Source organism: Pantoea hericii (assembly GCF_014155795.1).
Classification (GTDB): Bacteria; Pseudomonadota; Gammaproteobacteria; order Enterobacterales; family Enterobacteriaceae; genus Pantoea; species Pantoea eucalypti.
Genome location: NZ_SCKV01000002.1, coordinates 455,993 through 551,964 on the forward strand (window position 1 = coordinate 455,993; position 95,972 = coordinate 551,964).

Consider the following 95,972-nt stretch of genomic DNA (forward strand, 5'->3'; position numbering starts at 1 on the left):
ACCTGATAAGTTAAGGGCGTGCTGCTGGCAGCACGCCCTTTTTTTATATGTTGCGGTGCGGCGGTGGATCCATTATCGGCGGATATTCCGGATCGGTCGGCTGATCAGGCTGGGGTTGCGGATGAGGAATCGGTTCAGGAATCGGGACTGGATCCGTAGGGATCGGCTCGCTGTTGTAAATCGCGCTCATGCCGTACTCCTTTTCTTGCGAATGGACTTTAAGTTTAGAAAAGGATTGGCGTTCCAGCCAGGCGGGCAAAAAAAAAGCCGGCACACGGGCCGGCATGTTTTGAATTAATTGTGCTATGCAATAATTCTAAATATGGAAGTAAGACAATATGGAGCGCAACGCCCATCGCTTGACGTTGCATTCACCTGCGGGAAAGAGTTTGCGTCAGCAGCGGCATTAGGTTCTTGATGTCGATCAGCTTTTGCTTTCTTATTATGATTTTTATCCCACCCGGCGGGATTTTCGTCCTCAAATCAGACGCCCCCGCCGATGTTACCTTTCCGCGTTACAGCCAGCGCCGTTTACGCAGATAACCCGCGACGCCCACCGCCAGTGCCACGAGCAGCAGACAGAAGATAGAGAAGCCGTACTCCCATCCACCGCCCGGAATGCCACCCAGATTAACCCCAAACAGACCGGTCAGGAACGTAGCGGGCAGGAAGATCATCGCCATCAGTGACATCGTATAGGTGCGGCGGTTCATCGACTCCGCCATCGCAGAGGCCACCTCGTCAGCCAGAATCGCAGTGCGCGCTACGCCCGCATCCAGATCATCCAGTCCGCGTCCCAGCCGATCGGCGATTTCCTGCATCCGGCGTCGTTCACTGTCATCCATCCAGCCCAGTTTTTCACTGGCCAGCCGGGCATAAACATCGCGCTGCGGTGCCATGTAACGCCGCATCACAATCAGCTGTTTGCGCAGCAGGCCCAGCTCGCCGCGCGCGGGCATCTGCTGGTCAAGCAGCGCATCTTCCAGCTCAATGATTTTGTCATGTAACTCTTCGATAAATTCGCTGGTGTGATCGGTCAGGGCATCACAGACATCGACCAGCCAGCTGCCGCAGTCAATCGGGCCGTTACCGTTTTGCAAATCGGTGAGCACTTCATCGACGGCAGAGACTTTACGCCGCCGGGTCGAGACGATGAGCTTATCGTTGATGAACACGCGCATCACCACCAGCTGGTCGCGACGCGCATCGGTGTTGTGGTTAACGCTGCGCAGCACGATCATAAATCCGTCGCCCAGCCGGCTGACGCGGGGACGCATGCTGTCACCCGCTAAGGCGTCACGCACGGCATCGGGAATCTGCGGCGTTGACTGCAGCCATTCTGCGCTTTTGCTGTGGGTATAGTTCAGATGCAGCCAGCAGGGCTGCTCACACTCGATAACTTCATCTTCAGCTATCGGGATCATCCCACCCTTGCCATCCAGCTGGCATGAAATGATGGCATCTGAAACCTGTAATGCTTTTCCTTCAATGACGTCCACAACATTCCCTCACCATTAATATCAATACGATACAGTCTAACGTGACGGCGTTGAGTTGCAATCTCCGGGCTGTGAAGAAAGATGTCAGCAGGTGGCCGGGAAACCGGCCACCACAGGCTTAGTGCTTTTCAATCCACAGTTCACGGCTGTAGGCGACATCTTCAGGGTTGGTGATGGGATAGCCTTTAACCCAGGGTTTAATCAGTCGGCCATTCGTGTACTGATAGATGGGCGCAATCGGGGCCTGTTCAGCGAGGATCTGCTCGGCACGGTTGTAATCGCTGTTACGTGCCTGCTCGCTGGTTTCACGGCTGGCTTTAGCGACAACTGCATCATAATCCGCGTTGTTAAAACGCGCGATATTGCTGCTGTTGCCCGAGGTCAGTAGATTCAGGAAGGTGGAGGGCTCATTGTAGTCTCCCACCCACGAGGCGCGAATCACATCGAAGTTCCCGCTGTTACGACTGTCGATGTAGGTTTTCCACTCCTGATTCTCCAGTGTGACATCCACACCGAGGTTCTTTTTCCACATAGAGGCCACGGCAATCGCAATCTTCTGATGGCTCTCAGAGGTGTTGTAGAGCAGTTTGAGCTTCAGCGGTTTACCCGGAGCGTAACCGGCGGCGGCAAGCAGCGATTTGGCCTGCGCATTCAGGGCGTTCTGATCGTGCTGTTGCATGAACGTGGGCAGTGGCTTAAAGCCTGCTGTCACATCTGGCGTAAAGTGCCACGCCGGTTTCTCACCGGTGCCCAGCACTTTGTCAGCAATGACGTTTCGGTCGATAGACCAGGACAGTGCTTTGCGAACCCGCACATCGGCAGTCGGTCCTTTCTGCGTGTTAAACGCATAGTAATAGGTGCCTAACTGGTCAGGTGTGTAGACCTCTCCCGGCAACGTTTTCTTTAATAACGCATACATGTTCTTAGGGAAAGATTCGGTGATATCAATGTCGTTGGCACGATAACGTTTAGTCGCGCTCGACTCTTCATTGATTGGCACAAAGGTCACTTTCGTCAGCACCGAATGTGCATCATCCCAGTAATGAGGATTACGGGTCAGGACAATCTTCTCGTTCACTACCCGCTCGCTGAGCTGATAGGCACCGTTACCGACCAGTTTGCCGGGTGCCGTCCAGCTGTCACCTTGCTGGGCAATCACTTTTTGCGGCACCGGGAAGAGCGCCACGTTAGCCACCAGCGCCGGGAACCACGGCACAGGACGATCCAGCGTCACTTTCAGCTGGGTTTTGCTCTGGGCAGTCACTCCCAGTTTATCGGGGGTCATTTCGCCTTTGGTAATCGCTGCCGCATTTTCAATACCGCTTAACCCCGCAAACCCGGCTGAGCCTGAGCTGTTTTTGGGATCGACCAGCCGCTGCCAGCTGTAGACAAAATCCTGCGCCGTGACCGGTTCGCCGTTTGACCAGCGCGCGTTATTGCGCAGGGTGAAGACCCAGGTTTTGTTGTCGCTGCTGCTCCAGCTCTGTGCCACGCCCGGCACGATTTTGCCCTGAGCATCCTGATTTGTCAGACCTTCAAACAGATCGCGAATAACCTGAATTTCAGGCAGCCCTACCGCTTTAAGCGGATCAAGTGAAGCGGGTTCATCTTTAATATGGCGGACGATCTGCTGCTGTTCGGCCAGCTGCGCGCCAGCGGGTGGATTCGCCGCAATGGCGGGTGTGAGGATGCTGCTCAGACTGATTGCTGCCAGCGTCATACGAAAGGTCTTAACCATTATCACTCCTTTACCCCAAAGAAGTGCTGCATCAGTCTGTTGCCGATGTAGCTTGTGCAGGGCACTTTATCGCAAATGGCTGACAGATAAATAGCTATTTTCCGCACACGGCTTTTCCGCTACTTTGAGTAAAACCCTTTGAGGAAATCTGTATGTCGCCACTTCATCCGCGTCCCCTTCGCGGCAAACTTGACGTTTCGTATCAGCAGTATGGCCGCTCCGTGCTCGGCGCGCCGCTGCTGTGGTTTCCAGCGCCACTGGGTGACCCGGACAGCGGTCTGATTCTGGCTGGCACACACGGTGATGAAAATGCGGCCATCGCCACGCTTTCTGCTGCGTTACGGACACTGCCCGATGGCATGCGTCGGCACCACGTGGTGCTGGCAGTCAATCCTGATGGCTGTCAGCTTGGCCTGCGCGCTAACGCAAATGGCGTCGATCTCAACCGCAACTTCCCCGCAGCGAACTGGCAGCCCGGAGAGACCGTTTATCGCTGGAACAGTGCTGCCGATGCGCGGGATGTCACGCTCTCAACCGGCACGCATCCGGGTTCTGAACCGGAGACACTGGCGCTCTGTGCCCTGATACATCAACTTAAGCCAGCCTGGATCGTTTCCTGGCATGAGCCGCTGGGCTGTATTGACGACCCGCATCAGGTGGAGATTGGTGGCTGGCTGGCCAGCCATACCGGCCTTCCTCGCGTCAGCAGCGTAGGATATGACACGCCTGGCTCATTCGGCAGCTGGTGTTACGATCTCAGTCTGCCCTGCGTGACCGCTGAGATGCCGGTGATTTCCGTGGATGAAGCCACGGAGACCTATCTTGAGATGATGGTTAGTTTGCTGCTCTGGCAGCAATAATCAGCCGACCGCTGCGCACGGTGATCGCCGGTTCTGCATCCACCGCCAGCCAGGTCGGCCCATCAAGATCGGCGAAACGGGTCTGCGGCACCAGCGGCAGCGCAGCACGTATCGCCCGCGAGGTGCAGAGCATGCAGCCCAGCATCACCGCAAAGCCCTGCTGCTGCGCGGCATCGGCAAGCGCCAGCGCCTCGGTCAGACCGCCCGTTTTATCCAGCTTGATGTTGACCATCTCATAACGGCCTCGCAGCGCGGCCAGGCTTTCACGTGTATGACAGCTCTCATCGGCACAAATGGGCAACGGGTGAATAAAGTTCTCCAGTGCCGCATCTTCACCTGCAGGTAAAGGCTGTTCCAGCATCGCCACATCAATGTCTGCCAGCAGCTGACAGCGTGCCGCCAGGCCTTCAGCGTGCCAGGACTCATTTGCATCCACAATCAGGGTTGCTTCCGGTACGGCGGCGCGGATGGCCATCAGCCGTTCAGTAATAAAATTGTTATCCAGCTTAATTTTCAGCAGTGTTGCACCATGCTGCCACAGTGCGAGTGCGCTGCTGGCCATCGCCTCAGGGGTATCAATGCTGACGGTCTGCGCGGTCACGACATCAGCAGGCGCAGTCACACCGCTAAGCGCCCAGAGGCTGCGCTGCTGCTGATGTGCGGCGAGATCCCACAGTGCACTGTCGATGGCGTTGCGCGCCGCCCCGGCAGGCAGCGCCTGTTGTAATGCCTCGCGCGTCATGCCCTCTTGCAGCGCGGGCAGCAACGTGGCGATCTGCGCCAGCACCGATGCTTCGCTTTCACCATAGCGCGCATAGGGCGTCGCTTCACCGACGCCTTTTACGCCATCTTCCTCAATTTCAACCACCACCACTTTGACTTCGGTCCGGGTTCCACGGGCAATGACAAACGGCGTATGCAACGGCCAGGCTTCGGGATAACTTTTTACCGTTCTCATTTACACTCCACAAAGTGTGACGCAGTGGCAGACCGCCACGTTAAATTCCACAATTGAACTCGTAAACCCTTAACATTTATGTCATAAACAACGGCTATCTTTAGCCGTTTTGTGTCAGATCTTTTTTATCATCAAAAGGAATCACTATGTCTCAGACTGTTCATTTTCAGGGTAATGCCGTTCCGGTTGCAGGTCAGTTTCCACAGGCTGGCGATAAAGCTAAGCCTTTCACGCTGGTAGCAAAGAACCTGGTTAACGTTGCGCTCTCTGAGTATGCAGGAAAACGCAAAATTCTGAACATTTTCCCAAGCGTTGATACCGGTGTCTGTGCCTCATCAGTGCGCAAATTCAACCAGGCGGCAAGCGAGCTGAATAACGCCGTGGTGTTATGCATCTCTGCCGATCTGCCTTTTGCCCAGTCGCGTTTCTGTGGCGCGGAAAACCTGAGCAATGTGGTGACGCTGTCGACGCTGCGCGGCTCAGAATTCAAGTATGAGTATGGTGTAGAAATTGCTGATGGTGCGCTGGAAGGCCTGACCGCACGTGCGGTGATCGTTCTGGATGAGAACGATAAAGTGATTTACAGCCAGCTGGTTGATGAAATCACCACTGAGCCTGATTACGACGCTGCCCTGGCCGCGCTGAAGTAATAAAAAAAGCGGATAACCTGGTTATCCGCTTCCTGCTCTCTGCTTACCGATCATTCGCTTTCGGTGCGCTTCTGTCCCAGACCATATTCACGCAGCTTGTTGGCAATCGCGGTATGGGAAACACCCAGACGTTTTGCCAGTTTTCGGGTGCTGGGATAGGAGAGATAAAGCCGCGTCAGTATTGACCGCTCAAAACGGCTGGTAATCTGATCCAGCGTTCCTTCCAGTGCTTCATCGCCCAGCGATACATCCAGTGTCTGTTCAGGCAACACAATATCCTGCGGTCGCAGTTCATATCCTTCCAACTGGGTTAACGCGCGATACAACGCATTTTTTAACTGGCGCACATTGCCAGGCCAGGCGTAGCGCGTCAGAAATGCAATGAGCTGTGGCGAGAGTCGCGGCCGGGCCATCCCCTGCTCATCCGCAAAGCGGGCCACAAACATCTCGGTCAGTGGCAGGATATCCTGCGGTCGATCGCGCAGCGGGGGCAGTTGCAGCGTCAGCACATTGAGCCGGTAAAAAAGATCTTCGCGAAACTCACCGCGTTGCACCAGTTCAATCAGGTTCTTCTGCGTAGCGCAGATTACGCGCACATTAACATGGACTTCATGCTCTTCACCGACGCGGCGGAAGGTGCCATCATTGAGAAAACGCAGCAGCTTGGTCTGCATTCTCGGCGACATCTCGCCAATCTCATCCAGCAATACCGAGCCACCATTGGCCTGCTCAAAAAAGCCCTTCTTGCCTTCCAGCGCATTCGGATAGGCACCGGCGGCATGACCAAACAGCTCGCTTTCCGCAACGTCGTCGGGTAATGAGGCACAGTTCAGCGCCAGGAAAGGATTTTTCCCACGGGCGCTGCGCAGATGGCAGGCGCGTGCCAGCATATCTTTCCCGGTGCCGGTATCGCCGACAATCAGTAACGGCGCATCCAGCATCGCCAGTTTGCGCGCCTGATCGACCACCTGACGCATCTTCGGCGTGACGGCAATGATATGGTCAAACTCGGATTCGTCGGTGACCACCAGATTCTGTAACTGACGGCCCATGCGAGCGGTTGACTTCAGCATCACCATCGCCCCGACCGGCCTGTCGTTCTGGCCCTCTTCACCCGGCAGATAAATAGGACGCGCTTCCATCAGAAAATCGCGCCCTTCAATGACGACATGCTGCGCCTGCGCCTCAACCCGATCGCTTTCCAGCCAGCGCATGAAGTTAAAGCCATTAATCAGGTTGCCGGCGCTGAAATTGCGCATTTTCTCTTCATCAAGATTAAACAGGTTTTGTGCCGCCGGATTAGCCAGTTCCACCTTGCTTTTCAGATCGATGGAGAAAACCGGATCTGGCATGGCCACCAGTAAGGCACTCAGCGCGCGATGTTCACGCTCCGAAGGCATGTACGTTACCGTGCGCACATCTGTTACGCCCGGTGTACGCCGGATTTCTGCCATCAGATTACTGAAAGCGTCAAATTCCAGTGCCGAAAAATTCAGATAGATGCGGCCCAGCGCCGTAATTTCAATACCGCGTAAATCAATGTTGCGTGCCACCAGCAGATCGAGCAGTTCACGCGTCAGACCGATGCGGTCCTGACAGAACACTTCCAGACGCATTGCGTTCGCCTTAATCAGGTTCAGATAAATGAATATTACGCTAAGTGATGCGCCGGTAGAAAGGGATCTGTCAGGAAAAGTTGACAGGCACAGCGCGTGTGATGGTGTTTTGTTCTGTCGAAGGTAACTCTGGCCGACTGGAAGATATTTGCCGGGATGGCGCATTTTATCAGGGAGAAAAATGGCATGGCCTTTACGCTGCCTGCAAATCCGGTGATTACAGATGAATCCGCCTGTCCGGGTGAGTGTCTGATTATCGATTCACGGCAGGTGCTGCGCCAGCCTCACTGATCATTAAAGGCGGCTATGCCGCCTTTAATGTGTCACGCGAGATTCAGGCTGATTTGTTACCGCCCTTCTGCAGTGCCTCTTTCAGCTGGCCCAGCAGTTCGCGCCGAAAATCGCCAAGCCGTGGCTTATCCTGCTCCAGCCACGGCAGTGGACGACAAAGCTCCATCGCTTTGATGCCCAGCCTTGCAGTCAGCAGGCCTGCACCAATGCCCTGGGCAGCGCGCGTGGAAAGCCGGGCAGCGATATCCTGCGACATCCAGTCCATTCCCACTTCCCGCACCAGTTCGGACGCGCCGGCAAAAGCCATATTGAGCAGCACCAGGCGGAACAGCCGGATACGGCTGAAGTAGCCCAGTTCGATGCCGTATATCGCCGCGATGCGATTGACCAGCCGCAGATTACGCCAGGCGATAAACGCCATATCCACCAGTGCCAGCGGACTGACCGCAATCATCAGTGTTGCTTCCGCAGCATGACGACTGATTTCACGCCGCGCCTGCCTGTCCAGAACGGGCTGCACCAGCTGCGCATACAAGCGCACGATTTCGCTGTCATTGTGGGTTTCGTGCAGCGAGGCATGCCAGCGCTGCAGGGCCGGATGCGCCTGATCCAGTTCAGCCTGCTGGGCCAGCTTTTCGCAGAATGCCCGACCTTTACCGATACCATGACTGTGCAATAGCTCCCGGCCCACATCCCGCTCTTCGGCACGCTGACGCAGCTGGTAGAGCCGACGCCACTCAGTGGTCAGCGCGCCGACACCCGCCAGCACAATAAGTCCGCCTGCTACGCCGCTCCCCAGTGAAAACCAGTCGCGTGCCAGCCAGGCGTCATGCGTCCACTGCACCCCCTGCGCAATCACGCTGACGCCAAACAGCAGTGCGCCTGCAGTCACCATTTTGCGCCACAGACTGCGTTTAGGTTTCAGAGCCGCTTCCACTGCACGCTCCCCTGCACCTTCTTCTTCTACGGCAACATCTTCATCCTGCACTGCCAGAAACGCAGCCTGCGCGTCAGCTTCAAAGGTCTGCGCCGGACGCAGCGGCGTGGTGGTGCTCTCATCCAGCGGACGAGCAAAATCGATACGCGGCTTCAGCGGATCACTCATCGCAATTTATCTCCCAACAAAAATTCCAGCGCGGCATCCATGCGGATATGCGGCAGTGGACGGTCGACGTCGAGCTGCTGCGGCCGGAACTGTTCAAACTGAAAACCCTGCTGCTGCCAGAAGGCATTGCCAGGCAGGCGCGGCGGGACTTCACCCGGATAGACGGTAAGCGGTTCACCATCATCCAGCCGGTGACCGCGCAGGGCCGGGATCTTCTCGCCACGGTGGTCGACCAGGCCGCTCTGTGTCGCCTGCACTGATGCCAGTCCGATGCAGTCCATGCTAATCCCCTCAAACGCGGCGTTCTGCCAGGCATCCTGCACCAGTTGCTGCAACAGCGAGACCATGTTGCCGTGCTGATCGCTGGTGATGTGATCCGCTTTAGTCGCCGCAAACAGTAATTTGTCGATCACCGGTGAGAAAAGCCGGCGAAACAGGGTGCGCTGGCCGTAATGAAAGCTCTGCATCAGCTGAGTCAGCGCCAGCCGCATATCATTAAACGCCTGAGGACCACTATTCAGGGGCTGGAGGCAGTCAACCAGCACGATCTGGCGGTCAAAACGCAGGAAGTGATTTTTGTAAAAGCCCTTCACCACATGCTGGCAGTAGTAGTTGAAGCGCTGCTGCAGCATGCTGAAGTTACTCCCCTTATCCGCCTGCGCCAGCTTAGTGAGTTGCGACTCATCAGCGGTTGGCCAGGGGAAAAACTGCAGCGCAGGCGCGCCTGCCATATCGCCAGGCAGCACGAACCGTCCAGGCTGAATAAAATGCAGGCCTTCAGATTTACAGCGATGCAGGTAGTCAGTCCAGGCCGCAGCAATCTCTGCCAGCTGGGTTTCATCGGCGGGAGCAAGCGGATCGAGTTTTTCGCAGAGCGTGCGCCAGGGTTTTGCCCACTCCGCACGATCGCCCTGCAGCAGACCGTTCATCTGCCGTGACCAGGCGAGATAATCCTGCGCCAGCATCGGCAGATCCAGTAGCCATTCTCCGGGATAGTCGACAATTTCCAGATAGAGTGTTGCCGTCTCTTTCAGATGACGCAGCAGCGAATCATTTGGACGGTAACGCAGCGCCAGACGCATTTCGCTGACGCCACGGGTGGGCGTCGGCCAGGCGGGCGGCGTGCTGTAGAGTTGTGCCAGGCCTTCGTCGTAGGTAAAGCGCGCGGTTCCCATGTCCCGCTGCGGCACCCGTTTGACGCCCAACAGTCGCTCGTCCCGCACAACGGAAAACAGCGGCAAACGTGCGCCGCTGTGAACCGTTAAAAGCTGATTGACCAGTGAGGTAATAAAGGCGGTTTTACCGCTGCGGCTTAATCCGGTGACCGCCAGCCGAAGGTGGCGATCAACGCCACGGTTCATTATTGCCATTAATTCACTTTGCAGTCTTTTCATCGTTCTCCCTGATGAAGCGCGATGCCACTCGATTCATCACGCGTTTCAGCAATGGCTCAAGGGCCACAGCCAGCAGAAGACGTAACGGGCGTCGCGCTACCGATTTCACCGCCCAGCCAGTGACACCGGCGGGACCGTAGGTAACAGCATTGATAATGATAAATTTAGCCGCCGACTTCAATGCAGGTGCCGCGCGGTGGCGAAAAGCAGTGGATCGCGAAAAAGACATCAACACCTCCATTGAGAGAGCGGACGGGCCCGTAACGGCCCGGCAATAATATAATCAAATCTGGCGGAAGCGGCTGCGTACGCTGAAAGTTTCAGACGTCACATAACGCTCCACGTCGCGCACGCTGCGCTCATCGCGCTGCAGCGCACTCTCCAGCTGGTCCAGCAGCTCGCTGGCGCTGAGCTGACGTTCGTCCTCCGTGACATTGGCGGGTTTCACATCCAGCACAAAACCCAGCACGAAATAGGCGACCACCGTAAACATAAACAGACCAAAGAACAGTGATAAGACCACAATGACCCGAAGCAGACGCACCGGAATATCGAGATACTCCGCCAGACCCGCACAGACGCCCATCAACTTTCCTTCGTCAGGCTTGCGCCACAACTTACGGCCTTTCATCATGGCTGCCTCCAGTTAGGGTGTTCGGCATCCAGAATCGCTTCCAGTGCGTCAATGCGTTCACGCATCCGCTGTGCATCCTGCGTAACACGCTGCAGGCGCTGGATTTCGCTTTGCGACAGTTCCGAACCGCCGTTGCGTTTGTTGTTGTAATGCAACCATAACCAGATCGGTGCGACAAACAGCACGAAGATCGTTAAGGGTATGGCAAGAAAAAGTGCGCTCATTGACTCTCCTTAATCACTTATTGCAACGTCGATCATTACTCACTGCGGTTCATTTTGGCTTTCAGCGCATTAAGCTGCTGGCTGATTTCATCATCCGCTTTCAGGTCAGTAAACTGCTGGTCCAGGGTTTTTGGCTTACCGAAGCCGTGGCTTTCAGCTTCCGCTTCCATGTGGTCAATGCGACGTTCAAAGGATTCAAACCGGGCCATCGCTTCGTCGATTTTACCGCTGTCCAGCTGACGACGAACATCGCGTGATGAAGAGGCCGCCTGGTGACGCAGCGTTAACGCCTGCTGGCGGGCACGTGTTTCAGTCAGCTTTTTCTCCAGCTCACTGATTTCGCCTTTCATACGTTCCAGCGTCTCTTCAACCTGGCCCACTTCCTGTTTCAGTGAAGCGATAAGGTCAGTGAGTTTCTGTTTTTCGATCAGTGCTGACCGCGCCAGATCATCTTTATCCTTACGAAGCGCCAGTTCCGCTTTTTCCTGCCATTCGGCCTGCTGGATCTCTGCCTGCTCAATACGGCGTGACAGCTGTTTCTTTTCAGCCAGCGCCCGCGCAGAGGTGGAACGCACTTCGACTAAGGTGTCTTCCATTTCCTGAATCATCAGACGGACCAGTTTCTGCGGATCTTCAGCACGCTCCAGCAGGGAATTAATGTTGGCATTTACGATGTCAGCGAAACGAGAAAAAATACCCATAATGATGTTCCTCTTTTAATGTTTTAAAACGTGTTGCCCTGCTTAGTTAATACAAGATGCGTGCCAATTTTTATCGCATTGATTTTTAAGGAATTTGATATTTTACAGCCTCGTCCGCATATTTTAAGATAGTCAAAATGATTAAGGGATGGCGAAATTCATCATGACAGGCACTAACGATAATCTTTTAGGTGAGTCGAACAATTTTCTGGAGGTTCTTGAGCAGGTCTCCAGACTGGCTCCCCTGGAAAAGCCGGTTCTGGTGATTGGCGAGCGCGGAACGGGTAAAGAGCTGATCGCCAGCCGTCTGCACTATCTCTCTGACCGCTGGCAGGGACCGTTTATCTCGCTGAACTGCGCCGCGCTGAATGAGAACCTGCTCGATTCTGAACTCTTTGGCCATGAGGCCGGTGCCTTTACCGGTGCGCAGAAGCGCCATCTCGGACGTTTTGAACGCGCTGATGGTGGCACGCTGTTTCTGGATGAGCTGGCAACCGCGCCGATGCTGGTGCAGGAAAAGCTGCTCAGAGTAATTGAATATGGGCAGCTGGAGCGTGTCGGCGGCAATCACTCACTGCAGGTGAATGTGCGGCTGGTGTGCGCCACTAACGAGGATCTCCCTGCGCTGGCGGCAGAGGGAAAATTCCGTGCCGACCTGCTGGATCGTCTGGCCTTTGATGTGGTGCAGTTACCGCCCCTTCGCGAACGCCGCAGCGATATTCTGGTGATGGCCGATCATTTTGCCATCCAGATGTGCCGCGAACTCGGCCTGTTACTTTTTCCTGGTTTTACCGCTCAGGCGCAGCAGACTCTGCTTGATTACCACTGGCCCGGCAACGTCCGAGAGCTTAAGAACGTCGTGGAACGCTCAGTCTATCGTCATAACAGCAGCGAGCAGTTGCTGGATAACGTCATTATCAACCCGTTTGCTTCACGTCCTGAACCGGTTGCGCTCATCCGTGCCAGTCAGAACGCGGAGAGTAACGACCTGCCTGCCCTGCCGCTGGATCTGCGCCAGTGGCAGAATCGACAGGAGCGGGATCTGGTGGAAGCCAGCCTGCAACAGGCACGCTATAACCAGCGCCGCGCCGCCGGGTTGTTAGGTGTTACCTATCATCAGCTGCGCGCGATGATGAAAAAGCACGACATAAAAGCCGAAAACTAAACAGGTCGACGGTGACATCTTTGTCTATGCGTTATGTTTTCTGGTTAATCGCTGTCAAAACTGTCTGGTAACGTCCTGGCTGCTTTAGCAGGAACAAAAACAGCAATTACGTGTTATGCGGCCTGGTGCCCATTTTGTCAGGTTGCCTGAGGGTCGGAACCAGCAGGACAGCAGCTGTCACCATGACCACGGCCAGTGCTGACATCAGCAAAACCTTGTCTGTGCCATATTGTGCCGCCAGCGGCCCCGCAACCAGTTGACCAATAGGAATGGAGATAAAGGAACCCATCGCATCATACGCGTACACCCGAGCCAGTTTATCGGCTGGGATATGAGTCTGTAATGAATGCGCCCAGGTTACGCCAAACAGGCCTAATGAAACGCCAGCGATAAAGAACCCTGCAATCAGCCATGCTGCTGATGCATTCAGGCCTAGCATCATTATCGGGAGTGCACAGAGACCTGCCAGCATAGCGCCAATCAGCAGATCACGACGTGGATGCCATTTCATAGCCAGAAATGATCCAGCAATTAAACCTGCGCTCTGGGCGGCCACAATCATCCCCCACTGCGCCCGCCCGAAAGAGGCGTCAGCAATTATCGGGCCATAGACTTCTACAATGCCATTAAACGCGACGTTGATAATGGCGAACTGAAGGACTATCGACCAAATCCAGCTTCGCCCGGCAAATTCTGCCCAGCCTTCTTTAATATCGCGCAGGATATTGCCTTGCATCGTCCCGCCCTTATTCGGGCTCACACGCATAAGGAAATAAAGCGGCGCGGAGACCGCAAATCCCAACGCATCTATCGCCAGCCCCCAGCCCGGCCCGACAGCACTGGTCATCACGCCTCCCAGCGACGCTCCCAGTACCGTGCCGCCATAAACACTGAGCTGAATGAAAGCATTGGCCTGACGCAGGTGCTGTGCAGGCACGACCTGCGGAACCAGCGCAGAGGAAGCTGGCAGAGCAATCCCCGATGCCGCGCCATTCACCGCGCCCAGCAAGGTGAGGCTGATTACTGTGGCTGAACCCTCAAGCACAGTCCACGCAACGAAAGCCTGAGAAACAGCAGCTATCAGCGCCGATACAACTAATACCCGACTACGTGAGTAGCGGTCGGCAACCACACCGCCCACCAGCAGAAAGAGCACGTTGAACAGGGAGCGGGATGCCACCACGACGCCTAAATCAGAGGCAGATCCATCCATATCCAGAACTGCAAAGGCCAGCGCGATGGGCGCGATTCCATTGCCCAGCACGGTAAACAAACGTCCGAAAAACAGATAACGAAAGGAGGGATAGTGGAAAGCCTGAGCGCTTTTCTGGAATTTAGTCATTGTCCGGCGTTGGTTGGGCAGAGGTTGTGCTTATAGTAACGGCGTTTCTGTAATAGTTAAGTCCGGTTTTAAGCCGGTCTTGCTCAGGTAAATGCCAGGCCATTACAGATATCATTCTGTTTTACTCTTTTTCCATCCCCATGCTTTCATGCAAAACCGCAATCAGTGCACCTGTTCAGTCAGCGGTGATCCTGCTCTTCAGAGCTATGCACCCGACAAAAAAAAGCCCGCCATGAGGCGGGCAACAATACTGGAAGCAATGTGAGCAATGTCGTGCTCTTCTTCGGCAGAGCCACCGTCGAAGTGCATATGAATAATAATCATTCCTATTATCATTTGTAAAGCACCCGTTGAGAATTTTTCTCATTACCACACCTTCTGTGCGCTCTTTTTCCTGATGCAGGATGAAAAACAGCCTGGTAGCCGCTGCAGGTTTTGGGACAATGCCCGCTTTGCGATACACTCTGCCTAATGCCTCAAAATCGTTGAGTTCTATGTCAAAACTACTATGTTCGCTGTTGCTCAGCCTCAGCGTGTTGAGTGCCCCTGCGTGGTCAGCGCCTGCGGGTGATATCCGCCAGACCGGCTTTGTCTATTGCGTCAGCGGCACGCTGAATACCTTTAACCCGCAGATGGCCAGCAGCGGGCTGACTGTCGATACCCTGGCGGCACAACTTTATGACCGCCTGCTGGATGTTGATCCCTACACCTATCGTCTCAAACCCGATCTTGCGTCCAGCTGGGAAGTGCGCGACAACGGCGCAACGTATCGCTTTCATCTGCGTGGCGGCGTGCAGTTTCAGCAGACCAATCAGTTCCACCCTACCCGACCGCTGAACGCAGACGACGTTGTTTTCAGCTTCGAGCGGATGTTTGACCGTAATCACCCCTGGCATAACGTCAACGGCGGTAATTATCCCTATTTTGATAGCCTGCAATTTTCCGACTCAGTGCAGAGCGTGAAGAAAATCGACAGCAGGACGGTTGAGTTCAGACTCAACAGCCCGGATGCGTCGTTCCTGTGGCACATGGCGACCCACTATGCGCCGGTGCTGTCGAAGGAGTATGCCGACCAGCTGACGGCGCAGGGACACCAGGAAGAGATGGACAGGCAACCCGTTGGCACCGGCCCTTATCAGCTCAGCGAATATCGCACCGGCCAGTACATCCGTCTGGCGCGCAATCCTCATTACTGGAAGGGTGTTCCGCGTCTGCAACAGGCGGTAATCGATCTGGGGTCTGGCGGTACCGGACGGCTCTCCAAACTGTTAACCGGCGAATGCGATGTACTGGCCTATCCCGCGGCCAGCCAGCTCAGCATTCTGCGCGATGATCCGCGCCTGCGGATGACCCTGCGTCCTGGCATGAATATCGCCTATCTGGCTTTTAATACCCGCAAGCCGCCGCTCGACCGTCCTGAAGTGCGTCACGCGCTGGCGCTGGCAATCAACAATGAGCGGCTGATGGAGTCGATTTATTACGGCACCGCCGAAACGGCTGCCTCCATATTACCGCGCGCTTCCTGGGCCTATGACAATGATGCGCGTATTACCAGCTATGATCCGGATAAATCCCGGGCCGCGCTGGCGGCATTGGGCATCAGCGATTTGCATCTGCGACTGGTGGTGCCAGTGGCATCGCAGTCCTGGAATCCCAGCCCGCTTAAAACCGCCGAATTGTTACAGGCAGATCTGGCACAGGTTGGTGTGCGGCTGACGATTGTACCGGTAGAAGGCCGTTTCCAGGAGGCGCAGCTGATGGCGATGAATCATGATCTGACGCTGTCAGGCTGGGCCACTGACAGTAACGATCCTGACAGCTTCTTCCGTCCTCTGCTCAGCTGTGCGGCGATTCGCTCACAGACCAATTACGCGCACTGGTGCTCGCCGGCCTTTGACGAAACACTGCAGAACGCCCTGTTATCACAACAACTTTCGGGCCGCATCGACAGCTATGACAAAGCGCAACAGATTCTGGCACAGGAGTTACCGGTACTGCCGCTGGCATCCTCTTTGCGGCTCCAGGCGTTTCGTCATGATATCAAGGGGCTGGTGCTGAGTCCGTTTGGCAACGCCTCGTTTGCCGGGGTTTATCGTGAAGCTGATGAGGGGAGTAAATGATTATCTATATTTTGCGGCGCCTGCTACTGCTGCTCATTACCCTGTTTCTGCTGTCGCTGGTCAGCTTCAGCCTGAGCTATTTTACCCCTAATGCGCCACTGGAAGGCGCTGCACTCTCGGACGCCTGGTGGTTCTGGTTTAAAGGGATGCTGCAGTTTGATTTCGGCGTCTCCAGCACTAACGGTCAGGAGATTGGTTTACAGCTGCGCGAGGTGTTCCCGGCCACCATGGAGCTCTGTATCCTGGCGTTTCTGTTTGCGCTGCTGGTGGGCATTCCGCTGGGAATCTGTGCCGGTGTGATGCGCAACAAATGGCAGGATAAAACCATCAGTGCGCTGGCGCTGATTGGCTTTTCTGCGCCGATCTTCTGGCTGGCGCTGATTCTGACGCTCTTCTTCTCGCTGACGCTGGGCTGGCTGCCGGTGTCAGGTCGTCACGATCTGCTTTATCCGGTTCAGAACGTCTCTGGTTTTGCGCTGATTGACGCCTGGCTGAGTCGTTCGCCGTGGCGACATGAGATGATTATCAGTGTCCTGTCGCACCTTATTTTGCCGGTGCTGGTGCTGGCGATGGCACCGACAACAGAGGTGATACGTCTGCTGCGCAACAGCACCAGCGACGTGATGGACAAAAATTATGTTAAAGCGGCCGCCACGCGCGGTCTTTCACGCTTTACCGTCATCCGCCGCCACGTGCTGCATAACGCGCTGCCGCCGGTGATTCCACGTCTTGGCTTGCAATTTTCCACCATGCTGACGCTGGCGATGATTACGGAGATGGTCTTTAACTGGCCTGGTCTGGGACGCTGGCTGATTAACGCGATTCGCCAGCAGGATTATGCGGCGATCTCAGCCGGTGTCATGGTTATTGGCGGACTGGTGATCCTGGTGAATGTGATTTCTGACATTATTGGCGCGGCCATGAATCCGCTGAAACATAAGGAATGGTATGCCGTCCGATAATATCTACGCCGAAAAACGCCTGCCCAGCGCATTTCGTCAAAGCTGGCATCATTTCTACGGCAACCCGATTTCAATGGTCGGACTGTATGGCTTTGGCGCACTCTTATTGCTCTGCCTGTTTGGCGGTCTGATAGCGCCCTACGGTATTGACCAGCAGTTCCTGGGCTATCAGCTGCTGCCGCCCTCCTGGTCACGCTATGGCGATGTCTCGTTCTTTCTCGGGACTGACGATCTGGGTCGCGATGTACTGAGCCGCCTGCTGAGTGGCGCAGGCCCCACAGTGGGTTCAGCGATTCTTGTGACGATCTCCGCCACCCTCGGAGCGCTGGTATTGGGCGTGCTGGCGGGCATGACGCACGGTATCCGCTCGGCCGTCATGAACCATGTCCTGGACACCCTGCTCTCGATTCCGTCGCTGTTGCTGGCGATTATCGTGGTGGCGTTTCTCGGGCCACGACTCGAACATGCGCTGCTGGCCGTCTGGCTGGCATTGATGCCACGTCTGGTCCGCGAAATATACAGCGCCGTGCATGATGAGCTGGAAAAGGAGTATGTGGTGGCTGCTCGCCTTGATGGCGCTCGCGGTCGCAACATTCTGCGCTATGCCATATTGCCCAATATTCTGCCGCTGCTGATTACCGAAATAACCCGCGCGCTGTCGATGGCCATTCTGGACATTGCCGCACTTGGCTTTCTCGACCTTGGCGCGCAGTTGCCTTCGCCGGAATGGGGCGCGATGCTCGGCGATTCACTGGAGCTGATCTACGTCGCACCCTGGACCGTTATGCTGCCCGGCGTGGCGCTGATGGTGAGCGTATTAATTGTTAACCTGCTCGGTGACGGCATCCGTCGCGCCGTCGAAGCGGGAGTGGAATAAATGCCGTTACTCGATATCCGTAATCTCACCATTGAATTTATGACCGCTGACGGGCCGGTCAAAGCCGTTGACCGCGTTAATCTGACGCTGGGCGAAGGCGAAGTCCGGGGACTGGTCGGAGAATCCGGCTCCGGCAAGAGTCTGGTCGCCAAAGCTATCTGCGGCGTCACCAACGATAACTGGCGTGTTACCGCTGACCGCATGGTGTTTGATGATGTGGACCTGCTGCGCTTATCGCCGCGCGAGCGTCGTCGCATTATCGGACACAACGTCTCAATGATTTTTCAGGAGCCGCAATCCTGTCTGGATCCCTCAGAGAGCATTGGTCGCCAGCTGATGCAGGTGATCCCGCGCTGGACGTACAAAGGGCCATGGCTGAAACGCTTCTGGTTCTGGCGCAAAACCCGCGCTATCGAACTGCTGCATCGTGTCGGCATTAAAGATCACAAAGATATTATGCGCAGCTTCCCTTATGAGCTGACTGAAGGTGAGTGCCAGAAAGTGATGATCGCCATTGCGCTGGCTAACCAGCCGCGCCTGCTGATTGCGGATGAACCAACAAATGCCATGGAACCGACCACCCAGGCGCAGATTTTCCGCCTGCTGAGCCGCCTCAACCAGAATAACAACACCACTATTCTGCTGATCAGCCATGACCTGCGCACAATGAGTCAGTGGGCAGATCGAATCAACGTGATGTACTGCGGTCAGACGGTGGAAACCGCCCAGAGCGAAGATTTGATGAGTACGCCGCATCACCCTTATACCCAGGCGCTGATTCGGGCCATGCCCGATTTTGGGCGCGCCCTGCCGCACAAAAGCCGTCTTAATACCCTGTCGGGCGCGATTCCGTCGCTGGAGAGTTTACCGATTGGCTGTCGTCTGGGGCCTCGCTGTCCCTATGCCCAGCGTAAATGTATTGAAACGCCTCGGCTCACCGGCAGCAAAACCCATCTCTACGCCTGTCATTTCCCGCTGAATATGGAGGGCCAGTAGCATGGAGACCCTGCTGGAAGTGCGCAACCTGAGCAAAACCTTTCGCTACCGTACGGGCCTGTTTCGCCGTCAGCACGTTGAAGCAGTGAAATCGGTAAGCTTTACCCTGCGTGAGAAACAGACGCTGGCGATTATCGGCGAAAACGGCTCGGGTAAATCCACCCTGGCGAAGATGCTCAGCGGCATGGTCGCCCCCACTGAAGGTGAGATTCTGATTGACGATCATCCGCTGACCTTCGGCGATTATGGCTATCGCAGTCAGCGCATACGCATGATTTTTCAGGATCCCTCAACCTCGCTGAATCCGCGACAGCGCATCAGTCAGATCCTGGAGTTTCCATTGCGGCTCAATACCGAGCTGAATGCGGAGGAGCGCGAGAAACGCATTATTGCTACGCTTCGCCAGGTTGGCTTACTGCGCGATCATGCCGGGTACTATCCTCACATGCTTGCCCCCGGTCAGAAACAGCGTCTGGGCCTGGCGCGTGCGTTGATCCTCCAGCCTAAAGTCATTGTGGCCGACGAAGCGCTGGCCTCGCTGGATATGACTATGCGATCTCAGCTGGTGAATCTGATGCTGGAACTGCAGGAGAAGCACGGGATCGCCTACATTTATGTCACGCAGCATCTGGGCATGATGAAGCACATCAGCGATAAAGTGCTGGTGATGCATCAGGGCGAAGTGGTCGAGCGCGGCGGCACGGCGGACGTGCTGGCCTCCCCGCTGCATGATCTGACACGACGGCTGATCAGCAGCCACTTTGGCGAAGCACTGAGTGCCGAAGCCTGGCGGCGTGAGCGCTGATTTTTGCTGCATATCGCGGAAATTGCGGGGCGATTTACCTGATTTATGAGAGACGTGCTAGAATCCGCACGTCGATTAACGTCGGTCGCTTACTTTTTAATCATGCGGCCGCCAACTACAATGACCATAAGGATTACAGCTATGGGTTTTCTTTCCGGTAAGCGCATTCTGATTACTGGCGTTGCCAGTAAACTTTCCATCGCCTACGGTATTGCACAGGCGATGCACAAACAGGGCGCAGAACTGGCTTTCACCTACCAGAACGACAAGTTAAAAGGTCGTGTGGAAGAGTTTGCCAAAGAGTTGGGTTCAGACATCGTGCTGCCATGTGACGTAGCTGAAGATGAGAGCATCAAATCTCTGTTCACTGAACTGGCAAAAACCTGGCCAAAATTTGACGGTTTCGTTCACTCTATCGGTTTCGCGCCTGGCGACCAGCTGGTAGGCGACTACGTGAACGCCGTGACTCGTGAAGGCTTTAAAATCGCGCATGATATCAGTGCTTACAGCTTCGTCGCGATGGCCAAAGAGTGCCGCGAGATGCTGAATCCACAGTCTGCGCTGCTGACCCTCTCATACCTGGGTGCTGAGCGCGCAATCCCGAACTACAACGTGATGGGTCTGGCGAAAGCGTCGCTGGAAGCTAACGTGCGTTATATGGCGAACGCCATGGGGCCGGAAGGCGTGCGTGTTAACGCCGTTTCTGCGGGTCCAATCCGCACCCTGGCAGCTTCAGGCATCAAAGATTTCCGTAAGATGCTGGCGCATTGCGAAGCGGTCACCCCGATTCGCCGTACTGTCACCATTGAAGATGTTGGCAACTCAGCAGCATTCCTCTGCTCTGATCTGGCTGGCGGCATCACCGGTGAAGTGGTACACGTTGATGGCGGCTTTAGCATCGCTGCAATGAACGAGCTGGAACTGAAATAAGTTCCGCAAGGGCGAGCCTGGCTCGCCCTTCTCTTTATCCCCGCCTCGCTCTTCCTGCCTGATTTCGCTCCCGTTATACCGTAACGCTATTAATTATCACCGATCATTCTTTTGCCCCGGCCTGCCCATCAGCGACGATAAGCCTGACCTTCGGTTTATGCACATTTTCAGACTTTGCCGCCTGCATGCCGAACCCGATTTTGCAAAAGGATTGATCATGGAACAACGCCGCTATCCGGGCCATAACCACTGGTTTTATGAAAGCCAGACCAGTCCACGTATTGCTCAGGCCGCACCGCTGGTGCCAGAGGCTGCCCATATTGATGACCGTTTTCTGCTGGGATGCTACGCCGATAACACCGTAGTGCAGTCACTGCTGCGCACGCATCAGCCGGCCCTGCTGGCCGCGCGCGATCTGGCACAACTGCTTTTTCCTGATCGCGTCAACAACTCACTCACCCATACACTAACGCTCTACGATCGCCTCAGTACTGCGCTAACCGTCGCGCAGGTCGCGGGCGTGCAGCGGTTGTGTAATCACTACTCTGCCCGATTAAATCCATTGCCCGGGCCCGACTCCTCACGCGAGAGTAATAATCGCCTGACCCAGATTACACAGTATGCCCGCCAGCTGGCGATGCAGCCTGAGCTCATCAACGCGAGCGCGATCACCGCCCTCGATGCGGTCGGCCTGACTGAACCCGATATTGTCACGCTGAATCAGGTGATCGGGTTTGTCAGTTACCAGGCACGCGTGGTTGCCGGATTGCAGGCGCTGCAGGGTCAGCCGGTACGCTGGCTGCCGGGCAGCTCCCTGCCCCCTGATGCTGATTCCACCGGTTTTGACCAGCCTGCCCGCTGGCAGCCCGTGCTGAAACCGCTGGAGTTGCGCTATGCCAGTGCTGAGCAGCTCGCTGCCGTTACCCGCTGTCAGTCTCTGCCCGGCATGCAGGAGGCGGTATGGCTGCTGGCCCATGATCCCTCGGCGCTCTATGGCTGGGCGCAGCTGTGTCAGCATCTTTCTCAGGAGGATACGCTGGCCGAGGCAACCGCTGCGCGTATTCTGGGCAGTCGCTGGGCGTTCCGGCTGCTGGACGGGAACGACATCCTGATTGAGGGTGTGGAGGAGACGGCGTCAAAAGGTGAAGAACAGCTGATTATTGCGCTGTCGGTACAGCTGACCCGGTCACCTGAGCGATTCAGCGCCGCCCACCTGCAACCGCTGATGGAGGCAGGCTGGGAGGCTGAAGCGTTGTTCGCGCTAATACAGCGTGTTGCGCTAGGCAACTGGAACAGCCGCCTGTTTTACGCGCTGGGCGAGGCGAAGTAACTGCGTTATACCGGCAGCAGACCACGCGCTTCGTCGAAAAAGTGCTGTGCCAGCGGTGTGGCACGGCCAGGTTCGGCTATCACCAGTGCCGCCTGACGTGCCATCGGCGGCAGCGTAATGGCGCGCTGCTGCAGTCCCTGCAGTGAAGCGGGCAGCAGGTGACCAACCGGCGACACCAGCAACCCCAGCCCGACCTGTGCACACTGCATCAGTTGCATAATAGAGGCACTCTCAACGATCACTCGCGGCACCAGTGCCGCCTCGCGAAACGCCATATCAATGTAGCGGCGGAAATAGCGCGTGGGCTCCGCCAGACAAAGTGGCTGTTGAGCCAGTTCATCCAGCGTCAGCGGGGTTCCCCCCACCAGCTCGGGGAAATGGTCGGGATGGAATACAGCTTCAGCGCCCCGGTCTGCCAGCATCTCGGTCTGAAAATGGAGTTCCCGTAGCGTCGCCATCTCGAAAAAACCGATACCGACATCCACGGTGTGGCTATTGAGCGCTTCCAGCAGCTGATCAGCACTCAGTACCGCAATGCGGTAGTCGAGCTGGGGATAACGCGCCTGCACCGCTTTCAGCAGCAACGGCAGCGCCATGCTGCACTGCGGCACCACGCCAACCCGCAGCGTGCCGTTCACCCCATGTTTCAGTGATTCAACTTCCAGCTTCAGCCCCTGATACACCGAAACAATTTCACGCGCCCAGGCCAGCACGCGATCGCCCTCTGGCGTAAATCCGGCAAAGTTATTGCTGCGGTTAATCAGCGGCAGGCCCAGCTCGCGCTCCAGGTTTTTCAGGCGCATCGAGAGCGTTGGCTGTGTAACAAAACTGGCTTCTGCGGCCCGCCCGAAATGGCGTTCACGCTCCAGATTACATAGGTAGATCAGTTGTTTAATGTCGATGTTATTTATCCATCTGCAGGTTAAAGCGTGTTTTCGTCACTGTCTCGCTGTCAGAGTCAACCCGAGTTAAAAGTGAGATGTTACCCTGCTTAACTATGGCAGTTTTAACCGCACGGTTCATTGGCGCAAGGGGAACGATGAATCAGCAACCGATGTGCCCTGAAAAGCGGCAGAGCGTATGCCCCTCTACATCTTCACGACCGCTGTTTTCGCGGGTTTAGTGAATATGGCATTCAGCGCCAGACAGATTAAGCCGAACCCCACCGGTAGCAAAAAATCGTAGCCTAACAGCCGGTAAAGCCCGATTCCGGCTATTCCTCCTGCGAGGAAAGCCAGCAATGTCAGCGTGTGTAGTCGCAGCCGGTCCAGATATAGCGGTGCATCTTTCGGCGAGGTTTTACGCCGTAGCACCTCAAACAGCATCGCCATTTCAATGCCGATGTCGGTCGCTGTGCCAGAAATATGGGTTGTACGAACACGTGCATTAGAGATCCGCGTAACAACCGCATTTTGCAACCCCATCAGGAAGCTCAGGCTCGTGATTAACACCACGCCAGGTGACAGCGGCGGAAAGTGATTCTCGATCACGCCCAGCGCAATCAGCGCGGTGCCCTCCAGCAGGATGACAAACGCATAGATAGTGCGGATGTTTCTGCGGTGCCCGGCATTAATGACGAGGGTCGAAAACAGGGAACCCACAATAAATAACAGGACGATCGACAGAAAAAACAGGCCGGGCCCCAGATTCGCTTTTGCCAGATGATCGGACAACAGCGAGACATTCCCTGTCATGTTGGCTGAAAAAAAACCGACGATCTCAAAGGCTGCGGTATTCAGCGCGCCTGCAGCAGCGGCAAGCGTGCAGGCGAGTCGGGTATCGGCGCTATTGCTGCGGCCATGGGTGCTGGTTAGCATGACGACCCTGTGTTCAATGGAAAGCCTTATAATCCGCCGAATCTCTGCCCGCGACAAGGCGCTGCGTCAAACTCGCCCCTCTCTGCCATGCTTTACTTAGCAGCCCGCTGCTCAGCACGCTGCGCTGCATACACTCAGCGCAGAGTGGGCTGATTAATGCGTTGCCAGCCGGAAGGTGGAGACCGACTGCGTCAGGTACTGTACCTGCTCTTCCAGCGAGGCAGAGGCCGCCGCAGACTCCTGCACCAGCGCCGAGTTCTGCTGAGTAACGCTATCCATCTCGGTGACGGCCTGCTCAATCTGACCGATGCCGCGACTCTGTTCATCAGAGGCCGTGGAGATATGCTCCATCAGCAGATTGACGCGGCTGACCGAGGAGATAATCGCGCTCATGGCATCACCGGTCCGGCTGACCTGATCAGAACCGGCATGAATGATCGAAACCGATTCTGCTATCAGCCCTTCAATCTCTTTGGCAGCGGTGGCGCTGCGCTGGGCAAGATTACGCACTTCCCCTGCCACTACCGCAAAGCCACGTCCCTGCTCACCTGCACGGGCGGCTTCAACGGCTGCGTTCAGCGCCAGAATATTGGTCTGGAAAGCGATGCTGTCGATAACGGTCGTGATCTCTTCAATCTTCTTCGAGCTGGCATTAATCAACGCCATTGATGTCACCACTTCCTGCGAGACTTTTTCACCGCTCTCCGCATTCTTCACCGCTTCACTGGTCAGACGGCAGGCTTCAAAGACGTTTTCGGTATTCTGTTTCACCGTGGCGCCCAGTTGCTCCATGCTGGCCGCCGTTTCAGTCAGTGCGGCGGCCTGCTGTTCGGTACGCGAGGCAAGATCGATGTTACCCGCTGCAATCTCCTGCGAGGCGGTGGAAACGGAGCGGGTTGAATCACGCACCTGCAGAATAATGGTGGTCAGCGCACTGCGCATCTGCTCCAGTGAGCCCATCAGCAGCTGAATTTCGCTGCGTGAACCTGACCTGGCCGGTACCGTGGTATCCAGCACACCCGCCGCAATCAGTTTGCAGTGTTCCTGCGCGTCATTAAGCGGTGAAAGTACGTAGCGCTTCATGAAGATGTAAATGGCAATAATAATGGCAAAAAACAGGACGCCAAACAGCCCAAGCAGCGTAATGCCGGCGGTGAAGTGACTCTGGGCATCGCTGTTCAGCTTTTTAGCATACGTTTCATGCTGGGCCAGCACCCGATCCAGAATGATTTCGTACTGGCGATCAAGGCGAACCACGTTAGGGATCTGACTTTTAAAGCGCACCTGATCATGCGCCTCAGCGGCATCAATTAAGGGTTGTAGTCCCTGCTGACGATAGGCCAGATAAGCCTGACTATAGGCGTCAGCTTCGGCTTCTTCGCCCGGCAGACGCGGCGCATTCATGTAGGCCTGAAATGCGGCATCCGCTTTACCGGCTACGGTCCGCACACTGTCCAGCGTGGCGGGATTGTTTGCGTCGCTGCCCTCAATCTCCTTCATATATTCCATCAGACGGACACGCAGCGTTCGGCTGTGGTTGATCGGGTCAATCACTGAGAGCACCACACGGATCTCTTTGTTAACCGCATTCAGGGAGTGATTGCTCTGAATCAGGAGCCAGGTACTGATTGCCACGCTGGTCAGAAACAAGGCCAGCAGGAAGGAAAATATCATCAGGGAAGATTTTTTTAACGACATTGCGGTGTTCCAGTAATGAGGGGATTAATCGCTATATCGGCAGAAAGAGGTGCCCCATTAGGGTAAGGATTTTTTTAGTTACAATAGGCGGGTGGGCAGTGGTCAGTATCTCCACCAGGAATGGTGCAAACCGCCCGCTGCACCGGGCGGTTAACGTGATGCTCACGCCTGAAATGAGCTGGGGTTATGCAACACCCAACGCCATTTTTACCTCATTTGCGATCTTCTCAACCTGCGGGCCATAGATCACCTGAATGTCGTGCTCGCTGACACGATTAACACCGTTCGCACCGGTGCTCATCAGCGTCTGATCGACCACCTGATTCATCTCTTTAACCCGAACCCGCAGACGGGTAAAGCAGCAATCGACATCCTCAATGTTGGCCTGCCCACCCAGTCCGCTAATAATCACCTGCGTGCGTTCATCCGCGGTCACCTGTTGCGGTTTTTCATCCTCCGACTCCCGGCCCGGTGTTTCCACATTCATTCGGGTAATCACCAGCCGGAAAGCGTAGTAGTAGATCGGCGCATAGATTACGCCCAGCGCCAGCGTCCACCACCAGTGGGTTTTCGCCCCGCCCAGCATGCCGAACACCACCAGGTCGATGACGCCGCCCTGCACGTTGCCGATCATCAGATGCAGCATCGACATCAGCATAAACGACAGGCCGGTCAGGAAAGCGTGCAGCAGGTAGAGCACTGGCGAGACAAAGATAAAGCAGAACTCCAGCGGTTCCGTAATGCCGGTGGTGAAAGAAGTCAGTGCGCCCGCCATCACCAGCGCTTTGACCCGCTGTTTATGTTCAGGCCGCGCGGTGTGATAGATCGCCAGCGCCGCCGCGGGCAGGCCAAACATCATGACCGGAATCTTGCCCTGAGCCAGAAACTGCGTGGCGGTGCGCAACGTCTCATCGGGGATCGATCCCGGATGGGTCAGCGAGGCGTTGAAAATGTTCAGCGCACCGACAACCGTCTGACCATCGACCACCGCCATGCCGCCAATCGGCGTGAAGCGCACGGTTTCGTTGAGGATGTGATGCAGACCGGTGGGAATCAAAATGCGCTCAAAGGCCCCCAGCAGAAACGCGCCATACTGGCCGCTTTTACCAATCATCTGTCCAATCCAGGCGATGCCATTGCCAATGGTCGGCCAGATCAGCGCCAGTAACACGCCAATCAGCGGCAGACAGACCACGGTAATGATCGGCACAAAACGCCGTCCGCCAAAAAAGCTGATCGCCGTGGGCAGTTGCTGCGTGTAAAAACGATTGTGCAGCGCCACCGTGATCAGTCCGGCAATGACCCCACCCAGCACGCTCATGTTGTAAGTGAAGACACCCAGCATGTTGATGTACTCCGCCGAGGTCATCATGGCGGTGGTCTGATCCATTCCCGCCTGCTGCAGGGCTGCCGGTGTGGTCGTCGCCGCCGTAATCCCTTTCGCCGCCAGCGTGGCGCTGATGCCGACATTCATCACGATGTAGCCAATCACTGCGGCAAAGGCGGCCGTGGGTTTTTCTGCTTTTGCCAGACCGATGGCACTTGCTACCGCAAAGAAGACGGGCAGATTAGCAAAGAGCGCGCCTGCCACTTTGCGAATAAAGCCAATGATTATCTGGGGAATCTGCATCTGCGCAAAAGCATCGCCGGTTACCGCCGGATTCTGCATCGCCGCCGCCAGTCCGAGAAAAATACCGGCGGCCGCGATGACTGAGATGGGCATCATCAATGCTTTGCCAAACGCATGGATCTGGCTGGTCAGCTGTTTCATGGCGTCACGCTCTCTCTGATTGTGAACAGCAAGTATTAGCCTGTTGTCAGCAGAACTCCCGTTATCGGCCGGTTTAAGGCGGGTAAAATCTGAGCACCATCACATTTCAGGCCTGTTCACGATAAACGCCAGCTATCGCACCATTATGTCAATCAATTAGACAAGGTATAACGATAGCTGCAGACTTCCTTTCACCATCAGGCTATAACCTGATAACAAACACCAAACAATAATGCCTACTATAAAAGCCTGCACTCACTATGAAATTTAAACGCCAAATCAAACCCTATCGCGCGGCTGCGGGCGGCTGGGGTTCTCTGGAAGCCACCACGCGTTTCGTGCTTGACAGCAAAGCGGCCCTGAAAAATATGCGCAACCTGATGCGCATGAATAAAGCACGCGGTTTTGACTGTCCGGGCTGCGCCTGGGGTGATGACAACAAAAGTACCTTCAGCTTCTGCGAAAACGGGGCCAAAGCGGTCACCTGGGAAGCGACGCGCCGCATGGTCGACACCGACTTTTTTGCTAAACACAGCGTAACCACGCTCTATACCCAGAGTGATTACTTCCTGGAGTATCAGGGGCGTCTGACTCATCCGCTGCGCTATAACGCGGAAACTGACCACTATGAGCCGATCAGCTGGGAAGATGCGTTTGCGCTGATCGCGCAGCACATCAAGGCGATGGATCATCCGAATCAGATGGAGCTTTACACCTCCGGTCGCGCCAGCAACGAAGCCTCCTGGCTCTATCAGCTGTTTGGTCGCCTGATGGGAACCAATAACTTCCCTGACTGCTCGAATATGTGCCACGAAGCCAGCGGCACCGGTCTGAAGCGCAGTATTGGCGTCGGTAAAGGCACGATTCGTCTGGATGATTTCGATCACGCCGATGCGATTTTCGTCTTCGGTCAGAATCCCGGCACCAACCATCCGCGTATGCTGCACAGCCTGCGTCATGCTGCCGATCATGGTGCGAAGATCGTCACCTTTAATACCCTGCGCGAGCGCGGTCTGGAACGTTTTGCCGATCCGCAGAAGCCGCTGGAAGTCGTCACCTCAAAAGCGGGTAACATCAGCTCGTCTTATTATCAGCCCAATCTGGGTGGTGATATGGCGGCGGTGCGCGGCATGGTGAAATCCCTGCTGGAGACCCATCGCGCGCGTCTGGCAGCCGGTGAAAGTGGCCTGTTTGACCAGACCTTTATCAATGCTAAAACCAATGGCATTGAGGCCTATCTGGATGCGGTGGATAACACCAGCTGGATGCAGATTGTGGCGCAGTCTGGCCTGACGCAGGCGCAGATCCGTGAAGCGGCGGCGATTTACCAGAGCGCTGACCGGGTGATTTGTACCTGGGCAATGGGCATCACCCAGCACAAACACTCGGTAGACACGGTTCGCGAAATCACCAACCTGCAGTTGCTGTTTGGTCAACTGGGCAAAAAAGGCGCAGGCCTCTGCCCGGTTCGCGGTCACAGCAACGTGCAGGGTAACCGCACCATGGGGATTGATGAGAAACCGGCTAAAGCGTTCCTGGACGCGCTGGGTAATCATTTCAATTTCGAGCCACCACGTGCCGCGGGCCATAACACCGTTGAAGCGCTGAACGCGATGCTGCGTGATGAAGTCAAAGTGCTGATCGCGCTGGGTGGCAACCTGGCTGCGGCTGCGCCGGATTCACCGCGCACCGAAGAAGCGATGTCACGCTGTGGTCTGACTGTGCATATCAGTACCAAACTGAATCGCAGCCATCTGGTGCCGGGTCATGAAGGGCTGATTCTGCCGACGCTGGGCCGCACCGAACGCGATCTGCAGGCGACCGGCAATCAGTTTATTACCGTGGAAGACTCCTTTAGCATGGTGCACGCCTCTGAAGGGATTGGTATTCCGCTGGCGGAAACACAGCGTTCTGAGACCTGGATTGTTGCCGGTATCGCGCAGGCGGTGCTGGGTGATGAGAAAGTGAAATGGCGCGAGCTGGCCGGTGATTACAACCTGATTCGTGAGCATATCGCGGCAACGATTCCGGGCTTTGCCGACTTCAATGCGAAATGTGATATCCCCGGCGGTTTCTACCTGGGTAATGCCGCTGCCGAGTTGCGCTTCAATACGCCGAGCCAGAAAGCAGAGTTCAATGCCGCGGCGCTGCCGACCTCGCTGTTCCCGAATCTGGATCAAGAGGTCCCTTTCACTCTTCAGACGCTGCGTTCACATGACCAGTACAACACCACGATTTACGGCCTTGATGACCGTTACCGTGGCGTGTTTGGTCAGCGCGAAGTGGTGTTCATCAACCCGGATGATATGACAGACCTTGGTTTCACCGAAGGTCAGAATGTCGATATCGAGACACTCTGGAATGATGGCATTACCCGTCGCGTCAGCGGCTTCAAACTGGTTCCCTATAATATTCCGCGCGGTAATCTGGCGGCTTATTACCCGGAAACCAACCCGCTGGTGCCGCTGAACAGCTTTGGTGATGGCAGTGGCACACCGACCTCTAAGTCGGTGCCGGTGAAGCTGGAACTGTCAGCGGCACTGCCTGAACAGCGCATTGCCTGACCTCCCTTTCACTCCTCTCTGAAAAGCCGGTTCGTCCGGCTTTTTGCCTTGCCGCGCGCCGCCGAATCGCGTAAAACTGTCAGCCGCAATCAGGCCACGAAACGTAAAAATTATGTTCCAGGATAACCCGCTGCTCGCGCAGCTGAAACAGAAGCTCCATTCGCAAACGCCTCGAGCTGAAGGCGTCGTTAAAGGCACCGAAAAAGGCTTCGGCTTTCTGGAAGTCGATGCGCAGAAAAGTTACTTCATTCCGCCCCCGCAGATGAAGAAAGTGATGCATGGTGACCGTATTACCGCTGTGATCCATAGCGAGAAAGATCGCGAAAGCGCTGAGCCGGAAACGCTGGTTGAGCCGTTCCTGACCCGCTTTGTTGGTCGGGTGCAGAAGAAAGACGATCGCCTGTCGATTGTGCCGGACCATCCCCTGCTGAAAGATGCGATTCAGTGTCGCCCCGCACGCGATGTCAGCCATGAGTTTGAGAATGGCGACTGGGCAGTAGCAGAAATGCGTCGCCATCCGTTAAAAGGCGATCGCGGCTTCTATGCCGAACTTACCGATTTTATTGTCAAAGCTGATGACCATCTTGCTCCGTGGTGGGTGACGCTGTCGCGTCATAACCTTGAGCGTGAAGCACCTGATGTCAGCTTTGGCGAGATGATGGATGAAAACCTGACGCGTGAAGATCTGACCGCGCTGGATTTCGTCACCATCGACAGCGCCAGCACCCAGGATATGGATGATGCGCTCTATGCAGAAGCACAGGACGACGGCACCCTGCGTCTGACTATCGCTATCGCCGATCCGACCGCCTATGTGGCAGAGGGCAGTCAGCTTGATAAGCTGGCGGCACAGCGTGCGTTTACCAACTACCTGCCGGGCTTTAATATCCCGATGCTGCCGCGCGAACTCTCTGATGATGTCTGCTCGCTGCGTCCGAATGTGCGTCGTCCGGCGCTGGCCTGCCGCGTCACGGTAGCTGCCGATGGCACCCTGGGTGATGACGTCGAGTTCTTTGCTGCCTGGATCGAGTCTAAAGCCAAGCTGGCTTATGACGATGTCTCTGACTGGCTGGAAAACAGCGGCACCTGGCAGCCAGAAAGCGAGGCGATTGCTGAACAGATTCGTTTGTTGCACCGCCTTTGCCTGGCGCGCAGCGAGTGGCGTCAGACCCACGCGCTGGTGTTTAAGGACCGCCCGGATTACCGCTTCCTGCTCGGTGATAAAGGCGAAGTGCTGGAAATTGTGGCTGAACCTCGCCGCATCGCTAACCGTATCGTTGAAGAGTCCATGATTCTGGCCAACGTCTGCGCGGCAAAAGTGCTGCGTGATCGTCTGGGCTTTGGTATTTACAACGTGCATGCCGGTTTCGATGCCACCAATGCTGAACAGGCTGCGGCGGTACTGGCGAATCATGGTATTAACGTGGATGCACAGGCGATCACCACACTGGAAGGTTTCCGTGTGCTGCGTCGTGAGCTGGACGCCCTGCCGACCCAGTTTCTTGATAGCCGTATCCGTCGTTTCCAGACTTTCGCTGAGATCAGCACCGAGCCCGGCCCGCACTTCGGTCTGGGTCTGGAGGCTTACGCTACCTGGACCTCACCGATTCGTAAGTTCGGCGACATGATCAACCATCGTCTGCTTAAAGCAATTATTCGCGGTGAGTCGATCGCACGTCCGGATGATGCGGTGACGGTAACGATGAGTGAACGCCGTCGCCTGAACCGGATGGCGGAACGTGACGTTGGTGACTGGCTCTACGCCCGTTATCTTGCACCCTTTGCGGCTACCGATCGTCGTTTCAGCGCCGAGATTATCGACGTGTCGCGTGGCGGCATGCGTGTTCGCCTGGTCGAGTTTGGTGCGGTTGCCTTTATCCCGGCACCGTTCATTCACGCGGTGCGTGATGAGCTGGTCTTAAGTCAGGAGAATGGCAGCGTACAGATCAAAGGTGACGTGGTTTACCGTGTGACCGACGTGATTGATGTCACCATCGCCGAAGTCCGCATGGAAACTCGCAGCGTCGTGGCCCGTCCCGCCGTCTGAATGTCGCGTATTTAAGCGCTGACACAAGCGGGATAACACTGGTTATCCCGCCCTTTCCCGCCCCGTTCTGATTGCAAAAAAGTTAAATTTGTACCCCGCTTCACACTTCTCCACTGATTAACTTTCACTTACATTCCATTACATTAAGTTTAACTCGTTGTTTTCGATCGCTTTCCTCTCGGTCCTCACAAGGAGTTAGTCATGAAAAACGTCAAAACCAGTGTGATCTGGTTAGTGGTGGCGTTAATCGGCGCGGGCGCTTTCGCCATGCTGGCCCTCAGCCGCGGCGAACACGTCAATGCAGTCTGGCTGGTGATCGCCGCTGTCGCCTGTTACAGCATCGCTTACCGCTTCTACAGCCTGTTTATCGCCCGCAATATTTTTGAACTGGACGATCGCCGGATGACGCCTGCCGAGCGGCTGAGCGACGGACTGGATTATGTTCCCACCAATAAATGGGTGCTGTTTGGCCACCATTTCGCGGCCATTGCGGGCGCCGGTCCTCTGGTCGGTCCGATTCTGGCCGCGCAGATGGGGTTTCTGCCGGGCACTATCTGGATTCTGGTCGGGGTGATGCTGGCAGGCGCGGTTCAGGATTTCCTGATCCTGTTTATCTCGACCCGCCGTGATGGCCGTTCGCTGGGTGAAATGGCGCGGCAGGAGCTGGGCGCATTCGCTGGTGTCGTGACGATGCTCGGCGCGCTGGGCGTGATGATCATCATCCTGTCGGCGCTGGCGCTGGTCGTCGTGAAGGCACTGGCAAACAGCCCGTGGGGGTTGTTCACTATCGCGGCCACCATTCCGATTGCGCTGTTTATGGGCGTCTACATGCGCTTTATCCGCCCCGGTAAAATCGCCGAAGTGTCATTGATTGGTTTTGTGCTGATGATGGCGGCGATTATTTATGGCGGCGACGTCGCACAACATCCGTACTGGGGCCCCTTCTTTACCCTGAAAGGCACCTCGCTGACCTGGGTTCTCGTCATCTATGGCTTTATTGCTTCTGTGCTGCCGGTCTGGCTGCTGCTGGCACCGCGCGACTACCTCTCCACTTTTCTTAAAATAGGCGTGATTGTCGGCCTGGCGGTGGGCATCGTCTTTGCCATGCCAGAGATGAAAATGCCAGCAGTGACCAAATTTATCGACGGTACCGGTCCGGTATTCTCCGGCGCGATGTTCCCGTTCCTGTTCATTACCATTGCCTGCGGAGCAATCTCAGGCTTCCATGCGCTGGTCTCCAGCGGCACTACACCAAAACTGGTGGAGAGGGAGAGTCATATCCGCTTTATTGGCTATGGCGCGATGCTGATGGAGTCTTTTGTGGCGATCATGGCGCTGATTTGTGCCTCGGTGCTGGATCCCGGCGTCTATTTTGCCATGAACTCCCCTGCCGCGCTGATTGGTACCACCGTTGAGAGCGCCTCTCAGGTCATTAATGGCTGGGGCTTTGTGGTCACGCCAGAAATGCTGAGTGGCATCGCCCGCGATGTCGGTGAAGGTTCCATTCTCTCTCGCGCAGGCGGCGCACCTACCTTCGCAGTGGGAATGGCCCATATTATTACCGAGATCTTCAACAGTCGGGCGATGATGGCATTCTGGTATCACTTCGCCATTCTGTTTGAAGCGCTATTTATCCTGACCGCGGTCGATGCCGGTACCCGCGCCTGCCGCTTTATGGTGCAGGATCTGGTGGGAACAGTGGTGCCTTCTATGGCGAACAACCGTTCCTGGCTGGGTAATATGGCGGGCACGACAGTCGCCGTTGCAGGCTGGGGTTTCTTTGTTTATCAGGGCGTGGTCGACCCGCTGGGCGGCATTAATACCCTGTGGCCACTTTTTGGTATCGGCAATCAGATGCTGGCCTCGATGGCGCTGATTCTCGGTACTGTGGTGCTCTTCAAAATGAAAAAGCAGCGTTACGCCTGGGTGACGATTCTGCCGACCGTCTGGTTGTTTATCACCTCAATGACCGCGGGCTGGCAGAAAATCTTCCATGAGAAACCTTCTATCGGTTTCCTGGCGCAGGCGAATAAATTCCGCAAAGGGCTGGATGAAGGCGTGATCATCGCGCCAGCAAAAAGCGTGGCGGATATGCAGACCATCGTGTTCAGCAATCAGATTAACGCCGCGCTGTGTGCTTTCTTTATGCTGGTGGCGGTCACCATGCTGATCTCGGCATTCTTTGTCATTCGTCGTGCACTGAACAGCTCGGTGCCGACCACCCGCGAGACGCCGGTAGCAATGCGCAACAAGGAGGTGCGCCATGTCTGATGCTATTCATCAGGTCCACCGTCCACACGGTGACTGGCAGATTCTGCACTGTAATGTGATTGCTGCTTCTCCGCCGCAGAGGTTTAGCTGGCGGGGATTCTGGCGCGGCCTGCAACAATGTTTTCGCTTAATGGTCGGGGTGCAGGATTATCAAAAATATCTGCAGCATATGCGACGGCATCATCCCGGACAGGCGCCGATGAGCGAGCGCGATTTTCACCGTTATTGCCTGGATGCGCGCTTCCCCAGCCAGGCCGGTAAACTGGGCAAATGTCCCTGCTGAACGCACTGAACAGCCCCGCACCGTCGGGGCTTTTTTGTGCCATTCTTATCTGGATGGGAAAATATATTTGGTTTGCACCTTGTGCTTGCCTCAGATGATGAATACTGTTGCTAAAATAATGAGATAACGCCTGCAGAGCACTTCCCGGAGGAAGTTTCCATGACCGATGAACAAGGGCAAACGTTGTTGTACACCCTTTTTGGTACAACCAGCCCTCATTGGCGTCTGACCGCGGACAGCGATGCATTGCATTTTGCCGAAGATGAGTCGTCACAAACTAATATCGCCCTGCCGCTGACACCCGGCCAGGCTGCAATGATCCGCGCAATGCCCGTCATTACTTCAAGTATCAATCTGACCATGTCCCTGCAAGGCATTGATGTGCCAATGCATTTTGTCGGACGTAAAGTTAACCAGGCCTCCTGGGCCGGAACTGCTTCTGCCTGGGGAGATACGTCTGCAGTCGCCCGTGACCTGACCCTGGGCCTTTCATTCGCCGAACAGGTGGTTTCTGAAGCTAATTCAGTGATTGTTATCCTCGATCAGCGTGGCAATATTCAGCGTTTTAACCGCCTGAGTGAAGAATATACCGGTCTGAATGAACATGAAGTTATAGGCCGAAATGTCTTTCAGTTGTTTATGACCCGGCAGGAAGCCTCACAGTCGCGGCGCAACATTGCAGGCTTCTTCCGTGACGGTAACTCGTACGAGGTGGAGCGCTGGGTTAAAACCAAAAAGGGCCAGCGACTGTTTCTGTTTCGTAATAAGTTTGTTCACAGCGGCAGCGGCAAAAATGAAATTTTCCTCATCTGTTCTGGTACAGACATTACCGAGGAGCGACGTGCCCAGGAACGCCTCCGGGTGCTGGCAAACACCGATACGGTCACCGGTTTACCTAATCGCAACGCCATTCATCAGCAGATTAGCCTGGCGCTGGAGCGCGCCGGGCATGATGAGACCGGTGTCGTCTATCTCGATCTCGATAATTTCAAAAAAGTGAACGACGCCTACGGTCATATGTTCGGCGATCAATTACTGCAGGCGGTCTCTCTCGCGATTCTTAGCTGTCTGGGTAAGGACCAGACGCTGGGTCGCCTGGGTGGCGATGAGTTTGTGGTGCTGGCTGAACACACCAGCCAGGCTGCGCTGGAGGCGATGTCCTCCCGCATTCTTGAGCGCCTGCGACAGCCTTTCCGTATCGGACTGATTGAAGTTTACAGTGGCTGTTCCATCGGCATCGCTTTCGCACCGCTGCATGGCGAAGATAGAGAGAGCCTGATTCGTAACGCGGACACCGCGATGTATCACGCTAAAGAGAATGGTCGCGGCAAGTTCTGTGTCTTTGCCGCCGAGATGAACCAGCGGGTCTTTGAGTATCTGTGGCTGGACACCAACCTGCGCAAGGCGCTTGAACTCGATCATCTGCTGGTACATTACCAGCCCAAAATTGATAGCGATGGACAGGTTCGCAGCGCCGAGGCATTAGTACGCTGGAACTCACCAGAGCGAGGTATGGTTTCGCCCGCAGATTTTATTCCCTATGCCGAAGAGTCGGGGCTGATTGTGCCGCTGGGACGCTGGGTAATGCTCAACGTGCTTCAGCAGATTGTCGTCTGGCGTCAGCAGGGCATTTTCCTGCGCGTCGCTGTCAATGTGTCTGCCCGTCAGCTGCTCGACCAAAGTATCTACACCGATCTGAAACAGGCACTGCATGAGGCGCATATCACTGATTGTCCGATTGATATTGAGCTCACAGAAAGTTGTCTGATTGAGAATGAAACTGAAGCGCTGAAGCTGATGAAACAGTTTCAGGAGCTGGGCGCACAGGTTCATCTGGATGATTTTGGCACCGGTTACTCTTCGCTTTCTCAGCTCGCACGTGTGCCGATCAATGCGATTAAGCTCGATCAAAGCTTTATCCGCGACATCAATAAACAGCCGGTATCACAATCGCTGGTGCGTGCAATCGTCGCCGTCGCGAAGGCGCTTGATTTGCAGGTGATTGCAGAAGGTATTGAGACGCCGGATGAAGAGAAGTTCGTGCTTAAAAGTGGTGTTGATGGGCGTCAGGGTTACTATTACGCAAAACCAATGCCCGCGGAACAATTTGGGCATTGGCTGGCTAAGCATCCTGCCCGCGTTTAATGCTGGTCCGGATTAACCCGCTTTACGCAGTGATGCGCTGTGGCGGTTTTGTAATTGTACCAGGCGTTCCATGTAAGCAATATCTTTAGGTTCGATAGTAAACGCGTAATCGACCCAATCTTCTGTGATATCCATGAGCTCAGCGCGTGACAATTGCAGCACGCGCTGGCGCGCTTTCAGCATCGCCCGCACGCCATTGAGTTTAGGCCGTAACGTGTCGATAAAGGTGCGAGTGGCACGATAGCTGTCGCCTGGCTGGAAGACCTTATCGACCAGTCCACGCGTCTCATACCACTCAGCGCTGTGAGACTCCCCTTCACAAATCAGCTCTTCGGCCAGTTTCATGCCGGAACGACGTGCCACCAGTGAGTAGCCGCCCATACCAGGGAACAGGTTAAAAGCAATTTCCGGGAAGCCCATCCGTGCATTGTTTTGCGCCAGGATGAAGTGATGCGCCAGCGCCGCTTCGAATCCGCCGCCTAACGCACTGCCCTCGATCATCGCCAGCGTCACCGCGCCTGTATCAAAACCGCGTGCTGCAGAATGGATGCAGTCCACGCAGGCACGCGCATAAGCCCGGAGCGCCTCGCGGCGGTTGTTGCGAATGCACTCAACAAAGAAGCGCAGATCGCCACCGGCGTTGAACATTTGCGGAACCAGTGACCCGGTGACCCAGAAGTCGATTGGCAGGCCCGAACGCTGAGCGGCATAGCTCAGGTTCATGATCTCCTCAATCAGTTCATGGTTGAAACTCGGACGGGGCTGTGCACGCAACATCATCCACATGGTACGACGCCCTTCTTCGTAATAGGCGACTAACTGCGTGGTATTGCCGACTTCGGTAAATAATCTGCACGTTGCTTGGTTAATAACTGTCATTGTCTCATCCTCTGTTTATATTTTGATGCGTTAAATACGCCACATCAGCGTAATGCAGAGTGAGGCCAGACCAAATGAGAGATTGATTTACAACACAAAATCCAGAGTGATCCCCGACTGGCGCGCCGGGGATTGATTAGGCAGGTTACTTAATAGCGGCACGCTGCCCGACGGCAACATGGAGACGCTTAAGGCGTTTTGAATAGATAGCGGTGATAATGGGCACCAGCACTGAGGTCACAATGACAGATGTGGCAACCAGCGCCGTTGCGGCAGGCGCAACCGGTTTAAACTGCGGCAACATCTCGGCAATCAGTACGGGTGTCGCCACTGCGGCGCCTGCCGTACTGGATGCGGCTATACCGGCCGTGCCATCCCCGCCGCCAATCAGCCGGTCGGCCAGAATAAGCGGGATACCTGTAATGATGATCACGGCGATGCCCAGCATGATGCCCAGCAGTCCGGTTTCCGCAATCACGCCCAGGTTAATGGTGTTACCCAGCGCAAAAGCGAAAAAAGGAATCAGTGTATGTACCGCTTTTCCGAAGAAGTCACGCAACTCCGGATCAAGATTTCCTAATGCAAATCCGACCACAAACGGCAGGACAGCGCCCACAAACACGTGTGGCTCGAATGAGGCGATACCCGCAGTACCCAGAATAACCATGGTCATTAATGGCCCGGACTCCAGTGACATCAGCACAAACGCGCCAGCCTCCTCTTTGGAACCGTATTGCTGCATGATCGAGGCATACAAGCCGCCATTCGTCATGTCCATTGCAGCTACCAGCGCCAGCGTGGATAAGCCCGCGAACATCCCCACTTCTACCCCATTCTCCGGCATCACGCGTGAGGCGATAGCCGCCACAACCCAGGCAACGGCAATTTTCGTTAACACCAGCGTCCCCGATTTACGCAGTACCGTGCCGGTAGCGCTGAGCTTTATCGATGCTCCCATACAGAAGAACCAGACGGCCAGAATCGGCACCGTCCCCGTCATCAGACCGTTGGTGAAAGAGCCGAAGTATTTCCCGGCGTCGGGAGAGAATGTATGGCAGAGTGCGCCGATAAACAGCGGAATAAGCATCATGCCGCCCGGAATTTTGTCTATTGCCCGTTTGATGTGCATACAGGTTTCACCTTTGCTTTGCCAGTGTTGGAGCAGGAAGTGCCCGAAGGCGATGAAAGCAAAGTAGTGATTTGAGGTTATTAAAACAGTGATCGCCTCGATATAAATGAAACGCTGTTTTATTTTTTCGGGATGGATGTTTTGATAACTATGATGGGGATCGCCATACCAGCGGCAATGGCGACAAAAAAAGGGACGCCGTCGCGTCCCGTTCGTTATTTTTGCCCGTACCAGGCATTCTCACCGTGCTTCCGCAGGTAGTGCAGATCGAGCAGCGTCTGATTAATGGGCGGCAGGTTAGCAGTAAGCTGCTGGCTAAAGAGCCCCATATAGGCCACCTCCTCCAGGACAACCGCGCTGTGTACAGCGGCATGGGCGTCTTTACCCCAGGCAAATGGGCCGTGGGAGTTGACCAGTACCCCCGGGATCGCCGAAGGCGATAATCCGCGCTGCGCGAACGTCTCAATAATCACTTCGCCCGTGTTCCACTCGTACTCGTGCTGAATCTCTTCGTTACGCATCGCGCGGGTGCAGGGGATCTCGCCATAGAAATCGTCGGCGTGGGTTGTTCCCCAGGCCGGAATGGGTCGTCCTGCCTGCGCCCAGATGGTCGCATGACGCGAATGCGTATGGACAATGCCACCGACTTCCGGCCAGGCGAGATAGAGCGCACGATGCGTCGCCGTGTCCGATGAAGGGCGTTTATCCCCTTCTACCACATTGCCACTCGCCAGATCGACCACAACCATGTCGTCGCGCTTCATCACTTCATAGCGCACGCCGGAAGGTTTAATCACCAGCAAACCCTGCTCGCGATCAATCGCGCTGACATTCCCCCAGGTAAAGGTCACCAGGTTGTATTTGGGTAGATCCAGATTCGCTTCCAGAACCTGTTGTTTAAGGTGTTCCAGCATCTCTTTTCTCCTGCTGACAATCGTCCCTGAATTTTGCGGAGTCGGACGCGAAAGAGTTATGGAGCAAATGGCTATAAACGCAGAAGGAATGGCTGTGAATGAAAAAATGTGCCGTGATTTCAGAATTTTCCATCTTCGGAATTATTGCAGAACGCTTAGAATCCTCTCAGACAATGCGTGGACCTGTTGGCCTGTCGCATTGTGACTCACCCGCTACAAACGGTTTGTCCATGGTGATCACATTTCTATGCCGTCAGGGATGAGGCAATAATGCGACACAAGCGGGCTGAGGAAATATCGGAGCTATACTAAGAGTGTTGCCTCTGTGAGCACATCAAAGGAGAAGTGTATGACTACAACAATGAAACGAATCACTGCCGTTGTACTGGCTACCACGTTAGCTGTTGCCCTGAGCGGCTGTTCTAACTGGTCTAAGCGTGACCGCAACACCGCCATTGGCGCGGGCGCGGGTGCGATTGGGGGTTCAGTATTGACCAATGGTAGCGCGCTCGGCACAGTCGGTGGCGCCGCAGTTGGTGGTATTATCGGTCATCAGGTCCACTAAGGACCTTATTAAAAGAATAAACGGCTACGCTAAGCATCTACATGACCATCGGGCTACTTCGGTAGCCCGATTTTTTTAATTCAGCCGCCCGCCAGTTTGACTTTCATCCCTTTAGCTTCCAGCAGGCTTTTCAGTAAATCGCGTTTGTCACCCTGAATCTCGATAACACCCTCTTTTACCGATCCACCACAGCCACACTTCTTTTTCAGTTCAGCGGCCAGCAGCGTCAGTGCTGCATCATCCAGATCAATGCCGGTGATCAGACAGACGCCTTTGCCTTTGCGTCCGCTGGTCTGGCGCTGGATGCGTACAATGCCATCCCCTTTTGGCCGCTCTGCTTTAGTCTCAGGCTGGGTAATGCGCCCGCTGTCGGTGGAGTAAACCAGTCGATTATCCTCTGCCATTATGGTGTCTCCAGACTGTGCAGGATCGCCTGCAGGGTGGCGGCGGGATCGGCGGATTGGGTGATCGGACGCCCTATCACCATGTAGTCTACGCCCGCCTGCTTCGCCTGCTGGGGTGTCATGATGCGACGCTGATCGCCTGCATCGCTGCCTGCCGGGCGAATTCCCGGCGTGATCAGCGCAAAATCCTGACCCAGAACCTGTTTGAAGCGAACCGCTTCATGTGCAGAACAGACCACGCCATCCAGCCCGCATGATTGCGTCAGCTTCGCCAGTCGTTCTGCCTGTTCGGCAGGCGAAAGTGTAATGCCCAGCTCTTTGAGATCGTCTGCATCAATACTGGTCAGTACGGTCACCGCAATTAGCAGAGGCGCATCTTTGCCAAAAGGAAGCAGCGCCTCGCGCGCTGCGTTCATCATCCGCGCGCCACCGCTGGCATGGACGTTGACCATCCAGACGCCGAGATCGGCAGCAGCAGCCACGGCATGGGCAGTGGTGTTAGGAATATCGTGGAATTTCAGATCGAGAAAGAGCTCAAAACCGCGCTGCTGCAGGGTTTTAACCAGCGAGGGTCCGAACAGCGTAAACATCTCTTTGCCCACTTTCAGTCGGCAACTGCGGGGATCAATCTGGTCTACGAAACGCAGCGCGCTGTCGAGGTCATGGTAATCCAGCGCGACCAGAATCGGCGAAGCGGTCACATTGTGGGGTGAAGGCATGGCATTTCCTCTGCAACAGGCGCCCGCAGGCGCATTAGACAAACGGCAAGCATTCTACCTGCGGTATCTGACCATCACAATCGCCTTTGCCCCTCTGCCCGGCGTTTTATGCACGATGGCGGAGGTCAGGGAGGTGACAACTCAATAGTATGTTGTAACTATAATAAGGCGTGTTCTGTTCACGGCGGCCAGTTTTACTGGCCGTCTAGCCCACGAATAGGTTTAACGGAAGACCAGGTACGGCAGGATGGGCAGTGCCAGTAAAGTGCATGCGCGGTGAAACCACACTTCTGGCAGCGATAGCGCGGCTTGGTGCGAATCTGTTCGCCCACCATGTCACGCAGTACCATCAGGCTTTCTTTGGCACGGCCATCTTCCGCCTCATGCAGGTTCAAATCCATCAGGCGATGGAACACACGCATCGTTGGATGGCGTTGCAGCTGTCGACTGATGTAGTTTTGCGCCGCTTCAGCACCCTGCTGCTGCTCCAGGATATCCGAGAGATAGAGTTCCGCTGCGGCTCCCGTATTCTCTTCCACACAACGCTGCAGGAAATCAGCCCAGGCTTCGGGCTGATTAAGCCGCTGGAAACAGGTCTCCAGCATCCCCAGCGTTTCACTGACCAGCTCTTTATCCTGATCCAGCACCCGCTGCAGATGGCCCACCGCTTTGGTGAAATCCTCTTTCTCCATGAAAATACGGCCCATCATGATAGAGATGCGCGCGCTGTTGCGATCGGCCGCCTCCCCTTTCTTCAGCAGGCTCATTGCGCGATCCAGGTCGTCGCTGCTCATGGCCTGTAACGCCAGTTCACAGTAGAAGTGGGCAATTTCGCACTTCTGCTTATCTTTACCGAGCTTAACCAGACGTTCTGCCACCTCAATCGCCTGCTGCCAGTCGCTGGTTGCCTGATGGATCAGCAGCAGCTGCTGCAGCGCGCCCACCCGGAAGTCCGTTTCATCGGTGAGCTGCTTAAACATATCTTCAGCGCGGTCATAAAAGCCCGCCGCCATATAATCACGCCCCAGTTGCTGAACGGCGAGCAGACGCTGCTCGTAGCTCAGGGAAGCACTTTCCATGAGAGCCTGATGAATACGGATAGCGCGATCAACTTCGCCACGCGATCGGAAGAGATTACCCAGCGTCAGGTGGGCTTCTACCGTGCCGCTGTCCTCTTTGAGCATATCAAGGAACAGATCGACCGCTTTGTCCTGCTGATTTGAGAGCAGGAAGTTTACGCCAGCGACATATTCACGCGACAGTCGGTTGGCTTCCTGTTGCTTGTCCTGATGTGCACTGCGGCGGCCCATATACCAGCCATACGCAGCCGCCACCGGCAGTAACAGAAACAGCAATTCATGCATCGGGGATTATTCCCGGCCAGCCGGCGAAGCTGGCGTGGTCGCCAGAGCAGTACTCTGCTCGATTTGCGTCTGCATACGCTTGATTTTCCGGTTGGCATTTGCCAGTGCGACGCGGGTCCGTAACCAGAACAGCCCACAGATAATCCAGCCAAGCACGAAACCTGCGCCAAACAGCGATGCCAGTAAGGTCGAGATGCTGAACTCACCCTGCGCCAGCAGATAGTTAAAAGTAATGACCTGATCGTTATGCGCACCCAAAGTGACGGAAATAATAAAAATGACCAGTACCACTAAAAAAATCAGCAAATATTTCACAGTGCATCCTGTTGTGAGGTTGTCGGGTAGAATTATGCCAAAACTCCAGCAAAAATGCTGCTCCCAGCAGCATCGGCCAGGTCACTTTTGCGCAGGCCTGACTAATAATATGGGGTCTTAAGGGTGAATTACAATCAGGGCTCCCGCTGCGCCACCTCTTTTTGCTCTTCCGGCGGCAGCGTCAGTGGTCCACAGAATCGCTGTGCCAGCCAGGTAGCAACGGTGACCAGTATCCAGGAAAGTACCGTTGCCATTGCCAGATCGCGCGGCCAGTGCATGCCCAGCAACAGACGGCTCGCCATTACGCCCGTGGCCCACAGGAAGATCACCACCACGGTTTTATAGTGACGACGCGGCCAGAGCAGGCCCAATGCCAGTAGCGCCCAGCTGGCGGCAAACATGGTGTGTCCAGAGGGAAAAGCGAAACCGGTTTCAAATGCCCAGTGACGTTTCAGCCAGCCAGGGATCTGCGTCTCATCGGCTATCAGCGAGGTCACCATCTCCCCACGCTGTTTACGTTTGAGTTCGTAAAAGGTCTTTTCATCCAGTCCATGATGCTCTTCCAGCCAGATCACATAGGGACGCGGCTCCTGTATCTGCTCTTTAATAAAGGATTTGGTGTATTGCCCGGCCAGAATCGTCGCGTTCATGATCAGCAGAAGCAGAATGGCGGGCTTCAGGCGAAAGCGCAGGCACCAGAGCATCCATGCACTCAGCAGCACGCTGGTGACAATGCCCCACGGATTGGTAACGGTTTCGGTCATCCAGAACAGACCTTTCAGCACCGCATTGCTTTCACCTGCCTGCCAGCGCCAGCCAGTAAGCCAGACGGCAACGGGCATGATCAGCAGCAGCAGCATTCCGAAGGTGGTTCGACGCGAAATCTTAAACATCCTCTTCCCTTATCCCGGTGTTAAAAGACAACAATTGCATAACTTTAGCTTAAAAAAGAATAACATAACCGTTGCCGATTGGATAATTGTGCTTTATCACTGCAATTGGTATCAGAGATTACCAGCCCGCTTGCGGGTTGTGGCACAATATTGCACGTTTGTCGGGCCACACTGGCCTGTGCACTATCATGATGATAGTGCATCCTCTGAAGGTTCTGGAGAGTCACATGCAGCTTAAACGGGTGGCAGAAGCCAAACTGCCCACGCCATGGGGAGATTTCCTGATGGTTGGTTTTGAAGAACTGGCAACCGGACATGACCACGTTGCACTGGTCTTTGGCGATATTAATGATAACGAGCCGGTACTGGCGCGCGTTCACTCCGAATGCCTGACCGGCGATGCGCTCTTCAGCCTGCGTTGCGACTGCGGCTTTCAGCTTGAAGCCGCCCTTAATGCCATCGCAGAAGAAGGTCGCGGTGTGCTGCTGTATCACCGCCAGGAAGGCCGTAATATCGGTCTGCTGAATAAGATCCGCGCCTATGCGTTGCAGGACAAAGGCTATGACACCGTGGAAGCAAACCATCAGCTAGGCTTTGCCGCTGATGAACGCGACTTCACCCTGTGCGCCGATATGTTCAAACTGCTGGGCGTAAATGAAGTGCGCCTGCTGACCAATAACCCGCGTAAAGTTGAGATCCTCAGCGAAGCCGGGATCAACATCGTTGAGCGTGTGCCGCTGGTCGTGGGACGTAACCCGAAGAATGCGCACTATCTGGATACCAAAGCGGCGAAGATGGGGCATCTGCTGCCGAAATCCTGAATGAAAAAGCCGGGTCGCCCCGGCTTTTTTTGTCAGTCCAGCATATTGCGGATAACGTAGTGCAGGATGCCGTCGTTACGGTAATAGGTCAGCTCATTACCGGTATCAATGCGACAGCGGGTGTCCAGCGCCTCTTTACTGCCGTCAGCACGGGTCAACGTCACTTTCACGCTGCAGCCTGGCGTCAGTGCCTGAAGATTCTCCACGTCAATACGCTCTTCACCGGTCAGGCCCAGGGTTTTGCGGGTCACGCCCTGCGGGAATTCCAGCGGCAGAATGCCCATGCCGATCAGGTTTGAGCGGTGAATACGCTCAAAAGATTCAGCAATGACAACTCTCACACCCTGCAAACGTGGGCCTTTCGCCGCCCAGTCGCGGCTTGAACCGGAGCCATACTCAAGACCGGCAATCACGGCCAGCGGTATACCTTCCGCCTGATATTTCATCGCCGCGTCATAGATAGCCAGCTGCTCGCCACTCGGATAATGACGGGTATAACCGCCCTCCACGCCTGGCACCATCTCATTGCGGATTCGGATGTTGGCGAACGTGCCGCGCATCATCACTTCAAGGTTACCGCGACGGGAACCGTAGGAGTTAAAGTCGGTTCGCTCAACGCCGTGTGACAGCAGATAACGTCCAGCGGGACTTTCAGCTTTGATGCTGCCCGCCGGTGAGATATGGTCCGTGGTGACGGAATCGCCCAGCATAGCAAGGACCCGCGCACCGCGAATATCCTGCACCGGCTTAGGCTCTTTCTCCATATCATCAAAGAACGGCGACAGACGAATATAGGTCGAGCCTTCATCCCAGTCATACGTCGCCGCTTCACTGACCTTGATCTCCTGCCACTCGGGCGTGCCGTCGAAGACTTCAGCGTACTCTTTATGGAACATGTCGCTGGTAACCTGCTGCACGGCTGTGGCGATCTCTTTCGGCGTTGGCCAGATATCTTTCAGATAGACCGGCTGGCCCTGACGATCGTGGCCCAGTGGCTCAGTCTGCAGGTTGATTTTCATATTACCCGCCAGCGCATAGGCTACCACCAGCGGTGGCGACGCGAGCCAGTTGGTTTTAATCAGCGGATGAATACGACCTTCAAAATTGCGGTTGCCGGACAGCACTGCACCGACCGTCAGATCGCCCGCTTTGATGGCAGACTCAATCTCATCTTTTAGCGGACCAGAGTTACCGATACAGGTGGTGCAGCCATAACCGACCAGATTAAAGCCCAGCTCATCAAGATAAGGGGTGAGTTGCGCGACGGCGAGATAGTCTGAAACCACTTTAGAACCGGGTGCCAGTGAAGCTTTAACCCACGGCTGACGTTTCAGGCCACGCTCGACCGCTTTCTTCGCCAGTAAGCCAGCCGCCATCAGCACGCTGGGATTAGAGGTGTTAGTACAGGAGGTAATCGCACTGATTACAACGGCACCGTCGGTCAGTGTATGCGTCAGGCCGGTGTCACTGTCGGTGTATTCGACATTTTTATGCGGTTTCTGTGCCTGATTCACTTCCAGCTCGTTGCTGGCGTCAAACGCGGCAGGCACATCACCCAGCGAAACCCGATCCTGCGGACGTTTTGGTCCGGCAAGGCTCGATTCCACTTCGTTCATGTCCAGTGACAGGGTGCTGGTAAAGCGCGGCTCATCGCCGGCGTTACGCCACAGGCCCTGCGCTTTGGCATAAGCTTCCACCAGGGCGACCTGGTCGGCATCGCGTCCGGTGAGCGTCATGTAACTGAGCGTGACATCATCGACCGGGAAGAAACCGCAGGTCGCGCCATATTCCGGGGCCATGTTGGCAATAGTGGCGCGATCAGCCAGCGGCAGATCGGCCAGACCATCACCGTAAAACTCGACAAATTTGCCCACGACGCCATGCTTACGAAGCATCTGGGTAACGGTAAGCACCAGGTCAGTCGCGGTGATGCCAGGCTTGAGTTTGCCGGTGAGTTTGAAACCCACTACATCCGGAATCAGCATGGAGACGGGCTGGCCAAGCATGGCAGCTTCTGCCTCGATTCCCCCTACTCCCCATCCCAGCACGCCCAGCGCGTTGATCATGGTGGTGTGGGAGTCAGTGCCGACCAGTGTATCGGGCCAGGCATACTCTTCGCCGTTGAGCGTTTCATGCCAGATCGCCTTACCCAGATACTCCAGGTTCACCTGATGGCAGATACCGGTGCCCGGCGGTACAACCCGGAACTTATCAAAAGCTTTCTGTCCCCAGCGCAGGAAGACATAACGCTCATGGTTGCGCTCCATCTCCAGCCGAACGTTCTCCTCGAAAGCGTCATCATCGCCAAAGTGATCAACGGTAACTGAGTGGTCAATGACCAGATCCACTGGCGATAACGGATTCACTTTCGCCACATCGCCACCCAGGCGATTTACCGCTTCGCGCATCGCCGCCAGGTCAACTACGGCAGGTACGCCGGTAAAGTCCTGCATTAATACACGGGCGGGACGATAGGCGATTTCACGATCGGCGTGGGCATCTTTTTGCCAGTCAACCAGCGCCTGAATATCTTCTGCCGTAACAGAATCACCATCCTGCCAGCGCAGTAAATTTTCCAGCAGGACCTTCAGAGATTTGGGCAGACTGTCTATATTGCCGAGATGTTGAGCAGCGCGGGGAAGACTGAAGATGTGATATTTTTTGGTGTCGACCTGCAGTATTTCCTGACTCTGCTCGCGTAGAGTAGACGACATAGCTCCTCCTTTTTCATTCATGGTCTTAAACCTTAGAGAGACAAAGGTTTATGTTAAAGATAGACCAAAATTCGTTAACGATTTGATTACAACACAAATTGCCACAATCGCTCACAAACGAAAATGCCCCGTGAGATCACGAGGCATCATAAAAAAGGTGATTTAATTCAAATTACAGCGTTATCCACACCGCCGCAGACCAGAACGCAAAGGAGAAGGCATACGCGCTGAGCCAGGACATTTTAATCATATTCATTTGGTTCACTCCTTCGCCGGAATCTGGCGTAAAAGTTTTTGCGGTCACCTCATCAAGGCGACACCCTTTGGTCGTACGCAATGTGGTAAAGGGCAATTAACAAGCCCGCCGGAAACTCCGGTAATAAAAACTGCGACTAATAAATGGTCTGAAAACGTTATTTACTCTTAGGGTCCAGGAATGACTCAATAAAAAGTCTCTGGTTATCACTCAAATCCCACGATTCGGGGATAGACACTTTCTCGTCCTTTGCAAGTGGTTCTTTTCCTTTGCAGGCAACCGGCTTGTGCTGACGTGAAGTCAGGGAACGTTTATGGCTGAGTGTGTTTGCCCACATGGCTTTAGCCCCAGATACGCCAAATCATTAACGCTACTACCACCCAGAACAGCGCAGAGGCAGCGAATACGGTTAACCAGGCGTTGCGACGGGTGTTGCCGGTACGCTCAACCTTGGTGCTTTTTGCCGGGAAACCCGGTTGTACAGTCAGTCGTGTATTCATAGTTTTTGATAATCACTCTCAACAAAATGATTGATAACATCGATTAAGATTTAGGAGGAATCCTAAACGCGTTAAGGCCAAAAATCCAGTTATTTTTATTGAGTAAAACGATTAACGGTATTAATCAATAGGAGCCAGTAACGTAAGAAACCATTAACTTCGGAACAAATATTTAATTAAACAGAGAGCTAATAAATTTGAGTTAATTTAAAAACAGGTCCATTTAAAACTAAAGAGATCGCTAAAGACCCTTATGTTTACTGGCTTCCTGCATTAACTCTTAACTGGAGTATGGGAATAATCCTGGCAAGTCGCAAAGTGACATAGTTAAAAATGTGTGGTAATTCGCATTTAAGAAAGCCCGATGGGAAAACATGTGATCAATGTTTCATTTACAAAAAAATCATAAAAATTTTGATTCTCATTTGGCGCTAAAGCCTGGAAACAAAAAAGGCTGCACCTGGCAGCCTTAAGTTTAAGTGAAGCGCGTAAACTCTATTTAAACGGCAGTTTGATATCTTTAAACATCGCCTCAATATCCTCGTTTGAGCGTAAGGCTACCGCTGTGTCCACCACGTCGCGCGTCAAATGTGGCGCAAAACGTTGTATAAAATCATACATATAACTACGCAGGAAGGTACTTCGGCGGAAGCCAATTTTTGTGGTGCTGTTGGTAAAGATGTCAGCGGCTTCAATACGAATAAGGTCAGGATCGGCCACCGGGTCTACCGCCATGCTGGCAATAACCCCTACGCCCAGGCCCAGGCGAACATAAGTTTTGATGACGTCTGCGTCAGTGGCGGTGAAAACAATGCGTGGCGTTAATCCTGCGCGATTAAAGGCCGTATCCAGTTCAGAACGCCCGGTAAAGCCGAAGGTGTAAGTGACCAGAGGATACTCAGCCAGCTCCTCAATGGTCACCTGGCCTTTCCCCGCCAGCGGATGGTCAGCGGTGACGACAATCGCCCGGTTCCAGTGGTAGCAAGGCAGCATGATTAAGTCGTCATAGAGATGCAGTGCCTCGGTGGCAATCGCAAAATCCGCATTGCCCTTGGAGACCGCTTCGGCAATCTGAGTCGGGGAACCCTGATGCATGTGGAGTGAGACACGCGGATAACGCTCAATAAAGCCTTTGATCACGCCAGGCAGCGCATAGCGAGCCTGAGTGTGCGTGGTCGCCACATAGAGCGAGCCTTTATCCGGCCAGGTATGCTCACCCGCCACCGATTTGATCGCATCCACTTTTGAGAGCACTTCACGCGCTATACGAATGATCTCTTCACCTGCCGGCGTGACCTGGGTGAGATGTTTCCCGCTGCGGGCAAAGATTTGCACGCCCAGTTCATCTTCCAGCATGCGAACCTGTTTGCTGATGCCAGGCTGAGAGGTGTAGAGGCCTTCCGCTGTCGAAGAGACATTGAGATTATGGTTTACCACTTCGACGATATAGCGCAACTGCTGTAATTTCATATCTGTTCCATCCGGTAAGTTACAGAGTCGCATCCCCGGTTGACGTATAGTCGCTAGGGTAGAAAATGCTATGCATCAGGAAAGGTCGGAAATGCTATAACAACTATATCAGTTTACGTTAAAGAGTAGAACGGATTGATATAAGGCTCAGAAAAAGGCCAGCGAGCGCTGGCCTGAGTGGATTACTTCTTCGCGACCTGCCATTTACCGTCTATATAGAAGGCGGACCAGCCTGTTGCTTTGCCCTCTTTTTCAGAGGAAACATACTGCTGTTTGGTTTTACGGCTAAAGCGCACCATCGCTTTGTTACCTTCCGGATCGGCTGCTGGCGCGTCGGCCAGATATTTCAGCTTTTCAGGCAGACGATCTTTAAAGCGCTGAAGCTCTTCCACCAGCGGCGCACGCGTTTCGCGTGATTTCGGGAAGGTGTTGGCTGCAAGGAAAACGCCCGCTGCGCCGTCTCGCAACACGAAGTAAGCATCGGACTTCTCACACGCCAGCTCTGGCAGTGGAACCGGATCTTCTTTCGGTGGAGCAACCTCACCACTACGCAAAATCTTACGGGTGTTTTTGCACTCTTCATTGGTACACGCCATGTACTTCCCAAAGCGTCCCATCTTCAGGTGCATCTCAGAACCACACTTCTCACACTCCACTATCGGGCCGTCATAGCCTTTGATGCGGAACTCACCCTTCTCGATTTCGTAACCATCACACTCCGGGTTATTACCACAGACATGCAGTTTACGTTCGTTATCGATCAGATAGCTGTCCATGGCTGTGCCACACTTCTGGCAGCGGCGACGGGCACGCAGTGCGTTGGTTTCAGCATCATCCCCTTCCAGAATATTGAGAACTTCATTTTCCGGAATCAGGTTGATGGTCTGTTTGCAGCGTTCTTTAGGCGGCAGCGCGTAGCCAGAACAGCCCAGGAAGACGCCGGTACTGGCGGTGCGAATTCCCATCTGACGGCTACAGGTCGGACACTCGATTGAGGTCAGCACCATCTGGTTTGGCTGCATGCCACCCTCTTCAGGATCTTTCTCAGCCAGTTCAAGCTGCTGAGTAAAGTCGCTGAAGAAGTGGTCGAGCACCGCTTTCCATTGCGCCTCGTTATTGGCAACCTGGTCAAGGTTGCTCTCCATGCGGGCGGTGAAATCGTAATTCATCAGTTCGCGGAAGTTCTCTTCCAGACGATCGGTAACGATTTCACCCATTTTTTCCGCATAGAAACGGCGATTTTCCACCCTCACATAGCCACGATCCTGAATGGTCGAGGTAATGGCTGCGTAGGTTGATGGACGGCCAATTCCGCGTTTCTCAAGCTCGCGCACCAGGGATGCTTCGCTGAAGCGCGCCGGTGGCTTGGTGAAGTGTTGACCCGGCTGCAGTGCTTTAAGGTCCAGAACATCCCCCACACTGACCGCAGGCAACGTACGATCTTCATCATTCTTGCGCAGCGCTGGCATCACTTTGGTCCAGCCGTCGAAACGCAGAATACGCCCTTTTGCTTTGAGTCTGAACTCACCCGCGGCGGCGGTGATGGTGCTGGAATCATATTTTGCCGGTGTCATCTGACAGGCAACAAACTGACGCCAGATAAGCTGATAGAGTTTCTGTGCATCCGCTTCCATATCTTTCAGCTGTTCCGCCACCACGTCCACATCAGAAGGACGAATCGCTTCATGCGCTTCCTGGGAGTTTTCTTTGCTGGCGTAAGTCACAGGATTGTCAGGCAGATATTTTTTACCGAAATTGCTTTCGATATAACCCCGTGCCATGGCGACCGCATCCTGACTCAGGTTGGTTGAATCGGTACGCATGTAAGTAATGTGACCCGCTTCGTACAGGCGCTGGGCCATCATCATGGTTTTCTTAACACCAAAGCCAAGACGGGTACTGGCAGCCTGCTGCAGCGTTGAGGTGATATAGGGCGCGCCCGGCTTACTGCTGGTCGGCTTATCTTCACGATCGACGATCTCATAACGCGCTTTTTCGAGCAGCGCGACGGCGGCGTAGGTTTCATCGCGATTGACCGGACGGAAGGCTTTATCGCCTTTGTGCGTCACATCCATCGACAGCTCATCACCTTTCGGCGTGCTTAGCGCGGCATTAACTTCCCAGTACTCTTCAGGCACAAAGGCTTTAATTTCTCGCTCACGCTCCACGACCAGACGCACGGCAACGGATTGAACACGTCCGGCAGAAAGACCACGGGCGATCTTTTTCCACAGCAGTGGTGAGACCATATAACCCACCACGCGGTCCATGAAACGACGCGCCTGTTGAGCATTAACCCTGTCAATATTCAGTTCGCCCGGCTTTTCAAACGCCTGACGAATCGCATTCTTCGTAATTTCGTTAAATACCACGCGGCTAAAGCGTGAGTCATCACCCCCGATCACTTCCCGCAGGTGCCAGGCAATAGCTTCCCCTTCGCGGTCAAGGTCGGTTGCGAGATAGATGTGGTCAGCATTGGCGGCTAATGCCTTCAGTTCCGCAACCACTTTCTCTTTGCCGGGCAGAATCTGATAATCCGCTTCCCAGCCGTGATAGGGGTCAACACCCATGCGGCTGACGAGTGCGGCTTTCTCATCTTTTTTTACTTTTTTGACTTTCTTGTCAGTCGCAGCGTCTTTGGCTTTCTTTTCAGTCGAGGCGTCAGCACTCTTCTTTGCGGTTGAACCACTGGTCGGCAGATCCCGGATATGACCGACGCTGGATTTAACCACGTAGTCATTGCCCAGATATTTATTGATTGTTTTAGCCTTTGCCGGGGACTCAACAATAACGAGTGCTTTACCCATATTTACCTTTACCTAATGAAAACATCCTGCTTAACGGGAGAGGATTGGATGCCCAAAAACCCATCGGGTTCAATATTGCTGCGCCTGTTTAACATTTCAAGGCGGAGGGGTCAATCTCAGAACAGATGATGCGGTGTAATGCAACTGCATGATAAGGCATACTTTTTCCATCTGAACTCTTCACACATCCCGGTGCAAAATCCCTGAAATCGGAATCGCCCACACTCTACCTGATAAAATCTGTTACGCAACCTAATTAGCACTCAGCCTGAACTTACGCCAGATTTCATCGTTCAGACCGATTTGTCATACCGTCTGGCACGCCAGTAATATAGAAAGGATTTGGGTGCTGTCAAAAAGGAACGAATAAATGGAGAGAACGACACAGGCTATTTCCCGCCAGGCGTTGCTGGAAAAGGCCAATACGCTGATCAAAGAGCATGACGATTATTTAGCAGGCATGCAGGCGGACGAGGTGACTCAGCAGGCCGATGTACTGGTCTTTCGCGGACCGTTTTTTCTTGACGCGGACGGACTGCCGACCGCGAAAACCACCGCCGTGTTTAACGTCTTTAAACACCTTGCAGTGGTGCTGTCGCCGCGCTATCACCTGGAATAAAACACCCGCACCTGAAATAAAAAACCCGGCACAGGCCGGGTTTCGCATCAGAGCAATGGCTTTTCACCACGCTGCCAGAGTTTCAGCAACAGCCGCTCGGCCACCGAACCGGCACTCTGGGTAAAGCGGTCCATCATTTTACGGCGACGGGCATAATGCACGCCAAGAACGTTGAACTGATCCATCTGACGAATGATCAAATCATCGCTGGTGCCAATTTCGTCAATCAGCCCCAGATTCAGCGCCTGACGGCCATACCAGTGTTCACCGGTTGCAACCTTATTGATATCGAGTGACGGGCGCATCTGGTGAACGAACTGTTTAAATAACAGGTGTGTTTCGTCAAGATCTTCCTGGAACTTCTCACGCCCTTCTTCGGTGTTTTCACCGAAGAGCGTCAGCGTACGCTTATATTGTCCGGCGGTATGCAGCTCAACATCGATATCGTTACGTTTCAGCAGGCGGTTGAAGTTAGGAATTTGCGCAACCACACCAATTGAGCCAATGATTGAGAACGGTGCTGCCACGATGCGGTCAGCTACGCAGGCCATCATGTATCCGCCGGAGGCCGCCACTTTATCCACGGCTGCCGTAATACGCAGTCCCTGATCGCGCAGACGCTGCAGCTGCGAGGCCGCCAGGCCATAGCCATGTACCACGCCGCCCGGACTTTCAAGACGCAACAGCACTTCATCGCCGGGCTGTTTTACGGCCAGTACTGCTGATATCTCTTCACGCAGTGAGGTCACCTCACCGGCATCCATGCTGCCTTTAAAATCGAGCACATAAAGGGTGGGTTTGACGCTGTCAGTCTGCCCCTGCTTCGCCGCCTGTTTTTCCGCTTTCGCTTTCAGCTTTTCGCTTTTTTTATGGTTTTTCAGCCAGACTTTTTGCGCCTGGGGTTTCATTTTTGCCAGCTGCAAATCCTCTTTCATCTGCTGATAGTCATCACCCAGATGCGTCAGGCGAAGCTGACCATTTTGTGCCCGCTTGCGCAGCGCAGCATTCATAATAATCATGACGATCGCGGCGACGGCAACCACCAGTGTCACCGCTTTCGCTAAAAACAGTCCATACGTTGAAATAAAATCCATCAGGTCGCCTTAGTTACAGAGAATCAAAAACAGTTCGCCAGTTTAGCCGTTTTGCCCTGCTCCGTCGCCTGAAATGCCAGCAGCCGGCACAGAATGCGCAGGTTGGCGATTGCGCCCATTCGTAAATTCAGGCATAAAGCGGAATCATGCTGTTTTCGCTGGAGGATCCCGCTGTGCACTATCAACCGAAAAGCGACCTGCTCAATCACCGTATTATCCTGGTCACGGGTGCTTCCGATGGTATTGGCCGGGAGGCGGCGCTGACTTACGCCCGTTATGGCGCTGAAGTGATCCTGATGGGCCGTAACGCTGATAAGCTTCAGCAGGTCGCACAGGCTATCAATCAACTTAATCAATGCCCTGCTCACACTGTGGTGTTCGATCTGGCCGATGCGACGCCGGAACGTTGCCATCAGATTGGAGAGCAACTGGCTCAGCAGTTTCCGCGTCTTGACGGCGTGCTGCACAACGCCGGTATCCTGGGTGAGATTGTGCCGCTGGCGGAACTGGACCCACAGATCTGGCAGGAGGTGATGAATATCAATCTGGATGCGACCTTCTTCCTGACCCAGGCACTGTTACCGCTGCTGTTAAAATCGGATGCCGGTTCACTGGTCTTTACCACCTCCAGCGTTGGCCGTACGGGTCGCGCGGGCTGGGGCGCTTATGCCGTCTCTAAATTTGCTACCGAAGGGATGATGCAGGTACTGGCTGATGAATATAAGACGCACTCGCTGCGGGTAAACTGTATCAACCCGGGCGGCACGCGCACCAAAATGCGCGCCAGTGCTTTCCCGCAGGAAGATGCTAATAAGCTGAAAACCCCTGCCGATCTGATGCCGCTCTACCTTTATCTGATGGGTGATGACAGCCGACGCAAAACCGGTATCAGCTTTGATGCACAGCCGGGCAGAAAACCGGGAGCCGCGGAATAATGGCTGACGATCGTCATCAACAACGTCAGCAACGTTTAAAAGAGCAGGTCGATGCGCGCATTGCAGCGGCCACCGAGGTTCGTGGCATCCTGATGGTGTTCACCGGCAATGGCAAAGGCAAAACCACGGCAGCCTTTGGCACAGCACTTCGCGCCACCGGACATGGCAAGCGAGCAGCAGCGATCCAGTTTATTAAAGGTGACTGGCCGAATGGCGAGCGAAACCTGCTGGAACAGCACGGTGTGGAGTTTCAGGTGATGGCAACCGGGTTTACGTGGGACACGCAGAACCGCGAAACGGATACCGCCGCCTGTCTGGCTGTGTGGCAGCATGCAAAGCGGATGCTGGCCGATGAGCAGATCGATCTGGTGGTGCTCGATGAAATCACCTATATGGTCAGCATGGATTATCTGCCGCTGGACGATCTGATCACCACCCTGCAACAGCGCCCGGCACATCAGAGCGTGATTATTACCGGACGAGGCTGTCATCGCAGCCTGACGGAGATGGCAGATACGGTAACGGAGATGCGGCCAGTGAAACACGCATTTGATGCCGGTATACAGGCTCAGCAGGGAATTGACTGGTAACAGAAAAAGAAAACGCAGCCACGGGGCTGCGTTTTTAGCATTCAGGCAACGCTATTAACCGGAGTTACGTTTGCTGCCCGGATTGCGGCGTGGCGCACGAGGTGTGCTGCTCACTTTAGTGTGCCGTTTCACGGCACGACGAATCTGGTTCGCCTTGGTACGACGACGATCTTTTTCGACCACCAGCTTAGTGACGGTTTCATCATCCAGCTCAACCAGGTTACGCAGGTAGTTTACCGCTGGCAGATCCAGTTCAGTCCAGCCACCACGTGGCAGGCCTTTTGGTAAGGTGATATCGCCGTAGCGGACACGCATCAGACGACTGACCTGCACGCCGACCGCTTCCCACAAACGACGTACTTCACGATTACGTCCTTCGGTGAGGGTGACGTTATACCACTGGTTGATCCCTTCCCCGCCGCCAAACTTAAGCGTTTTAAACGCAGCCGGGCCATCTTCCAGCTGAACACCTTTACTCAACTGACGAATTTTATCATCGTCGACCTGGCCAAAGACGCGCACTGCATATTCACGTTCCACTTCACGGCTCGGATGCATCAGGCGGTTCGCCAGTTCACCGTCGGTGGTGAAGAGCATCAGACCACAGGTGTTCACATCCAGACGGCCAACGGCAATCCAGCGTGAACCACGCAGACGAGGCAGGCGGTCAAACACCGTTGGGCGGCCTTCAGGATCGCTGCGGGTACAGAGTTCGCCTTCCGGTTTGTAGTAAGCCAGCACACGGCATACTTCGGTTGCGGATTCAGCAATCGATACCAGATGGCCATCAATACGGATTTTCAGGGATTTGCTGCTTTCGACGCGGTCGCCCAGTGTGGCGATCTTGCCGTCAACGCTGACACGGCCAGCAGCTATCATTGATTCGATTTCACGACGCGAGCCATGACCGGCACGCGCTAAGACTTTCTGTAACTTTTCGCTCATTGAGCTTCCTCTTTGTCGCCTTCCCAGGCGTCATGATTGGGTGATAATCCTTTCTAAATCAACAGGTTAACTTAGTAAGTTTGCCCCATTATACAGGCATTTAACGCTGATGTAACGTGCTTTATGAGCAGAGCAATGGCTTAATAATAGTTTGGTTTCTGATTGTTTTATATCTGATAATCTTTAATTTACATTTAAATAACATCACCCTTTATCATAAGAAAATATGTTTAATAAAACGCAGACATCAAAAACTTTATAGCTGAGCGTAATTATATTTCTTAAGCATTCATTTCCAGGCAAAACCATGTTCTGATGATAAAAACCTTAACACTACCTTAAGCTTCTTTTGCTGGGCTCGTGCTTTTGATGCTCTGCAAAAAGCGCCAGTGCTAGTGTAAAAAACTGCCTGTTTGATTTTATCCATGACAAGCGATTGGTCGATATAAAAAAGGCAGTTGATTCCTAAGGGAGATTTATTTAAAACCTTATTTTCCGTGATATTTGTTTTTTATTAACTTTAATAAATTGTACGATACTATTAAGATGGTACACTTAATCTCAGCAGTACAATAAAAAAACATAAAAACGCGATAAAGCGTTTTTGCAACATCAGCGTGTGGTTATGCCATACGTTAATAAAAATAGCGTTTTTTAATTAATCCAATAAACCGGCGCATCCGGAGTTGTTGCGTTAATACGGTTCAGTGATGAACCTTGCTTGCATGTCACAAATCTTCACCAGGGATTTTCCGACATGCCTGAATAAAGAAAACCATTATGAGAAACCTGTTTCTGTGCCCGGTGCTTGCTGCACTGGTCCTGAGCGGTTGCTCTGTGGGCCATACTGAGTACAGTCGCACGGCGATGCAGCACGTAGATATGAGCGTGACGGGCATTCCGACGATCCTCGGTCTCGGCACACTGGGCACCAGCATACCTCTGACGCCTGAATATAGCCTCACCGCTGCGCACGTTGCTAAAACTGCCGTACAGCGCGTGAAGTCATATCACCCTTATTGCGACCTTGCGATTATTTATCACAAGAATGATGCTAACACGCTGGCTAAATTCCGCAGCGGTGACATCGGCGATCCCGTTAAAATGTATGGCTACAGCTTTATTTCCGCGATGCCCGTTGAATCGACAGGGGTTAATTTAGCCCGCACGGCTATCAGGAATAACTGGAATAAAAGCCCGTGTATCGCCATGGCGTCTAACGCAGGCGTGGTTCAGGGAATGTCGGGCGGCGGCGTTTACAACCGTGATGATACGCTAAGCGGCGTTATTGTTGGCTATTCTGATTCGATTAAGAATGGTCGTAATAACAAAGTGATCCTGAAAGATGTGTCACTTTATATTCCTTACGGCCAGTTTAAGAGCTGGCTAGAGTCGAATCTGACTCAGACACCGACCCGCGGTGTCTGAAGCCCGACTTAATTACAGGAACGGGCGGGTATCGCCCACCCCTTCACGCACAATTTCCGGTGCATCGGTGGTCAGATCGACCACCGTGGTCGGCTGCTGTCCCAGCGTGCCGCCGTCAATAATCAGATCGACCAGCTTACCAATGCTGTGCTGAATCTCTTCCGGATCGGACTCGGTGAAATCGTTGCCCGGCAGGATTAATGAGGTCGACATCATCGGCTGATTCAGGGCTTCCAGCAGCGCCAGTGCGACTGGATTCGACGGTACGCGCAGACCAATGGTCTTACGCTTCTCATTCATCAGGCGACGCGGCACTTCTTTGGTCGCCTTAAGAATAAAGGTGTAGTTACCCGGCGTGTTGTTTTTCAGCAGACGAAAGGCGGAGTTGCCCACCTGCGAATAAACCGACAGTTCTGAGAGGTCCCGGCACATCAGGGTGAAGTTGTGGTGCCCATCGAGCTGACGGATACGGCAAATGCGCTCCATCGCGCCCTTCTCTTCCAGCCGACAGCCCAGCGCATAGCCGGAATCGGTCGGATAGACGATGACGCTGCCTTTGTTCAGGTAGTCGACCGCCTGATTAATCAGGCGCGGCTGTGGGTTATCCGGATGAATGTGAAACAATTGACTCATAAAAACCTCGTGTCACCTTTCCGTGATTGCCAGGCTGGGAGCGAGATCCGGGAAGCGTTCCCAGACCGGCTCAACCGCCGCGGGCAGCCAGAGTTTGCGGCCCAACTCAATCCACGGGCAGGGTTGATGAAAATCAGAACCTTGTGATGCGGCCAGTTCATTATCTCTGGCGTATTGCGCCAGTGTCGTGCGCTCATTAGGTGGCTGCTGGCACTGTGCGACTTCCATCGCATCGCCGCCCGCTTCGCGGAAATGGGCGACCAGTCGTTTAAGCCACTTTGCTGATAAACCGTAACGGCCAGGATGCGCCAGCACGGCACAACCACCAGAATGATGAATCGCATCAATAGCTTGTTTAATTGTACACCATTGTGGCGGCACGTAGCCGGTTTTGCCACGCGCCAGATAATTTTTGAACACCTGCACCATGTTCTCAGCTTTGCCCTGCTCAATCAGAAAGCGGGCAAAGTGACCACGGGTAATGATGCCGCCATCTGCCAGTCGCATCGCTCCCGCCAGCGCATCCGGAATACGCGCCCTGGCCAGTCGTTCACCGATCTCTTCGGCCCGTATCCGACGGCACGCATGTTGTCCGGCCAGAAAGGTCACCATCGCCGGATGGTGGATGTCAATGTTCAGGCCCACGATGTGAATCTCATGGTTCTCCCAGAGTGTGGAGATCTCTGCACCTGCCAGCACCTTTATCGGTAAATCCTGGTCGAGTGCCGTTTGCTGCGCTTCTTCTACACCTGCAACGCTGTCGTGATCGGTGATCGCCAGTACGCCGACGCGCATCTCTACAGCTCGCTGCACCAGCGCAGCTGGCGTCAGAAAGCCATCGGAGGCACGCGTGTGACTGTGTAAATCGTAAACCGGGAAACGGGCGATATCGCTCAAAAGAACTCCTGCTAATACTAAACCGGCCAGCATGATAACGATTTTAATGCTCAGTGAAAAAGGCTATTGACTTTTCCGCGCTGAACCCGTTAACTAGTACACAAGTTCACACGTAACGGGTATTGAATCATGGCTGTTGTAATCACGCATTTAAACGGTTGGCGCGATGTTCCCGAATACGGGCGACTGGGTCGTGCACACTTTGCGTAAACGCTGTGCTAATACCTGAGCCCGCCACCGAGCGGGCTTTTTTTTGAGCGAAATTCAGAGAAATCATCATGCCAAATGCGAAACCTACAGTGAAGTTGATTACCGGCAACGCGCCCTACCGCGAAGATCCGGCCGCAGTGTTTCATCAGCTGTGCGGCGCACGTCCGGCAACCCTGCTGCTCGAATCTGCTGACATCGACAGCAAGCGCAATTTGAAAAGCCTGCTGATTGTCGACAGCGCGCTGCGTATCAGCGCCATGGGTAATACGGTTACCGTTCAGGCGCTGTCAGAAAATGGCCGCGCCGTGCTGCCACTGCTGGATGAGGCGCTGCCCGCCTCCGTCAGCAATCAGGTCCGTCCCGATGGACGCGAGCTGACTTTCCCGCAGAGCACCGATCATCAGCAGGATGAAGATTCCCGCCTTAAGGCCCTGTCGGTGTTTGATGCATTGCGTCTGATTCCACAGCTGGTTAACTCCTCTGCCGACGAACGTGAAGCCGTGCTGCTGGGAGGCTTGTTCGCTTATGATCTGGTGGCAGGTTTTGAAACCCTGCCGGAGCTGGATAATCAGCAACGCTGCCCCGACTACTGTTTTTACCTGGCAGAGACCTTACTGGTGATCGATCACCAGACCCGCAGCGCGCGTCTGCAGGCCAGCCTGTTCTGCCCGTCCACCAGCGAATTCCAGCGCCTGCAACGTCGCATTGAGCAGCTTCATGGTCAGATGCTGCAGCCTGCTCCGGCCCTGCCGGTTCAGTCGGTAGAACAGATGTCGCTGACGACCAGCCAGAGTGATGAAGAGTACTGCGACGTGGTTCGCACCATGCAGCAGGCGATTCGCATCGGCGAGATTTTCCAGGTCGTGCCGTCGCGCCGCTTCTCGCTGCCGTGCCCGTCACCGCTGGCCGCCTACGACACGCTGAAAAACAGCAACCCAAGCCCGTACATGTTTTTCATGCAGGATCAGGATTTCTCCCTGTTTGGCGCGTCGCCTGAAAGCTCGCTGAAGTATGACGCCACCTCGCGTCAGATTGAGATCTACCCGATTGCCGGTACCCGTCCACGTGGCCGCCATGCAGATGGTTCACTGGACCGCGATCTCGACAGCCGCATTGAACTGGAGATGCGCACCGACCATAAAGAGCTGGCTGAACATCTGATGCTGGTGGATCTGGCGCGTAACGATCTGGCGCGTATCTGCGTGCCCGGCAGCCGTTATGTCGCTGATCTGACCAAAGTCGACCGCTATTCCTTTGTGATGCATCTGGTTTCCCGCGTCGTGGGCACGCTGCGCGCCGACCTCGACGTCCTGCACGCCTATCGCGCCTGTATGAACATGGGCACGCTAAGTGGTGCACCTAAGGTTCGTGCCATGCAGCTGATTGCCGGTGCTGAACGCACGCGTCGCGGCAGCTATGGCGGCGCGGTGGGTTACTTCACTGCCCAGGGCGATCTCGATACCTGTATCGTTATTCGTTCGGCCTATGTCGAAGACGGCGTTGCCACCGTGCAGGCGGGCGCCGGTGTGGTGCTGGACTCTAATCCGCAGGCTGAAGCGGATGAAAGCCGCAATAAAGCCCGCGCCGTACTGCGCGCTATTGCAACTGCCCATCACTGCAAGGAGATCTTCTGATGGCCGATATTCTGCTGCTCGATAACATCGACTCATTTACCTATAACCTGGTTGATCAGCTGCGGACCTTTGGTCACAACGTGGTGATTTATCGCAACAATCTTCCCGCTGAACTGTTAATTGAACAGCTGCAGCGGATGGAAAATCCGGTGCTGATGCTCTCCCCCGGCCCCGGTGCACCAAAAGATGCTGGCTGTATGCCGGCGCTGCTGCGGGTGCTGCGCGGTCGTCTGCCAATTATCGGTATCTGTCTGGGGCATCAGGCAATTGTCGAAGCCTATGGCGGCCATGTGGGTCAGGCAGGCGAGATCCTGCACGGCAAAGCCTCTTCCATCGTTCATGACGGCGAAGCCATGTTTAACGGCCTGAGTAATCCACTGCCGGTGGCGCGCTATCACTCGCTGGTGGGCAGCAACACGCCAGATGAGCTGACGGTCAACGCCAGTTACAACGGGATGGTCATGGCTGTTCGCCATGAAGCCGATCGCGTCTGCGGTTTCCAGTTCCATCCAGAATCGATTTTGACTTCTCAGGGCGCGCGTCTGCTTGAACAGACGCTGGCCTGGGCGCTGGCGAAGTAACAGGGAGAATAACGATGCAACAGACACTGGAAAAACTTTACCAGGCGCAGACGCTGAATCAGGCTGAAAGTCATGCGCTGTTCAGCGCCATTATTACCGGACAGCTGGAGCCCACGCAGCTTGCTGCCGCGCTGGTTGCCATGAAAGTACGCGGTGAAACGCCGGAAGAGATTGCCGGAGCCGCCACGGCGCTGCTGGAAGATGCCAAACCGTTTCCCCGCCCGGATTACGCGTTTGCCGATATCGTGGGCACCGGTGGAGATGGCAGTAACAGCATTAATATCTCGACGGCCAGCGCCTTTGTGGCCGCGACCTGCGGTCTGAAAGTCGCTAAGCACGGCAACCGCAGCGTCTCCAGTAAATCGGGTTCATCGGATCTGCTGGCCGCTTTTGGTATTAATCTTGATATGCCCGCTGACCGTGCGCGCCAGGCGCTGGACGATCTGAACGTCTGCTTCCTGTTTGCGCCCCAGTACCACACCGGCTTTCGCCACGCGATGCCGGTCCGTCAGCAGCTGAAGACCCGTACGCTATTTAATGTGTTAGGTCCGCTGATCAACCCGGCGCGCCCTCCACTGGCAGTAATCGGTGTTTATAGCCCGGACCTGGTGATGCCGATTGCCCAGACGCTGAAAGTGCTGGGTTATCAGCGCGCCGCAGTGGTTCACGGTGGCGGCATGGATGAAGTGGCGCTGCACGATGTGACACACGTGGCTGAACTCCGTGAAGGGGAAATCACCCGCTATCAGCTTTCGCCAGAAGACTTTGGTTTTGGCTTCCATCCCAAAGAAGCGCTGGCGGGCGGCACGCCGGAAGAAAATCGTGACATTCTGACGGCTTTACTCCAGGGTAATGGCCAGCAGGCCCATGAGGAGGCGGTCGCCGTCAACGTGGCGATGTTGCTTAAAGTATTTGGTCAGGAAGATCTGCGTGAAAACGCACAGCAGGCGCTTAACGCCATCCGCAGCGGACAGGCTTATGAGCGTGTAGTCGCACTGGCAGCAAGAGGATAATCATGAAAGGCACCGTGTTAGAAAAAATTGTTCAGGACAAAGCGATTTGGGTTGAAGCCCGCCAGCAGCAGCAGCCTCTTTCCACCTTTCAGAACAGCATTGAACCTGCCAGCCGTCATTTCTACGACGCGCTGCAGGGCGCAAGAACCGCGTTTATCCTGGAGTGTAAAAAAGCGTCACCCTCAAAAGGCGTGATTCGCGAGGATTTCGATCCAGCCGCCATTGCCGGGGTTTACCGCCATTACGCTTCCGCGGTGTCCGTGCTGACTGATGAGAAATATTTTCAGGGCGACTTCGCCTTTCTGCCGATTGTCAGCGCTGCAATCACCCAGCCTGTGCTGTGCAAAGATTTTATCATCGACCCTTATCAGATCTATCTTGCCCGCTACTACCAGGCGGATGCGATCCTGCTGATGCTGTCGGTACTTGACGATGAGCAGTATCGTCAACTGGCCGCCGTGGCGCACAGCCTGAAGATGGGCATTCTGACGGAAGTGAGTAATGAAGAGGAGCTTGAGCGGGCTATCGCGCTGCAGGCTAAAGTCGTGGGAATTAACAACCGCGACCTGCGTGACCTCTCTATTGATCTCAACCGTACCCGCCAACTGGCGCCACGCCTGTCGCACGGCGTGACGGTCATCAGCGAATCGGGTATTAACAGCTACGCTGATATTCGCGAGCTGAGCCACTTTGCGAATGGCTTCCTGATTGGCTCAGCCCTGATGGAAGAAGCTGACCTGACGGGCGCGGTGCGTCGCGTCACGCTGGGCAGCAATAAAGTGTGCGGCTTAACCCGTGACGAAGATGCACGTGCTGCGTATGAAGCTGGCGCGATCTACGGTGGTCTGATTTTCGCTGAAGGTTCACCGCGCCAGATCGACACCGCCACTGCACTTACCGTGATTGCTGCCGCGCCGCTGCGCTATGTCGGCGTATTCCGCAACAACTCAGTTAGTGACATTGTCACGCATGCCACCGAACTTTCACTGTCCGCAGTGCAGTTACATGGCAATGAGACACCGGAATTTGTGGCCGAACTGCGTGCGGTGCTGCCCGCAGAGATTCAGATCTGGAAGGCGCTGCGCATTGAAGGCACGTTACCGGCGCGCGACTGGCCCCATGTTGACCGCTATGTCTTTGATAATGGCGATGGCGGCACCGGACAGCGTTTCGACTGGTCGCTGTTGCAGGGTCAGACGCTGAACGATGTGCTGCTGGCCGGTGGCCTGAGCGCAGATAACTGTGTTGAAGCCGCGCAGCTGGGCTGTGCCGGACTGGACTTCAACTCTGGCGTGGAAAGTGCGCCTGGCATCAAAGATGCCCGTAAAATTGCCGCTGTGTTTCAGACACTGCGTGCCTACTGATTTGCCCGGCCTGCTCCACAGCGGGCCCGAGAAAGGAAGATAAAAATGACGTTACTGAATCCCTATTTTGGCGAGTTTGGCGGAATGTATGTTCCGCAGATCCTGATGCCCGCTCTTCAGCAGCTGGAACAGGCGTTTGTCGACGCCCAGAAAGATCCTGAGTTTCAGGCCGAATTTACCGACCTGCTGAAGAACTATGCGGGTCGTCCTACTGCCCTGACGCTGTGCAAAAACCTGACAAAAGGCACGAAAACCCGCCTCTACCTGAAGCGTGAAGATCTGCTGCATGGTGGCGCGCACAAAACCAACCAGGTGCTGGGTCAGGCGCTGTTAGCCAAACGCATGGGCAAAAACGAAATCATTGCCGAAACCGGTGCCGGTCAGCACGGTGTGGCTTCCGCGCTAGCCTGTGCGCTGCTGGGCATGAAATGCCGCATCTATATGGGTGCGAAAGATGTCGAGCGTCAGTCACCTAACGTATTCCGTATGCGTCTGATGGGCGCAGAAGTGATCCCGGTTCACAGCGGCTCCGCCACGCTCAAAGATGCCTGTAACGAAGCGCTGCGCGACTGGTCTGGCAGCTACGAGACCTCTCACTACATGCTCGGCACCGCGGCGGGTCCGCATCCCTTCCCGACCATTGTGCGTGAGTTCCAGCGCATGATCGGCGAAGAGACTAAAAAGCAGATTCTGGAAAGAGAGGGCCGTCTGCCAGACGCCATCCTCGCCTGTGTGGGTGGCGGCTCCAACGCTATCGGGATGTTTGCCGACTTTATCGACGAACCCGGCGTGAAGCTGATTGGCGTTGAGCCTGCCGGCCACGGCATTGAGACCGGCGAGCATGGCGCACCGCTTAAGCACGGCCGCGTCGGTATCTACTTCGGAATGAAATCGCCGATGATGCAAACGCATGATGGCCAGATTGAAGAGTCTTACTCGATTTCTGCCGGTCTCGACTTCCCGTCAGTTGGTCCGCAGCATGCGCACCTGAACAGCATCGGTCGTGCAGAATATGTCTCCATTACCGATAACGAAGCAATGGACGCGTTTAAACAGCTGTGTCGTGCGGAAGGTATCATTCCGGCGCTGGAATCCTCTCACGCCCTGGCGCACGCTATGAAGATGATTCACGCCGAACCGGAAAAAGAGCAGTTGATTGTCGTTAACCTCTCTGGCCGTGGCGACAAAGATATTTTCACCGTTCATGATATTTTGACAGCGCAGGGAGAAATCTGATGGAACGTTACAATCAACTTTTTACCCGTCTGTCAGCGAACAACGAAGGGGCTTTCGTTCCTTTTGTGACGCTGGGCGACCCTTCTCCTGAGCTTTCACTGCGCGTGATTGACGCCCTCGTTGAAGGTGGCGCGGATGCGCTGGAGCTGGGCATTCCCTTCTCCGATCCGCTGGCGGATGGGCCGACCATTCAGAACGCAACATTGCGCGCCTTTGCGGCGGGCACCAACACCAGCCAGTGTTTTGAAATGCTGGCGACTATCCGCCGGAAATACCCGGATTTGCCGATTGGATTACTCATGTACGCCAATCTGGTCTTCACTAACGGCGTGGATGCGTTTTATGCCCGTTGTGCTGAAGCGGGTGTCGATTCGGTTCTGGTGGCGGATGTCCCGGTTGAAGAGTCAGCGCCTTTCCGCCAGGCGGCTCTGCGTCACGGCGTTGCCCCTATCTTTATTTGTCCGCCTAACGCCAGCGATGACCTGCTGCGCGAGATTGCGTCGCACGGTCGGGGTTATACCTACCTGTTATCACGCGCCGGTGTCACGGGGGCGGAAAATCGCGCCAGCCTGCCGCTGAAGCATCTGATCGACAAGCTGCGCGAATACCACGCGGCGCCACCGCTGCAGGGCTTTGGGATTTCAGAGCCTGAACAGGTGAAAGAAGCGATTGCTTCCGGCGCCGCAGGTGCGATCTCCGGTTCTGCGATTGTCAAAATCATTGAAAAGCATCATGCAGAACCTGAAGTGATGCTGAGCGAACTGAAAAATTTCGTCAGCCGCCTCAAAGCCGCCAGCCGTTAATCCTGCCAGCATGCCTTATCCCACGATAAGGCATGATTTGTTTCCTTTTTTTCATCTCGCTATTTGCCCTTTTTGCAAAATCTGCACCACAATGACAATGCGCCGTTACGGTAACGTCGCATCCATTTTGTGACAGGGAGAGAAGGCAATGAAATTCGTTAAACTGCTGACAGGTGCTGTACTGGCGGGCGTGGTTGCGCTGACACTGAGCGCCTGTGCGCCAACCGCAACCAAAGAGGGAACCGGTGGCTATATTGATGACACCGTGGTGACCACGAAAGTTAAAGGTGAGCTGCTGAAAGATGATTCGCTGAAATCAACTGAAATCAACGTAGAAACCTTTAAAGGTAAAGTTCAGCTGAGCGGCTTTGTTTCATCACCACAGATGGCTAATCGTGCCGTACAGGTCACGCGCAGCGTGCCGGGCGTGAAGTCAGTCGTCAACAACATGCAGATCAAATAACGTCTTAACCGACACAAAAAGGCCGCTGATTCAGCGGCCTTTTTCTCATCAGAAACGGTAACCCGCTCCGAAGAAGAAGACCCAGGGATCGATGCGCATATTGATGTTCTGCTGTTCGCCACCGGCTTTAAACTTCACTTCCGTGTCAATATCCATGTACCACAACGACGCGTTCAGCATCCAGTCACGGTTAATCTGATAATCCAGACCAACCTGACCTGCCATACCCCAGGAATCTTTTACGCTGAGATCGGTCAGTCCCGCATCGCGGCCCGTCTGATTGAAATCGGCATCGTAGAAGGTGGTGTAGTTGATACCTACGCCGATATAAGGACGCACTTTACTTTTGCTGTCAAAAAAGTAGTACTGCGCCATCAGCGTGGGTGGTAACTGGCGCACGGTAGCCAGCGTGCCGGTCGGACCAAGACCCACTTTATGGCGGAATGGCGTGGCCGCCAGTAGCTCGACGCCAATGTTATCCGTTGCCATATAGGTAAAGGTCAGACCCAGTTGCGTGTCGTTGGAAGCGCTGAAAGACCCCATCCCCAACACATTATCGGAACCTTCGGTAGGACGGACGGTGGCACTGCCGGCCCGCATAAAGAAGTCGCCCGCTTCGTGTGCCATTGCCAGCTGGGGAAGAGCCAGCGCCAGCAGCATCGCGCATTTTGCCAGTTTCATCATCACTCCTTTGCTTAATGTGAATGTAGCGACTGTCATCGCTTTTTTTGCTGGCAATTATTTAACGTGATTCAGAGAAAATTGCACTCTGTAACATTCAGATAAAGTGTTTAAAAAACAATGGATTGATTTAGATCAATTTCAACTGCGGCGGCCACAGCCAAATTCCCCTTGCTGAATAATTTTGCCCGCTCTATGTTGCTTATCTTCATTGTTGATTTTGGTTCGATGCCCTGGGAGGGGCGGATGATCAAATGAGTGAGCTTTCCAACCCTTGTGTCAGCTGTGGCGCCTGCTGCGCCCATTTCCGTGTCTCATTTTACTGGGCTGAAGCCGATGATGCGGGCGGCCTGGTGCCGACCGAATTAACCGAACCGCTTAACCTGTTCATGCGTAATATGCGTGGCACTAACCGTGCAGCACCCCGCTGCGTTGCTTTACAGGGCGAAATTGGCGGCTGTGTCTCTTGCGGCATCTATGAACAGCGTCCTGCGCCCTGTCGGGAGTTCACTTTGTCCGGTGAAGGAGGTATTCATAATGAAGCCTGCGATCGTGCCCGCGCCCGTTATGGTCTTCCTGCCCTTTTTTCGCCATCTTTACCTGTTATGACAGAAAGTTATGCCCTGCCGGGTGCCCCGGAGCTGCCAGAACATGTACAATCGCCGGGTTAATTAACCCGGTTCCTTCAAGGAGTGTACATGTCTATCACGGCAAGCTCGTTATACCGTGACACAGGAAATTTTGCGCGGCATCAACTCTCTACAGTGTTGTTGATGTCGCTGCTGGCCGCTTTTGTCACTGTCATGCTGGTGCATGTGCTGACACCAGGTGCCGATCAGATGGCCATCCTGCAACAGGGCGATGACAGTGCCAGTTCGTTGTTTGAGATGGTGCAGAATATGTCACCGGAACAGCAGCAGGTGCTGCTGCGTGCCTCGGCGGCCAGCACCTTTGCGGCGCTGATGGGGAATACGCTGCTGCTTGGCGGCATGCTCTATCTGATCCCGATGGTCTCCTCAGGCCAGCGTGTCAGTGCGCTGCGGGCGATTGGTGCGTCAGCGCCGCTGTTGCCAAAGCTGCTGCTCCTGACCTTCCTGATGACGCTGGTGGCGCAACTGGGCTTTATGGTGCTGGTGGTGCCAGGCATTCTGCTGACGATTCTGCTGTCGCTGGCGCCCGTGATGGTCGCCAGTGAGAAGATGGGTGTCTTTGCCGCGATGCGCGCCAGTATGCGGATGGCCTGGAAGAATGTGAAGCTGATTGCCCCCGCAATACTGCTCTGGCTGCTGGCCAAAGTAATAGTGATGCTGTTTTTCTCTTCGCTGACGGTACTCCCGCTGAATGTTTCCTCGGTAATTTTCACTGCCGCAGGCAATGTGGTTTCAGCAATGTTGATTATCTACCTCTATCGGCTCTATATGCTGTTACGTTGATTGACGGTGTGCCTTCGGGCGCATTTGAAGCCAACTCTGAATGGAAAAACTATGAAGCAGCTACTCGACTTTCTCCCCCTGGTGGTCTTTTTCATCTTTTATAAGCTTTATGACATTTTTGTCGCCTCGGGCGCCCTGATTGTAGCAACCGGTCTGGCCCTGGTGGTCAGCTGGGTGCTTTATCGCAAGCTGGAAAAGATGACGATTTTCACCTTTGTTCTGGTGGCCGTTTTTGGCACCCTGACGCTGGTGTTCCACAACGATGAGTTCATTAAGTGGAAAGTCACGGTGATCTACAGCCTGTTTGCCGCCGCCCTGCTCTACAGTCAGTGGTTTATGGAGCAGACGCTGATTCAGCGCATGCTGGGTAAAGAGCTGCAACTGCCTGATGCGGTCTGGCGCAGGCTCAATGTCGCCTGGGCACTGTTCTTCCTGATCTGCGGCCTGGTCAACATCTATGTTGCCTTTTGGTTATCTCAGGCGTTTTGGGTTAACTTTAAAGTGTTCGGTCTCTCGAGTCTGACCTTACTGTTTACCCTGCTTAGCGGGCTTTACATCTGGCGACAGATGCCGCAGCAGGAACAAAAATAATCATCTGCCCGGCTCGCCGGGCATTTTTTTAGCATTTACCTGCATAAAAAGTGGAAGCAATGGGCGAAAAACATAAATTACCGCAAGGCGAAATGGTGCTGCGAACGCTCGCCATGCCGGCAGACACCAACGCCAACGGCGATATTTTTGGTGGCTGGCTGATGTCACAGATGGATATGGGCGGCGCTATCCTGGCAAAAGAGATCGCTGAAGGACGTGTGGTTACCGTGCGCGTTGACGGTATGTCATTCATGAAGCCTGTCGCGGTGGGCGATGTGGTGAGTTGCCATGCGAGCTGTCTCCGTACCGGTAACAGTTCCATGACGATTAACGTGGAAGTGTGGATCAAAAAAGTGTCATCTGAGCCGATTGGTCAAACCTACTGTGCAACGGAAGCGGTATTTATCTATGTGGCAGTCGACAATGAGGGGAATTCACGTCCTCTGCCAGCCGGCCGCGCCAATCAGCAGCCTGCAGGATAACTGACGGGTCAGGCAATCTGAGCCTGACCCGGCGCCTTACTCAATACTGGCACCGCCATTGATTTTGAAAACGATATTCATCGTCAGCCCCTGTCCTGGCTTCTCTTTCTCGTAGCGCCAGTTTTTCATCGCCTGTTTGACGGTCCGCTCAAACATATTGCTCGGCTGTGCAGAGAGGATCTGGATATTATCCACCCGTCCGTCGCTGTCCACATCGAATTTTACCCGAACGCGCCCTTCTATCCGCAGTGCCAGAGCACGCGGCGGATAACCTGGCTTGGTAACGGCCAGGGCTTTGGGACCGGTTGAGGCCGATGCCGTGGGTGACGGCGTTGCTTTTGGCGCTGCAGCAGGTTTGTTCTGGGTCGCCGGAACATCCTGCTTAAAGGGGTCAGCCTGCGGTTTGGTCTCCCGACGCGGCTTCACCTCGCGTTTGGGCTGCTCCCGCTTGTGCTCCGGTTTGGGTTTAGGTTTGGGCTTTGGTTCAGGTTTAGGGATCGGCACCGGCTCTGCTTTCGGCGGCTCCGGTACAGGCTGCGGTTCGGGTTCTGGCTGGGGTTCTGGCTGCGGCGCAGGCGGCTGCACGATGGCCGGTGCAGGCTCGGGCTGGACCTCCGGCGCGACCATCGTCACGCTGATAGGCTGCGACGCCTTAGGCACCTCACTCACCTGCTGGAATGACATATACAGAATTCCGGCAATCACAGCGCCATGCAAAGCTACAGACAACAACATGGAGACAGGCGTGCGTTTAGGTAATGGCATAGTCAGCGTGGTCATAACAGTCGCGGCGATTGAATGAAGCAGCGATTTTAAATGCAAATAGCAATCAGTTTCAATAACTCCCGCCATCCTCTCTGAAGAAAAGCGCTTTTTAGCCCTTTATGCTGAGCGATTCACCCTCTACAGGTTTCGTTTGCACTCTAATCGTCAATCCCTTAACGTGTTGCAAAATTCGGATAATCAGGAGTTCCTTAGTGCTTTACGTAATTTATGCAGAAGATACTGCAGAGTCACTGGAAAAACGTAACGCCGTTCGCCCCGCCCATCTGGCGCGGCTTAAACTGCTGCAGGAAGAGGGACGCCTGATCATTGCAGGGCCGATGCCTGCAGTTGACAGTAACGATCCGGGCGTGGCGGGCTTTACCGGCTCAACGGTGATTGCTGAGTTTCCATCATTAGAAGCCGCACAATCCTGGGCGCAGGATGACCCTTATTTTGCCGCAGGCGTCTACAAACAGGTCTCGGTTAAACCATTCAAACGCGTCTTCTGATAGAGAACATGCAGTCAAAATGGCTTCTGTGCCTGGCACAGAAGCCATTTTTGTTTTTATCATTGAAGGAGGAAAGATGCAGATAATCATTATGGGACTGCTGGCAATTATCACGCTGCTGATTGGCGGTGCAGTTTATCTCTGGCGCACCCAGGGGTGGCGTAATAAAAAACAGTGGATTGTCATGCTGATTGTGCTGGCGGCCGCCCTGCAACTGGTCAACGTTACGCTGATGATGACGGCGCAGCGTCTTCCGGGATAATGTTCACTTAGCAATGCATCTGGTTCACAGAATAATTGATTAACGCTTTAACCTTAACTGTGTTGCGAGATAATCATAAGGCAACCCAATTTAATACCGTGGCGTTTATGCAGGACCACAATTAATAAAGGCGTTGCCCCTGACTGACTGAATTCGATCGCGTAGTGAGATTCGCCTGCACTCTGCTTTACACATCTCTTGCTGACACAATATCGGCGCGCGATTAACTCCGGTCCAGGATCAGGCCAATTAATGCATGGTAGTGCTGCTCTTCTTCCGGGTTGTCGACATGTTGTAAACGGCTGATAAGTTTTGAGCAGATAGCTTTACGATTCAGGCTACGGCCAGAACTGATAATTTCTGTAACAACAGATCCAAGAATGGCCTGCTGGGAAGGCTGCGCAGCACTGTGCAAATAAGCTGAGATATCAGATACTGAAGCGGGAATACGAACGTTAGTCTGCATGGTTGGCCCTCATAGGATTCATTAAAAGTTACTAACCTATGCGGTAAAGCTATACAACCAGGCCTTAGCTGTACAGGTATTTAGGTTAAAAAATCGCTGATTTGTACATTTAAAAAAATAAAATCATAAATTTCAGTAGCTTGACTAAATGTAAAGTTGTACAGGTTTCCTGTCATTCATCACCTCCTGTTCTGGTATCCTGACCGCTACGCGCTGTTGTTCGGCTAATTATGATCTGAACATCATTTTTTTAGCTTTAAAGAGGAATTATTCAGAAGGGCTGTCTACATTTATTACTGATTGATTACACCTCTGACCTCGAAGGGATGCGCAGTATCGTCGCGGGCTCATTATGAATAAAACCTACACTCGCCAGACTATTACGCTGTTTGATCCGCTGTTATCACGGATTCAGGCTATTGCCGATCCAAAAATTGAAGTCCTGAGTGGTTATCCGGCCAACTGCTCAGCGTGGCTGACCGTTTATTATCAGCGTAAGTCTGATAAATGGTCTTTTGAATGGTATGACCGTGTGGGTTATCGCAGACCCACATCGCTGGGCAGCGTAGTGGATTGTCTGATGCGTGAAGTCACCGATCGGGGAGCGTCACGACAGGAACATTCCATGGCGCGACGAGTAATGGATGAATTAGGGTTTCTGGAAGCCTGATTATATTATCTGCGTAATAAACAGAATCGAGCGACGCTGCTGCTGGGCCAGTTGATGGCGGATGCAGTGGATGCGTTTATAGCGTCGCGACTGCCCTTCCAGCCAGCGTGAACGACGGCGATGCACCTGGCGTAACATTCTCCAGCGCGCCACTTCATTTCTGCTTCGTTTCATCACTTCCTCACTGACGTCATCTATGCCGGGGCATTATAGAGATCTTTGCGGCAATGCCAAATCGGATCCTTCATCGATGATGTCCTGGATTAAGGGTTTCGTTAACCGGCTTCTGCACGTAAACTTGCCGGACGAAAGCGCGAACGGGACGTCCACTTTATGACCACTTTTTACACCCTGATCAGCTGGTTACTGGTATTTGGTTACTGGCTGCTCATAGCCGGGGTGACGCTGCGCGTATTAATGAAAAGACGTGCGGTAACATCCGCCATGGCATGGCTTCTGGTTATCTATATTCTGCCACTGGTAGGCATAATCGCTTATCTTTCGTTTGGCGAACTGCATCTGGGTAAACGTCGTGCGGAGCGTGCGCGCACCATGTGGCCGTCTACCGCCCGCTGGCTCAGTGACCTGAAACAGTGCCGTGAAATTTTTGCCACTGAACACAGTGACGTTGCTCGCTCGCTCTTCGAGCTTTGTTACCATCGCCAGGGCATTGCCGGGGTCAAGGGAAACCAGCTTCAGCTGCTTACCAGCTCTGACGATGTTATGCAGGCGCTGATTCGTGATATTCAACTGGCACGCCACAGCATAGAGATGGTTTTTTATATCTGGCATCCCGGTGGGCTGGCAGATGAAGTCGCAGAATCGCTGATGGCGGCCTCGCGCCGTGGCGTTCACTGCCGACTGCTGCTCGACTCAGCGGGCAGCGTCGACTTTTTCCGCAGTCCCTGGGTGGGCATGATGCGCAATGCCGGGATCGATGTCGTAGAGGCGTTGCAGGTTAGCCTGCTGCGCGTCTTCCTGCGACGAATGGATCTCCGCCAGCATCGAAAAATCGTTCTGATTGATAATTACATCGCCTATACCGGCAGCATGAACCTGGTCGATCCGCGCTTCTTTAAACAAAGCGCGGGCGTAGGCCAGTGGATTGACCTGATGGCGCGTATGGAAGGTCCGGTAGCGACCGCGATGGGCATTGTTTTCAGCTGCGACTGGGAGATTGAGACCGGTAAGCGCATTCTGCCGCCGCCGCCCGATCGCAACATCATGCCGTTTGAACAGGAGAGCGGCCACACGGTGCAGGTCATCGCCTCCGGTCCTGGCTTCCCGGAAGATATGATTCATCAGGCGCTGCTGACCGCGGTCTATTCAGCGCGTGAGCAGCTGATCATGACGACTCCTTACTTAGTGCCGAGCGACGACCTGCTGCATGCTATCTGTACGGCCGCACAGCGTGGCGTTAATGTCAGCGTGATTGTGCCGCGTCATAACGACTCGCTGCTGGTCGGCTGGGCCAGCCGCTCCTTCTTCAGCGAGATGCTGGAAGCGGGCGTGAAAATCTATCAGTTTGAAGATGGTCTGCTGCACACTAAAAGCGTGCTGGTCGATGGACAGCTGAGCCTGGTGGGCACCGTGAACCTGGATATGCGCAGTTTATGGCTCAATTTTGAAGTGACGCTGGTGGTCGATGATGCCGGTTTTGGCAGCGATCTCGCCTGTGTGCAGGATGATTATATCGCCCGTTCCCGCCTGCTGGATGGCAAGCGCTGGGCAAAACGTGCGTGGTGGCAGCGCATCGTCGAACGACTGTTTTACTTCTTCAGCCCTTTACTGTAAAACGAGCCAGATTGTGTAAATGGCCGCAGGCCGACAGGACAGACTATGGATTTAAATAATCGCCTTACCGAAGATGAAACGCTGGAACAAGCCTACGATATCTTTCTTGAACTGGCTGTCGACAATCTTGATCCGGCAGACGTCATTCTCTTCAATCTGCAGTTCGAAGAGCGCGGTGGCGCAGAGCTGTTTGATCCGTCTGAAGACTGGAAAGATCATGTCGATTTCGATCTGAACCCTGACTTTTTCGCCGAGGTGGTGATTGGGTTGGGTGAAGCGGACGGTGAACCGATTACCGACGTCTTTGCTCGCGTGTTGTTGTGTCGCGAAAAAGATCACAAGCTCTGTCATATCCTGTGGCGTGAATAGGCGTCAAAGCAGATAAGAAAACGCCGGGCAAGTGCCCGGCGTTTTGCATTATAGCGGGTCGACTTTCAGACAGGATACCGCATGGTGGAAACTGCCTTCCAGAAGCGGACGGGTTTTCGCACATTCCGGACCGGCAATCGGACAACGGGTGCGGAATACGCAGCCGGATGGCGGATTAATCGGCGACGGCAGCTCCCCTTCCAGCAGCTGAATCTCCTTGTTCTTCTCTTTATCCGGATCGGGAATCGGTACAGCAGACATCAGCGCACGGGTGTATGGATGCTGCGGATTGGTGTAGACCTCTTTGTAAGTCCCCAGCTCCACCGCATGCCCCAGATACATCACCAGCACCCGGTCAGAGATGTGTTTCACCACCGCCAGATCGTGCGCAATGAAAATCAGCGACAAGCCCATTTCCCGCTGCAACTGCTGCAGCAGGTTCACCACCTGCGCCTGAATCGAGACATCCAGTGCAGACACCGGCTCGTCACAGATAATCAGCTTCGGCTCCAGAATCAGCGCACGTGCGATACCGATACGCTGACACTGCCCACCCGAGAACTCATGCGGGTAGCGGTTAATCAGGTTTGGCAGAAGCCCGACTTTCATCATCATATTTTTGACACGGTCTTTGACTTCCTGACGCGCCATTTTTGGATGATAAGTACGAAGCGGCTCTGCGATGATATCGCCGATGGTCATGCGCGGGTTCAGGGACGCCAGGGGATCCTGGAATATCATCTGGATATCGCTGCGGGCTTTGCGCCACTCCTCTTCGCTCTGACCCAGCAGATCGCGGCCTAACCAGGCGACACGACCTTCGGTGGCCTTAACCAGGCCGATAATGGCGCGCGCCAGCGTCGATTTACCGCAACCCGACTCGCCCACCACGCCCAGGGTTTCACCTTCATACAGACGCAGGCTGACACCATCCACCGCTTTCAGGGTTTTTGATGGCTGCCAGAACCACTGTTTGCCATCTTTAATGTCGAAATGCACCTTGAGATCGGCGATTTCCAGTAACACTCTTTTTTCAGCTACGGTGCTCATACTAACTCCTCCACCGGCTTAAAGCAGGCACGCAGACGGCCATTGCCAAACGGTTCCAGCGGCGGTGCCTGGGTGCAGATATCCATCGCGTGCGGACAACGCGGCTGGAACGGGCAGCCCTGCGGCAGACGCAGCAGGTTCGGTGGATTGCCCGGAATGGTGGCCAGGGTTTCGCCTTCAATCGCATCCAGACGTGGCACCGCATTAAGCAGGCCAATTGAGTAAGGATGGGCTGGCTGGTAGAAGACATCACGGGCGCTGCCATACTCCATAGTGCGTCCGGCATACATCACCAGCACTTTGTCGCAGATGCCTGCCACCACGCCGAGATCATGGGTGATCATGATAATGGCGGTGTTGAACTCGCGTTTCAGGTCGTTGAGCAGCGTCATAATCTGCGCCTGCACCGTCACATCCAGCGCGGTAGTTGGCTCATCGGCAATCAGCAATTTTGGGCGGCACAGCAGCGCCATGGCGATCATCACACGCTGACGCATTCCGCCGGAGAATTCATGCGGGTACATTTTCATGCGTTTGCGTGCTTCCGGCATTTTCACCGCATCCAGCATCCTTACGGACTCTTCGAATGCCTGGGCGCTGTTCATCCCTTTGTGCAGCTTAAGCACTTCCATCAGCTGCTCGCCTACCCGCATATAGGGGTTCAGTGAGGTCATCGGATCCTGGAAGATCATCGCAATCTGTTCGGCGCGGAGTTTATTGAGCTGGTTCTCAGGCAGATTCAGGATCTCTTTACCGTTGAACATTGCTGAGCCGCCAATGCGGCCATTTTTTGCCAGCAGCCCCATCAGGGCAAAGGCGGTTTGTGACTTGCCAGAACCAGACTCGCCAACAATGCCCAGCGTTTCACCGGCGCGCAGCGAGAAGTTCAGGTCGTTGACGGCGGTAACATCCCCATCGTGCGTGCCAAAGGTCACGCGTAAATCTTTGACCGTAAGTAGCTGTTCGCTTCCCGCGCGGGCCGCCATCGCTGGCTGGAATTCATGAATAGTCATCGGGAAACTCCTTAACGATCTTTCGGGTCGAGGGCATCACGCAGGCCATCGCCAATAAAGTTGAAACAGAACAGCGTGACCACCAGGAAGCCCGCCGGATAGAGCAACAGCCACGGCGACACTTCCATTGAGTTAGCCCCGTCGCTCAGCAGCGCGCCCCAGCTACTCAGCGGCTCCTGTGTCCCCAGACCCAGGAAGCTCAGGAAGGATTCAAACAGGATCATGCTCGGTACCAGCAGCGAAGCGTAAACCACCACCACGCCCAGCACGTTTGGCACGATGTGACGTACCACGATTTTCCAGGTTGATACCCCACCGACATGCGCTGCTTCGATGAACTCTTTGCGCTTCAGGCTCAGCGTCTGGCCGCGCACAATACGCGCCATATCCAGCCATGAAACCATGCCGATAGCGGCAAAAATCAGCAGGATATTACGACCAAAGAAGGTCACCAGCAGGATCACGAAGAACATAAACGGGAAGGAGTTGAGAATTTCCAGAATACGCATCATCACCGAGTCGGTTTTGCCGCCCAGGTAACCGGCTATTGAGCCATACAGCGTGCCGACGATCACCGCAATCAGCGCAGACGCTACGCCCACCATCAGTGAGATACGACCACCGATGGCCACACGGACCAGTATGTCACGTCCCGATGAATCGGTGCCAAACCAGTGACCAGATGTCGTATCGGGCGGTGAGGACATCATGGACCAGTCGGTATCGTCGTAGGTGAAATGCGCCAGCATCGGCGCAAAAATCACGAACAGCGTGATTACTAACAACACCAGCAGACTGATTAAGGCTGCCCGGTTATGGATAAAACGACGACGCGCGTCCTGCCAGAGACTGCGCCCTTCTACTTCCAGCTTTTCACTGAACGCATCAAGAGCTTCGCAGTTTTTCTTACTTAACATCATGGCGAACTCCGCAATCAGTAACGAATTTTGGGATCGATAACGGCATAGAGCACGTCAACAATCGCGTTAAACAGAATGGTCAGCAAACCGACCAGGATGGTCAGGCTCATCACCAGAGAGTAGTCACGGTTCAGCGCGCCGTTCACAAACAGCTGACCGATACCCGGCAGACCGTAGATCGACTCAATCACCATCGAACCGGTGATGATGCCGACAAACGCCGGTCCCATGTAGGAAATCACGGGCAGCAATGCGGGCTTGAGCGCATGACGCAGCACAATGCGGCGCAGCGGCAAGCCTTTGGCGCGCGCGGTGCGGATAAAATTGGAGTGCATCACTTCAATCATTGAACCACGAGTGATACGCGCAATACTGGCGATATACGCCAGCGACAGCGCCACCATCGGCAACAGCATGTAGTTCCACTGACCACCGTTCCAGCCACCGCCGGGCAGCCATTTCAGGGTGATGGCAAAGAGCAGAACCAGCAGCGGCGCGACCACGAAACTCGGTATCACCACGCCGGTCATTGCCACCCCCATCACCACGAAGTCCCATATACTGTTCTGTTTAAGCGCGGCGATCACACCCGCCGTGACGCCCAGTATCACCGCCAGCAGGAACGCGGCCAGGCCGAGTTTGGCTGAGACCGGGAACGCGTGCGCGACCAGATAGTTGACCGAATAATCTTTGTATTTAAACGAAGGGCCGAAATCGCCGTGCGCCAGCTGCAGCAGGTAATCAACATACTGCTTACCGATGGGATCGTTGAGGTGATATTTCGCCTCAATGTTGGCCATCACTTCCGGGGCCAGGGTGCGCTCGCCGGTAAACGGGCTGCCGGGTGCCAGGCGCATCATAAAGAAGGAGATGGTGATCAGGACGAACAGCGTCGGAAGCGCTTCAAGCAAGCGACGCAGGATGAATTTTAACATTGCCGTACCTACCAGGCTGTTGCATCACAACATATAAATAAGTAAAAAAGGCGGCGCCAGACGCGCCGCCACTGCTGATAGCCTGAATGCTATTAGTGTTTGATAATGTAGAAGTCTTTATCCAGGGTTTTATCCAGTGGATCTTTACCGGTATAACCGCCGACATAAGGCTTCACCAGACGCGTATTTACGTAGTAGTAAACCGGTACGATGGTGCTGTCTTTATCCAGGATCTGCTCCGCTTTCTGATAATCCACTGCGCGGGCTTTCGCATCCGGTGCCTTAATCGCGTCACGGATCACTTTGTCAAACGCCTCGCTCTTATAGTGCGAGGTGTTACTGCTGCTGTTAGACAGCATGGTGTTCAGGAATGAAGTGGGCTCGTTATAGTCCGCACACCAGGCCGCACGCGATACATCGAAGTTACCCTGATGACGGGTATCCAGGAAGGTTTTCCACTCCTGGTTTTCCAGCTTGATGTTCACACCGATGTTTTTCTTCCAGATCGACGAGGCGGCAATCGCCAGCTTCTTATGCAGATCGGAGGTGTTATACAGCAGGTTAAAGGTCAGCGGTTTGTCGGCGGTATAGCCGGCTTCAGCCAGCAGCTTTTTCGCTTCGGCATTACGTTTGTCCTGTGACCATTTGAACCAGTCTGGCGGCAGGATATCCATGCCGTCGGTTGATGGCGGCGTGTAGCTGTAGGCCGGCTTCTGGCCCTGCGCCAGCACTTTGTTAACCATGATGTCACGATCCAGACCCAGCTTCAGGGCGGCGCGAACGCGTGGATCGGTGAATGGCGCTTTCTGGTTGTTGATTTCGTAGTAATAGGTGCAGAGATAAGGATCGACGTGCAGCTCTTTGCCGTTGTCACGCTGCAGTTTCTTAAACAGCTCAATCGGCAGATTGTTGTAAGTCATGTCGCTGCCGTTCTCGGAGAAGTAACGGTTAACGTCGCTGACTTCGGAACTGATTGGCAGGAAGGTGACTTTGTTCAGCACGGTGTGTTCGTTGTCCCAGTAATTCGGGTTACGCACCAGGGTGATACGCTCGTTGATCACGTGCGCGTCGAGTTTAAAGGCACCGTTGCCGACCCAGTTCTGTGGCTGAGTCCACTGATCGCCAAACTTCTCAATCGCCGGTTTATAAACCGGTGACATTACGGAGTTGATCAGCAGTTTATCAAAATAGGGAACCGGCTCACTCAGCGTGACTTCCAGCGTGTGATCGTCCAGGGCTTTCACGCCCAGATCGGTAATCGGTTTTTTACCGGCAATGATGTCATCGACGTTCAGGATATGACCATATTGCGGATAACTGGCGTACGGTGAAGCGGTTTTAGGATCGACCAGACGCTCCCAGCTGTAAACGAAGTCCTGCGCGGTCACCGGCTCGCCGTTGGACCATTTAGCATTTTTACGCAGGTGGAACGTCCACACTTTGGAGTCTTTATTTTCGTAACTTTCCGCTACAGCCGGAATCGGTTTACCGTTGCTGTCATTGACCAGCAGACCTTCGTAAAGATCGCGCGCCACGTTGTCTTCCGGCACGCCTTCGATTTTGTGCGGATCGAGCGACTGCACTTCATCGCCATTGCCGCGAATCAGCTCCTGTTTAGCGGCCAGCTCAACGCCTGCGGGCACATTTGCTGCGAAAGCCGCATTCCCTGCCAAAGCACTCACTGCGGCGAAAACACCCGCTGCTATCAGGCTTTTTTTCGTGATGTTGTTCATTATTACACTCCAGTTTTATTATCGTCACCGTGGCGATGCGCTGCCCCGGCGTCCCCCGTCTCCGGGCTCCCTGGCCTGTTACCAGGGAGATTGACCCCAAAATGGTCTGTACGTTGATGCGTTCCCGACTGTCTCGCCGTACGGGCGATCAGATCAGTGTTGTTTGATGAAATAGTACTTCAGGTCTGTCATGTCCTGCGGGTCTTTGCCCGTAAAGCCGCCAACCCAGGGCTTTACCAGGCGCACACTTACGCGGTAGTAAACTGGCACAATTGTGAGTCTTTGTCGAGTTGTGTTTCAGCCTGCTGATACAGGTCGGCACGCTGCGCCTCACTGCCCGCCGTCAGCGTTTCCTTCATCAGACGATCGAAGGTCGCGCTGCTGTAAAACGCGGTGTTGATCGAGGCGTTGCTGATTAGCATATTCAGGAAGGTTGAGGGTTCGTTGTAATCGGCACACCAGGTAGCACGGACCACGTCATACTGCGCCTGATGGCGGGTCTCCAGCATGGTTTTCCATTCCTGATTCTGCAGTGTCACTTTCGCGCCAAGGTTTTTCTGCCACATCGAGGCAGCTGCAATCGCCTGCCGTTTGTTCTGATCTGAGGTGTTATAGAGCAGCGTAAAGGTCAGCGGATGGGCAGCATCGAAGCCTGCCTCGGCCAGCAGCTTCTTCGCGGCGTCATTACGCTGCGCCTGCGTCCAGGTGAACCAGGCAGGCGGCGTGAGTTTGATACCGGCGGTGAAAGGCGGTGTCAGGCTATAGGCGGGAATTTGTCCCTGGGCCATGATCTTATTGGCAATCACTTCGCGATCGAGGGTCATTTTCAGCGCGGCACGAACCCGTGCATCGGTGAACGGCGCCTTTTTATTGTTAATTTCGTAGTAGAACGTACAGAGCAATGGACTGACTTTCACTTCGTCGCCCAGCTCTTTGCGTAGTTTGCCAAACATCTCCGGCGGCACCGCACTGTTGGTCATATCCGTGCCGCCGCTGCGGTAGCGATTGATATCACTGTTTTCAGAGGCGATAGGCAGAAATGTCCCCTGCTCAATGACCGTATGGGCATTGTCCCAGTATTGTGGATTGCGTTTCAGGACGATTTTTTCATTGACGACCCACTCGTCCAGCGTATAAGCGCCGTTACCAATGTAATGACCCGGACGCGTCCAGGCTTCACCCCACTGCTTAATGGCCGGTTCATAAACCGGCTTCATCGCGGTAAGCGCCAGCATCGCGACCAGGTAAGGCACTGGTTCACTCAGGGTAATCTGCAGACGATGGGCATCCAGCGCTTTCACACCCAGTTGATCAGGTGACGCTTTACCGGCAAGGATGGCATCGATATTGGCAAAATGGGCTGCCTGCGGATAGCTTGAATAAGGCGACGCCGTTTTCGGGTCCACCAGGCGACGCCAGCTGTAGACGAAATCATTCGCGGTCACCGGCTCACCATTGCTCCACTTTGCATCACCCCGCAGATTAAAAATCCAGACGGTAGGTTGCGGATTCTCCCAGCTTTTGGCGACGCCTGGCACGACCTGACCGCTGTTGTCAGTATTGACCAGTCCGTCCAGCAGATTTTGAATAATATTGGACTCCGGCACGCCTTCAGTTTTATGCGGATCCAGTGAAGAGACTTCGCTTCCGTTATTAATCACCATCTGCTGTTGCGCAGCCAGTGCCGTTCCCGGCGGAACGGTGGCGGCATAGGCCGGTGAAAACGCCAGTAACAGAACACCTGCGAGTGAGGACCGCTTTTGCTGCAAGTTCTTTATCCCAATCATCCGAAACGCCAACCTTATTTAAGTATCCCGATAGGCTTAAGCAAAAAGCGTTCTCACTTTGGGCTTTCAGAGAAAAAATTCACGTTAAGCCAAAAATTATCAGAAGGCGTTAAGGGGCGCCAAAGCAAAATAACGAAAATGTTAACTAATTCTCTTTTATCATGAGATGTCACGAAGCGGAAGTGTTAATTTTCGTTCTGAAAATTTCATATCAATATGAAAAATAGGCGTTTTAGCCGGAAAGCTCTTTGCGAAGCAGGATCAGGTGACAAATTGTGCCTGTTTTGGCATTCATACTGATAAATCCGGCTTCAGCATGATGAAATTCAGGCTTACCGTAATATTGTGGCGGATTATGAGGCAGAGTTAAAAGTGCAGAGGAGAATATCGTGTGAAAATAGTGACATTATTTCCCACGAAAAAGTCTGTGAGCAAACACGCAGTAATGAAATTTATAATCGTGCCTCTATTTTAAGTATCGCGAATAATTGCATCGTAATAGTGCAATGAAAGGCCATTTTGCACCATTACGGATCATTACTTCATTTCATTGCCTGAAATAAGTGAGGGTTTAATTCAGCAGACCGGGAAAAATAGACTTCATACCGGTTACAACAAATTCAATGCCCAGTGCCATCAGTAACAAACCCATGATACGGGTAATGACGTTGATGCCGGTCTGGCCGAGAATACGCACCATTAATGGTGCAGCCCTGAACAGTAACCAGCAACAGAAGGCAAAGATAGCGATTGCCAGGGTAAAACCCATCAGGTTCAGCCAGCTGTGATAACGGGTACTCCAGACGATTGTCGAGCTGATAGCACCTGGCCCCGCCATCAGTGGCAGCGCCAGAGGCACAACGCCCACGCTTTCACGGATCGCCGTTTCTGACTTTTCCTGCTTGTTCTGCTTATCCTCACCCAGCTTGCCGCTGATCATCGACATCGCAATGGTGACGACCAGAATCCCACCCGCAATGCGGAAAGAGTCAATCGAAATACCGAACACATGCAGAATCGCATCGCCCAGAAAAAGTGACGTCCAGAGAATGATGGCCACCGCAAGATTAGCGGTAAGGTTAGTTTTATTACGCTCAGCCACGCCCTGATATCGGGTCATGCTGATGAACACCGGAATAATGCCCACTGGATTGACCAGCGCAAAGAGCCCGACAAAAAATTTTATATAGCCTGATAAATCTAACAGCGCAGGGTTCACGACTTTAACTCCGTACCACAGGGGGGAAACGCGCCTAATGTATGTGAAAACAGACCCGTACACCAGATGCTGAGCCAGCTATTTATATCGATGAATGAACGCTCCTTTAGCGCTTTACACCAGAGATTAAAAAGTGACTGGATTTAGACGCTACCAGGCTGACTGCCAGCATGTGAAAGTCCATTTGAGCTGATAAAGGATCAGCCCCGTGCTGAAAGGTGTCAGCCTGCGGTTAAATTGATCTGCATCAAAATTGACCTACCCCAAACCAGGTAATATTTTCACAACGGAAGTATTAGCGGCATCAATGAAAACGTCTTCACAGACGACGCAAGACTTATTCAGTAAGCAGTTGAAAATCCTGTCATTACATCCTGATATAGCGCATTTTTTGAGCATAGCTATACTCAGGGCGCAGGATTGTTTACTAAAAAAGTTTAACTTCCTTCAGGAGAACACCATGGCCGTAACCAATGTCGCTGAACTCAATGCACTGGTTGAACGTGTAAAAAAAGCCCAGCGTGAATATGCCAATTTTTCTCAGGAACAGGTCGACGCCATATTTCGTGCCGCCGCCCTCGCTGCCGCAGATGCCCGCATCCCCCTTGCTAAGATGGCTGTTGCCGAATCCGGTATGGGCATCGTCGAAGACAAAGTCATTAAAAACCATTTTGCTTCAGAATATATCTACAACGCCTATAAAGATGAAAAGACCTGCGGTGTGTTAGCCACCGACGATACTTTCGGCACCATCACCATCGCCGAGCCGATTGGCCTGATTTGCGGTATCGTCCCGACTACTAATCCAACTTCAACCGCCATTTTCAAAGCCTTAATCAGCCTCAAAACCCGTAACGGTATCATTTTCTCGCCACATCCACGTGCCAAAGACGCGACGAATAAAGCGGCAGATATCGTCCTGCAGGCCGCGATTGCCGCCGGTGCGCCTAAAGACATTATCGGCTGGATCGACGCCCCATCTGTTGAGCTGTCAAACCAGCTGATGCATCACCCCGATATCAACCTGATTCTCGCCACTGGTGGACCGGGAATGGTGAAAGCGGCTTACAGCTCCGGCAAACCGGCAATTGGTGTGGGTGCCGGTAATACGCCGGTGGTGATTGATGAAACCGCCGATGTGAAACGTGCCGTTGCGTCAATTCTGATGTCGAAAACGTTTGATAACGGCGTGATCTGCGCCTCAGAACAATCGGTAATCGTGGTTGATTCGGTCTATGACGCAGTGCGTGAACGTTTTGCCAGCCATGGTGGTTACATGCTGCAGGGCGCCGAGCTGAGTGCAGTTCAGAATATCATCCTTAAAAACGGCGGCCTCAATGCGGCCATCGTGGGTCAACCGGCATTTAAAATTGCGGAGATGGCCGGGCTAACCGTACCAGCAGACACGAAAATTTTGATTGGTGAAGTGAAACTCGTGGATGAATCTGAACCTTTTGCCCATGAAAAACTCTCCCCAACGCTGGCGATGTATCGGGCGAAAGATTTCCAGGATGCGGTTAATAAAGCGGAGAAACTGGTCGCGATGGGCGGTATCGGTCACACCTCCTGCCTTTATACCGACCAGGACAACCAGACTGAGCGCGTGCACTACTTCGGCGACAAAATGAAAACTGCGCGTATTCTGATCAACACGCCGGCTTCACAGGGCGGTATCGGTGACCTCTACAACTTTAAACTGGCCCCCTCTCTGACGCTGGGTTGTGGTTCATGGGGCGGTAACTCTATTTCAGAAAACGTCGGTCCAAAACACCTGATTAATACCAAAACTGTCGCCAAGCGAGCTGAGAATATGTTGTGGCATAAACTTCCTAAATCCATCTACTTCCGTCGGGGTTCACTGCCTATTGCGCTGGAAGAAGTGGCAACGGATGGCGCGAAACGTGCCTTTATTGTCACTGACCGTTTCCTGTTCAACAACGGCTATGCCGACCAGGTCACCCGCGTGCTGAAATCACACGGCATCGAAACCGAAGTCTTCTTCGAAGTTGAAGCTGACCCGACGCTGAGCATCGTGCGTAAAGGTGCCGAGCAGATGAACAGCTTCAAGCCTGATGTCATCATCGCACTGGGTGGTGGTTCCCCGATGGATGCCGCGAAAATCATGTGGGTGATGTACGAACATCCGGAAACTCACTTCGAAGAGCTGGCGTTACGTTTCATGGATATCCGTAAACGTATCTACAAATTCCCGAAAATGGGCGTAAAAGCACGGATGGTGGCCATCACCACGACCTCCGGGACCGGTTCAGAAGTCACACCGTTCGCCGTGGTGACCGATGACGCGACAGGTCAGAAATATCCACTCGCTGACTATGCATTGACCCCGGATATGGCGATTGTCGATGCTAACCTGGTGATGGATATGCCGCGTTCACTCTGCGCCTTTGGTGGTCTGGATGCAGTGACCCACGCGCTGGAAGCCTACGTTTCTGTGCTGGCAAATGAGTACTCTGATGGGCAGGCACTGCAGGCACTGAAACTGTTAAAAGAGAATCTGCCAGCCAGTTATGCTGAAGGCGCGAAAAATCCGGTTGCGCGTGAACGTGTCCACAACGCTGCTACTATCGCCGGCATTGCGTTCGCCAACGCCTTCCTTGGGGTCTGTCACTCAATGGCGCACAAACTGGGTTCAGAATTCCATATCCCTCACGGCCTGGCTAATGCGCTGTTAATCTCGAACGTTATTCGCTACAACGCCAATGACAACCCGACTAAACAGACCGCTTTCAGCCAGTATGATCGTCCGCAGGCCCGTCGTCGCTACGCTGAAATTGCGGACCATTTAGGTTTGAGCGCGCCGGGCGACCGCACTGCGCAAAAAATCGAGAAGTTACTGGCATGGCTGGATGAGATTAAAACTGAACTGGGTATCCCGACCTCCATCCGTGAAGCGGGTGTGCAGGAAGCGGACTTCCTGGCAAAAGTCGACAAACTGGCCGATGATGCCTTTGATGACCAGTGTACCGGTGCTAACCCACGTTATCCGCTGATTGCTGAGCTGAAACAGATTATGCTCGACACTTTCTACGGTCGTGAATTTGTTGAACCGTTCTCAAGCGTCGCTCAGGCGGTTGCTCAGCAGCCGGTTAAAGGAATCAAGGCTGATAAGAAGGCGAAAAAGGTCTGATAATGACCCGCTGACACTGTGATAAGAAAACCCGCCACGGCGGGTTTTTTATTACCTGAAAAGAGGGTTACGGCAGCGGAGTCTGTGCACCATGAATCGCCTGTAACGAGCCCTGCTCTATCGCCTGTTTATAGTGCTTACGACAGACGGAGATATAACTTTCGTTACCGCCAATCACGACCTGCTCACCTTCACTGAACGGTTTACCTTCACTATCCAGTCGCAGCACCATGCTGGCCTTGCGGCCGCAGTGACAGATAGTTTTAAGCTCAACCAGCTTATCAGCCCATGCCAGCAGATACTGACTGCCCACAAACAGTTCACCCCGGAAATCAGTTCGCAAGCCATAACAGAGCACAGGGATGTCCAGATCGTCCACGACATCAGAGAGCGCTTTGACCTGTTCCCGGGTCAGGAACTGACTCTCATCAACTAACACGCAGTGAATAGGCTGCACAGCATGTTCAGCAGCAATTTCACTGTAAAGTGCAGTCTCTGCATTGTAGAGCACAGCGGGAGACGAAAGTCCGATGCGGGAACTCACCTGCCCGGCACCAAAGCGATTATCGATCTCAGCGGTGTAGACCAGTGAACGCATGCCGCGCTCCTGATAGTTATAGGAAGATTGCAGCAGTGCAGTTGATTTCCCTGCATTCATGGCAGAGTAATAGAAATAGAGTTGGGCCATAGGAACGTATCTTCATCGGGACTGAACAGAATGGCGCGCATATTAACACAAAGCGCAGGGAATACGTTGACGCCGATGGAGGAATAGAGCGTAATGCCCGCCCGCTTACCGTTAAACAGGCAGTTTATGACGACCGTCAGGTGCGTCAGGAAAGAGAATAAGTTTTGCTTATTTTAACTGCAATGCAAGCAATGACATTTTTGTTACTGCCTTAAATACATTAAATTTATTTCATATCACACTAAGCGAAAATATTTTTCATTCGGCATAATTATGAATTATTCCCCCTCAGGTTATTTTAATTTCCAGCGTTATTAGCCGTGATCATTTTTTTTATGATTGAAGTTATTTAACGTCACCACTACTATTAGCGGGCAACACAACTTTCCCCTTATTCAGAGACCAGGACAATGAGCGAAGCACTAAAAGTTCTTAATAATATCCGTACGCTGCGCGCCCAGGCCAGAGAGTATTCCGTAGAAACACTGGAAGAGATGCTGGAAAAACTGGACGTGGTGGTAAAAGAACGCCGCGAAGAAGAGTCGCATTTTCAGGCAGAAAATGAAGAACGCACGCGTAAACTTAATCAGTATCGTGAAATGTTGCTGGCCGATGGAATCGACCCGAATGAACTGATTAACGCCCAGGCCGCGACTCCCCGAACTGCGGCAAAAGCTAAACGCTCAGTGCGCCCGGCTAAATATGCTTATACCGATGAAAAAGGTGAGTCCAGAACATGGACCGGTCAGGGACGTACACCTGCGGTGATCAAAATAGCACTGGAAGAACAGGGTAAAACGCTGGACGATTTTTTACTGAAACAGTAAACAGTGCCGCGACATTAGTATCAGCCTGATGCGCAAAAAAAAGGAAGCAGACGCTTCCTTTTTTCTTTAAATCAGACGCTGTAAAAATCCCGATACCAGTCAACGAATTTTTTAACGCCCTCTTCAACACCGGTCTGCGGTTTAAAACCAATGGCCTCAAACAACGCGCTTGTATCCGCACTGGTTTCCAGTACATCACCGGGTTGCATCGGCATCAGATTTTTATTCGCAGTAATACCCAGTGCTTTCTCAATCGCTTCGATATAGCTCATCAACGTAACAGGCTGACTATTACCAATGTTATAAACACGATATGGGGCTGAACTGGTTGCGGGTGAACCGGTTTCAACGGTCCAGTGATCATCCTTCTGAGGTATAACATCCTGCAGACGAACAATCGCTTCAGCAATATCGTCAATATAGGTAAAGTCGCGTTTCATCTGGCCCTGGTTATAAACATCTATCGCTTCACCGGCAATCATTGCGCGCGTGAATTTGAATAATGCCATATCCGGGCGGCCCCACGGCCCATAGACGGTAAAGAAGCGCAATCCGGTTGTCGGCAACTGATAAAGATGCGAGTAAGTATGCGACATGAGCTCATTGGCTTTTTTGGTCGCCGCATATAATGATACCGGATGATCAACGCTGTCTTCCGTTGAGAACGGCATCTTGCGGTTCAGACCATAAACTGAACTGGATGAAGCATAGAGCAGATGTTCAATTTTATGATGACGGCAGCCTTCAAGGATATTGAGGTGACCGATCAGATTAGCGTCTGCGTAAGCATGAGGGTTTTCGATGGAATACCTGACACCAGCCTGAGCGCCAAGGTGAATAACGCGCTGGAACCTGTTCTGGCCGAACAGTGATGCCATTGCATCACGGTCCGCCAGGTCCATCTCAATAAAGGTAAAACCTGGGTTGGCTTTAATTAAATTGAGACGGGCATGCTTGAGATTTACGTCATAATAATCATTCAGGTTGTCGATACCGACAACCTGGTGACCGGCGGCCAGCAGACGCTGACTAACATGAAAACCAATAAAGCCTGCGGCGCCGGTGACCAGAAAGTTCATAAATCCCTCGTTAATTATGCAGTTTGAATAGACGCTCCGCGGCCGATTGCATAATAAACGAAACCGCGTTTGCTGATACGCTCTGGATCATACAGGTTACGACCATCAAAAATCACGGCTTCTTTCAGCGCATTTTTGATAATGTCGAAGTCAGGCGCACGGAAGTTTTGCCACTCCGTACAGATGACCAGACCGTCTGCACCCTGCAGGGCTGCTTCTTTGGTCCCCATCAGCTTCAGATCGCTGCGGTGACCATAGATACGCTGCGCTTCGTCCATTGCTTCAGGGTCAAACGCCTGAACAGAAGCGCCCGCTTCCCACAGCGTTTCCATCAGCACACGGCTTGAGGCTTCACGCATGTCGTCCGTATTAGGCTTGAATGACAGACCCCAGAGTGCAAACGTTTTACCTTTCAGATCGTCGCCAAAATGACGCTTAATGAAGGTAGGCAGTTTATTTTTCTGGTTGTCATTCACATCTTCCACGGCCTGTAACAGACGTGGCTGATAGCCAATAGACTCCGCGGTACGGATCAACGCCTGCACATCTTTCGGGAAGCAGGAGCCGCCGTAGCCACAGCCAGGGTAGATAAAGTGGTAGCCAATGCGGGGATCTGAACCGATGCCCTGGCGTACTTTTTCAATATCCGCACCTAAACGTTCAGCCAGGTTAGACATCTCGTTCATAAAGCTGATTTTGGTTGCCAGCATGCAGTTAGCGGCATACTTAGTCAGCTCTGCGCTGCGGATATCCATCATGATCATGCGATCGTGGTTACGGTTAAACGGCTCATAAAGCTCACGTAACAGCTCTACCACGTCGTCGTTGTCAGTACCGACAACGATACGCTCCGGACGCATGCAGTCATTAACTGCAGCACCCTCTTTCAGGAATTCAGGGTTTGAAACCACATCAAATGTGATGTTGGCATCACGCGCTTTCAGCGCTTCCGTCATTACCGCACGAACTTTGTCTGCTGTGCCAACCGGAACGGTTGATTTGTCGATAACCACTTTGTGATCGTTCATATGCTGCGCAATGGTGCGCGCTACGGCGGTCACATATTTCAGATCGGCAGAGCCGTCTTCATCCGGTGGAGTACCGACTGCAATAAACTGCATAACACCATGGTTTACGCCCAGCTCAGCATCAGTGCTGAACTTCAGACGACCCGCTTCGTAATTGGACATTACCAGCGGCGTTAAACCTGGTTCGAAAATAGGAATGATGCCTTTTTTCAGATTTTCGACTTTGTTTTCGTCGACATCAATGCAGAGAACGTCATGTCCGACTTCGGCTAACACCGCAGCCTGAACCAGACCGACATAGCCGATACCAAATACAGTGACTTTCATCGAGTTATCCTGTGTTTATGAATTACTTTTTGTTGCCAACTGCGCCATCGAGCCATTCAGAAAAATCTTTGCCCAATACCGGATGACGAACACCGTACTCAACGAAAGCCTGCATGTAGCCCAGCTTATTACCGCAATCATGGCTCACGCCTTTCAGGTGGTAAGCTTCGACAGTCTCTTTTTCCATCAGCATGGCAATGGAGTCAGTGAGCTGAACTTCACCGCCTGCACCTGGAGGGGTTTTCGCCAGCAGTGGCCAGATCTCTGAAGAGAGAACATAACGACCGACTACAGCCAGGTTAGAAGGTGATTCTGACGCTTTAGGCTTCTCAACCACACCGACCATCGGCGCGCTGTCGCCTGGGTTCAGTTCTGCGCCCTGGCAATCAACAACACCATAAGCGGTCACATCGGCAACCGGCTCAACCATGATCTGGCTGCGGCCAGACTCTTCATAACGGCTCAGCATTTCTGCCAGGTTATCTTTGGTTGGGTTGGATTCGTATTCGTCGATGATGACGTCTGGCAGGATAACGGCAAATGGCTCATCACCGATCAGTGGGTGTGCACACATCACTGCGTGACCCAGACCTTTGGCAATGCCCTGACGAACCTGCATGATGGTAACGTGTGGCGGGCAGATTGACTGGATTTCGTCCAGCAGCTGACGCTTAACACGTTTTTCCAGCATGGATTCCAGTTCGAAGCTGGTATCAAAGTGGTTTTCGATGGCATTTTTTGATGAATGCGTTACCAGCACAATTTCATTGATGCCAGCAGCGATACACTCGTTAACGACATACTGGATTAACGGCTTATCAACCAGCGGTAACATCTCTTTTGGAATCGCTTTGGTAGCCGGGAGCATACGCGTGCCCAAACCCGCTACCGGGATTACCGCTTTTTTTACTTTGGTATTATTGGCAGACATTAAGATACCTCTCTCATAGGCCGTTCAAGTTAATACTTGATATGTCGGTTTAAATTCGGAAATGAGTATATCAGCTAGTATCGAACGGATTTATCCTGGAAGGCATGAAACCGTCGAAATTAAGACTATTACCCAACTGTAAAGCTAAACTCTGGCCCTGTCCTCAGCACCAGAATCTTTCGTTTTTTAGCCCTTATTCTTCGGTCGACAGCATCAGCCGGATGCGCCCGCCCGCGCCCCACACATGGCATTGCCAGTTATCAGCACGCTGACTGATTTGGTTCAGATGGGTGCTACCCATAGTGCCAAGAGGGACGCCATTGCTGAGCTGAATCTGATGGGTATGAACATGAAGTGTGGCGTTTAATCCGGCGGAAACCAGGATCAAGTTTTTTAAACCGCGGTGATAGTAACCAACCAGCAACGGGAACTGACCGCTGAGATTTGCCTGACGGAGTAACAGATTAACCTGTCTGAGCAATCCATTAAGCTCTGGCAGGCGCTGTTTTTGTCCGGTCAGCTGCTCCTGTAACAGACCATTGAACAGAGCCCGCAACAGCAACGCCGCCAGCACGCCATTGTCACCGGCGCGCGTGACGTCCAGACAGTAAAATGCCAGATCTTTATCGGAGAGCGCCGCGATATCAAGCACCAGTCCGGGCTGCTCAGCCATTGTCAGCTGGCGGTAGTTAACCCGACAGTTGGCAATCGTCTGTTGTACCGGAGGCTGGAGTTGCTTAAGCAGCTTGGCAGCCGCTTTGGGATCGCGAACCAGCGCATCCCAGTCCTGGAACAGTTGCTCATCCTCTTCCACTTTCGAGGTGAACATAGAGGGATAGAGACACTCATAGACCGCTTCACGGAAGCGTTCAAAGTTTTTCAGCGGTTTCAGCAGCACATCCTGCACCCCAAGACGCAGTACGTGAGCGATATCAGACATGTTTTCAGTGGCCGAAATGATTAAAATCGGCACCACATTGCCACGGGTGCGAATATGCTCAACAAACTGGATGCCGCTCATGCGAGGCATTTCCAGATCGCAGATAATCAGGTCGACAGTATGCTGTTGTAGTTGTGTAATTGCTTCCAGACCGTCTTCCGCTTGTAACGTCACAGCACCCATCGATAACAAAAATTGGTCCAGCAACGAACGGAAAACAGCCTCATCTTCGACAATGAGTATCTTTTTGCCGAGTAGTGGTTTTTCCATTCTTTCCCCCTGCGTACCAGATATTTCAATAGTGGTTCATAAAACGCAGTTGCGCCTTTCAGAATTGCCCGAAGTCACCGCTTTGAATGAACAACTTCATTATCTGCCACGGACCAGTGGTAATAGTTCATCCATTTTCTTCTCTACGGCCGCCCTGCCTGCCTCGATAGCCTCTTCAGCACGATGAAAGTCCAGCGTCGAAATTTGCGGACAGACCGGCTGTATTAAAACGTCGGGTGGATCGCCTGCCATACGGTTCATCTTCAGGCGATTCTCCAGCACCTGGATTGAGGTGGACATAATCTCCATCGCGCCAGGCGACTGAGATGCACGGCGCTGGGTGAAATTCACCAGGCGCTGTCGCAGTTTCCCACCCCAACTCAATGCCGCTGCTGCGGCTTCTTCTTCGCTGTTCTGAGGCGTAACGGAAAAGAGATCCTGTTGCATTAAATGCGCGTCATGCTGTAAATCAACGGCAATAACAATGTCTGCGCCCAGGGCACGCGTCAGTGAGACTGGCACCGGATTGACCACGGCACCATCTACCAGCCAATACCCATTGTAGCCCACTGGTGGTAATAAACCTGGCATACTACAGGATGCACGCACGGCCTGATGTAAATCGCCCTCAGTGAGCCAGAGTTCACGACCGGTACTTAGGTTGGTCGCCACCACGCCAAAAGGTTTATGGCACTGCTCAATCGCATCGTTAGGGATAAGCTGACGAACATGGTTGAAAACCCGCTCGCCGCGTAAAAGTCCGCCACGCTGCCACGAGACATCCATCAGACGAATAACATCCCAGTAGCGGAATGCACTGACCCATTTCTGCATCAACGGCAAACGATTATTCACATAGGCAGACCCAACCAGTGCGCCGACTGAGCAACCTGCAACAACGTCAATCTCAATGCCAGCGCGCTCCAGGGCGTTGATCACACCAATGTGTGCCCATCCTTTGGCCGCTCCAGACCCCAGAGCCAATCCAATTTTTACTTTTCTCATTTGTATCTGGTCCTGCCGTCAATACGTAGCGTCACAACGTGGGGTCAGCTAACATAGCGCGCCTGTGAAATCGACTCATCATTCTCTGGAGATAATGTGTCAGAAACCTGCCCATGTTGTAGCGGAGAGCAGTATAGCGTATGTTGCGAGCCCTTTCTGCAGGGCAACCAAATTCCTTTTACAGCTGAACAACTTATGCGATCCCGTTATTGCGCTTATGTTCAGCATAATGCGGAGTATCTGGTTGCGACCTGGCATCCTGATAAACGCCATCCCGGCCTGTCAGGGCTTTTATCTGAAAGTTTCCCGGGTACCGTTTGGCTTAGCCTGAATGTAACCCGTTGTAATCATGGAAGCCATGAGAACGAAGCTTTCGTCACCTTTTTTGCGCGATACCGCGAGAACGACAACATTCATGCCATTCATGAGTGTTCACGCTTTCTTCGCGAGGATCAACGCTGGTACTATGTTGACGGTACAGCACCGCCCGTGGGGCGTAACGATCCCTGCCCATGTGGCAGTGGCAAAAAATACAAAAAATGTTGTGGTTAAGCTGATGGCTGCCCCAGCGGTTTACCCCTAATGCTTTGACAGGACTCTGATTGAGATGCAAGCGCAAACCATGCAAAGAAAAGTTTTACGAACCATTTGTCCCGATGCAAAAGGTCTGATCGCCAAAATCACCAATATTTGTTACAAGCACGAACTCAATATCGTGCAGAACAATGAGTTTGTTGATCATCGCACCGGGCGTTTTTTCATGCGCACCGAGCTGGAAGGGATTTTCAACGACAACACCCTGCTCGCCGATCTCGACAGCGCTCTGCCACAGGGTTCTGTGCGTGAACTGCACAGCGCCGGTCGTCGTCGCGTAGTGATTCTGGTCACCAAAGAAGCGCACTGCCTGGGCGACCTGTTAATGAAGAGCGCCTTTGGCGGCCTGGATATGGAGATCGCGGCAGTAGTCGGTAATCACGACACGCTGCGTTCACTGGTTGAGCGTTTCGATATTCCCTTTGTACTGGTGAGTCATGAGGGTCTGACGCGGGAAGAGCACGATAACCGCATGGTGGAAGAGATTGATCGCTATCAGCCCGACTACGTGGTGCTGGCAAAATATATGCGTGTCCTGACGCCTGCTTTTGTGCAGCGTTATCCGAACCAGATCATCAATATTCACCACTCGTTCCTGCCCGCCTTTATCGGTGCCCGCCCTTATCACCAGGCTTATGAGCGCGGCGTGAAGATCATCGGTGCCACCGCGCACTATGTGAATGACAATCTCGATGAAGGCCCCATCATCATGCAGGATGTGATCAACGTCGATCACAGCTACACCGCTGATGAGATGATGCGCGCCGGTCGCGACGTAGAAAAGAATGTTCTGAGCAACGCACTCTACAAAGTTCTGGGGCAGCGCGTCTTCGTTTATGGCAATCGCACGATTATTCTTTAATCAGCCAGCGTGCTGAATTGTCTGCAGATTCAGCGCTACGCGTAAAAAGTGGGCAAACAGATGTTGTTTTGCCAGTGGGCGCTTTACACCTTTATCGCATTTGGTATGATGCGCCCCGCTTTAAGAGAGAAAGATTCAGGCCATGGTGGGATTCCCGAGCGGCCAAAGGGAGCAGACTGTAAATCTGCCGTCACAGACTTCGAAGGTTCGAATCCTTCTCCCACCACCATCTGAATCTGAAACATCTTAAGCCACGTCAATATATCCCTGGTGGGATTCCCGAGCGGCCAAAGGGAGCAGACTGTAAATCTGCCGTCACAGACTTCGAAGGTTCGAATCCTTCTCCCACCACCATCCTGCATATCGCACACGAATCCCAAAAAACTACCCAAGCTTCCTTTTCTGCGGGGAGAGGGATGAGAACCTTCGATCAAGGTTCGTGTCGAGCATTGCGAGACAACGCGCTTCAGCGCGGCCCGCAGGGTGAGGCGCAACGCGCCGAATAATCCTTCTCCCACCACCATCCTGCATATCGCACACGATTCCCAAAAAACTACCCAAGCTTCCTTTTCTGCGGGGAGAGGGATGAGAACCTTCGATCAAGGT

General features: G+C 53.8%; 88 protein-coding genes, 2 tRNA genes, 2 other RNA genes, 2 pseudogenes and 1 other annotated feature (1 of these 95 cut by a window edge). Of the genes and pseudogenes, 45 read left to right on the top strand and 49 right to left on the bottom strand.

Features of this window, described 5'->3' with window-relative positions; genetic code table 11:
- Positions 1-43: 43 nt before the first annotated feature.
- The 3 genes from ynaL to H7K52_RS05775 all read right to left on the bottom strand — a co-directional run bounded on the left by ynaL (position 44) and on the right by H7K52_RS05775 (position 3,237).
- A complete protein-coding gene (gene ynaL, locus H7K52_RS05765; protein ID WP_003853775.1) occupies positions 44-190 on the bottom strand; it encodes a proline-rich small protein YnaL in 147 nt (48 codons plus the stop codon).
- Between the two features lie 325 nt (positions 191-515).
- Positions 516-1,499, bottom strand: a complete 984-nt coding sequence (zntB, locus tag H7K52_RS05770; RefSeq protein WP_078804444.1) for a zinc transporter ZntB — start codon at positions 1,497-1,499, stop codon at positions 516-518.
- 118 nt (positions 1,500-1,617) lie between these two features.
- A complete protein-coding gene (locus tag H7K52_RS05775; RefSeq protein ID WP_182629816.1) occupies positions 1,618-3,237 on the bottom strand; it encodes a peptide ABC transporter substrate-binding protein in 1,620 nt (539 codons plus the stop codon).
- Between the two features lie 152 nt (positions 3,238-3,389).
- Between H7K52_RS05775 and mpaA the strand changes: the two genes are divergently transcribed.
- On the top strand, positions 3,390-4,097 hold the full coding sequence (gene mpaA / locus H7K52_RS05780; RefSeq protein ID WP_182629817.1) for a murein tripeptide amidase MpaA: 708 nt from the start codon (positions 3,390-3,392) through the stop codon (positions 4,095-4,097).
- Here mpaA and ycjG read toward each other — a convergent pair.
- A complete protein-coding gene (gene ycjG, locus H7K52_RS05785) occupies positions 4,072-5,055 on the bottom strand; it encodes an L-Ala-D/L-Glu epimerase (protein WP_182629818.1) in 984 nt (327 codons plus the stop codon). The genes mpaA and ycjG overlap by 26 nt on opposite strands.
- Positions 5,056-5,201: 146 nt before the next feature.
- Here ycjG and tpx point away from each other — a divergent pair, with 146 nt between their 5' ends.
- Positions 5,202-5,705 carry a thiol peroxidase gene (tpx, locus tag H7K52_RS05790; RefSeq protein WP_003853783.1) on the top strand — a complete coding sequence of 168 codons (504 nt, stop codon included), beginning with the start codon at positions 5,202-5,204 and terminating at the stop codon, positions 5,703-5,705.
- Positions 5,706-5,755: 50 nt separating this feature from the next.
- Here the strand turns inward: tpx and tyrR are convergent, their stop codons facing one another.
- On the bottom strand, positions 5,756-7,321 hold the full coding sequence (gene tyrR / locus H7K52_RS05795; protein WP_003853785.1) for a transcriptional regulator TyrR: 1,566 nt from the start codon (positions 7,319-7,321) through the stop codon (positions 5,756-5,758).
- Between the two features lie 156 nt (positions 7,322-7,477).
- Between tyrR and H7K52_RS18925 the strand changes: the two genes are divergently transcribed.
- Entirely contained in the window at positions 7,478-7,612 is a 135-nt protein-coding gene (locus tag H7K52_RS18925; protein ID WP_259400638.1) for a hypothetical protein, read from the top strand.
- A gap of 43 nt (positions 7,613-7,655) precedes the next feature.
- Here the strand turns inward: H7K52_RS18925 and H7K52_RS05800 are convergent, their stop codons facing one another.
- The 6 genes from H7K52_RS05800 to pspA are packed head-to-tail and all read right to left on the bottom strand — an operon-like array spanning position 7,656 to position 11,670.
- Positions 7,656-8,717 (bottom strand): YcjF family protein, encoded by a 1,062-nt coding sequence (locus H7K52_RS05800; protein WP_003853794.1) that lies wholly within the window; start codon positions 8,715-8,717, stop codon positions 7,656-7,658.
- Entirely contained in the window at positions 8,714-10,111 is a 1,398-nt protein-coding gene (locus H7K52_RS05805) for a YcjX family GTP-binding protein (RefSeq protein ID WP_182629819.1), read from the bottom strand. Before H7K52_RS05805 ends, H7K52_RS05800 begins: the two co-directional genes overlap by 4 nt.
- On the bottom strand, positions 10,092-10,340 hold the full coding sequence (gene pspD / locus H7K52_RS05810; protein WP_039660166.1) for a phage shock protein PspD: 249 nt from the start codon (positions 10,338-10,340) through the stop codon (positions 10,092-10,094). The genes H7K52_RS05805 and pspD overlap by 20 nt, the downstream gene beginning before the upstream one ends.
- Positions 10,341-10,394: 54 nt before the next feature.
- Positions 10,395-10,745, bottom strand: a complete 351-nt coding sequence (pspC, locus tag H7K52_RS05815; protein WP_039660164.1) for an envelope stress response membrane protein PspC — start codon at positions 10,743-10,745, stop codon at positions 10,395-10,397.
- Complete coding sequence (gene pspB, locus H7K52_RS05820) at positions 10,742-10,969, bottom strand: envelope stress response membrane protein PspB (protein WP_003853799.1); 228 nt, start codon at positions 10,967-10,969, stop codon at positions 10,742-10,744. Before pspB ends, pspC begins: the two co-directional genes overlap by 4 nt.
- A 35-nt stretch (positions 10,970-11,004) precedes the next feature.
- Positions 11,005-11,670 (bottom strand): phage shock protein PspA, encoded by a 666-nt coding sequence (gene pspA / locus H7K52_RS05825; protein WP_008925259.1) that lies wholly within the window; start codon positions 11,668-11,670, stop codon positions 11,005-11,007.
- Between the two features lie 163 nt (positions 11,671-11,833).
- On the opposite strand from pspA, the gene pspF reads away from it, so the two are divergent.
- On the top strand, positions 11,834-12,835 hold the full coding sequence (gene pspF, locus H7K52_RS05830; protein ID WP_078804515.1) for a phage shock protein operon transcriptional activator: 1,002 nt from the start codon (positions 11,834-11,836) through the stop codon (positions 12,833-12,835).
- A 106-nt stretch (positions 12,836-12,941) separates the two neighbouring features.
- On the opposite strand, the gene H7K52_RS05835 is transcribed toward pspF, so the two are convergent.
- Positions 12,942-14,177 (bottom strand): MFS transporter, encoded by a 1,236-nt coding sequence (locus H7K52_RS05835; RefSeq protein WP_182629820.1) that lies wholly within the window; start codon positions 14,175-14,177, stop codon positions 12,942-12,944.
- A 494-nt stretch (positions 14,178-14,671) separates the two neighbouring features.
- On the opposite strand from H7K52_RS05835, the gene sapA reads away from it, so the two are divergent.
- The 7 genes from sapA (at position 14,672) to H7K52_RS05870 (ending at position 22,197) form a co-directional block, all read left to right on the top strand.
- Positions 14,672-16,297 (top strand): ABC transporter substrate-binding protein SapA, encoded by a 1,626-nt coding sequence (sapA, locus tag H7K52_RS05840; RefSeq protein ID WP_003853805.1) that lies wholly within the window; start codon positions 14,672-14,674, stop codon positions 16,295-16,297.
- Positions 16,294-17,259 (top strand): putrescine export ABC transporter permease SapB, encoded by a 966-nt coding sequence (gene sapB, locus H7K52_RS05845; RefSeq protein ID WP_039660158.1) that lies wholly within the window; start codon positions 16,294-16,296, stop codon positions 17,257-17,259. Before sapA ends, sapB begins: the two co-directional genes overlap by 4 nt.
- Positions 17,246-18,136: a putrescine export ABC transporter permease SapC gene (gene sapC / locus H7K52_RS05850; RefSeq protein WP_078804454.1), complete on the top strand. Its 891-nt coding sequence runs from the start codon at positions 17,246-17,248 to the stop codon at positions 18,134-18,136. The genes sapB and sapC overlap by 14 nt, the downstream gene beginning before the upstream one ends.
- A complete protein-coding gene (gene sapD / locus H7K52_RS05855) occupies positions 18,137-19,132 on the top strand; it encodes a putrescine export ABC transporter ATP-binding protein SapD (RefSeq protein ID WP_003853811.1) in 996 nt (331 codons plus the stop codon).
- 1 nt (position 19,133) lies between these two features.
- A complete protein-coding gene (gene sapF / locus H7K52_RS05860) occupies positions 19,134-19,937 on the top strand; it encodes a putrescine export ABC transporter ATP-binding protein SapF (RefSeq protein ID WP_003853814.1) in 804 nt (267 codons plus the stop codon).
- Between the two features lie 141 nt (positions 19,938-20,078).
- Positions 20,079-20,867: an enoyl-ACP reductase FabI gene (fabI, locus tag H7K52_RS05865; RefSeq protein ID WP_003853816.1), complete on the top strand. Its 789-nt coding sequence runs from the start codon at positions 20,079-20,081 to the stop codon at positions 20,865-20,867.
- Between the two features lie 217 nt (positions 20,868-21,084).
- Positions 21,085-22,197: a CMD domain-containing protein gene (locus H7K52_RS05870; protein WP_008925264.1), complete on the top strand. Its 1,113-nt coding sequence runs from the start codon at positions 21,085-21,087 to the stop codon at positions 22,195-22,197.
- Between the two features lie 5 nt (positions 22,198-22,202).
- Here the strand turns inward: H7K52_RS05870 and H7K52_RS05875 are convergent, their stop codons facing one another.
- The 4 genes from H7K52_RS05875 to H7K52_RS05890 all read right to left on the bottom strand — a co-directional run bounded on the left by H7K52_RS05875 (position 22,203) and on the right by H7K52_RS05890 (position 27,483).
- Positions 22,203-23,099 (bottom strand): LysR family transcriptional regulator, encoded by an 897-nt coding sequence (locus H7K52_RS05875; RefSeq protein WP_033743061.1) that lies wholly within the window; start codon positions 23,097-23,099, stop codon positions 22,203-22,205.
- A gap of 186 nt (positions 23,100-23,285) precedes the next feature.
- Complete coding sequence (locus H7K52_RS05880; RefSeq protein WP_008925266.1) at positions 23,286-24,014, bottom strand: YoaK family protein; 729 nt, start codon at positions 24,012-24,014, stop codon at positions 23,286-23,288.
- A 153-nt stretch (positions 24,015-24,167) separates the two neighbouring features.
- The gene (locus H7K52_RS05885; protein ID WP_003853826.1) at positions 24,168-25,712 is read right to left on the bottom strand and encodes a methyl-accepting chemotaxis protein; all 1,545 of its coding nucleotides are present in this window, start codon (positions 25,710-25,712) and stop codon (positions 24,168-24,170) included.
- Between the two features lie 184 nt (positions 25,713-25,896).
- Entirely contained in the window at positions 25,897-27,483 is a 1,587-nt protein-coding gene (locus H7K52_RS05890; RefSeq protein ID WP_140033364.1) for a PTS transporter subunit EIIC, read from the bottom strand.
- A 260-nt stretch (positions 27,484-27,743) separates the two neighbouring features.
- Between H7K52_RS05890 and H7K52_RS05895 the strand changes: the two genes are divergently transcribed.
- From H7K52_RS05895 to pdeR, 5 genes are all read left to right on the top strand, one after another.
- Positions 27,744-30,047 carry an FdhF/YdeP family oxidoreductase gene (locus H7K52_RS05895; RefSeq protein WP_039660145.1) on the top strand — a complete coding sequence of 768 codons (2,304 nt, stop codon included), beginning with the start codon at positions 27,744-27,746 and terminating at the stop codon, positions 30,045-30,047.
- A 112-nt stretch (positions 30,048-30,159) separates the two neighbouring features.
- Positions 30,160-32,094, top strand: a complete 1,935-nt coding sequence (locus tag H7K52_RS05900) for an exoribonuclease II (protein ID WP_182629821.1) — start codon at positions 30,160-30,162, stop codon at positions 32,092-32,094.
- 201 nt (positions 32,095-32,295) lie between these two features.
- Positions 32,296-34,365 (top strand): carbon starvation CstA family protein, encoded by a 2,070-nt coding sequence (locus H7K52_RS05905; RefSeq protein WP_008925270.1) that lies wholly within the window; start codon positions 32,296-32,298, stop codon positions 34,363-34,365.
- Positions 34,358-34,648, top strand: coding sequence for a YbdD/YjiX family protein (locus tag H7K52_RS05910; protein WP_003853839.1), 291 nt, complete (start codon positions 34,358-34,360; stop codon positions 34,646-34,648). Before H7K52_RS05905 ends, H7K52_RS05910 begins: the two co-directional genes overlap by 8 nt.
- Positions 34,649-34,807: 159 nt before the next feature.
- Entirely contained in the window at positions 34,808-36,793 is a 1,986-nt protein-coding gene (gene pdeR / locus H7K52_RS05915; protein WP_182629822.1) for a cyclic di-GMP phosphodiesterase, read from the top strand.
- Between the two features lie 12 nt (positions 36,794-36,805).
- Here pdeR and H7K52_RS05920 read toward each other — a convergent pair whose 3' ends face one another.
- From H7K52_RS05920 to araD, 3 genes are all read right to left on the bottom strand, one after another.
- Positions 36,806-37,672, bottom strand: a complete 867-nt coding sequence (locus H7K52_RS05920; protein WP_003853843.1) for a crotonase/enoyl-CoA hydratase family protein — start codon at positions 37,670-37,672, stop codon at positions 36,806-36,808.
- A gap of 145 nt (positions 37,673-37,817) precedes the next feature.
- Complete coding sequence (gene kdgT, locus H7K52_RS05925) at positions 37,818-38,801, bottom strand: 2-keto-3-deoxygluconate transporter (protein ID WP_003853844.1); 984 nt, start codon at positions 38,799-38,801, stop codon at positions 37,818-37,820.
- Between the two features lie 215 nt (positions 38,802-39,016).
- The gene (araD, locus tag H7K52_RS05930) at positions 39,017-39,715 is read right to left on the bottom strand and encodes an L-ribulose-5-phosphate 4-epimerase (protein ID WP_039660139.1); all 699 of its coding nucleotides are present in this window, start codon (positions 39,713-39,715) and stop codon (positions 39,017-39,019) included.
- Positions 39,716-40,064: 349 nt separating this feature from the next.
- Between araD and osmB the strand changes: the two genes are divergently transcribed.
- Positions 40,065-40,280 (top strand): osmotically-inducible lipoprotein OsmB, encoded by a 216-nt coding sequence (gene osmB / locus H7K52_RS05935; protein WP_003853848.1) that lies wholly within the window; start codon positions 40,065-40,067, stop codon positions 40,278-40,280.
- An 80-nt stretch (positions 40,281-40,360) separates the two neighbouring features.
- Here osmB and yciH read toward each other — a convergent pair whose 3' ends face one another.
- The 5 genes from yciH to pgpB form a co-directional block, all read right to left on the bottom strand.
- Positions 40,361-40,684, bottom strand: a complete 324-nt coding sequence (gene yciH, locus H7K52_RS05940) for a stress response translation initiation inhibitor YciH (RefSeq protein ID WP_008925275.1) — start codon at positions 40,682-40,684, stop codon at positions 40,361-40,363.
- Complete coding sequence (gene pyrF / locus H7K52_RS05945; RefSeq protein ID WP_182629823.1) at positions 40,684-41,403, bottom strand: orotidine-5'-phosphate decarboxylase; 720 nt, start codon at positions 41,401-41,403, stop codon at positions 40,684-40,686. Before pyrF ends, yciH begins: the two co-directional genes overlap by 1 nt.
- Positions 41,404-41,597: 194 nt before the next feature.
- Positions 41,598-42,767, bottom strand: a complete 1,170-nt coding sequence (gene lapB, locus H7K52_RS05950; protein ID WP_182629824.1) for a lipopolysaccharide assembly protein LapB — start codon at positions 42,765-42,767, stop codon at positions 41,598-41,600.
- A 6-nt stretch (positions 42,768-42,773) separates the two neighbouring features.
- On the bottom strand, positions 42,774-43,082 hold the full coding sequence (locus H7K52_RS05955) for a LapA family protein (protein WP_003853856.1): 309 nt from the start codon (positions 43,080-43,082) through the stop codon (positions 42,774-42,776).
- Between the two features lie 134 nt (positions 43,083-43,216).
- A complete protein-coding gene (gene pgpB, locus H7K52_RS05960; protein WP_182629825.1) occupies positions 43,217-43,975 on the bottom strand; it encodes a phosphatidylglycerophosphatase B in 759 nt (252 codons plus the stop codon).
- 227 nt (positions 43,976-44,202) lie between these two features.
- Here pgpB and ribA point away from each other — a divergent pair, with 227 nt between their 5' ends.
- Positions 44,203-44,796: a GTP cyclohydrolase II gene (ribA, locus tag H7K52_RS05965; RefSeq protein WP_003853859.1), complete on the top strand. Its 594-nt coding sequence runs from the start codon at positions 44,203-44,205 to the stop codon at positions 44,794-44,796.
- A 32-nt stretch (positions 44,797-44,828) separates the two neighbouring features.
- On the opposite strand, the gene acnA is transcribed toward ribA, so the two are convergent.
- The 4 genes from acnA to topA all read right to left on the bottom strand — a co-directional run bounded on the left by acnA (position 44,829) and on the right by topA (position 52,543).
- Positions 44,829-47,510: an aconitate hydratase AcnA gene (acnA, locus tag H7K52_RS05970; protein ID WP_182629826.1), complete on the bottom strand. Its 2,682-nt coding sequence runs from the start codon at positions 47,508-47,510 to the stop codon at positions 44,829-44,831.
- A 597-nt stretch (positions 47,511-48,107) separates the two neighbouring features.
- Positions 48,108-48,266 carry a YmiA family putative membrane protein gene (locus tag H7K52_RS05975; RefSeq protein ID WP_003853864.1) on the bottom strand — a complete coding sequence of 53 codons (159 nt, stop codon included), beginning with the start codon at positions 48,264-48,266 and terminating at the stop codon, positions 48,108-48,110.
- A 495-nt stretch (positions 48,267-48,761) separates the two neighbouring features.
- On the bottom strand, positions 48,762-49,736 hold the full coding sequence (cysB, locus tag H7K52_RS05980) for an HTH-type transcriptional regulator CysB (RefSeq protein ID WP_003853865.1): 975 nt from the start codon (positions 49,734-49,736) through the stop codon (positions 48,762-48,764).
- Positions 49,737-49,918: 182 nt separating this feature from the next.
- Positions 49,919-52,543, bottom strand: coding sequence for a type I DNA topoisomerase (topA, locus tag H7K52_RS05985; protein ID WP_003853868.1), 2,625 nt, complete (start codon positions 52,541-52,543; stop codon positions 49,919-49,921).
- 370 nt (positions 52,544-52,913) lie between these two features.
- Between topA and H7K52_RS05990 the strand changes: the two genes are divergently transcribed.
- Positions 52,914-53,162, top strand: a complete 249-nt coding sequence (locus H7K52_RS05990) for a YciN family protein (RefSeq protein WP_003853871.1) — start codon at positions 52,914-52,916, stop codon at positions 53,160-53,162.
- Between the two features lie 47 nt (positions 53,163-53,209).
- On the opposite strand, the gene sohB is transcribed toward H7K52_RS05990, so the two are convergent.
- Positions 53,210-54,256 (bottom strand): protease SohB, encoded by a 1,047-nt coding sequence (gene sohB / locus H7K52_RS05995; RefSeq protein ID WP_008925280.1) that lies wholly within the window; start codon positions 54,254-54,256, stop codon positions 53,210-53,212.
- A gap of 173 nt (positions 54,257-54,429) precedes the next feature.
- On the opposite strand from sohB, the gene H7K52_RS06000 reads away from it, so the two are divergent.
- Both H7K52_RS06000 and cobO read left to right on the top strand, forming a co-directional pair.
- Entirely contained in the window at positions 54,430-55,191 is a 762-nt protein-coding gene (locus H7K52_RS06000; protein ID WP_003853876.1) for a YciK family oxidoreductase, read from the top strand.
- Entirely contained in the window at positions 55,191-55,781 is a 591-nt protein-coding gene (cobO, locus tag H7K52_RS06005) for a cob(I)yrinic acid a,c-diamide adenosyltransferase (RefSeq protein WP_003853878.1), read from the top strand. The genes H7K52_RS06000 and cobO overlap by 1 nt, the downstream gene beginning before the upstream one ends.
- A gap of 54 nt (positions 55,782-55,835) precedes the next feature.
- Here the strand turns inward: cobO and rluB are convergent, their stop codons facing one another.
- Positions 55,836-56,726 (bottom strand): 23S rRNA pseudouridine(2605) synthase RluB, encoded by an 891-nt coding sequence (gene rluB, locus H7K52_RS06010; protein WP_003853880.1) that lies wholly within the window; start codon positions 56,724-56,726, stop codon positions 55,836-55,838.
- A 780-nt stretch (positions 56,727-57,506) separates the two neighbouring features.
- On the opposite strand from rluB, the gene H7K52_RS06015 reads away from it, so the two are divergent.
- Positions 57,507-58,154, top strand: coding sequence for a serine protease (locus tag H7K52_RS06015; RefSeq protein WP_182629827.1), 648 nt, complete (start codon positions 57,507-57,509; stop codon positions 58,152-58,154).
- Between the two features lie 12 nt (positions 58,155-58,166).
- Here the strand turns inward: H7K52_RS06015 and H7K52_RS06020 are convergent, their stop codons facing one another.
- Both H7K52_RS06020 and rnm read right to left on the bottom strand, forming a co-directional pair.
- Positions 58,167-58,787 (bottom strand): L-threonylcarbamoyladenylate synthase, encoded by a 621-nt coding sequence (locus H7K52_RS06020; RefSeq protein WP_003853883.1) that lies wholly within the window; start codon positions 58,785-58,787, stop codon positions 58,167-58,169.
- 12 nt (positions 58,788-58,799) lie between these two features.
- A complete protein-coding gene (gene rnm / locus H7K52_RS06025; RefSeq protein ID WP_003853885.1) occupies positions 58,800-59,684 on the bottom strand; it encodes an RNase RNM in 885 nt (294 codons plus the stop codon).
- Between the two features lie 153 nt (positions 59,685-59,837).
- Positions 59,838-59,939 (top strand) — a sequence feature (Trp leader region).
- A 23-nt stretch (positions 59,940-59,962) separates the two neighbouring features.
- On the opposite strand from rnm, the gene H7K52_RS06030 reads away from it, so the two are divergent.
- The 6 genes and pseudogenes from H7K52_RS06030 (at position 59,963) to H7K52_RS06060 (ending at position 66,988) form a co-directional block, all read left to right on the top strand.
- Complete coding sequence (locus H7K52_RS06030; protein WP_140033352.1) at positions 59,963-61,528, top strand: anthranilate synthase component 1; 1,566 nt, start codon at positions 59,963-59,965, stop codon at positions 61,526-61,528.
- Positions 61,528-63,122, top strand: a pseudogene (gene trpD / locus H7K52_RS18930) (bifunctional anthranilate synthase glutamate amidotransferase component TrpG/anthranilate phosphoribosyltransferase TrpD). Before H7K52_RS06030 ends, trpD begins: the two are co-directional and overlap by 1 nt.
- Positions 63,123-63,124: 2 nt before the next feature.
- Positions 63,125-64,486 (top strand): bifunctional indole-3-glycerol-phosphate synthase TrpC/phosphoribosylanthranilate isomerase TrpF, encoded by a 1,362-nt coding sequence (trpCF, locus tag H7K52_RS06045; RefSeq protein WP_003853888.1) that lies wholly within the window; start codon positions 63,125-63,127, stop codon positions 64,484-64,486.
- A 45-nt stretch (positions 64,487-64,531) separates the two neighbouring features.
- Positions 64,532-65,722: a tryptophan synthase subunit beta gene (gene trpB / locus H7K52_RS06050; protein WP_003853891.1), complete on the top strand. Its 1,191-nt coding sequence runs from the start codon at positions 64,532-64,534 to the stop codon at positions 65,720-65,722.
- A complete protein-coding gene (gene trpA, locus H7K52_RS06055; protein ID WP_078804458.1) occupies positions 65,722-66,525 on the top strand; it encodes a tryptophan synthase subunit alpha in 804 nt (267 codons plus the stop codon). Before trpB ends, trpA begins: the two co-directional genes overlap by 1 nt.
- A gap of 148 nt (positions 66,526-66,673) precedes the next feature.
- Positions 66,674-66,988: a BON domain-containing protein gene (locus H7K52_RS06060; RefSeq protein WP_009089937.1), complete on the top strand. Its 315-nt coding sequence runs from the start codon at positions 66,674-66,676 to the stop codon at positions 66,986-66,988.
- Between the two features lie 48 nt (positions 66,989-67,036).
- Here H7K52_RS06060 and ompW read toward each other — a convergent pair whose 3' ends face one another.
- Positions 67,037-67,672, bottom strand: coding sequence for an outer membrane protein OmpW (gene ompW, locus H7K52_RS06065; protein ID WP_181162201.1), 636 nt, complete (start codon positions 67,670-67,672; stop codon positions 67,037-67,039).
- Positions 67,673-67,923: 251 nt separating this feature from the next.
- Between ompW and H7K52_RS06070 the strand changes: the two genes are divergently transcribed.
- Genes H7K52_RS06070 through yciA form a run of 4 tightly spaced genes read left to right on the top strand, consistent with a single transcriptional unit; the run spans position 67,924 to position 70,175 of the window.
- On the top strand, positions 67,924-68,340 hold the full coding sequence (locus H7K52_RS06070) for a YkgJ family cysteine cluster protein (protein ID WP_003853899.1): 417 nt from the start codon (positions 67,924-67,926) through the stop codon (positions 68,338-68,340).
- 27 nt (positions 68,341-68,367) lie between these two features.
- A complete protein-coding gene (locus H7K52_RS06075; RefSeq protein ID WP_003853901.1) occupies positions 68,368-69,102 on the top strand; it encodes a YciC family protein in 735 nt (244 codons plus the stop codon).
- Positions 69,103-69,153: 51 nt separating this feature from the next.
- Positions 69,154-69,693, top strand: coding sequence for a septation protein A (locus H7K52_RS06080; protein WP_182629828.1), 540 nt, complete (start codon positions 69,154-69,156; stop codon positions 69,691-69,693).
- Positions 69,694-69,752: 59 nt separating this feature from the next.
- On the top strand, positions 69,753-70,175 hold the full coding sequence (gene yciA / locus H7K52_RS06085; RefSeq protein ID WP_003853906.1) for an acyl-CoA thioester hydrolase YciA: 423 nt from the start codon (positions 69,753-69,755) through the stop codon (positions 70,173-70,175).
- A gap of 36 nt (positions 70,176-70,211) precedes the next feature.
- On the opposite strand, the gene tonB is transcribed toward yciA, so the two are convergent.
- The gene (tonB, locus tag H7K52_RS06090) at positions 70,212-70,955 is read right to left on the bottom strand and encodes a TonB system transport protein TonB (RefSeq protein ID WP_008925290.1); all 744 of its coding nucleotides are present in this window, start codon (positions 70,953-70,955) and stop codon (positions 70,212-70,214) included.
- Between the two features lie 197 nt (positions 70,956-71,152).
- On the opposite strand from tonB, the gene H7K52_RS06095 reads away from it, so the two are divergent.
- Together H7K52_RS06095 and H7K52_RS06100 are read left to right on the top strand one after the other, a co-directional pair.
- Entirely contained in the window at positions 71,153-71,449 is a 297-nt protein-coding gene (locus tag H7K52_RS06095; RefSeq protein WP_003853909.1) for a YciI family protein, read from the top strand.
- A gap of 76 nt (positions 71,450-71,525) precedes the next feature.
- A complete protein-coding gene (locus H7K52_RS06100) occupies positions 71,526-71,711 on the top strand; it encodes a hypothetical protein (protein ID WP_003853911.1) in 186 nt (61 codons plus the stop codon).
- A 223-nt stretch (positions 71,712-71,934) separates the two neighbouring features.
- Here H7K52_RS06100 and ycgZ read toward each other — a convergent pair whose 3' ends face one another.
- On the bottom strand, positions 71,935-72,177 hold the full coding sequence (ycgZ, locus tag H7K52_RS06105; protein ID WP_003853913.1) for a regulatory protein YcgZ: 243 nt from the start codon (positions 72,175-72,177) through the stop codon (positions 71,935-71,937).
- 352 nt (positions 72,178-72,529) lie between these two features.
- Between ycgZ and H7K52_RS06110 the strand changes: the two genes are divergently transcribed.
- Positions 72,530-72,847 (top strand): hypothetical protein, encoded by a 318-nt coding sequence (locus tag H7K52_RS06110; protein WP_003853915.1) that lies wholly within the window; start codon positions 72,530-72,532, stop codon positions 72,845-72,847.
- Here H7K52_RS06110 and H7K52_RS06115 read toward each other — a convergent pair whose 3' ends face one another.
- Positions 72,848-73,021, bottom strand: a complete 174-nt coding sequence (locus tag H7K52_RS06115; RefSeq protein WP_003853917.1) for a YciY family protein — start codon at positions 73,019-73,021, stop codon at positions 72,848-72,850.
- Between the two features lie 159 nt (positions 73,022-73,180).
- On the opposite strand from H7K52_RS06115, the gene cls reads away from it, so the two are divergent.
- On the top strand, positions 73,181-74,641 hold the full coding sequence (cls, locus tag H7K52_RS06120; protein ID WP_182629829.1) for a cardiolipin synthase: 1,461 nt from the start codon (positions 73,181-73,183) through the stop codon (positions 74,639-74,641).
- A 45-nt stretch (positions 74,642-74,686) separates the two neighbouring features.
- Positions 74,687-75,010 carry an HI1450 family dsDNA-mimic protein gene (locus tag H7K52_RS06125; RefSeq protein ID WP_003853921.1) on the top strand — a complete coding sequence of 108 codons (324 nt, stop codon included), beginning with the start codon at positions 74,687-74,689 and terminating at the stop codon, positions 75,008-75,010.
- 48 nt (positions 75,011-75,058) lie between these two features.
- Here the strand turns inward: H7K52_RS06125 and oppF are convergent, their stop codons facing one another.
- The 7 genes and pseudogenes from oppF to H7K52_RS06160 form a co-directional block, all read right to left on the bottom strand.
- Positions 75,059-76,060 carry a murein tripeptide/oligopeptide ABC transporter ATP binding protein OppF gene (gene oppF / locus H7K52_RS06130; RefSeq protein WP_003853922.1) on the bottom strand — a complete coding sequence of 334 codons (1,002 nt, stop codon included), beginning with the start codon at positions 76,058-76,060 and terminating at the stop codon, positions 75,059-75,061.
- A complete protein-coding gene (oppD, locus tag H7K52_RS06135; RefSeq protein ID WP_003853924.1) occupies positions 76,057-77,073 on the bottom strand; it encodes an ABC transporter ATP-binding protein in 1,017 nt (338 codons plus the stop codon). Before oppD ends, oppF begins: the two co-directional genes overlap by 4 nt.
- A gap of 11 nt (positions 77,074-77,084) precedes the next feature.
- Positions 77,085-77,993 (bottom strand): oligopeptide ABC transporter permease OppC, encoded by a 909-nt coding sequence (gene oppC / locus H7K52_RS06140; protein WP_182629830.1) that lies wholly within the window; start codon positions 77,991-77,993, stop codon positions 77,085-77,087.
- A 14-nt stretch (positions 77,994-78,007) separates the two neighbouring features.
- Positions 78,008-78,928 (bottom strand): oligopeptide ABC transporter permease OppB, encoded by a 921-nt coding sequence (gene oppB, locus H7K52_RS06145; RefSeq protein WP_003853929.1) that lies wholly within the window; start codon positions 78,926-78,928, stop codon positions 78,008-78,010.
- Between the two features lie 92 nt (positions 78,929-79,020).
- Positions 79,021-80,661 carry an oligopeptide ABC transporter substrate-binding protein OppA gene (oppA, locus tag H7K52_RS06150; RefSeq protein ID WP_182629831.1) on the bottom strand — a complete coding sequence of 547 codons (1,641 nt, stop codon included), beginning with the start codon at positions 80,659-80,661 and terminating at the stop codon, positions 79,021-79,023.
- A gap of 153 nt (positions 80,662-80,814) precedes the next feature.
- Positions 80,815-82,448: pseudogene (locus H7K52_RS06155) on the bottom strand (ABC transporter substrate-binding protein).
- Positions 82,449-83,019: 571 nt separating this feature from the next.
- Positions 83,020-83,667, bottom strand: a complete 648-nt coding sequence (locus H7K52_RS06160; protein WP_003853931.1) for a YchE family NAAT transporter — start codon at positions 83,665-83,667, stop codon at positions 83,020-83,022.
- Between the two features lie 460 nt (positions 83,668-84,127).
- Between H7K52_RS06160 and adhE the strand changes: the two genes are divergently transcribed.
- Positions 84,128-86,815, top strand: a complete 2,688-nt coding sequence (gene adhE / locus H7K52_RS06165) for a bifunctional acetaldehyde-CoA/alcohol dehydrogenase (protein WP_039660120.1) — start codon at positions 84,128-84,130, stop codon at positions 86,813-86,815.
- 67 nt (positions 86,816-86,882) lie between these two features.
- Here the strand turns inward: adhE and tdk are convergent, their stop codons facing one another.
- Entirely contained in the window at positions 86,883-87,503 is a 621-nt protein-coding gene (tdk, locus tag H7K52_RS06170; RefSeq protein WP_003852240.1) for a thymidine kinase, read from the bottom strand.
- A gap of 410 nt (positions 87,504-87,913) precedes the next feature.
- Between tdk and hns the strand changes: the two genes are divergently transcribed.
- Complete coding sequence (gene hns, locus H7K52_RS06175; protein ID WP_003852241.1) at positions 87,914-88,330, top strand: histone-like nucleoid-structuring protein H-NS; 417 nt, start codon at positions 87,914-87,916, stop codon at positions 88,328-88,330.
- A 71-nt stretch (positions 88,331-88,401) separates the two neighbouring features.
- On the opposite strand, the gene H7K52_RS06180 is transcribed toward hns, so the two are convergent.
- From H7K52_RS06180 to rssA, 5 genes are all read right to left on the bottom strand, one after another.
- Positions 88,402-89,409: an NAD-dependent epimerase gene (locus H7K52_RS06180; protein WP_003852243.1), complete on the bottom strand. Its 1,008-nt coding sequence runs from the start codon at positions 89,407-89,409 to the stop codon at positions 88,402-88,404.
- Positions 89,410-89,423: 14 nt separating this feature from the next.
- The gene (locus H7K52_RS06185) at positions 89,424-90,764 is read right to left on the bottom strand and encodes a UDP-glucose dehydrogenase family protein (protein WP_003852248.1); all 1,341 of its coding nucleotides are present in this window, start codon (positions 90,762-90,764) and stop codon (positions 89,424-89,426) included.
- Positions 90,765-90,786: 22 nt separating this feature from the next.
- Positions 90,787-91,695, bottom strand: coding sequence for a UTP--glucose-1-phosphate uridylyltransferase GalU (gene galU, locus H7K52_RS06190; protein WP_008925296.1), 909 nt, complete (start codon positions 91,693-91,695; stop codon positions 90,787-90,789).
- 193 nt (positions 91,696-91,888) lie between these two features.
- Entirely contained in the window at positions 91,889-92,905 is a 1,017-nt protein-coding gene (rssB, locus tag H7K52_RS06195; protein WP_003852251.1) for a two-component system response regulator RssB, read from the bottom strand.
- Positions 92,906-93,004: 99 nt separating this feature from the next.
- Entirely contained in the window at positions 93,005-93,910 is a 906-nt protein-coding gene (rssA, locus tag H7K52_RS06200; RefSeq protein WP_003852252.1) for a patatin-like phospholipase RssA, read from the bottom strand.
- Between the two features lie 96 nt (positions 93,911-94,006).
- Here rssA and H7K52_RS06205 point away from each other — a divergent pair, with 96 nt between their 5' ends.
- The 6 genes from H7K52_RS06205 to H7K52_RS06230 form a co-directional block, all read left to right on the top strand.
- On the top strand, positions 94,007-94,462 hold the full coding sequence (locus H7K52_RS06205) for a YchJ family protein (RefSeq protein ID WP_071591703.1): 456 nt from the start codon (positions 94,007-94,009) through the stop codon (positions 94,460-94,462).
- Between the two features lie 55 nt (positions 94,463-94,517).
- Positions 94,518-95,366 carry a formyltetrahydrofolate deformylase gene (gene purU, locus H7K52_RS06210; RefSeq protein WP_003852258.1) on the top strand — a complete coding sequence of 283 codons (849 nt, stop codon included), beginning with the start codon at positions 94,518-94,520 and terminating at the stop codon, positions 95,364-95,366.
- Between the two features lie 144 nt (positions 95,367-95,510).
- Positions 95,511-95,595, top strand: a tRNA-Tyr gene (locus H7K52_RS06215).
- A gap of 40 nt (positions 95,596-95,635) precedes the next feature.
- Positions 95,636-95,720 (top strand) — tRNA-Tyr (locus H7K52_RS06220).
- A gap of 41 nt (positions 95,721-95,761) precedes the next feature.
- Positions 95,762-95,889: non-coding RNA, RtT sRNA (locus H7K52_RS06225), on the top strand.
- A 41-nt stretch (positions 95,890-95,930) separates the two neighbouring features.
- Positions 95,931-95,972: non-coding RNA, RtT sRNA (locus H7K52_RS06230), on the top strand (it continues 142 nt past the right edge of the window).

Coding starts and splice junctions, on each gene's coding strand:
- ynaL (WP_003853775.1), bottom strand. CDS start 190: ATGAGCGCGATTTACAACAGCGAGCCGATCCCTACGGATCCAGTCCCG.
- H7K52_RS05775 (WP_182629816.1), bottom strand. CDS start 3,237: ATGGTTAAGACCTTTCGTATGACGCTGGCAGCAATCAGTCTGAGCAGC.
- mpaA (WP_182629817.1), top strand. CDS start 3,390: ATGTCGCCACTTCATCCGCGTCCCCTTCGCGGCAAACTTGACGTTTCG.
- ycjG (WP_182629818.1), bottom strand. CDS start 5,055: ATGAGAACGGTAAAAAGTTATCCCGAAGCCTGGCCGTTGCATACGCCG.
- tpx (WP_003853783.1), top strand. CDS start 5,202: ATGTCTCAGACTGTTCATTTTCAGGGTAATGCCGTTCCGGTTGCAGGT.
- tyrR (WP_003853785.1), bottom strand. CDS start 7,321: ATGCGTCTGGAAGTGTTCTGTCAGGACCGCATCGGTCTGACGCGTGAA.
- H7K52_RS18925 (WP_259400638.1), top strand. CDS start 7,478: ATGGCGCATTTTATCAGGGAGAAAAATGGCATGGCCTTTACGCTGCCT.
- H7K52_RS05800 (WP_003853794.1), bottom strand. CDS start 8,717: ATGAGTGATCCGCTGAAGCCGCGTATCGATTTTGCTCGTCCGCTGGAT.
- H7K52_RS05805 (WP_182629819.1), bottom strand. CDS start 10,111: ATGAAAAGACTGCAAAGTGAATTAATGGCAATAATGAACCGTGGCGTT.
- pspD (WP_039660166.1), bottom strand. CDS start 10,340: ATGTCTTTTTCGCGATCCACTGCTTTTCGCCACCGCGCGGCACCTGCA.
- pspC (WP_039660164.1), bottom strand. CDS start 10,745: ATGATGAAAGGCCGTAAGTTGTGGCGCAAGCCTGACGAAGGAAAGTTG.
- pspB (WP_003853799.1), bottom strand. CDS start 10,969: ATGAGCGCACTTTTTCTTGCCATACCCTTAACGATCTTCGTGCTGTTT.
- pspA (WP_008925259.1), bottom strand. CDS start 11,670: ATGGGTATTTTTTCTCGTTTCGCTGACATCGTAAATGCCAACATTAAT.
- pspF (WP_078804515.1), top strand. CDS start 11,834: ATGACAGGCACTAACGATAATCTTTTAGGTGAGTCGAACAATTTTCTG.
- H7K52_RS05835 (WP_182629820.1), bottom strand. CDS start 14,177: ATGACTAAATTCCAGAAAAGCGCTCAGGCTTTCCACTATCCCTCCTTT.
- sapA (WP_003853805.1), top strand. CDS start 14,672: ATGTCAAAACTACTATGTTCGCTGTTGCTCAGCCTCAGCGTGTTGAGT.
- sapB (WP_039660158.1), top strand. CDS start 16,294: ATGATTATCTATATTTTGCGGCGCCTGCTACTGCTGCTCATTACCCTG.
- sapC (WP_078804454.1), top strand. CDS start 17,246: ATGCCGTCCGATAATATCTACGCCGAAAAACGCCTGCCCAGCGCATTT.
- sapD (WP_003853811.1), top strand. CDS start 18,137: ATGCCGTTACTCGATATCCGTAATCTCACCATTGAATTTATGACCGCT.
- sapF (WP_003853814.1), top strand. CDS start 19,134: ATGGAGACCCTGCTGGAAGTGCGCAACCTGAGCAAAACCTTTCGCTAC.
- fabI (WP_003853816.1), top strand. CDS start 20,079: ATGGGTTTTCTTTCCGGTAAGCGCATTCTGATTACTGGCGTTGCCAGT.
- H7K52_RS05870 (WP_008925264.1), top strand. CDS start 21,085: ATGGAACAACGCCGCTATCCGGGCCATAACCACTGGTTTTATGAAAGC.
- H7K52_RS05880 (WP_008925266.1), bottom strand. CDS start 24,014: ATGCTAACCAGCACCCATGGCCGCAGCAATAGCGCCGATACCCGACTC.
- H7K52_RS05885 (WP_003853826.1), bottom strand. CDS start 25,712: ATGTCGTTAAAAAAATCTTCCCTGATGATATTTTCCTTCCTGCTGGCC.
- H7K52_RS05890 (WP_140033364.1), bottom strand. CDS start 27,483: ATGAAACAGCTGACCAGCCAGATCCATGCGTTTGGCAAAGCATTGATG.
- H7K52_RS05895 (WP_039660145.1), top strand. CDS start 27,744: ATGAAATTTAAACGCCAAATCAAACCCTATCGCGCGGCTGCGGGCGGC.
- H7K52_RS05900 (WP_182629821.1), top strand. CDS start 30,160: ATGTTCCAGGATAACCCGCTGCTCGCGCAGCTGAAACAGAAGCTCCAT.
- H7K52_RS05905 (WP_008925270.1), top strand. CDS start 32,296: ATGAAAAACGTCAAAACCAGTGTGATCTGGTTAGTGGTGGCGTTAATC.
- H7K52_RS05910 (WP_003853839.1), top strand. CDS start 34,358: ATGTCTGATGCTATTCATCAGGTCCACCGTCCACACGGTGACTGGCAG.
- pdeR (WP_182629822.1), top strand. CDS start 34,808: ATGACCGATGAACAAGGGCAAACGTTGTTGTACACCCTTTTTGGTACA.
- H7K52_RS05920 (WP_003853843.1), bottom strand. CDS start 37,672: ATGACAGTTATTAACCAAGCAACGTGCAGATTATTTACCGAAGTCGGC.
- kdgT (WP_003853844.1), bottom strand. CDS start 38,801: ATGCACATCAAACGGGCAATAGACAAAATTCCGGGCGGCATGATGCTT.
- araD (WP_039660139.1), bottom strand. CDS start 39,715: ATGCTGGAACACCTTAAACAACAGGTTCTGGAAGCGAATCTGGATCTA.
- osmB (WP_003853848.1), top strand. CDS start 40,065: ATGACTACAACAATGAAACGAATCACTGCCGTTGTACTGGCTACCACG.
- yciH (WP_008925275.1), bottom strand. CDS start 40,684: ATGGCAGAGGATAATCGACTGGTTTACTCCACCGACAGCGGGCGCATT.
- pyrF (WP_182629823.1), bottom strand. CDS start 41,403: ATGCCTTCACCCCACAATGTGACCGCTTCGCCGATTCTGGTCGCGCTG.
- lapB (WP_182629824.1), bottom strand. CDS start 42,767: ATGCATGAATTGCTGTTTCTGTTACTGCCGGTGGCGGCTGCGTATGGC.
- pgpB (WP_182629825.1), bottom strand. CDS start 43,975: ATGTTTAAGATTTCGCGTCGAACCACCTTCGGAATGCTGCTGCTGCTG.
- ribA (WP_003853859.1), top strand. CDS start 44,203: ATGCAGCTTAAACGGGTGGCAGAAGCCAAACTGCCCACGCCATGGGGA.
- acnA (WP_182629826.1), bottom strand. CDS start 47,510: ATGTCGTCTACTCTACGCGAGCAGAGTCAGGAAATACTGCAGGTCGAC.
- H7K52_RS05975 (WP_003853864.1), bottom strand. CDS start 48,266: ATGAATACACGACTGACTGTACAACCGGGTTTCCCGGCAAAAAGCACC.
- cysB (WP_003853865.1), bottom strand. CDS start 49,736: ATGAAATTACAGCAGTTGCGCTATATCGTCGAAGTGGTAAACCATAAT.
- topA (WP_003853868.1), bottom strand. CDS start 52,543: ATGGGTAAAGCACTCGTTATTGTTGAGTCCCCGGCAAAGGCTAAAACA.
- H7K52_RS05990 (WP_003853871.1), top strand. CDS start 52,914: ATGGAGAGAACGACACAGGCTATTTCCCGCCAGGCGTTGCTGGAAAAG.
- sohB (WP_008925280.1), bottom strand. CDS start 54,256: ATGGATTTTATTTCAACGTATGGACTGTTTTTAGCGAAAGCGGTGACA.
- cobO (WP_003853878.1), top strand. CDS start 55,191: ATGGCTGACGATCGTCATCAACAACGTCAGCAACGTTTAAAAGAGCAG.
- rluB (WP_003853880.1), bottom strand. CDS start 56,726: ATGAGCGAAAAGTTACAGAAAGTCTTAGCGCGTGCCGGTCATGGCTCG.
- H7K52_RS06015 (WP_182629827.1), top strand. CDS start 57,507: ATGAGAAACCTGTTTCTGTGCCCGGTGCTTGCTGCACTGGTCCTGAGC.
- H7K52_RS06020 (WP_003853883.1), bottom strand. CDS start 58,787: ATGAGTCAATTGTTTCACATTCATCCGGATAACCCACAGCCGCGCCTG.
- H7K52_RS06030 (WP_140033352.1), top strand. CDS start 59,963: ATGCCAAATGCGAAACCTACAGTGAAGTTGATTACCGGCAACGCGCCC.
- trpCF (WP_003853888.1), top strand. CDS start 63,125: ATGAAAGGCACCGTGTTAGAAAAAATTGTTCAGGACAAAGCGATTTGG.
- trpB (WP_003853891.1), top strand. CDS start 64,532: ATGACGTTACTGAATCCCTATTTTGGCGAGTTTGGCGGAATGTATGTT.
- trpA (WP_078804458.1), top strand. CDS start 65,722: ATGGAACGTTACAATCAACTTTTTACCCGTCTGTCAGCGAACAACGAA.
- H7K52_RS06060 (WP_009089937.1), top strand. CDS start 66,674: ATGAAATTCGTTAAACTGCTGACAGGTGCTGTACTGGCGGGCGTGGTT.
- ompW (WP_181162201.1), bottom strand. CDS start 67,672: ATGATGAAACTGGCAAAATGCGCGATGCTGCTGGCGCTGGCTCTTCCC.
- H7K52_RS06070 (WP_003853899.1), top strand. CDS start 67,924: ATGAGTGAGCTTTCCAACCCTTGTGTCAGCTGTGGCGCCTGCTGCGCC.
- H7K52_RS06075 (WP_003853901.1), top strand. CDS start 68,368: ATGTCTATCACGGCAAGCTCGTTATACCGTGACACAGGAAATTTTGCG.
- H7K52_RS06080 (WP_182629828.1), top strand. CDS start 69,154: ATGAAGCAGCTACTCGACTTTCTCCCCCTGGTGGTCTTTTTCATCTTT.
- yciA (WP_003853906.1), top strand. CDS start 69,753: ATGGGCGAAAAACATAAATTACCGCAAGGCGAAATGGTGCTGCGAACG.
- tonB (WP_008925290.1), bottom strand. CDS start 70,955: ATGACCACGCTGACTATGCCATTACCTAAACGCACGCCTGTCTCCATG.
- H7K52_RS06100 (WP_003853911.1), top strand. CDS start 71,526: ATGCAGATAATCATTATGGGACTGCTGGCAATTATCACGCTGCTGATT.
- ycgZ (WP_003853913.1), bottom strand. CDS start 72,177: ATGCAGACTAACGTTCGTATTCCCGCTTCAGTATCTGATATCTCAGCT.
- H7K52_RS06110 (WP_003853915.1), top strand. CDS start 72,530: ATGAATAAAACCTACACTCGCCAGACTATTACGCTGTTTGATCCGCTG.
- H7K52_RS06115 (WP_003853917.1), bottom strand. CDS start 73,021: ATGAAACGAAGCAGAAATGAAGTGGCGCGCTGGAGAATGTTACGCCAG.
- cls (WP_182629829.1), top strand. CDS start 73,181: ATGACCACTTTTTACACCCTGATCAGCTGGTTACTGGTATTTGGTTAC.
- H7K52_RS06125 (WP_003853921.1), top strand. CDS start 74,687: ATGGATTTAAATAATCGCCTTACCGAAGATGAAACGCTGGAACAAGCC.
- oppF (WP_003853922.1), bottom strand. CDS start 76,060: ATGAGCACCGTAGCTGAAAAAAGAGTGTTACTGGAAATCGCCGATCTC.
- oppD (WP_003853924.1), bottom strand. CDS start 77,073: ATGACTATTCATGAATTCCAGCCAGCGATGGCGGCCCGCGCGGGAAGC.
- oppC (WP_182629830.1), bottom strand. CDS start 77,993: ATGATGTTAAGTAAGAAAAACTGCGAAGCTCTTGATGCGTTCAGTGAA.
- oppB (WP_003853929.1), bottom strand. CDS start 78,928: ATGTTAAAATTCATCCTGCGTCGCTTGCTTGAAGCGCTTCCGACGCTG.
- oppA (WP_182629831.1), bottom strand. CDS start 80,661: ATGAACAACATCACGAAAAAAAGCCTGATAGCAGCGGGTGTTTTCGCC.
- adhE (WP_039660120.1), top strand. CDS start 84,128: ATGGCCGTAACCAATGTCGCTGAACTCAATGCACTGGTTGAACGTGTA.
- tdk (WP_003852240.1), bottom strand. CDS start 87,503: ATGGCCCAACTCTATTTCTATTACTCTGCCATGAATGCAGGGAAATCA.
- hns (WP_003852241.1), top strand. CDS start 87,914: ATGAGCGAAGCACTAAAAGTTCTTAATAATATCCGTACGCTGCGCGCC.
- H7K52_RS06180 (WP_003852243.1), bottom strand. CDS start 89,409: ATGAACTTTCTGGTCACCGGCGCCGCAGGCTTTATTGGTTTTCATGTT.
- H7K52_RS06185 (WP_003852248.1), bottom strand. CDS start 90,764: ATGAAAGTCACTGTATTTGGTATCGGCTATGTCGGTCTGGTTCAGGCT.
- galU (WP_008925296.1), bottom strand. CDS start 91,695: ATGTCTGCCAATAATACCAAAGTAAAAAAAGCGGTAATCCCGGTAGCG.
- rssB (WP_003852251.1), bottom strand. CDS start 92,905: ATGGAAAAACCACTACTCGGCAAAAAGATACTCATTGTCGAAGATGAG.
- rssA (WP_003852252.1), bottom strand. CDS start 93,910: ATGAGAAAAGTAAAAATTGGATTGGCTCTGGGGTCTGGAGCGGCCAAA.
- purU (WP_003852258.1), top strand. CDS start 94,518: ATGCAAGCGCAAACCATGCAAAGAAAAGTTTTACGAACCATTTGTCCC.